Origin of the sequence: Microcoleus sp. PH2017_35_SFW_U_B, assembly GCF_020737865.1 — a bacterium.
In the GTDB taxonomy this organism is placed as follows: Bacteria; Cyanobacteriota; Cyanobacteriia; order Cyanobacteriales; family Microcoleaceae; genus Microcoleus.
Window position 1 is genome coordinate 1 of sequence record NZ_JAEQDE010000041.1, and the last position, 112,820, is coordinate 112,820.

General features: G+C 45.8%; 96 protein-coding genes and 2 tRNA genes. 41 read left to right on the forward strand and 57 right to left on the reverse strand.

Features of this window, described 5'->3' with window-relative positions:
• Nucleotides 1-494 precede the first annotated feature (494 nt).
• Both psaM and JGK36_RS11490 read left to right on the forward strand, forming a co-directional pair.
• Complete coding sequence (gene psaM, locus JGK36_RS11485) at nt 495-590, forward strand: photosystem I reaction center subunit XII (RefSeq protein ID WP_015174804.1); 96 nt, start codon at nt 495-497, stop codon at nt 588-590.
• A gap of 280 nt (nt 591-870) precedes the next feature.
• The gene (locus JGK36_RS11490) at nt 871-1,284 is read left to right on the forward strand and encodes a hypothetical protein (RefSeq protein ID WP_293187236.1); all 414 of its coding nucleotides are present in this window, start codon (nt 871-873) and stop codon (nt 1,282-1,284) included.
• Between the two features lie 203 nt (nt 1,285-1,487).
• Here JGK36_RS11490 and ctpA read toward each other — a convergent pair whose 3' ends face one another.
• Both ctpA and JGK36_RS11500 read right to left on the reverse strand, forming a co-directional pair.
• Complete coding sequence (gene ctpA, locus JGK36_RS11495) at nt 1,488-2,777, reverse strand: carboxyl-terminal processing protease CtpA (protein WP_293195996.1); 1,290 nt, start codon at nt 2,775-2,777, stop codon at nt 1,488-1,490.
• 183 nt (nt 2,778-2,960) lie between these two features.
• Nucleotides 2,961-3,233, reverse strand: a complete 273-nt coding sequence (locus JGK36_RS11500; protein WP_293175028.1) for a hypothetical protein — start codon at nt 3,231-3,233, stop codon at nt 2,961-2,963.
• Nucleotides 3,234-3,368: 135 nt separating this feature from the next.
• Here JGK36_RS11500 and petB point away from each other — a divergent pair, with 135 nt between their 5' ends.
• The 7 genes from petB (at nt 3,369) to JGK36_RS11535 (ending at nt 10,610) form a co-directional block, all read left to right on the forward strand.
• Nucleotides 3,369-4,037 carry a cytochrome b6 gene (gene petB / locus JGK36_RS11505; protein ID WP_293175031.1) on the forward strand — a complete coding sequence of 223 codons (669 nt, stop codon included), beginning with the start codon at nt 3,369-3,371 and terminating at the stop codon, nt 4,035-4,037.
• Between the two features lie 566 nt (nt 4,038-4,603).
• Nucleotides 4,604-5,086, forward strand: coding sequence for a cytochrome b6-f complex subunit IV (gene petD, locus JGK36_RS11510; protein WP_293175034.1), 483 nt, complete (start codon nt 4,604-4,606; stop codon nt 5,084-5,086).
• Between the two features lie 136 nt (nt 5,087-5,222).
• On the forward strand, nt 5,223-5,930 hold the full coding sequence (locus tag JGK36_RS11515; RefSeq protein ID WP_293175037.1) for an HAD family hydrolase: 708 nt from the start codon (nt 5,223-5,225) through the stop codon (nt 5,928-5,930).
• A gap of 534 nt (nt 5,931-6,464) precedes the next feature.
• Nucleotides 6,465-7,805, forward strand: coding sequence for a cytochrome 450 (locus JGK36_RS11520; RefSeq protein ID WP_293195994.1), 1,341 nt, complete (start codon nt 6,465-6,467; stop codon nt 7,803-7,805).
• Between the two features lie 225 nt (nt 7,806-8,030).
• Entirely contained in the window at nt 8,031-8,576 is a 546-nt protein-coding gene (locus JGK36_RS11525) for a hypothetical protein (protein WP_293175043.1), read from the forward strand.
• Nucleotides 8,577-8,749: 173 nt separating this feature from the next.
• On the forward strand, nt 8,750-9,796 hold the full coding sequence (locus tag JGK36_RS11530) for a PDDEXK nuclease domain-containing protein (RefSeq protein WP_293175046.1): 1,047 nt from the start codon (nt 8,750-8,752) through the stop codon (nt 9,794-9,796).
• 187 nt (nt 9,797-9,983) lie between these two features.
• A complete protein-coding gene (locus tag JGK36_RS11535) occupies nt 9,984-10,610 on the forward strand; it encodes a hypothetical protein (protein WP_293191806.1) in 627 nt (208 codons plus the stop codon).
• A 122-nt stretch (nt 10,611-10,732) separates the two neighbouring features.
• On the opposite strand, the gene JGK36_RS11540 is transcribed toward JGK36_RS11535, so the two are convergent.
• The 4 genes from JGK36_RS11540 to JGK36_RS11555 all read right to left on the reverse strand — a co-directional run bounded on the left by JGK36_RS11540 (nt 10,733) and on the right by JGK36_RS11555 (nt 12,663).
• Nucleotides 10,733-10,806 (reverse strand) — tRNA-Pro (locus tag JGK36_RS11540).
• Between the two features lie 37 nt (nt 10,807-10,843).
• Complete coding sequence (locus JGK36_RS11545) at nt 10,844-11,209, reverse strand: DUF1818 family protein (protein WP_293195992.1); 366 nt, start codon at nt 11,207-11,209, stop codon at nt 10,844-10,846.
• Between the two features lie 227 nt (nt 11,210-11,436).
• Nucleotides 11,437-12,081 carry a hypothetical protein gene (locus JGK36_RS11550; protein ID WP_293175085.1) on the reverse strand — a complete coding sequence of 215 codons (645 nt, stop codon included), beginning with the start codon at nt 12,079-12,081 and terminating at the stop codon, nt 11,437-11,439.
• 348 nt (nt 12,082-12,429) lie between these two features.
• A complete protein-coding gene (locus JGK36_RS11555; protein WP_293175087.1) occupies nt 12,430-12,663 on the reverse strand; it encodes a DNA-directed RNA polymerase subunit omega in 234 nt (77 codons plus the stop codon).
• Nucleotides 12,664-12,742: 79 nt separating this feature from the next.
• Between JGK36_RS11555 and JGK36_RS11560 the strand changes: the two genes are divergently transcribed.
• Entirely contained in the window at nt 12,743-13,435 is a 693-nt protein-coding gene (locus JGK36_RS11560; RefSeq protein WP_293175089.1) for a GDSL-type esterase/lipase family protein, read from the forward strand.
• A gap of 545 nt (nt 13,436-13,980) precedes the next feature.
• Nucleotides 13,981-15,234, forward strand: coding sequence for an S-layer homology domain-containing protein (locus tag JGK36_RS11565; RefSeq protein WP_293191808.1), 1,254 nt, complete (start codon nt 13,981-13,983; stop codon nt 15,232-15,234).
• A gap of 264 nt (nt 15,235-15,498) precedes the next feature.
• Here the strand turns inward: JGK36_RS11565 and JGK36_RS11570 are convergent, their stop codons facing one another.
• Nucleotides 15,499-16,008 carry a pentapeptide repeat-containing protein gene (locus JGK36_RS11570; protein ID WP_293175093.1) on the reverse strand — a complete coding sequence of 170 codons (510 nt, stop codon included), beginning with the start codon at nt 16,006-16,008 and terminating at the stop codon, nt 15,499-15,501.
• Nucleotides 16,009-16,032: 24 nt separating this feature from the next.
• On the opposite strand from JGK36_RS11570, the gene JGK36_RS11575 reads away from it, so the two are divergent.
• Nucleotides 16,033-16,158, forward strand: a complete 126-nt coding sequence (locus JGK36_RS11575) for a hypothetical protein (RefSeq protein ID WP_293175095.1) — start codon at nt 16,033-16,035, stop codon at nt 16,156-16,158.
• A gap of 56 nt (nt 16,159-16,214) precedes the next feature.
• Here the strand turns inward: JGK36_RS11575 and JGK36_RS11580 are convergent, their stop codons facing one another.
• The 6 genes from JGK36_RS11580 to JGK36_RS11605 form a co-directional block, all read right to left on the reverse strand.
• A complete protein-coding gene (locus JGK36_RS11580) occupies nt 16,215-17,567 on the reverse strand; it encodes an LCP family protein (protein WP_293175097.1) in 1,353 nt (450 codons plus the stop codon).
• Between the two features lie 17 nt (nt 17,568-17,584).
• Complete coding sequence (locus tag JGK36_RS11585) at nt 17,585-17,929, reverse strand: DUF6717 family protein (RefSeq protein WP_293175099.1); 345 nt, start codon at nt 17,927-17,929, stop codon at nt 17,585-17,587.
• A gap of 628 nt (nt 17,930-18,557) precedes the next feature.
• A complete protein-coding gene (locus JGK36_RS11590; protein ID WP_293175101.1) occupies nt 18,558-19,757 on the reverse strand; it encodes an aminotransferase class V-fold PLP-dependent enzyme in 1,200 nt (399 codons plus the stop codon).
• A gap of 73 nt (nt 19,758-19,830) precedes the next feature.
• The gene (locus tag JGK36_RS11595; protein ID WP_293191811.1) at nt 19,831-20,436 is read right to left on the reverse strand and encodes a molybdenum cofactor guanylyltransferase; all 606 of its coding nucleotides are present in this window, start codon (nt 20,434-20,436) and stop codon (nt 19,831-19,833) included.
• 137 nt (nt 20,437-20,573) lie between these two features.
• Nucleotides 20,574-21,638, reverse strand: coding sequence for an anthranilate phosphoribosyltransferase family protein (locus JGK36_RS11600; RefSeq protein ID WP_293191814.1), 1,065 nt, complete (start codon nt 21,636-21,638; stop codon nt 20,574-20,576).
• Between the two features lie 173 nt (nt 21,639-21,811).
• The gene (locus JGK36_RS11605; protein ID WP_293175107.1) at nt 21,812-22,807 is read right to left on the reverse strand and encodes a LysR family transcriptional regulator; all 996 of its coding nucleotides are present in this window, start codon (nt 22,805-22,807) and stop codon (nt 21,812-21,814) included.
• Between the two features lie 793 nt (nt 22,808-23,600).
• Here JGK36_RS11605 and JGK36_RS11610 point away from each other — a divergent pair.
• Nucleotides 23,601-27,017 carry a PAS domain S-box protein gene (locus JGK36_RS11610; protein ID WP_293195990.1) on the forward strand — a complete coding sequence of 1,139 codons (3,417 nt, stop codon included), beginning with the start codon at nt 23,601-23,603 and terminating at the stop codon, nt 27,015-27,017.
• A gap of 178 nt (nt 27,018-27,195) precedes the next feature.
• On the opposite strand, the gene JGK36_RS11615 is transcribed toward JGK36_RS11610, so the two are convergent.
• A complete protein-coding gene (locus JGK36_RS11615) occupies nt 27,196-28,590 on the reverse strand; it encodes a HEAT repeat domain-containing protein (protein ID WP_293195988.1) in 1,395 nt (464 codons plus the stop codon).
• A 304-nt stretch (nt 28,591-28,894) separates the two neighbouring features.
• On the opposite strand from JGK36_RS11615, the gene JGK36_RS11620 reads away from it, so the two are divergent.
• Complete coding sequence (locus JGK36_RS11620) at nt 28,895-29,764, forward strand: lipid kinase (protein WP_293175113.1); 870 nt, start codon at nt 28,895-28,897, stop codon at nt 29,762-29,764.
• A 416-nt stretch (nt 29,765-30,180) separates the two neighbouring features.
• On the opposite strand, the gene JGK36_RS11625 is transcribed toward JGK36_RS11620, so the two are convergent.
• The 4 genes from JGK36_RS11625 to hemW all read right to left on the reverse strand — a co-directional run bounded on the left by JGK36_RS11625 (nt 30,181) and on the right by hemW (nt 34,585).
• The gene (locus JGK36_RS11625) at nt 30,181-31,746 is read right to left on the reverse strand and encodes an FAD-binding oxidoreductase (protein ID WP_293195986.1); all 1,566 of its coding nucleotides are present in this window, start codon (nt 31,744-31,746) and stop codon (nt 30,181-30,183) included.
• Between the two features lie 622 nt (nt 31,747-32,368).
• Nucleotides 32,369-32,635: a DUF1830 domain-containing protein gene (locus JGK36_RS11630; RefSeq protein ID WP_293175117.1), complete on the reverse strand. Its 267-nt coding sequence runs from the start codon at nt 32,633-32,635 to the stop codon at nt 32,369-32,371.
• 121 nt (nt 32,636-32,756) lie between these two features.
• Nucleotides 32,757-33,017 (reverse strand): hypothetical protein, encoded by a 261-nt coding sequence (locus JGK36_RS11635; protein ID WP_293175119.1) that lies wholly within the window; start codon nt 33,015-33,017, stop codon nt 32,757-32,759.
• Nucleotides 33,018-33,244: 227 nt separating this feature from the next.
• The gene (hemW, locus tag JGK36_RS11640) at nt 33,245-34,585 is read right to left on the reverse strand and encodes a radical SAM family heme chaperone HemW (RefSeq protein ID WP_293175121.1); all 1,341 of its coding nucleotides are present in this window, start codon (nt 34,583-34,585) and stop codon (nt 33,245-33,247) included.
• A gap of 378 nt (nt 34,586-34,963) precedes the next feature.
• On the opposite strand from hemW, the gene JGK36_RS11645 reads away from it, so the two are divergent.
• A complete protein-coding gene (locus JGK36_RS11645; RefSeq protein ID WP_293175123.1) occupies nt 34,964-36,046 on the forward strand; it encodes a PIN/TRAM domain-containing protein in 1,083 nt (360 codons plus the stop codon).
• A 281-nt stretch (nt 36,047-36,327) separates the two neighbouring features.
• Here the strand turns inward: JGK36_RS11645 and JGK36_RS11650 are convergent, their stop codons facing one another.
• Both JGK36_RS11650 and JGK36_RS11655 read right to left on the reverse strand, forming a co-directional pair.
• Nucleotides 36,328-36,897, reverse strand: coding sequence for a Uma2 family endonuclease (locus JGK36_RS11650; protein WP_293191829.1), 570 nt, complete (start codon nt 36,895-36,897; stop codon nt 36,328-36,330).
• Nucleotides 36,898-37,409: 512 nt separating this feature from the next.
• Nucleotides 37,410-37,538 carry a hypothetical protein gene (locus JGK36_RS11655; RefSeq protein WP_293175129.1) on the reverse strand — a complete coding sequence of 43 codons (129 nt, stop codon included), beginning with the start codon at nt 37,536-37,538 and terminating at the stop codon, nt 37,410-37,412.
• Nucleotides 37,539-37,735: 197 nt separating this feature from the next.
• On the opposite strand from JGK36_RS11655, the gene JGK36_RS11660 reads away from it, so the two are divergent.
• Together JGK36_RS11660 and JGK36_RS11665 are read left to right on the forward strand one after the other, a co-directional pair.
• Nucleotides 37,736-39,115 carry an MBOAT family O-acyltransferase gene (locus JGK36_RS11660; protein ID WP_293175131.1) on the forward strand — a complete coding sequence of 460 codons (1,380 nt, stop codon included), beginning with the start codon at nt 37,736-37,738 and terminating at the stop codon, nt 39,113-39,115.
• Nucleotides 39,116-39,130: 15 nt separating this feature from the next.
• The gene (locus JGK36_RS11665) at nt 39,131-40,249 is read left to right on the forward strand and encodes a GDSL-type esterase/lipase family protein (protein WP_293175133.1); all 1,119 of its coding nucleotides are present in this window, start codon (nt 39,131-39,133) and stop codon (nt 40,247-40,249) included.
• A gap of 283 nt (nt 40,250-40,532) precedes the next feature.
• Here the strand turns inward: JGK36_RS11665 and JGK36_RS11670 are convergent, their stop codons facing one another.
• Nucleotides 40,533-42,737, reverse strand: coding sequence for a Tex family protein (locus JGK36_RS11670; RefSeq protein WP_293175135.1), 2,205 nt, complete (start codon nt 42,735-42,737; stop codon nt 40,533-40,535).
• A 197-nt stretch (nt 42,738-42,934) separates the two neighbouring features.
• Here JGK36_RS11670 and JGK36_RS11675 point away from each other — a divergent pair, with 197 nt between their 5' ends.
• On the forward strand, nt 42,935-43,771 hold the full coding sequence (locus JGK36_RS11675; protein WP_293191493.1) for a Uma2 family endonuclease: 837 nt from the start codon (nt 42,935-42,937) through the stop codon (nt 43,769-43,771).
• A 159-nt stretch (nt 43,772-43,930) separates the two neighbouring features.
• On the opposite strand, the gene JGK36_RS11680 is transcribed toward JGK36_RS11675, so the two are convergent.
• The 4 genes from JGK36_RS11680 to JGK36_RS11695 form a co-directional block, all read right to left on the reverse strand.
• The gene (locus JGK36_RS11680) at nt 43,931-45,085 is read right to left on the reverse strand and encodes a class II fructose-bisphosphate aldolase (RefSeq protein ID WP_293200932.1); all 1,155 of its coding nucleotides are present in this window, start codon (nt 45,083-45,085) and stop codon (nt 43,931-43,933) included.
• Nucleotides 45,086-45,338: 253 nt separating this feature from the next.
• Complete coding sequence (locus JGK36_RS11685) at nt 45,339-46,073, reverse strand: phosphoadenylyl-sulfate reductase (RefSeq protein ID WP_293175141.1); 735 nt, start codon at nt 46,071-46,073, stop codon at nt 45,339-45,341.
• Nucleotides 46,074-46,419: 346 nt separating this feature from the next.
• A complete protein-coding gene (locus tag JGK36_RS11690) occupies nt 46,420-47,907 on the reverse strand; it encodes an EH signature domain-containing protein (RefSeq protein ID WP_293191491.1) in 1,488 nt (495 codons plus the stop codon).
• A 416-nt stretch (nt 47,908-48,323) separates the two neighbouring features.
• A complete protein-coding gene (locus JGK36_RS11695) occupies nt 48,324-48,605 on the reverse strand; it encodes a hypothetical protein (RefSeq protein WP_293175145.1) in 282 nt (93 codons plus the stop codon).
• Nucleotides 48,606-48,885: 280 nt separating this feature from the next.
• On the opposite strand from JGK36_RS11695, the gene JGK36_RS11700 reads away from it, so the two are divergent.
• Nucleotides 48,886-49,971, forward strand: a complete 1,086-nt coding sequence (locus tag JGK36_RS11700) for a glycosyltransferase family 4 protein (RefSeq protein WP_293175147.1) — start codon at nt 48,886-48,888, stop codon at nt 49,969-49,971.
• A gap of 676 nt (nt 49,972-50,647) precedes the next feature.
• Nucleotides 50,648-53,026: an amylo-alpha-1,6-glucosidase gene (locus tag JGK36_RS11705; protein WP_293191489.1), complete on the forward strand. Its 2,379-nt coding sequence runs from the start codon at nt 50,648-50,650 to the stop codon at nt 53,024-53,026.
• Nucleotides 53,027-53,279: 253 nt separating this feature from the next.
• On the opposite strand, the gene JGK36_RS11710 is transcribed toward JGK36_RS11705, so the two are convergent.
• A complete protein-coding gene (locus JGK36_RS11710) occupies nt 53,280-53,480 on the reverse strand; it encodes a hypothetical protein (RefSeq protein WP_293175151.1) in 201 nt (66 codons plus the stop codon).
• Nucleotides 53,481-53,586: 106 nt separating this feature from the next.
• On the opposite strand from JGK36_RS11710, the gene JGK36_RS11715 reads away from it, so the two are divergent.
• The 7 genes from JGK36_RS11715 to JGK36_RS11745 all read left to right on the forward strand — a co-directional run bounded on the left by JGK36_RS11715 (nt 53,587) and on the right by JGK36_RS11745 (nt 65,829).
• Nucleotides 53,587-53,952 carry a response regulator gene (locus tag JGK36_RS11715; RefSeq protein WP_293175153.1) on the forward strand — a complete coding sequence of 122 codons (366 nt, stop codon included), beginning with the start codon at nt 53,587-53,589 and terminating at the stop codon, nt 53,950-53,952.
• 506 nt (nt 53,953-54,458) lie between these two features.
• The gene (locus JGK36_RS11720) at nt 54,459-54,959 is read left to right on the forward strand and encodes a chemotaxis protein CheW (protein WP_293142860.1); all 501 of its coding nucleotides are present in this window, start codon (nt 54,459-54,461) and stop codon (nt 54,957-54,959) included.
• 205 nt (nt 54,960-55,164) lie between these two features.
• On the forward strand, nt 55,165-61,356 hold the full coding sequence (locus JGK36_RS11725; protein ID WP_293191486.1) for a PAS domain S-box protein: 6,192 nt from the start codon (nt 55,165-55,167) through the stop codon (nt 61,354-61,356).
• 193 nt (nt 61,357-61,549) lie between these two features.
• On the forward strand, nt 61,550-61,843 hold the full coding sequence (locus JGK36_RS11730) for a type II toxin-antitoxin system RelE/ParE family toxin (RefSeq protein ID WP_293175159.1): 294 nt from the start codon (nt 61,550-61,552) through the stop codon (nt 61,841-61,843).
• On the forward strand, nt 61,840-62,157 hold the full coding sequence (locus tag JGK36_RS11735; RefSeq protein WP_293175161.1) for a hypothetical protein: 318 nt from the start codon (nt 61,840-61,842) through the stop codon (nt 62,155-62,157). The genes JGK36_RS11730 and JGK36_RS11735 overlap by 4 nt, the downstream gene beginning before the upstream one ends.
• 234 nt (nt 62,158-62,391) lie before the next feature.
• Nucleotides 62,392-65,211 (forward strand): hybrid sensor histidine kinase/response regulator, encoded by a 2,820-nt coding sequence (locus JGK36_RS11740; RefSeq protein WP_293175163.1) that lies wholly within the window; start codon nt 62,392-62,394, stop codon nt 65,209-65,211.
• Nucleotides 65,212-65,352: 141 nt separating this feature from the next.
• Nucleotides 65,353-65,829 carry a chemotaxis protein CheW gene (locus JGK36_RS11745; protein WP_293175165.1) on the forward strand — a complete coding sequence of 159 codons (477 nt, stop codon included), beginning with the start codon at nt 65,353-65,355 and terminating at the stop codon, nt 65,827-65,829.
• Nucleotides 65,830-65,832: 3 nt separating this feature from the next.
• On the opposite strand, the gene JGK36_RS11750 is transcribed toward JGK36_RS11745, so the two are convergent.
• A complete protein-coding gene (locus JGK36_RS11750; protein ID WP_293175167.1) occupies nt 65,833-66,438 on the reverse strand; it encodes a hypothetical protein in 606 nt (201 codons plus the stop codon).
• A 148-nt stretch (nt 66,439-66,586) separates the two neighbouring features.
• Between JGK36_RS11750 and JGK36_RS11755 the strand changes: the two genes are divergently transcribed.
• Nucleotides 66,587-67,291: a pentapeptide repeat-containing protein gene (locus JGK36_RS11755; protein WP_293175169.1), complete on the forward strand. Its 705-nt coding sequence runs from the start codon at nt 66,587-66,589 to the stop codon at nt 67,289-67,291.
• A gap of 117 nt (nt 67,292-67,408) precedes the next feature.
• Here JGK36_RS11755 and urtE read toward each other — a convergent pair whose 3' ends face one another.
• From urtE to JGK36_RS11855, 20 genes are all read right to left on the reverse strand, one after another.
• Entirely contained in the window at nt 67,409-68,107 is a 699-nt protein-coding gene (urtE, locus tag JGK36_RS11760; protein WP_293195982.1) for an urea ABC transporter ATP-binding subunit UrtE, read from the reverse strand.
• A gap of 70 nt (nt 68,108-68,177) precedes the next feature.
• The gene (gene urtD / locus JGK36_RS11765; protein WP_293175173.1) at nt 68,178-68,924 is read right to left on the reverse strand and encodes an urea ABC transporter ATP-binding protein UrtD; all 747 of its coding nucleotides are present in this window, start codon (nt 68,922-68,924) and stop codon (nt 68,178-68,180) included.
• Nucleotides 68,925-69,362: 438 nt separating this feature from the next.
• Entirely contained in the window at nt 69,363-70,109 is a 747-nt protein-coding gene (locus JGK36_RS11770) for a TIGR00266 family protein (protein ID WP_293175176.1), read from the reverse strand.
• Between the two features lie 207 nt (nt 70,110-70,316).
• Nucleotides 70,317-71,459: an urea ABC transporter permease subunit UrtC gene (gene urtC, locus JGK36_RS11775; RefSeq protein WP_293195980.1), complete on the reverse strand. Its 1,143-nt coding sequence runs from the start codon at nt 71,457-71,459 to the stop codon at nt 70,317-70,319.
• Between the two features lie 26 nt (nt 71,460-71,485).
• The gene (locus JGK36_RS11780) at nt 71,486-72,646 is read right to left on the reverse strand and encodes an urea ABC transporter permease subunit UrtB (protein WP_293195978.1); all 1,161 of its coding nucleotides are present in this window, start codon (nt 72,644-72,646) and stop codon (nt 71,486-71,488) included.
• Nucleotides 72,647-72,898: 252 nt separating this feature from the next.
• Nucleotides 72,899-74,227, reverse strand: a complete 1,329-nt coding sequence (gene urtA / locus JGK36_RS11785; protein WP_293175183.1) for an urea ABC transporter substrate-binding protein — start codon at nt 74,225-74,227, stop codon at nt 72,899-72,901.
• Nucleotides 74,228-74,569: 342 nt separating this feature from the next.
• A tRNA-Ala gene (locus JGK36_RS11790) sits at nt 74,570-74,642 on the reverse strand.
• Nucleotides 74,643-74,771: 129 nt separating this feature from the next.
• Nucleotides 74,772-75,491: an HAD family phosphatase gene (locus JGK36_RS11795; RefSeq protein WP_293175185.1), complete on the reverse strand. Its 720-nt coding sequence runs from the start codon at nt 75,489-75,491 to the stop codon at nt 74,772-74,774.
• 377 nt (nt 75,492-75,868) lie between these two features.
• Entirely contained in the window at nt 75,869-76,768 is a 900-nt protein-coding gene (locus JGK36_RS11800) for a class I SAM-dependent methyltransferase (protein WP_293191479.1), read from the reverse strand.
• A gap of 56 nt (nt 76,769-76,824) precedes the next feature.
• On the reverse strand, nt 76,825-79,317 hold the full coding sequence (locus JGK36_RS11805) for an ATP-binding protein (RefSeq protein ID WP_293175189.1): 2,493 nt from the start codon (nt 79,315-79,317) through the stop codon (nt 76,825-76,827).
• A gap of 696 nt (nt 79,318-80,013) precedes the next feature.
• The gene (locus tag JGK36_RS11810) at nt 80,014-80,739 is read right to left on the reverse strand and encodes a TVP38/TMEM64 family protein (protein ID WP_293175191.1); all 726 of its coding nucleotides are present in this window, start codon (nt 80,737-80,739) and stop codon (nt 80,014-80,016) included.
• 174 nt (nt 80,740-80,913) lie between these two features.
• Nucleotides 80,914-81,900 carry an arsenosugar biosynthesis radical SAM (seleno)protein ArsS gene (gene arsS / locus JGK36_RS11815; protein ID WP_293175193.1) on the reverse strand — a complete coding sequence of 329 codons (987 nt, stop codon included), beginning with the start codon at nt 81,898-81,900 and terminating at the stop codon, nt 80,914-80,916.
• Nucleotides 81,901-82,179: 279 nt separating this feature from the next.
• Nucleotides 82,180-82,575 carry an arsenate reductase, glutathione/glutaredoxin type gene (arsC, locus tag JGK36_RS11820; protein WP_293191475.1) on the reverse strand — a complete coding sequence of 132 codons (396 nt, stop codon included), beginning with the start codon at nt 82,573-82,575 and terminating at the stop codon, nt 82,180-82,182.
• Between the two features lie 268 nt (nt 82,576-82,843).
• Nucleotides 82,844-83,497, reverse strand: a complete 654-nt coding sequence (gene arsH, locus JGK36_RS11825) for an arsenical resistance protein ArsH (protein WP_293175197.1) — start codon at nt 83,495-83,497, stop codon at nt 82,844-82,846.
• A gap of 7 nt (nt 83,498-83,504) precedes the next feature.
• The gene (locus JGK36_RS11830) at nt 83,505-84,212 is read right to left on the reverse strand and encodes an MIP/aquaporin family protein (protein ID WP_293175199.1); all 708 of its coding nucleotides are present in this window, start codon (nt 84,210-84,212) and stop codon (nt 83,505-83,507) included.
• A 176-nt stretch (nt 84,213-84,388) separates the two neighbouring features.
• A complete protein-coding gene (locus JGK36_RS11835) occupies nt 84,389-84,748 on the reverse strand; it encodes a helix-turn-helix transcriptional regulator (RefSeq protein ID WP_293175201.1) in 360 nt (119 codons plus the stop codon).
• A gap of 316 nt (nt 84,749-85,064) precedes the next feature.
• Entirely contained in the window at nt 85,065-85,319 is a 255-nt protein-coding gene (locus JGK36_RS11840) for a hypothetical protein (protein ID WP_293175203.1), read from the reverse strand.
• 84 nt (nt 85,320-85,403) lie between these two features.
• The gene (locus tag JGK36_RS11845) at nt 85,404-85,595 is read right to left on the reverse strand and encodes a hypothetical protein (protein WP_293200934.1); all 192 of its coding nucleotides are present in this window, start codon (nt 85,593-85,595) and stop codon (nt 85,404-85,406) included.
• Nucleotides 85,576-86,115: a hypothetical protein gene (locus JGK36_RS11850; protein ID WP_293200936.1), complete on the reverse strand. Its 540-nt coding sequence runs from the start codon at nt 86,113-86,115 to the stop codon at nt 85,576-85,578. Before JGK36_RS11850 ends, JGK36_RS11845 begins: the two co-directional genes overlap by 20 nt.
• Nucleotides 86,116-86,351: 236 nt before the next feature.
• Nucleotides 86,352-87,026 carry a HEAT repeat domain-containing protein gene (locus JGK36_RS11855; RefSeq protein WP_293142775.1) on the reverse strand — a complete coding sequence of 225 codons (675 nt, stop codon included), beginning with the start codon at nt 87,024-87,026 and terminating at the stop codon, nt 86,352-86,354.
• A 284-nt stretch (nt 87,027-87,310) separates the two neighbouring features.
• Between JGK36_RS11855 and JGK36_RS11860 the strand changes: the two genes are divergently transcribed.
• Nucleotides 87,311-88,432 carry an RNA-guided endonuclease TnpB family protein gene (locus tag JGK36_RS11860; RefSeq protein ID WP_293200938.1) on the forward strand — a complete coding sequence of 374 codons (1,122 nt, stop codon included), beginning with the start codon at nt 87,311-87,313 and terminating at the stop codon, nt 88,430-88,432.
• A 151-nt stretch (nt 88,433-88,583) separates the two neighbouring features.
• Nucleotides 88,584-91,043 carry a CBS domain-containing protein gene (locus JGK36_RS11865; RefSeq protein ID WP_293193037.1) on the forward strand — a complete coding sequence of 820 codons (2,460 nt, stop codon included), beginning with the start codon at nt 88,584-88,586 and terminating at the stop codon, nt 91,041-91,043.
• A gap of 203 nt (nt 91,044-91,246) precedes the next feature.
• Here JGK36_RS11865 and JGK36_RS11870 read toward each other — a convergent pair whose 3' ends face one another.
• The 6 genes from JGK36_RS11870 to JGK36_RS11895 all read right to left on the reverse strand — a co-directional run bounded on the left by JGK36_RS11870 (nt 91,247) and on the right by JGK36_RS11895 (nt 98,161).
• A complete protein-coding gene (locus tag JGK36_RS11870) occupies nt 91,247-93,625 on the reverse strand; it encodes a tyrosine-protein kinase domain-containing protein (protein ID WP_293195969.1) in 2,379 nt (792 codons plus the stop codon).
• Nucleotides 93,626-93,940: 315 nt separating this feature from the next.
• Nucleotides 93,941-94,087: a hypothetical protein gene (locus JGK36_RS11875; RefSeq protein WP_293175215.1), complete on the reverse strand. Its 147-nt coding sequence runs from the start codon at nt 94,085-94,087 to the stop codon at nt 93,941-93,943.
• Nucleotides 94,088-94,286: 199 nt separating this feature from the next.
• Complete coding sequence (locus JGK36_RS11880; protein ID WP_293142758.1) at nt 94,287-94,433, reverse strand: hypothetical protein; 147 nt, start codon at nt 94,431-94,433, stop codon at nt 94,287-94,289.
• A 416-nt stretch (nt 94,434-94,849) separates the two neighbouring features.
• Nucleotides 94,850-96,277, reverse strand: a complete 1,428-nt coding sequence (locus JGK36_RS11885) for an MFS transporter (RefSeq protein ID WP_293175217.1) — start codon at nt 96,275-96,277, stop codon at nt 94,850-94,852.
• 535 nt (nt 96,278-96,812) lie between these two features.
• Nucleotides 96,813-97,364 carry a hypothetical protein gene (locus JGK36_RS11890; RefSeq protein ID WP_293142754.1) on the reverse strand — a complete coding sequence of 184 codons (552 nt, stop codon included), beginning with the start codon at nt 97,362-97,364 and terminating at the stop codon, nt 96,813-96,815.
• A 119-nt stretch (nt 97,365-97,483) separates the two neighbouring features.
• Nucleotides 97,484-98,161, reverse strand: coding sequence for an ATP-dependent Zn protease (locus tag JGK36_RS11895; protein WP_293175219.1), 678 nt, complete (start codon nt 98,159-98,161; stop codon nt 97,484-97,486).
• Nucleotides 98,162-98,466: 305 nt separating this feature from the next.
• Here JGK36_RS11895 and rseP point away from each other — a divergent pair, with 305 nt between their 5' ends.
• The 4 genes from rseP to rpsN all read left to right on the forward strand — a co-directional run bounded on the left by rseP (nt 98,467) and on the right by rpsN (nt 101,990).
• Nucleotides 98,467-99,567, forward strand: coding sequence for an RIP metalloprotease RseP (gene rseP / locus JGK36_RS11900; protein ID WP_293175221.1), 1,101 nt, complete (start codon nt 98,467-98,469; stop codon nt 99,565-99,567).
• Nucleotides 99,568-99,842: 275 nt separating this feature from the next.
• Nucleotides 99,843-100,601, forward strand: coding sequence for a Uma2 family endonuclease (locus JGK36_RS11905; protein ID WP_293195967.1), 759 nt, complete (start codon nt 99,843-99,845; stop codon nt 100,599-100,601).
• Nucleotides 100,602-100,767: 166 nt separating this feature from the next.
• Nucleotides 100,768-101,412, forward strand: coding sequence for an endonuclease III (gene nth / locus JGK36_RS11910; RefSeq protein WP_293175225.1), 645 nt, complete (start codon nt 100,768-100,770; stop codon nt 101,410-101,412).
• Between the two features lie 275 nt (nt 101,413-101,687).
• Nucleotides 101,688-101,990, forward strand: a complete 303-nt coding sequence (rpsN, locus tag JGK36_RS11915; RefSeq protein ID WP_265235916.1) for a 30S ribosomal protein S14 — start codon at nt 101,688-101,690, stop codon at nt 101,988-101,990.
• A gap of 257 nt (nt 101,991-102,247) precedes the next feature.
• Here rpsN and JGK36_RS11920 read toward each other — a convergent pair whose 3' ends face one another.
• Nucleotides 102,248-102,577, reverse strand: a complete 330-nt coding sequence (locus JGK36_RS11920; protein ID WP_293142731.1) for a hypothetical protein — start codon at nt 102,575-102,577, stop codon at nt 102,248-102,250.
• A gap of 65 nt (nt 102,578-102,642) precedes the next feature.
• Between JGK36_RS11920 and aat the strand changes: the two genes are divergently transcribed.
• The 3 genes from aat (at nt 102,643) to leuS (ending at nt 107,102) form a co-directional block, all read left to right on the forward strand.
• Entirely contained in the window at nt 102,643-103,221 is a 579-nt protein-coding gene (gene aat, locus JGK36_RS11925) for a leucyl/phenylalanyl-tRNA--protein transferase (RefSeq protein WP_293193042.1), read from the forward strand.
• A 104-nt stretch (nt 103,222-103,325) separates the two neighbouring features.
• A complete protein-coding gene (locus tag JGK36_RS11930) occupies nt 103,326-104,069 on the forward strand; it encodes a Uma2 family endonuclease (protein ID WP_293193033.1) in 744 nt (247 codons plus the stop codon).
• Nucleotides 104,070-104,504: 435 nt separating this feature from the next.
• Complete coding sequence (gene leuS, locus JGK36_RS11935; protein ID WP_293195965.1) at nt 104,505-107,102, forward strand: leucine--tRNA ligase; 2,598 nt, start codon at nt 104,505-104,507, stop codon at nt 107,100-107,102.
• An 88-nt stretch (nt 107,103-107,190) separates the two neighbouring features.
• Here the strand turns inward: leuS and JGK36_RS11940 are convergent, their stop codons facing one another.
• Nucleotides 107,191-107,994 (reverse strand): helix-turn-helix domain-containing protein, encoded by an 804-nt coding sequence (locus JGK36_RS11940; protein WP_293175231.1) that lies wholly within the window; start codon nt 107,992-107,994, stop codon nt 107,191-107,193.
• Nucleotides 107,995-108,177: 183 nt separating this feature from the next.
• Between JGK36_RS11940 and JGK36_RS11945 the strand changes: the two genes are divergently transcribed.
• Nucleotides 108,178-109,182: a site-specific DNA-methyltransferase gene (locus JGK36_RS11945; RefSeq protein ID WP_293195963.1), complete on the forward strand. Its 1,005-nt coding sequence runs from the start codon at nt 108,178-108,180 to the stop codon at nt 109,180-109,182.
• Nucleotides 109,183-109,216: 34 nt separating this feature from the next.
• On the forward strand, nt 109,217-110,113 hold the full coding sequence (locus tag JGK36_RS11950) for an alpha/beta fold hydrolase (protein WP_293175235.1): 897 nt from the start codon (nt 109,217-109,219) through the stop codon (nt 110,111-110,113).
• Nucleotides 110,114-110,174: 61 nt separating this feature from the next.
• Here JGK36_RS11950 and JGK36_RS11955 read toward each other — a convergent pair whose 3' ends face one another.
• Nucleotides 110,175-111,002, reverse strand: a complete 828-nt coding sequence (locus JGK36_RS11955) for an SAM-dependent chlorinase/fluorinase (RefSeq protein WP_293195960.1) — start codon at nt 111,000-111,002, stop codon at nt 110,175-110,177.
• An 18-nt stretch (nt 111,003-111,020) separates the two neighbouring features.
• Here JGK36_RS11955 and JGK36_RS11960 point away from each other — a divergent pair, with 18 nt between their 5' ends.
• Entirely contained in the window at nt 111,021-111,869 is an 849-nt protein-coding gene (locus JGK36_RS11960; protein WP_293175238.1) for a DUF3598 family protein, read from the forward strand.
• A 192-nt stretch (nt 111,870-112,061) separates the two neighbouring features.
• Here JGK36_RS11960 and JGK36_RS11965 read toward each other — a convergent pair whose 3' ends face one another.
• Complete coding sequence (locus JGK36_RS11965) at nt 112,062-112,190, reverse strand: hypothetical protein (protein WP_293200941.1); 129 nt, start codon at nt 112,188-112,190, stop codon at nt 112,062-112,064.
• A gap of 317 nt (nt 112,191-112,507) precedes the next feature.
• Between JGK36_RS11965 and JGK36_RS11970 the strand changes: the two genes are divergently transcribed.
• Nucleotides 112,508-112,702 (forward strand): transposase, encoded by a 195-nt coding sequence (locus JGK36_RS11970; RefSeq protein WP_293187246.1) that lies wholly within the window; start codon nt 112,508-112,510, stop codon nt 112,700-112,702.
• Nucleotides 112,703-112,820: the final 118 nt, after the last annotated feature.

Below are 112,820 nucleotides of genomic sequence, written 5' to 3' on the forward strand. Positions count from 1 at the left end.
CCCGAAACATCCCAGCGCAAGCGAGTGTCTTTACTGACAATCCAAGGTTTTTTGGGAATCGCGCAGGGTTTGAACAAAATGGTACATCGTAGATTTGTCAACAAGTGTACCACCTTGTCTATTTAATCGCTAGCTAGGTACTAGCTCAGCGCAAATCACTGGCTCTGTCTAAAATGAGTGTCACGTTTACTGATCGTAACCTAGTCCGGCAACTTTGTCGCGGCCGATCGCTCCCAAGGCAGTTCGGAAACGGCCAATTTAGGGGGTTTTAACGAATTTAGCGGATTTATAGCGATCGAACTCAATCCGAGAACGAGAAGTCAAGCATAAAGATTTTCCCCATCTCCCCATCTCCCCCTCTCGGCCTCTCCCCCTCTCCCACTCCTCCCCAACGGCACCGAATTACTTGTCGATTTGTAACAAAAGATTCCCAAAAGCGCCAATTTGTCTCAAATTGATGAAAGCTCGTGCCCGTAAAATGGAGTTTTCCTCATATGTCTTTAACAGATACCCAAGTCTACGTAGCGCTCGTAATTGCTTTGATTCCCGGAATCTTGGCTTTCCGGCTGTCAACAGAACTGTACAAGTAGTTTCGAGACACCAGTAGCGAACCGCACCGTCGCCTGTCCTCCTTAGTTAAATCTCGAAATTACAGACAATTGCTGTCATCGTGCAGTAGATTGTTTGTGGTCACGAAGACGAGACTGCAAGGGCAGGCATTTTTATTGGGAAATTCCGTCCTCAGCCGTCACCCAGTCTCAAAAATTTGGGCTGCGAGCACCCTGACAAACAGGGGCGGGTGTGCGTTAAACTCAGAATTTTCTGTGGTCAGCTCTAAAAAGTCAGTCTCAGGTATTTGAAAAAAAAATTATGCAAGCGATTCAACCTACCGTTACCCCACTACGTCCTGTAAAAACTCCCCCTCGGGTTACTCCTCGTCGCAGCAGCAGCCAGCGTTCCTACCCTCATCAAACGCTCGCCGCCGAAACAGGAGTCAAGTTAGCAGTTAATGTAGTTCTGTCAGTGTGTGCGACTTCTGCTTTGATTCAGCTTTGGCCCCACTACCGGGGAGTCCAAGAAAAGTTGCACGAAATCCAAGCTGAAGTGAATCTTACTCAAGCGCGAGTCGATAAGTCGCGATCGGACTTTAACCGCTATTTTGACCCCAGTCAGGCTAAAACTGTGATGCAAGAGCAAAGCAATCGAGCCGATCCCCAGCAACGCCCGGTGATTTTGCAGGAACCCGAAGCACCCGATTCTGAGGAATCTACGCTGCAACCTTAAATTGTCAGACAGCAACCTTAATCTGAAGATTGTTGTAGGATGTGCACCGCGCAGACAGAAGAGTGGACGAAGGGAATTCGCGCCTATACAAACAAAACCCCAGGAATGCGGGTTCAAGAAACAAGAGGGGGCGAATGGAATTCGCGCCTGTACAAACAAAACCCGCAGGAGTGCGGGTTGAAGAAAGGGTGGTTGAAATTACTTTATTGTCTTCCGTCGGCAGAGGCGGACATTGTTTGTCTGGGCGCGGTTTCAACCGCCGTCTTTGCGATCGCGGTTTTCTCTTTTAGTAGTTGCAGTGCAGCTTGATATTGTAAGTCGTCTTCAGTGCCAATTCGATCGCGCGCAATCGGTTCTAGCGGCACTGCGCGATCGGGCGAAATCCCCAATTTGTTAATATCCGTGTGGTTCGGTGTCTCGTACTTCGCAACAGTTACAGCCAACCCGGAACCGTCGGACAAATCAAACAGCGACTGAATCAGTCCTTTCCCGAAAGTCTTTTCGCCCACCAGTTGAGCTCTGCCGTTATCTTGCAGCGCACCCGCCAAAATTTCGCTAGCACTGGCCGTTCCCTTGTTCACCAAAACAATCAGCGGATCGCCAGTTAAGGCTTGTCCAGAAGCCTCAAAACTGCCGAGAATGCCTTGTCTGTTGACTGTGTAGACGATCGTCCCAGAATCGATCCACAGGCGCGCAATTTCAATCCCCGCTTGCAACAGCCCGCCCGGGTTGTTCCGCAAATCGAGAATGTAGGAGGCGGCGCCTTGTTTTTCCAAACGATCGATCGCATGGGCGACTTCTTCGGTGGCGTTAGCGCTGAATTGACTCAGGCGAATGTAGCCCAGCGGTAAATTGTCCGGCCCGGACTGCAATTCGGCATAAACCGGATTGAGAGCAATGCGATCGCGCACCAGCTCAATGTCTTCAGGAACCTCCCTTCCTTCGCGTCCCAAGGTCAAAGTAACAGGAGTGCCGATGCGGCCCCGCATTCGAGTTGCTGCTTCGTCCAGGCTCAATTCTGAGGTAGGAGTGCCGTCAATTTTCAAAATGCGATCGAGCGGTTGAATGCCGGCTTTATCCGCCGGCGAGCCCGCCAAAGGAGCCACTACTGTTAGGGTATTTGTCTCGGGGTCGATCGCAATTTGTAGCCCAACTCCCGTCAATTCTCCCGAAGTGTTGACCTGCAAACTGCGGTACTGTTCCGGTTTGAGCAGTCGAGTAAAAGGGTCGTCAAGATTTGCCAGCATCCCTTGAATCGCCGTGTAAGTCTGCTGTCTGTCGTTGAGCGGTTCCTTGACGGCTTTTTCGCGAATCGACCACCAGTTTTTCGAGTTGAAGGTGTCATCCACATAGGAACGATTGACAATGCGCCAAGCTTCGCTCAACAACTGCTGTTCTGGAGTTAGCGCCGCCGCCGGAAGAGCCCATGCGCCTAGAACCAGGACGACTTGGAGGAAGAAGATAATTGCTGTCTGGAAAACTCGTCTCTGCATGATTTTTTTGTCTCAAAGATAGGCAAGTATGGCATTTCCTGTATTTTAAGTTTGTAAGCTTTTAAGCTTTTGTGCAGTCAACTGTCCCGGAGACATTCAGGATTCATCATTGCCCAGCCGCGAACAAAAAATTAGTTAATTGTAACATTTAATCGCAAAATTAGTGAAGTTTTATCATGAATATTAAATTTTACCTCCCAGCCACCCTCTGGCGGACTCGGACTTTGCTCCTGGGCTGGGTTCTTGGCTGTATGCGAGCTTGGGGCGGATGTTGAGCTGGCAGAAAATGCTATTTGAGACGAAGGCAAAAGCATCGCTCCGTGAAATTTGTACAGCAATTATGTTACATTTTTTATCACAGTCTGGAATTCGATCGCGCAACGCCAGCGAGTAGGGCTCAGCTCTAGCTTGGTTTCCCAGTGCTCGCGGGCGATCGCACAAGAGATTTCCTTTCATGAGCTCCAAATTTAAAAATAGCCTCAGGCATTTGCTAGTAAAAGCCAACTGCTCGGCGCGGGGCGACAAAAAAACCTTGTGGCTGCTGAGAATGAACCTCAACCACAGCAATATTCTTTTAGGAATTCTGGCTCCATGTTTTCTAAACAAATCACCGACTCAAAAACCTTCCAGTGGTTTGATGAACGCCTGGAAATTCAGGCGATCGCAGACGACATCACTACAAAGTATGTACCTCCCCACGTCAACATCTTCTATTGCTTGGGCGGCATTACTCTAGTTTGTTTTCTAATCCAGTTTGCCACCGGCTTCGCCATGACTTTCTATTACCGTCCCACGGTAGCAGAAGCTTTTTCTTCAGTGCAATATCTGATGAATGAAGTCAACTTCGGCTGGCTGATCCGCTCCATCCACCGCTGGTCTGCCAGCATGATGGTACTGATGATGATTTTGCACACCTTCCGGGTTTACCTGACCGGCGGCTTCAAAAAGCCCCGCGAATTAACCTGGGTGACAGGAGTAATCTTGGCGGTTCTCACTGTTTCTTTCGGCGTGACCGGCTACTCTCTGCCTTGGGATCAAATCGGTTACTGGGCAGTTAAAATCGTTTCCGGCGTACCAGAAGCCATTCCCTTTGTCGGTTCTACACTGGTAGAACTGCTTCGCGGCGGTGTCAGCGTCGGTCAAGGCACTTTGACTCGTTACTACAGCTTGCACACTTTTGTGTTGCCTTGGCTGATTATCGTCTTCATGCTGGCTCACTTCTTGATGATTCGCAAGCAAGGCATTTCTGGCCCATTGTAAATTTTGAGTTGTGGGGGAGGTATTTTTTTGCCCCCCTGCGGAATTTTGGGTTGAAAATTCAGAATTCATCTCTCATCAGAAAATTGGGTTTGAAACCCCGTCCTTCCAGGACGGCTTTACAAATCTTTCAGTATAATTAAGGTGGTCCTTGACCCACCCGAGACGATGGATTCAGACAGCCTAACGAGCGAAGTCCAGTAAAACTGGTGGCGCAGACAAATCGGTAGACCGGGAAAAGAGGATAGGGCAATGGACAGTCCACCCCTAGAATCAACCAAAAAAATGAGAACTCCTTTTTTGGATTTCGACACACAAGAACCGCAAGGCTTGCGGGGATAGTCTGTGGAGCGAACGTAAGGCCATAAACTCGCGCCTAGGGTGGAGGCAGTTGCGATGAAGCAGAAACCTAAATCGTGAGGTTTAGGAATCACCGTCCGTTTTACGGCGGTGAGGATGTCAAGATATTTATTACGGTCAATACTTCGTGCGATCGCCCCGCTGATTCGGACTAACGAATACAGCGGAATGCCAGGCCCGGGCAAAACTAAAAGGAGAACACTCTCACTATGTCTATTATCAAAAAACCAGATTTGAGCGATCCAGAGCTACGCGCTAAGCTCGCTAAGGGCATGGGTCACAACTATTACGGCGAACCAGCTTGGCCCAATGACTTGCTCTACGTTTTCCCAATTGTGATCATGGGAACGATTTCTCTGTGCGTCGGCTTGGCTGTACTAGACCCGGCTATGATTGGCGAACCTGCCAATCCTTTTGCTACTCCGCTAGAAATTCTTCCGGAATGGTATTTGTGGCCTGTGTTCCAACTCCTGCGCGTTTTGCCTAACAAATTGTTGGGTATTGCTTGCATGGCCGGTGTTCCAGTTGGCTTGATTTTGATTCCGTTCATCGAGAATGTTAACAAGTTCCAAAATCCGTTCCGCCGCCCTGTTGCTACTACAGTCTTCCTTTTTGGAACTGCGGTAACTCTGTGGTTGGGTATTGGTGCTATTTTCCCGATCGACAAATCTTTCACGCTGGGTCTGTTCTAAGATTTAAGTTTGTTTGATTTTGACGCCCGCGGGTTTCCGATAAAGTGCTTTTGTACTGCTAGGAAACTTTCGCGGGCGTCATTTTATTTGGGATTTTAGACTTTAAACAGATCGATATAAAAAATACCAATTTTACATGAAGTTGCATAGAATAAAATATGTCATTTTCGATCTAGATGATACACTTTGTGATTATCAGAAAGCTAAAAAAAATGCAATCAGTCTTGTTAATCGAGTTCTTGAATCATCTGGCATAGATGTTAATCAATTTTGGAATAGTTATAGCTTGATAGAGCCTACCTTGTTCCGACAGTTTGTTAAGGGAATTATTTCTAGGGACGAGTATAGGTTGCGTCGCTATGCTGATGTTATACCAGGCGAACGCGAAAATCGTTTAGCGTTTTCTTCAGCACTAAATGATATTTATATGAAAGAGGCAAATCACGGAATAACATTATTTGATGATGTTATTCCATCGCTAAAAGATTTACGAAAAAAAGAAATTAATACCGCTATTCTTACAAATGGACCTTCCGACGGACAAAGGGACAAAATCAAGGCATTAAAATTAGAGGAATATATTAACAAAATCTATATTAGTGAAGAAATTGGTTTTGGCAAACCTAGCTCTAAAGTTTTTAAATTTGTTATAGATGATTTAAATATAGAACCATCACAAGTGTTAATGGTTGGTGACTCAATCGAAGACGATATCGAAGGGGCTAAGCAGCTTAAAATTAAAACAGTTTTAGTCGATCGAGAAGGAAAATATTTTGACTATAAAGGCACAAAAATTTTCGATCTATCAAGTTTGAAAGAGATGTTTGATAGCAATTTAATATGAAGCTGCCTCGAATAAAGATTCAAAAATTAAATTGTAAGAAGATAGCGAACAAATTTATTCAGGTGTGATTTGTTGCAGAACAAGATTCAGTCGTTCATGCAATTCCACAAGTGTCAGAAATACTTCTCCCTTGAGCGGTGCGACTGTTTTTTAGTTGTTGCTCGCTTGCTCTGTGCACTTTCTACGATCGCCAGAATCAGTGTGCCATAACTCATGACCTCTCAACAGTATCTTTATTCTATAGCCTTTCAAGCTCTCATATGAGGTACTCATGGGCATGGGGCATAGAGCATGGGGCATAGGGCATAAGACTAGCGGGCATACCTCACTTTTTTGAGAAAGGCTATATCTAACTTGATGTAAAATTGGTATAACTATATATCTGTTTCTTAATGTTTAGAGAAATCTTCCGGTTTTACCCAAGGGCAAACGGCATAAATATTAAGTTAACTATCGATCGATGCCGCTCGTACTAATCAATCAAAGACAATTGATTTTAAAGTTTAGCAACTTTTAGCAAAAAGTATCTTAATTATGACGAACCTAAATTTAGAAGGTGTCTTCTCATCATTTATGAACCCGGCACTGCATGAGTTTCAGACTTGGACTTTGGAAAATCCGACAGAAAGCCTCAGCAAAACGTTCCTGCCGATAATCAGTCTTATAGAGGGTTTAATTGCCAACGAACCCACCTATTTGCCAATAAAACGGCTGGCTTTCGGGGCTAATTTTTGCTGCGCGGGACAAGTCGTGATGGGAGAATTTGCAACACTCGAAGAAGCACTCACATCGCCTCAGGCGCGCGGATGGCGGCTGGGTACTTCTGTGCTCGATGCCGATCTCTCCCCCAACCAAGATGTCGGCGGTAGGAACCTTTTCCTGCTGTCTTTGTCCGATCGCGAACCAGACGGTAGCAGCAACCACGCAGCATTCCGAAGCTGTATGCAAAAGTATCTTTTCAACAGCGCCACAACCGATCGCCAAGAAGACGAAATCAGCAGGCGGTTGCTCGATCGCCTAGCATCAGATTATACCGAGATGCCGCACGGTGCGGGGGGAACATTTTTTACCGATGTCAGGCGCGGTTGGATGGGATTTTTAGTTCCATACCTGCACTACGTAATTTTTGGGATTAACCCAGATGACAAGTCTGCGATCGAACTTCTCACCGATTTACATTACATCCGCCAAAGCCCAGCGCACTACTTCGCCGTCGCGGGCAGCCTGCTGCAAAGCCTGAACCTGTTTGGACACGGGGATTTGTCGGCTTTAATCGAGCGCGCGGCGACTATCTACGAAAATTCTCCTGCCCTAGCCGACTTCGAGGTGAGCTCGGAAAACAACGGCATGACTAGGCGGGAATTGGCAAAGCTGATGACAGCAATTATGGGGATAGCGGGACTGCAAGGCCCCCTGCACCTAGGCTACACAGCTATGGGATACCGCCCTCTCCCGGCGTATAAAGGAACACAGACGGCTCAAATTAATCCGACTGAGTTTTGGGACGATCTCGATTTGGACGATCGCCAGTCGATCGAGCTTTTCCTGTTGGAATGCGGGCGCCTCTGGGCTCCCGTCAGCGCCACCCACCGAGTCGCGACAGAGCCATTTACCGCCACGGTAGGGGGCAGACAGCGCACTTTTCCCGCCGGAACCAAGGTACTGATACCGCTCAGTTTGGGGCATCTAGACGCGAGTTTCTGGGGTTCTACGGTGTACGAATTCAACGCTAAGCGCGAGAATTTGTGCCCTTATCATATGGGTTTTCATTCGGTGGGCGATCGGAGTGCGGGACGGATTTGCCCAGCTAAAGATATCGCACTGAAGATGCTGGTGGATGTCATTAGTACCGTTGGTAAAGTTCGGCGATCGTAACAGGCAAGATGCCTGTTCCACAACACATCAAATTGCTTGTGGAGTGGGCGTCCCGCCCGCCCTTAAAAAACACGCAAGATGCCTGTTCCACAACACATCAAATTGCTTGTAAAGTGGGCGTCCCGCCCGCCCTTAAAAAACACGCAAGATGCCTGTTACACAACGAACTCAAGGGGGTATATAACCAGAGACTAAATCACAATTTTTTAGAGGTTAAATAATACCATGTTAATTGAAACAAAGAAACTAAAAGACATCGCAACCTGGATGAAAGCAGAACATCCACCGGAGTTTCCAGAAGCCCTGCAAGGTATCTTCTTTATGGACGGGAATATTTTGCCAGACTATTGTCTGACGATGTACAATTCAGAATGGAATCCTGGCCAACGAACATTATTGCTGCGGATTTATGAACCAGTTGTCTGGACATTTCATTCATCAATGGCGGGACGGATGTTACTTTATGCCGTCAAATTTTCTCGCTTCAGCTACTTGTTTCGCTTCTCAGATGCAACTTTGCAGCACGGGCACATCACGCCGATCGCGTTTGGATTGTCTGTACCGCCGTGGATTATGGATTTTTTGATCGATCGCGATCCGAACACTCCCAATGGGGATATCTGGGATCGCAGAAACTCGTTTTTCGGCAGAGCTCCTGAAAAAGGCTATACACTCCGCAGAGTTGTAAACAAAGATAGCAGCCCCACAGCAGCATTTCCTGATTTTCTGTCGAAAGTTGGCAGTGATTGTTTAATTATTGCTCAAGATTGAAAATATTTAGGACAACTTAGGTACGTAGTTGCGCTTCAGCGCTCTTTATAAGATTAGCAAAGAGCGCTGAAGCGCAACTACATACATTGATCGGCTATACTTTTCGTAGTTTTATATTTCCTATCCTGACTATAAAACCACGCTGATTCAAGAAAATATGTGGGGGTTAAGCTATGGTGGATAGTTTATCAATTCCAGAAGATTATAATATTTTCCTGCGGGAACTGAAAGAACGCATCCGCAATGCTCAAGTACGGGCAGCAGTTTCTGTTAACCGAGAATTAGTGTTGCTTTATTGGCAAATTGGACAGGATATTTTAAATCGGCAACAGCAGCAAGGATGGGGTACTAAAGTTATAGACACTTTGGCTGCTGACTTGCAAAAAGCTTTTCCTGAGATGAAGGGTTTTTCATCTCGCAATCTGAAATATATGAGGAGTTTTGCGGAAACTTACCCAGATTTTGAATTTGTGCAGCAGGTTGTTGCACAAATTCCTTGGGGCCATAATATCCGCATTTTGGATAGTGTGAAAGATGGGGTTGAGCGCGAGTGGTACATTCGCCAAACTATCGAGCAAGGATGGAGTCGAAATGTGTTAGTTCATCAGATAGAAAGTAGACTATACCGGCGGCAAGGGAAAGCTGATACTAATTTCTCTCGCACTCTGCCAAATCCTCAATCAGAACTGGCTCAACAGTTATTTAAAGACCCTTATAATTTTGAGTTTCTCAGTTTAGGTAAAGCAGCAAAAGAGCGCGATTTAGAGCAGGCTTTGATTGAACGTATCCGCGATTTTTTGCTGGAGTTGGGGGTAGGGTTTGCTTTTGTCGGGAGTCAGTATCACCTGGAGGTTGAAGGGGAAGATTTTTATATTGATTTATTATTTTATCATTTACGTTTGCGTTGTTTTGTGGTAATTGACTTGAAAGTGGAAGCGTTTAAGCCGGAATTTTCGGGAAAGATGAGTTTTTACGTTTCGGCTGTGGATGATTTACTCAAACACCGGGACGATATGCCGACTATTGGGATGATTTTATGCAAGAATAAAAAGCAGAAGATTGTGGAATATTCTTTGCGAGACATGAATAAGGCGATCGGGGTTTCGACTTATCAATTGCGGGAGACTTTACCGGAACAGTTACAGGGGAGTTTGCCGACTTTTGAGCAGTTGGAAGCTGAGTTAGAAGCGGTAGATGTGGAGATTGAGGAGGAGTTATGACAAAAACAATGGAATAATTGACGAGATGGCATTCGACAACATTTAACAGCACATTCCGACACTACGATCGCCCGAGTCACAGCAAAATTCCCGGAAAATAACCGAAATGGCGATCGCCATCTATGACATAGGTTTGTGTACAATCTAAAAAAACCTACGACAAAACTTGTGCATTCTATCAATTAAAATGAAACCAAAAAGTTCACTAACTCCTATTGCCACTAAAATCAAGAAATGGGTTCAAACAGCCAAGGAACTTGAAAAAACTCGATTTGCTATATCCATAACCAGACTGACAAGTATCAAAAGTTTGTGTACCGATCGAGTTGCGGCCGAAAAATTTGCGCTGTACATTTCTCAGCGAGTACAACACGAGATGAATCAAGCTACTTGTCCCGAACACTATACCGAGGAAGAATGGGAACAGCACAAACAGGTAATAGCTGAAGGAATCGCCAAAATGGAAATTCACCTGGAAAATCCTAGTAATGAAGGCGAGCAATCTATCCGTAAGTTATTGAGAACAATTAATAGCCTACAAGGAGACGATCGTCGTAATGTTGCCTGGGGAACAGTACATTTTGTCCGCAGTGGAAATTTACTAAAATTAGACTATGCACTGCGTTGTTTCACAGACAACGATTTTCCTTATTGGATCTATAAACTAGCTAAAGAATACGTAGAAAGTTATGCCCCGGAGTATGGTTCAGGTATAACTCCTAAATCTGTACCGATGTTGTTAGAAGTAGCAGAATTTTGGTGTCAGTATTATTTCTCTCAAAGTTTGAGTGAGAAATTTCCTGGTTTTGCCTAAAAGAGGATCCAGAGGATGACGTTTTGTACTCCACTGTCACGAACTCAGCAATACCAAGAGTCACTGCTAAAAACAACAAAACCTTCTCGTTTGAGAAGGTTTTATCACGATCTTTATCACAATCGGAGCGGCGGGATTTGAACCCACGACCCCTACTACCCCAAAGTAGTGCGCTACCAAGCTGCGCTACGCCCCGACAGCTTTAACAGCTTAGCATAGAATCTCAGAAAAAGTCAAAAAACTTTTAAAACTTTGGTTGCCTGCACCAAACTCGGAACCGCAGCCGCCGGCCAAAAACCCTCGCACCTCCTACCAGCATTCAAGATCAACTGCACGCTGTAAGCTTCGGGATAGCCTTCTAACTGCACCCACAACAAGTCGCTTTCGGCTTCAATGGCGATTTTTTCCTCGTCCATTAACTCAGAGGCCATTTGACTCATTGTGGCGGCTAATTGTCCCAACAACCGGCAAAAATCGTTTAACTCGGCTTCGGTGAGTTCGATCGCCCAACCTTCCCCAGCCACCAAACCCTGAAACTCTTCTGCGTTTGGGTTCCATCCCAAACGCCAGCCCGCACCAGTCTTAATTACACGTTCCATCTGGCGATTTTAGATTTTGGATTTTGGATTTTAGATTGATTAGGTGATTTTATGGCTTATATCATGTCCAGTCGATTACGATAACAACAACGGTTCGTAGTGCGGACTTCAGTCCGCTCTCCCGCTGCGGACTGAAGTCCGCACTACGAACCAATCTGTTTATGCCGAAAAGACGCGTTACACCAGGCAGATTAGCCAAAAACCCGGTTTCTAGGCCTCCTTCAAGCTTACGGTGTCAGCAACTTTGCATCTCCCGGCTGTGGCTGCGGTATTTCCGGGGAAGTCGATCGCCCTTTTGGTGTTTCGCCCGCCGCCGGTGTGCGCGATGGCCCCGAATTCTCGGTAAAAACATCAACCAAAGCTTGAACCAAAGCATCCCGCTGTTTTCTATTTAAACTTTGAATAGCAGCGCGATCGCGTTCCATCGGATTTTCTCGCAAAACATCTTTTCCCGGATACACGCCTTCCACCAAATAATCGGGAGTCGCCCCCAGATAGTCAGCTAAACTCAACTTCCAATCAAAACGGTAATTCGGCGGCCGTCCTTTGACAAACACATGATATCTAATCAAGCGCCCAACTAAAGTATTGTTGGGATCTACTTTGCCGGTTTCCTTAGAAATGTAGTTATTCTCGATCGGCAAATCCGGCACTTTTTCATACACCAATTTCCACGCATCTTGCGCCCTCAATTGCTGTGGCGCCGATTGTTGAGCAACCAGTCCTCTAGACCCAGAACCACGCAGCAGCGAAGGTTCCAAAGCCGACACACTTAATTTACCCGATTCCAATACCCCACTCAAAAGCGTAAAAATCGCCACACTCAAAGTAACTAACAGAAAACTGAAGCCCAGCTTGAATTTCTTTTTCACGGTTTTGACAATAATTTCAATTCAAAAATAGAATAATTTCCTAAACTCACCTACCAGCCTATATCCTAATCTCTCATCTTAGGATTTACGAAAATCAACCCGGTTGGGAGCATCCCGATTTGGTAAAAAGCGTTTCTTCGCAGTGCGAGCGTCCCGCTCGCTTGCGTATATAGATGTAACTTGCTTGCGTATATAGATGTAACTTGGTCTCCGGCTAGCACTCGTTTGAAAGCTAAAAATAAACCGGATTTTTCTGCCAGTCGCGCCAGTCTGGTTGAAGAAAGTTTTGAGTTTTGAATTAACAAAAATTGTTGAAATTCACCACTCAAAACTCAAAACTCCCCAAGTCTAGATATCCCCGATAATTTCCGGCTGAGTGAGTTCGTCCGACATCTCAAATATCGCCCGCATCACAGGTTTCATCATTTGATGGTCGTCCATATTGTCAAAATCTTCATAGCGACGGCGTTTGGCGCGGTTCGCCACTTGCACCGTAATCCGATAGCGATTGGATGCAGCACCGATCAACTCTTCTGCCCGACGGGTTAGCTGAGTTGAATCGAAGGTTGGACGCTTAACCATGAGATTACCTACTTTATCTAATGTTACATTCTAGTCTAGTATGCGAAGATTCAAAATTACTAACTGAGTATCATTGCTTATGCAGGCAACAACAGCCTATTCCTTTGGTCACTTGCATCAGGTAAATTCTCATCCTCTCAAATTGGTTGCTTTCGGCGACAGTTTAATCTACGGTTTCGGCGACGGTGTAGGCGGGGGTTGGGTGGAAAGATTGCGGCGACAGTGGATGTTAACGGAGAGTGCAGGACACGTTTTATACAATTTGGGCGTTCGGGGCGATCGCACGTATCAAGTCGCCCAGCGCCTCGAAAACGAGTTTCGGCACCGGGGCGAGCTCAGAAACCGCGTCCCGGATGCCATCATACTGTCGGTAGGCCTCAACGATACGGCGAGAGTGCAATCGCCTACTGGGCGCAGTTATACTGATTTTGAACATTTTAAAACTGTTTTGGATAATTTGTTAAATTTATCGCAACAACTTTGTCCGGTGATATTTGTCGGGATGGTGCCGGTGGATGAAAGCAAAATGCCTTTTCAAGATTGTTTGTACTACAATCACGCTGACCAATATCGCTATAAAGAAGCCACAAAGTTAGCTTGTTTGGAACGGGGAATTCCCTATTTAGATATTTTTGATAAATGGATCGATCGCGGTAATATTTGGTGGCGTTCTTGTCTGACTTCGGATGGTCTCCATCCCAATGAAGTCGGTTATCAATGTTTATTTGAAGATGTGACAAGTTGGGAACCGCTACTCGCTATTAGTCATTAGTTATTAGTCTAGGTACGTAGTTGCGCTTTAGCGCTCTTTTCAATTAGTCATTAATCTAGGTACGTTGTTGCGCTTCAGCGCTCTTTCCGATATCCCAAAAGAGCGCTGAAGCGCAACTACATACCTTGCTCTAGGTACGTTGTTGCGCTTTAGCGCTCTTTCCGATATCCCAAAAGAGCGCTGAAGCGCAACTACATACCTTGCTCTAGGTACGTTGTTGCGCTTCAGCGCTCTTTCCGATATCCCAAAAGAGCGCTGAAGCGCAACTACATACCTTTTACGTACCTTTATAAGTTCCAGGTAGATAAGGAAGATAAGCAACATAAGGATTTTAAGGAATTTAAGCATTTTAAAATCGACCAACCAGCATAAAAATATTTATTTTAAAAGACCGTATCTTCCCCTCGCCACAAATAAAAGCATTTAATAATGATGACATCACTGAGCACAAGAGCAAGCTAGGCAAGAATCAATCAACGATAAATAGCCGGATAAAGGCTTGCTTTTTTCTCAATAAAAAACTTGTGTAAATTGGAGAATCAAAAATGTCTGTATCTCAACGCATTAAATTCGGCACATCTGTTATATTAACATTGGCAACCGTTGCCGGAACCGCAGCGCCGATGCTGACTCCTGCGCCTGCTATTGCTGAAACAGCTTTTTCGGATGTTAGTAATAACTATTGGGCGAAAGACTTTATTCAAGATTTGTCAGAAAGAGGCATTATTAAAGGTTTTCCCGATCGCACTTTCCGCCCGGATGCACTGGTAACGCGGGCGGAATTCGCGGCAATGATCCGTTCTGTGAAAAAGGCGAAAACTCGCGCTGCTATAGGTTTTGTCGATGTTCCGTCTAATTTTTGGGCGCGGGGGGCGATCGCCGAAGCTTATGAAATGGGATGGATGTCTGGCTACCCCGGCAATGTTTTCAGGCCATCACAGCAGATTCCTCGCGTTCAAGTTGTAGTGGCTTTAAATAACGGGCTGGGTTATGAGCCTGCTTGCAATTTTCAAGATGTTCTCAGCTACTATAATGATGCGGGTGAAATTCAAAGTTATGCTGTGAAAAGTGTGGCTGCTGCTACTGAAAAACAGTTGGTTGTCAGCTATCCCAATCCTAAATCCCTGAAGCCAAACCAGTCAGCCACGCGGGCGGAAGTAGCTGCTTTTATCTATCAAACATTAGTCAGTACCAATCAAGCAAGAGCAATTAATTCTCCTTACATTGCTAAGATTGATATTGGCCAGAGTGTTGCTGTGAAAATCCCCAGCGGGGTGACTATTCCCATCGAGTACGCCAAAGGCAAAATTTTGCTCGCCCCCAATGACAAGTCTCCGATTACGCTGACTGTGGCTGCGGATATCGCAGGAAGTAATGGCAAGGTTATGATACCCGAAGGCTCGAAAATTAGTGGCGAATTGCGATCGACTGCTGAGGGCGTTCAGTTTGTGGCGCAAGAGTTAAGTATCATCAACGGTAGCAGAGTTCCTCTGAATGCTACTTCGCAGGTGATTACTCGCAAAGAAACTGTGACTAAGGGCGTGAATGTTGGTAATCTGATTAAGAACACGGCTTTGGGTGCAGCAGCGGCGGCGGCGATTGCGGGAGTTACGGGCGATCGGGCGATCGCCACTGAAGAGGTACTCGGCGGCGCAGGAGTCGGTACTTTGGTTGGGGTATTTTTGGGTCGAGATAAAGTCGATTTGTATGCTGTTAATCCCGACACTGATTTAGATTTATTGTTGAATTCTGACTTGGTATTGGGTACTGCAAATACAGGCATTTGTCGCGCTCGATAAAAGGAATTTCCGCAACGAGCAATATGCGGGATGTAGCGAACGTAACGGATGTAAGTGATGCAGGCTGAACTCAGAAACCGGGTTTCTTTGGAGATTGATTGTTACTAAACTAACAAACTCGTAGAAACCCGGTTTCTAGCCGAAGAGTGTACAGGCTGAACTCAGAAACCGGGTTTCTTTGGAGATTGATTGTTACTAAACCAAAAAACTCGTAGAAACCCGGTTTCTCGCCCTGGCGCGTCAGCCTTATTTAAATCAAAATTTCTACGAACATCCCAGACTTTCTCGCGTAGAAACTCCCGTCACGGGATTGACACCATCGGCTTTTTCGCACATCATTGTTACTTGATAAGCATCGATAATTGCGTCGGTAAAATCAGCCCCGGAAATGGCTGCATCAAAAAAACGACTTCGAGTCATAATTGCTTCGGTGAAATTAGCATTCGTCAAATTAGCGCCGTCGAATGTAATTCTATCGGCTAAAGCACCGGACAGATTTGCACCTGACAAGTTGGCCTTCCACAAAACTCCCTTAGTCAAAATCGCATTGGTTAAATCAGCGCCTTGAAAGTTGGTTCCCCGCATCTCGGCGGCGACGAATGTTCCGCCCGCTAAGTCAGAATTGGAGAAATCGCGATCGGACAAGTTAATATTTGTGTAATTAATATTTTTTTTTGGTAGCGCAAATGCCGGAGTAGCACTCAGCATTACCCACCCAAAGGCTAACACTACACTTATAATTAGGCTCAGTAAAATTCGGAATAGACTTTTCATGATGATGAGAATAGGGAATAGGGAATGGGGAATTGGGAATTGGGAATGGGGAATTGGGAATGGGGAATTGGGCATTGGGCATTGGGCATTGGGCATTGGGCATTGGGAAGAAGGGAAAACAGGGCATTGCAAGCAACAAATAACCAATAACCAATAACCAATAACCAATAACTAATAACCAATAACTAATAACTAATAACTAATAACTAATTAAATCGCTTTACCAAATCTTCGCCGACGCGAAGTGTCAAGTCAGATTCAATTTCACCAGTAGAAGATGCTTCTATTTTACCATAGCCTAAAGTTTTTTGCAGAAGATTTGCTGCTTCTAAATCGCCTTGCTGTACAATAATTTGACTTTGACGTTGCTTGTCGGGCCAATCTTTGACTACAGATACGTTAGAAAAGCCCTTTTTTCTGAGAAATTCAGCGACGGTTTTGGCGGTTTTTGGGTTGCTAGAAGCATTTTGGACGGCGATTTTGAGGCTGCTGGGTGAAACCGGCTGGCTGGGATTGGCGTTTCGCCCTTGGGCAAAATCCGCTGCGCCTTGTTTGAAATATTGTGTCATAATGCGATCGCGCCCAGCAACATCGACAATCCAATAACTCCTCAAATCCCCTTGTGATGAGCTAGAGCGTCCCGGTAACATCACCATTTTAAAATTATCTCGCTCCAATTGCAAACCGAAATTTGCGATCGTCAATATTTCCTCAAAATTTAGGTTTGTATCTACATATTTTTGCATCAATCGCACAATTTGTGGCAATCGCACCAATACTGATGGACTTGCGAGGCGGTTGCGAATAGCTTGAATTAAAGATTGCTGTCGCCCAATTCGGCCGATATCTCCCAAACCGTCGTTGCGAAATCGAGCCAATTGTTCTGCTTCTTCTCCGTTGAGATTTTGCCATCCCTGTGCTAAATTTATGCTTAACTTTTGGGCTTTATCTGTATAGGACATCGCCCGAGGTACAAATACCTCAACTCCGTCCAACAAATCGACTAATTCCCGAAACGCAACGCTGCTGACTCGCACGTATCTTTCAATTGTTGCATTGTTGGCGATAGTGCTCACCAATCGCGCCGCCAAAACTGCTCCTCCTCTGGCATTTGCTTCGTTAATTTTGCTGAAGCTAATTCCGGGAATTTCGACTTTTGTATCTCGCGGAATTGAAAGCAAACTAATAGATTTCTCTCTAGGATCGAGGTGGAATAAGAGTATTGTATCGCTGCGGCCGTTAAAAATCTTGCGGGAATTGGGGACAGATCCGGGTACGCGGTCAATTCCGAGGATTAAGATATTAACAGGCCGCGAGAGGCGGTATCCAGAGCGGTTGGATGATATATAGTTAAAGCCTGTAGCGTCTAGGACTTTGCTAATCATTTGCGGTTCCACGGGTGCTAAGAGGGCGGTAATTGCCCCGAGTCCTGCGGAGATGGCTGCTGTGACAATTAGCACAAATAGCCCAAATATACATAGTGCTAATTTGAGCTTTTGTCTAGATTTGCGATCGGCTGGTTTAACAAAGTTTCTCTTAAAGATTGACAAGTTTTTCATTGACTTGCTCTTGATTATTACATTTTTTCAGCTTTGCAATAAAACTTGGGCGGTGCTTCTAGAAAGTATTTAAACAAAGCCGGACAAAGCCAGCCTTCGAGATTTTCGGCTTCCCACCGATACCAGTTTCCGCCGTATTCTGTTTTAAACCAAGCCATTTCTGCTTGATATCCGGGAAATGGATTGGCTGAAAATAATAGTCGGAAACCTTGAGCGGCGTTGGGAATGTCTGCGACAAGTACGTTAATCATTTCGGGGACGCCCTGAACAAATGGTTCTCGGACAAGTCCGGCTCGCTCGTCGTCAAAAACCCAGGTGTACTGTTCGCGATAGGGGAAAATTACCATCATGGCATTTGACATCGTATTCTCCTCTTTTTATTTTGTTTTTTGGGGATATAAATACAAGTCTTGATACATTATATTCGGTGCAGCGGAAGTTGTGTAAAATCCGATTTTCGTACCGTGTTTTAATGCTAATTTAAAATAAATTGCTACAATTCTTAATCTTGTACCAATTATTAAAACTCGCAGTTCTGTGAACTAGACGGTATTGTCGTATCCCTACAGATGCTCGCATACTATTTATAATATTTTGCCAGTTTTTTTAGGATTCGTATTAGTTGCTTAATTTTAGATAGTGAATATTTTAAATATAATTTTTTGCAATATTTATTTTGATATAGTGGCTCTCAGAAAGATAAGGTACGTTGTTGGGCTTCAGCCCTCTTACCGTAGATTGTAGACCAATACGGTTCATTTAAGAATAGTCAGGCTGCTAAAAGATGCTTGTATTTCCTGTAAATTCGTGAGATTAAACTCATTTGAAAGCTTTAATCCAAGCGTATTTAGGTATATTTGGTAAAAGCTGTTGTTGGGTAAGTTGGTAGATCACAAATCTTCGGAGGGCCCAAGCCCAACAACGTACCTTTTTTCGGAGGGCCCAAGCCCAACAACGTACCTTTTTTTTGAGGATTACTATAGTTAAGGTTTAGGTTTTTTGGGAATCTCCCGCTGAATTTCCTGTTAGCTCAGCTAGCGCTTTCGCTAAATATTCATACTGTGGCAAGGTATTATAAAATTGAGCTGAAATCCTCACCAGCCGCTTGCTAGAATCTGGCCAAGGAATAACCGGCACTTCTATTTTAAAAATCTGCCACAGCACCTCTTGCAATGGTGGAATTCCACCCGTTGCAGCGGCGTCAGGCTGTTCGTCGGCTAGTGGTATAACAGCCATAGAACCTACCATTTCATCGGGACAAGGCAGCGGCAAATCTAATTTATCTGCTAATATTTGTCTCCCAGCCAATGCTAAATCATGATTCTTTGCCATCAATTCCGGCCAGCCGCCACTCAACAAAGAACCCATGAAATCAATGGCTACAGGTACGCACAAATAGGGACTTGGATCGACTGTTCCCATCCAGTCAAATTCTAGTTGAAAGCGTGATTTGTCGGCGCGCGGTGAGTTGGCGCCGTGACTGATGGTAGTTGGCCGAATGCTATCTTGTTTGTCTCGCCTCACGTACAGAAAAGCTGCACCTTTCGGCGCGCACAGCCATTTGTGGCAATTTCCTGTGTAGTAAGCGGCGCCGATTTCTTCTAAATTCAGTGCTACCATTCCCGGTGCGTGAGCTCCGTCTACTAATACATCTACGCCGCGATTAGCTAATTCGCCGACTAACTGTTTGATGGGAAAAATTAAACCTGTTTGGCTGACAATGTGGTCTAATAAGGCTAATTTTGTTTGCGGGGAAACGCACTTAATTATTGCTTCAATAATTTGTTCTGGCGATTCAATGGGAAATGGTATTTCTGCTACTATTACTTTGGCGCCTGTGCGCTCTGCGATAAAATCTAGTGTGTTGCGACAGGCGTTGTATTCCTGATTTGTGGTTAGCAATTCGTCGCCCGGACTAAAATAGAGCGATCGCAAAACGGCATTGACTCCAGTGGTAGCATTCGGCACAAAGGCTAATTCTTCTTCGCCTGCACCAATAAAGGTGGCTAACTGATTTCTGGCGTTATCTAACAGCGGCTCAAATTCCCGCATTAAAAAGCGCAATGGTTCTCTTTCCAGTTGTTCTCGAAAACTGGTTTGCGCTTCCAGTACGGGAATCGGACAGGCTCCAAAGGAACCGTGGTTGAGGAATGTGATTTCGCGATCGAGTAACCAATATTCGTTAATCATTAGTTATTAGTCATTAGTTATTAGTGCGAGCGTCCCCGCTCGCGAACCCTATTAGTCATTAGTCTGTCAACTGTCAACTGTCAACCATTTTACCTTTTAATTGCTCAAATTCTTCTAGTGTATTGCAATTCGATAGCATGACTGCTTCTCGTTCCCCTACGGGTAGAGGGATTACTTGGATTTGATTTAACCACTGTTGAAATGAATGTCCCCCTTTGTCAATAAAACTTTGCAAGCTGGACAGAGATTGTTTGCGGTAGAAACCGCATAATGGCTCCCAGCGCGAATTTTGATAGGGGACAACTGCTAAGGTAGATGGGGGAAACTCTGTTAACTTACTCGCCCAATTATCAATGATTCGGGAATCTAATAAGGGCAAATCGCAAGCTAATAGCAAAATCCAGTCGGCAGAAATGTCCGTCAGTCCTTGAGTTAATGCCACTAAGGGGCCGGAACCCGGATTGTACTCTACCAGAAATTGGGATTTTTGGGTTGGGGTCGATCGATAGCGATCGGGCCAAGCAGTCAAAACATACACTTCTGGCGTTAAGGCTGCTGCAACCTCACACGCCCGCTGCAACAGGCTTTTACCCTCAATTTCTAGGAGAGATTTATCTGTACCCATCCGCGAACTTTGACCGCCTGCGAGCACAATTACTGCTATTTTATGGTTAATCATTGGGCATTGGGCATTGGGCATTGGGCATTGGGCATTGGGCATTGGTCATTAGTTAACGGTTAACTGTCAACTGTCAACTGTCAACTGTCAACTGTCAACTGTCAACTGTCATTAGCACTCAACCTGATTGATTGTGCTCAATTCAAAGCACTAACGGCTTTGCTAACTTCCTCAAGTTTTTGCACTACTTGACCGCTGCTTAATAAGGTTTCTGCCTCAATCAAACCAGAGTCCATATCCAAACAAATTCCGCTGCGCCACAGATAAAATCCGCCGTTCCAGATAGCAGATTGCATCATTTCTGAGGGTTTTCCTAACAAAACTTCCTGCATTTGTTTGAATAACTCAGATGCTGATTCAAAGGCGGGATTTGTACTGCTAAAACCGTAATCTCCGTGGGCTAAAAGCACTCGCTCGAACTCGGCGCCCGGTTTAGCAATGCCGATAATTGCAGTTCGATCGCGCGGCAAGTCGCAACTGCCCTCCAATCCTTTGACTGTGGTATAATTTTTGACTCCCCGCAACTCAAAGGCTGCTTGAAACATACCCTCTGTAGGCGGGTGCACGTAGCCTGAGATGACGTTAACGTCGCCGGCGCAGGGACACCACATCAATTCCATTGTCGAAAAAGGCGGCCGTTTGCCGATTTCGCGGCGGTAGGGCACTAAACTCGCGGCTTGAGGAAAATGCTTGGGAAGGTAAACAAAACCTAAACCCGTACTGTTAAAAACTTGCTGGACTTTTTCTAAACGGAGTTTTCTCCAGTCAACTCCTAAACCGCGCCAAATTTCGATTAGGGGAATGCCTTCTTTGGTTGGCATTGTCTCCCCTCCGTGCATGACGGTTGGGACGCCAGAGGCGGCTAATATTAGGGCGGTTATTGGGCTAATTGGAGCGGTGCGCGATCGCCCGTCGTAGGCTACGCCAAACACGGCGACGCTAGAAACGGCAAATCCTTTTTCTCGGTTGGGAGGGGCAAGCATCGGCCCCAATTCTTCGTAAGCATCCAGCATTCCGGCTAATTCTTCGCCGGTGGGCCGTTTGATGCGATGGGAAATCATGAAAGCTCCGATTTGAGTCGGTGTTGCTTCTCCTAGCAGCATCATTCGCGTGGCTGCTGCTGATTGCGATCGAGTTAAGTTTTCTCCTGTGTGTACTCCACTGCCAATTTTTCGTAGCAATTCTCTAAATGCGTCACTCATAATTATTGAAGTTGGTCATTGGTCATTGGGCATCGGGCATTGGGCATTGGGCATTGGGCATTGGTTATTGGTTATTCGTTATTGGTTATTCGTTATTCGTTATTGGTTATTCGTTATTGGTTATTCGTAACGCCATAAAATCTCAAATTTCAAATCTCAATTATAAACAGGTATTAATTTCCGGATTTTACTACTTTGATGACATCACATGGTGGTACAAGTTCCCGTACCAGATTCCAGAAATGGGCGATCGGCGGAATTTGCATTCGATCGTGAGTTGTTACCAACACCACTTCGCGAGTCCAAGTCGGATCGATCGCCGATTGTCCGTTAGCGAAGCCCTCGAAGAGGATCGCCGAAACCTTGGAATTTGGGCGCTCAAGAGCGATCGATCGAATTGCTAAAGTGCGATCGGCCTTAGCGTCTAGCAAAGCTGAATGCGGCAGCAAAGCAATCAATTCTCCCTGGCGCACCACGCCTCGAAAAGCATCGAGAGTGTTGAGTTCCAAAACAGCATGAAGTTTAGCACCGATGCGTCCGAATTGCTCTTGTACCATGCGCTGCATTCCGTACCCGTCCTTAAACACCACTTGCGGGTAACAAATCAATTCCGGCCAAGGTACTCGATCGTACTGGGCCAGGGGATGACTCGCGGCCATTAATACCTCGATCGGCTCATTGTAGAGCACCTCAACCAACATTTCCGGGGCTTGAGTAAAATAGCGGTTGTTCATCACCACCGCGATGTCCACCAAACCGTCTTTGAGAACTTTCAAAGCTCGATCGCTTCCCAGGGATGTCACGCGCAACTGCACCTCAGGATAGCTGCGACAAAACCTTTGCAGCACAGGCGGTAAATAAGCAGCGCAAACCGAGTGAATCGCAGCCACGCAAAGTTCCGGCTGTTTTCCCGCCAGCAAGTCTCCCAATTCGACCGCAGCATTTCGCCAACTCTGACAGATTTTGCGAGCGTGAGGTAACAGGCGTTCCCCTCCCACTGTCAGCTTGGCGTGGGCGGTGCGGTGAAACAGCGACAAACCCACTTCCGCTTCAAGTCCCTGCACTTGACGGCTAATAGTCGATTGGGTGACGCCGCACTTCCGGGCTGCTTGCTGAAAGCTACCGGTTTCAGCAACTGAAAGAAATGCTTGAAGCTGCTCTAAGCGCATGGATGTTTAATTCGAGATGGTTTGAGAACTTTGACTGGGAGATCGTCAGAGACATTAGAGACCTTAACCGATTTAGTAGAATAATTTAGTACGTCTTGATACAGGTGCAGATTAGTTTGGATTCTGGTTCTAGAGGCGCGGATGCTTGGCTCTACAAATTAATTTGCTCGGTCAGGATTTATTAGGCTAAATTAGACTTAGACTATTCCATTCTCTGAGATTAAATGGGAGCATCTCTGTTTTGCAAGAAGCATTTTTTAAAGAGCGGACTGAAGTCCGTACTACGAACCTTTTTTGAACTCCCGACAGCACTGCATTTTTTAAAGAGCGGACTGAAGTCCGTACTACGAAACTTTTTTTAGCTCCCGACAGCACTGTAAATGCAAAACTGAGATGCTCCCAATTAAATCCATTATATGACTGGAAAACTTGATTGATAAAACGATTTAATTCAGCAAAGTTGAGCGTTCGATGTTTTTAAGTTTGTAACTCAACAGATTTAATGAATTGCACTGTCATAGGGGTTTCCTCAATCACTCTAGCTAACTTGTTTGTATGTAAGATTAAAAGTTAAAAGCTAGCATTTTAGATCGTACATCTTTCAAGATTATAGTACCTGGCTCTCCCTATTACTGTCAATAAATGTCCGAATCTTGCCGCCCGTTTGAAACCTCCGATGAACTTTCATCCCTGCCTAAAGTCACTGTTGTTTTCTGTTTTTTTGTGTATAGACTAGGAATTAGCGGGTCAGCAACACAAGTGGAAGTACGATCGATCGCACAGGAAAGGCGAAATGCAGAATTTTCTTAAGATTATGTCATTTAAGCACAATTTTATGCCCCAAGGTGGATGGGAAGAGTGGCAATTGCAGTTAATGGGACTGCACGCGGTGAGCGATTTGTTAATTGCCTTGGCTTATTACTCAATTCCAGCGATGCTGATCTACTTTGCCAGGAAGCAGCGGGATGTGCCTGCCAGCAAGGGTTTTATCCTATTGGGACTCGGGTTTTTCTGCGGTGGGACAACTCACCTGATGCAAGTTTCGATGCTGGTTCATCCCAGCTACGCGCTGTCAAGTTTGCTCGCTGCCTTTACCGCTGTCATTTCTGTGTGGGCTGTGGCCCAATTGATGCCCTCGCTTTCTCAAGTGTTGGCGGTGACGCGGGCGACACAATTAGCAGCAAATACAGCGCTGGAAAGTCAAAAGGCCGATCGACCGCAAGCTGGCTGTACCATTGAAAATCCCGTCCCATCCCCCAGCAGCGAACTCGGGCCAATTAACCAGCAATTGCTCCTAGAAATAGCGCAGTCGGAGGGAGTCCAACAACTCCTGCTGGAAATTGCCAACAAGCTGCAAGCAAGCGAAGAACGCTTTCGCGCTTTTCAGGAATTATCTCTAGACGGATTTAACGTGTTTCGCAGCATTCGTGACGGCTCTAAAATTGTCGATTTTGAATGGGAATACGTCAATCCCGCTGCGGCAAAAATTCAGCAAAGCACTCCTGAAGAATTGGTCGGAAAGCGATTGCTGCAAGTCCTGCCCGGTCATCAAGATAGCGGTTTGTTCGATCGTTACGTGCAAGTTGTAGAAACAGGAATTCCCCTCAATACTGAGATTTCTTACAACAGCGAAGGCATTGTGGGCTGGTTTCGGATTGTGACCGTTAAATTGGGCGATGGCATGGCTATTTCTTTTAGCGATATTACTGACCGCAAGCAAGTAGAAGCATCCCTGCGCGACGCCCTGCAAAAACTCACTTCTCATTTTGAAAATACGCCCCTAGCTGTGATTGAGTGGGATGAAAATTTTCGCCTCAGTGGGTGGTCTCCGGCTGCTGAAAAGATTTTTGGGTGGAAGGCAACAGAAGTTTTAGGCAAGCATTTTAGCGAATGGAACTTTATTTTTGACGGCGATGTGAAAGATGTACAAGCGGCAATTGAGAGTTTGAAAAACCAACACGAACGGTGCAATGTCGTTCGCAACAGCAATTATGATAAGTCGGGTTCTTTGGTGCATTGCGAGTGGCACAATTCGGCTTTTTACAGCGATTCTGGACAGTTGATCTCGATGCTGTCTCTGGTTTTGGACGTGACGGAACGCTTTAAGTTTATGGAAGTGCTGCGACAGTCAGAAGAGCGGTTTCGGATTGCGGCAGAAAGTGCGAGCGATTTGATTTACGAATGGGATATCGAGACCGGTATCGTGCTGTGGTTTGGTCGTGTAGATGAAATTTTGGGGTACGAAAAAGGCAGATTTCCGAGGACGAGAGCAGCTTGGAACAGTATTTTAAATTCGGAAGACCGATCGCAAATCGAGGCCGCAGTCGATCGATATTTGAGCGCGCCAGACAATTGGACTGCCCCATTTTTTCAGGAATACCGCGTGCAATGCTCCGGTGGTGGCTTGCTCCACTGGATCGATCGGGGCAAAGTAGTTCTTGACAAACAAGGCCATCCGTGGAAATGGATCGGCGTGATTAGCGACATCAGCGATCGCAAAGAGGCCGAAGAACAGCGAAATCAGGCTTGGGCGCGGGAACAAACCGCCCGCCGCGCAGCCGAAGCCAGCGAACAGTTGTACCGCATTCTCGCTGAAACTATCCCCCAAATAGTTTGGACTGCTTGGCCTGACGGCTGGATCGACTACTACAACCAACGCTGGTTTGAATACACCGGTTTGACCCTAGAAAAAACTCAAGGCTGGGGGTGGCAGCCAGTGGTGCATCCAGATGACTTGAAAAATTCCCTGGAACGCTGGAATGAGTCGGTGCAGATGGGGGAGACCTACGAGGTGGAATACCGCTTGAAACGGGCATCTGACGGGGTTTACCGCTGGCATCTGGGTCGCGCCATGCCAGTACGGGACGCTGACGGAAACATCCTCAAGTGGTTCGGGACTTCTACTGATATTGACGATCGCCAGCGATCGGCCCAAACAGCGGATTTGCGCGCCCGAGCTTTGGCTGTGCTGTCATCGGCTTCTTTGAATTACCAAGAGGCGCTGCAAGATTTGGCAGATTTAGCAGTACCGGGGCTGGGGGATTGGTGCTGCGTGCATTTAATCGAGGCCGACGGCTCGATCGGCTTGCAAGCAGTTGCTCACTCAGATCCGAGCAAAGTCGCTCTGTTGTGGCAAATCAATCGCCGTTTGCCGGTAGACCCCCAGGGACGCCACGGAGTAGCAAAGGTGCTGCGGACTGGAGAATCGAAGCTCTACCCAGAAATACCGCATTGGGCGATCGAGGCGGTGCTGTCGGACAACGAACTGTTGGAAGTGCTGTGCTACCAGAACCCGCTGTCGGCAATCTGCGTGCCGCTGATCGCTCGCGGGCGGACGCTGGGAGCGATTTCGTTGCTGTGCGGAGAGTCCGGCCGCCGCTGCGGCGAGGGCGATTTGATTTTGCTCTCGGATTTGGCGCGGGATGCGGCGGTGGCGATCGATAATGCGCGGCTTTACCGGGAAGCAGCGGAGGCCAACCGGATTAAAGACGAGTTTTTGGCAACGCTTTCTCACGAGTTGCGGACGCCTCTGAATGCAGTTGTCGGCTGGGCCCAGATACTGCGACAGCGCAAGTTGAGTGCCGAAAAAACGGCTGTGGGTTTGGAGACGATCGAGCGAAACGGGCGGTTGCAGACTCAGATGATTGAGGATTTGCTGGACGTTTCCCGGATTGTGAGTGGCAAAGTATGTTTGAAGCTGCGCCCCGTGGATTTGGTGCCGATTGTAGAAACCGCAGTCAAAGCGCTCGCCCCTGATGCTGAAGCTCGGGGAGTTGAATTGGCGACTTTTTATGGCGAAGGGGTGAGCTTGGTGAGGGGCGATGCTACTCGTTTGCAGCAGGTAGTGTGGAATTTGGTCTCGAATGCCATTAAGTTTACGCCACCGTCCGGTAGCGTGGAAATCAGGCTCTCGGAGGAGGGGGAACCGCGATCGGCTGGTAGTGCCATGTTGTCTCCGTCTCCGGTTCACTCTGTGACGATCGCCGTTAGCGATACGGGAATTGGCATCAGCAAGGAGTTTTTGCCGTTTGTGTTCGATCGCTTCCGCCAAGCTGACAGCAGTCATACACGCAATTACGGCGGGCTGGGAATCGGATTGGCGATCGTCCGCCATCTCGTGGAACTCCACGGCGGCACTGTCTGGGCCCAAAGTCCCGGCCTGGGACTCGGCTCGACTTTCGGGGTGCGATTGCCTATTGAAAAGAGGTAAAGTTGACAGAAGAAGACAGACGGCGGTTGAAACCGCGCCTAAACAGACAAAACCCGCCTCCGCGGGTTAAAGAGTGTCCGGTTGAAATTACCTTATCCTCTTCAGTCCGCGGAGGCGGACATCGTTTGTGTAGTCGCGAATTCTATTCGCCGTCTTTTCTTAATTCTGCTATTGCATCCTAATTCTCTTGCCATTCTTGCAGGGCGATCGCAATTCCCTGTTTTAATCTGGGTTCGAGACTTGGACGATCGACTAAACTTGCTAATTGCTGCCGAACCTCTCCCCCACCCAGCCGTTTGAGTGCTGATAAACTATGCAGTCTGACGCTGTTATCGGCATCTGCCAACAGTTGAATCAACACATCTACCGCTCTGATATCTCCTAATTGTCCTAACGCTAAAGCCAAAGATTGTTTGATTTGGGAAGACTGCACGGCGGGATGATTGCCCTCTAGCAAATCGATCGCAATTTCAGCAGCTTTGGTTTTTAATTCCGGCTTTTCCACTCGCCCCAAAACAGTGACAATCTCTTGACAAACAGCAGGATTCTTGTTTTGAATTAATCGGTGTTCATCGATAATTGGAATTGCAGAATTACTTGTCAATACCTCGCCTTCTAAATCAGCAGCCGATCGCCAGATCAGCGCTTTTTGCAAATATTCTAAACCGGCAGCGGTTTCACTCCAGCCGAGGGCACGCACAGTTTCGATTTGCAATTCAAGGGGAGTTGCGGGCGATCGCAACAATTCAAATAAAGCCGCCGCCGCAGCATCGGTTTTCAGTCGCCCAATTGCGATCGCCGCCTCCTGACAAACTTCTAAACGGATATCCCAAAGCAAAGGTTTGAGCAACTTAACTAAATCTAATTCTGCATCTAAATAGGCGCGCACCCCAAGAGCCCGCACCGCTTCCTTTCTGACTGCTGTCGCCGGATCTTTGAGTGCACCTACCAGTACCGACGGAATCCGAGAGTCGTGAAAACTACTCAACGCCTCAATAGCGCAAGCACGCACCGCAACTTGAGAATCCGTGACTACACTCAACAGCGGTGGGATAATTTCGGGGCGCCGAATTTGGGCGAGGGCTGCTGTAGCAAACTGTCGCGAGTCTGCTTGTTGTAGGAGAGTTGTCAGGGATTCGATCGCACTCGTGCCGAAATTTCCTAGAGTTTCCGCCGCAATTTGGCTCAATTCTTCATCAGAATTTTCGATTAATTTTACTAAAGCTTGCATCACTTCCGGGCGATTGCCTTTGGGATAGCTAGGCTTCACGAACTTTCCGAGGATGCGGGCGGCAAACCACCGGGGCTCTGTATCTGCATCTTCGTCTTCAAGCAAGGCGATTAAAGGTGCGATCGCGCCATTTCCCAGATTGGGCAATACCTTAGCAATTTCCCAGCGGTCTTGAAAATCCCCCCATTCTAAGGCTGCGATTGCTAAACTGACAGCCTTTTCTAAAATATGTTCTTCCGGCTGCTGACTACCGTTTGCTGTCAATTGCTGCAAGCATTCAACTAAAAGAGGCCAGTTTTGGCGATCGGCAGCAGCTTGCGCTTGTTCTAAAATATTCGACATGATTTTAATTTAGCTTCAAGAAGGTAGATGACAGCTAGCGCAGAATGCGAGAGACTTTTCAGCAATCTTTTGCTACAATTATCAATTATTTAAGATTAATGTCAATCCATCACCATGGGTAAAATGTAATTAAAGCATTAAATTCATGCACTTAAGTCATCCACCTGTGAAATTCTTAATTTGAAAAACCAAAATCGCAGTTTAGCACAGCTTTTAGACAACCAAGATAAAAACAACCACACCCAACCATGACATAATTCCCATTCCCAATTCCCAATTCCCAATTCCCAATTCCCAATTATTCATGAAAAAAGCTCTCCTTTTAGTAAACCAGCACTCCCGCAAAGGGCAAAATTTATTATCTCAAGCCACTGTAAAATTACAAGCACTTGGTTTTGATTTAATTGTCGAATCTACAAACCACGCAAATGAAATTTCCGAAACAATTCGGCACTACCAACATCAAGTCGAATTAGTAATAATCGGCGGAGGCGACGGCACACTCAACTGCGCCATAGAAGGTTTGATCGACACTAAATTACCCTTAGGTATTTTGCCCATGGGAACTGCTAACGATTTAGCCCGCACTCTCGAAATTCCAACAGATTTATCCGCAGCTTGTCAAGTAATTGCCAGCGGTAAAATTCGGCTCATAGACTTAGGTTGGGTGAACGGCCAGCATTTTTTTAATGTAGCTAGTTTAGGATTGAGCGTGCAAATTACCCAGAGACTTACTAAAGACGTGAAACAGCGCTGGGGAGTTTTAGCTTATGCTTTTACCGCCTTACAAACAATCTGGGAATCGCGACCATTTAGAGCCGAAATTAAAGTAAACAACCAATCTTTTCATGTGAAAACCATTCAAATTGCGATCGGCAACGGCCGCTATTACGGCGGTGGCATGACAGTTGCCGAAGATGCCACCATCGACGACAGGCGGCTGGATTTGTATAGTTTAGAGACAAAAAATTGGTGGGAAATCATTGCTTTGCTGCCAGCGATGAGGCAAGGAAATCATAACAGTTGGCCCAACGTTCGCGCCTTGCACGCTCAAGAAATTGAGATCAATACTAGCAAGCGCCGTCCGATTAATACCGACGGTGAAATTACCACTCAAACGCCTGCAAAATTCCGAGTGATTCCCCAAGCTTTGGCCGTTATCGCTCCTGCATAACTGATAACTCATATATCAGTAACGGGCAAGATGCCCGTTCCACAAAAGATTAATTTAATACCAATTTTTCAGAAGAATGCAACAGTATTCTTGTCCCCCCCCTTAGCAAGGGGGGGCTAGGGGGGGGTCAAAGAGTGTTGCACAATTTTAGATAATTGGTATAACTTCCAGGCTAAGCGCCCGGTAATATCATATCCGCTCGATTACCATAGTAAAAAAGGTTCGTAGTGAGGACTTTATTCCTTAATAGAAGAAGGACTAAAGTCCTCACTACAAACCCAGTTTTATTGTCATCAGACAAATTAGGTACGTAGTTGCGCTTCAGCGCTCTTTCCTAATATTATAAAGAGCGCTGAAGCGCAACTACGTACCTTCGCCCAAAGGAAAGTGCTTACTACGAATAAAAATACTGAGAATTAATAATCGCCTCCAGCGCCGTATTTCCAGGCTTCAACTAATCGGTGAAAATAGTATTGCTGTTGGGTTCCTAAATTTTTTACCTGCGGTTCTACCGCTTTCCCTAAAGGCTGTAATCCTGTATAAATCCCTAAATTCACATAATGAACCATCCAATCGAGCAAATTAGCTATCCCCACCTGCGGGATAATTTTCATCACCAATCCCGGATGGCTGATTGCTGTTTTAAACAAAGTTTGCGACAAAGCCGGAAACAGCACGATATCCTGAAGAAACGGCTTGAGCACTGGTTCTCCCAATTCTTCCATTATCCCAAATACAGCAGCCAAAAGTTGATTGATTTGATTGGGGTCTATTTTCTGATTGATCGCAGCACTCATCGAACGCTGAAACAACCAAGTAACTGATAGATTTGGTTGATACGGTTGCAAAAGTGCCAGGGAATTTTTGTCTAGACTTTCGCTGGTTAAAGCTTCGTCAATTCCGAGAGTCAAGCGTTTGAGGTGGCGCACCATTGCCCCGAAACCGCCGAAGCTGAGGGGCGATTGGCTGCCGCTGCTGTCTCCGACTGGAAGTATCCGATTCCAAGGCATTTTTAGAGGGCTTTGGCGGTAGCAGGGAAAGAATCCGTAGAGTGCTCTTTGGAATTTTAACTGTTCGAGTTCGACGTTTTGATATTCGGGAAGCAAGCGCAAATAGTCTTCAAATAATGTTTCTAAACTAAATCTTTTTGTGTCGGCGTCTATATAGGTAAATAAGTAAGTCGTGCGCCCGTCTCTGGCGGGAAATGCTTCCCAAAAATATTGGCACTGATTTTGCATTGGGGTGAAGGATGCAAATATATCGCCAGTGTCATTTTTGGGGTATCCTTGGGCACAACTGCCGACTACTAAACATACGGCGTCGGGTTTTTTGCCTTGTCTTGCCTGACGGACAATGGGCGAAAAATGTCCCATTGCGTCTAATAATAATCTGGTTGTAAATGAAGTGTTGACATTTGGTGAATCGGTATTTTCTGATTCTACTATAACTCCGTTGGGGTGAATTGTTGCTGTTTTAAATGGTGTATTTTCAAATAGTTTTCCTCCGAAATGGAGAAATTTATGTTTGAGGGTTTCGAGGAGGTAAATAGGGTCGATGCCGATGTTGAGTACGTCGCGAATCCAGATGTCAGGGGTGTTGGTAAAGCTGATGCGGGCTGGGTTGTATTCGGTGGCAATTGCTTTGTCTATTTCTTCAACTGAAAGCAAGTTTAGTTCTAAGAATGCGTCTAATTCTTTGCGTGAAATGTTCCATTCTTGTTCGCGCCCTCGCAGGATGCCGCGTTCGAGTAAGGCTACTCGCCAACCGCGTACTGCTAAGGCTGTACCGATTAATATTCCTAGGGTTCCGCCGCTGATAACTATGTCGAAGTCGAGGGTTTCTAGGGGTTGTTGGCTGTGTTTGACGGCTGCGGGTGTTGGGGCGGTGTTTTGTTTGAGGTTTTCCCAGAGTCGATCGACCTTTCGCAGGCCTCCAAGGGCGTCTCCCGGCACTTGGGAGAGAATTTTTTCGGTGAGGGACATCGGGTTTTAATATTTAATAGCGGTTAATTTTATATAATTTAGCTTAGAATCTGGTCTGCATTTAAATTTAAGTTTTGGGCGGGTTCTCCGGCCCACCCCACAAGAGTTCCCGAGGGAGCATCTCAGTTTTGCATTTACAGTGCGAGCGTCCCCGCTCGCGTGCGTATAAAAGCACGCGAGCGGGGACGCTCGCACTGTGAAGAAAAAATGCTTCTTGCAAAACTGAGATGCTCCCGTTCCCGATCGGTAGGGTGCGTCAATCGATTTTAGATTTTAGATTTTAGAGGCGACCCACGGATAAATTCGGGGGCTTGATGATTTTCGATTTGGGATTGATTCCACGGATAAATCACGTGGCGGGTACCACCTGTGAAATTCTTGGTCAGCTAGGATGATTTTGGCGACAAACCAACCATCTCAGACTGAGGTAAGCTGTTGCGGCATTTAAACTGTATGTCAAGAAATAATCTAAGTCTTGTGGGATGGGCTTCTAGCCCGTCCCGAATATGCAATGTTTATTTGCACGACAGCTTATCCCCGGAATCAATGGTGCGTCAGCATGAGACTTTCTGTGGTGATTGAAAATGTCACACCTGACGCACCCTACTATTTGTCAACTGGTTTAATCAGGTGCGCTTAATTCTTCAACTCGCAGCCGATCGCACAAAATTCGCTCGCACACAATAGCACCCGTCTCCGCACTCCTGCAAACTTCTAACTGAGCGGACGGGAGCGCTTCAAACAAAAAACGTTCTCCCGGAAACACCGTCCGCTCAAAATACCAATTCGGAATATTTGTAATCCGAGCAATTTGCATTTGGCTAGTAGTATTGAGATACCAACACAAAATACGCGCATCACGTTCCGAAATTACCTGAGTAAGTGTCATATTCATGTTTTTAACTTGTTTGTGAAATTGTGCAAGGTATCTGTCACCAGCCTCAGTCTAATATATATCCGCTCGCCTGTCAAAATCAAATTTTCCCGACATTCTTTAGATTAATTAATAATTAATTAATAAATGTCCCTGAGGAAATAGTGGCGCCTTCCACCTGTTCCCAAGAAGGTGCAAAAGGTGGCAGTGCTAAAGTGCAAGATTTCCATCCTCCTCGCACTGGTGCGCCTAACAATTGACAGTGACCCACGGCACCTCTTTGCATCTTGTAGTGACCGCAAAATTTACACTTAGAAGTTTGATTGCAGCCGCGATCGCTAATTACCCGATTGGGATTGCTGTGAATGTTGTGGCGTTCGAGAGTCAGGGTTTCCATCAAGATCTTTTTTAAATCGTCACTCTCAAGTATGACAGCCGGATTTCAGTCGTCGCGTCTATCTCAAGGCTTAGTTCGTTACTTAAGTTTTATTAAGGATCGATATAAAACACATTATTTTTGACATTATAAACCCAGGGAGCAATTTAATTTTCTGATTGTCGAATTGCTGGGTGTGGCTGGACGGGCGATCGCCTTAGCGCTGTGTATACTTCCTCAGACATAAGCTAATTATCCTCTTCTAACTTGCTGAACAAGTCGGCTAAAATTGTATTAGAAAACAAAAAACCTTCGGGATCGCTCAATCTCAAATTTCCCGAAAGGAGCAGTTTTTCACCTTCGGCTAAAGTGGCGATCGCCCCAGCATTCACAATTTCCACCAATCCCTGCCGCCAGTAGGGCTGCAAGCAATGCCAAATTTTATCAACCGTTTGCTGAGTAAACTTTTCAGTCAGCGCCGACAGGCTAACCCCTTCTGCCAAACGCAAACCTAGCATCAGCGTTTCTAACAAAACGTCATTGTCTGAGACTTGAAAATTGGGTTCAATTGCTGGGTGAATATCGGTCTGGGTCTCCCCCCCCAGTTGGGCGGTAGCAGCAGAAGTTGTCTCGGAAAGATTTCGCACCCACTGATAATATTCTTGAGTTTTGCGAGGCCTTGTCAACCTCCGGCCTTCCACATAACTCGCCGCCCCCATCCCCAAGCCGTAATAAGGGCGATTTTCCCAATAAACGCGGTTGTGCTGACACTGATAGCCTGGCCTAGCATAATTGGAAATTTCGTAATGTTCGTAGCCAGCATCAGTCAGAATTTCCTGCGCTAAACGGTACATTTGAGCAGCAGTTTCATCGGCTGGTAGCGGCTGGGAACCTGCTTCAAAATATCGCCCGAAAGCTGTTAAGGGCTCAACAATTAAGTCATAACTCGACAGGTGAGTCGGGCTAATTGCTACCGCTGATTTTAGGGAAGCTTCCCATTGTTCTAAGGTTTGGTGCGGCAGTCCAGAAATGAGGTCTAAACTGAAATTGACAATCCCAGCCGATCGCACTATTTCTACTGATTCCAAAATTTCTGCCACCGAGTGCGATCGCCCGCAAGCTTGCAGCAATTCATCCTGAAAAGCTTGCACTCCCAAACTAACTCGATTTACTCCCGCTGCGGCATATCCCCGCAACTGTTCTAAAGTAAATGTTCCAGGGTCAATTTCTATTGAAATTTCTGCCCCAGCAGCAATGCCAAATTTGCCGTCGATAGTTTCTAAAATATGGCTCAATTGACTGACAGAAAGCAGCGAAGGCGTGCCACCACCAAAAAAAACTGTCTTTAGAGATGTACCTAAATTTGGAGTTTCTGCAATTTCTTGACACAGTACGGCAACGTATTGGACAATTGTGCCGGAATTTTCGCCATTTTTGCGATCGCCCACCACAAAAACCGGAAAGTCGCAGTAGTAACAGCGGCGGCGACAAAAAGGTACGTGCAGGTAAGCCGAACTGGGAATGCCGGAATTTGCCACCTGCCCACTTTTTGGGAATTCAAATGTTAAATAATCTGTGGTAGGGTTCATTACATTTCCAGCTAAAAGTGCAACTTCAAATCTAAAGTTTTAATTAAACCGTTATAAATAATTATGTATATTGTGACATTTTCTTAGCAATAACGCACTGCGAACGATCTGCTATTCTAGCTTAATCTCCTAGCGATGGCGATCGGCAGTAATTCCCGAACAGGTTGCAGGGCGGTCTATTCGCACCTCGTGTCTGCCCGTGAAGGGGCGCGCTCAATGCCGTGAAGCAGGGGTAGCATATCCCCCTGCACGGTACAGGCGCGAAATATAAGTTCATAAAAATTGGTAAGTAAAGATAGCGATATCCGACCGCAACCACGAAAAAACTATCAGCACTAGAAAGATATAATATAAACACATTCATTAACCTAGAACTAAATGCTAGACGCAATCATAATTATCTCATTCATAATTGCAGGCGGAGGAATCGGCTATTACGGAGTCGAGCTCCTGCCAAACAACCTGCTGGAGCAAGTTACAAATATACAAGGCCTAAGTTCGGTACTGGGCTCGTTTGGAGCATTAATCGGCTTCGTGTTGGGATTAGTCGCTCAAACAACGTACCGGCGGTTAGAAAAGCAAGTCCGGGATATGCCGGTGGAAATGCTGCTGACACGGGCGATCGGCTTAATCATCGGGCTGCTAGTCGCCAACTTAATGCTGGCTCCGCTGTTCCTGCTGCCAATTCCCCGCGAGTTCGGCTTCATCAAACCCCTAGTCGCAGTATTGGGAAGCGTCATGTTCGGCTTCACAGGCGTCAGTTTGACAGACACCCACGGCCGCGCTTTCCTGCGACTGATCAACCCCAAAAGCTTAGACACCACAGTGTTGATAGGCGAAGGTAATTTCAAGCCAACAAGTGCCAAAGTTGTCGATACAAGCTGCATTATTGACGGCCGGATTGAAAACCTGCTAGAAACAGGCTTCCTCGAAGGTCAAATTATCATCCCGCAATTCGTGCTGCAAGAACTGCAACTGGTAGCTGATTCCGCTAACGATCAAAAGCGAGTGCGCGGGCGCCGCGGCTTAGATGTACTCAACCGCATCAAAGAAACATATCCAGAACGGATTCAAATTCACTCGGCTGACTACGAAGAGATTGCCACAGTCGATGCTAAATTAGTCCGATTCGCTTTGGATATCGACGGCATTTTGCTCACCAACGATTACAACTTGTCGAAAGTAGCTACCGTTCAAAAACTGCCCGTTTTAAATATCAACGATTTGACTCATGCAGTGCGCCCGACTTATTTGCCGGGAGATACGATCGAACTAAAAATCCGCAAAGAAGGCAAAGAACCGTCTCAGGGAATCGGTTACTTGGATGACGGCACAATGGTTGTCGTAGAAGCAGGTAGCAGCTACGTCGGCGCCGAAGCCCGAGTCGTAGTTACTAGCGCCTTGCAAACTAGCGCGGGCCGCATGATTTTTGCCCGCCCTCAAGAGTCCGTTATTGCTTGAAACTGAGAAACAATGGCCAGAGGAATTAGGGTTAAATATTGCGATCGCTGTTCCCTATCTGCCCCGACTCTCTACCGCGCCCGGTATGACGAGTCGGGGCAGTGGTTTTTTCTCTGTCTTAAATGTTGGGAATCGGTAAGTAAAAACAATCCTTTTTACTTCTACGGCGGCACTTGGAAAGCCAGCAAGAAAAAATCAAGTTTGTAGTGAGGGCTTTAGTCCGCTCTCTGCCGTTTAGTCAATCAGGACTTTAGTCCGAACGATCGAACAATTTTGATGAACTAGAGTAGTATCGCATCTTCATACAAAGCCTCGATCGCACAGCTAAAATTAACGCTCGCCAACTGAACGTCTTGCCCTTCACTGTAAGGATAAAGCACCCACAAACCCTCTGCATTCCGGCGAAAACACTCTACACTAACTCTTTCTTGATTGATTAATACATACTCTTGCAAACTTTCGGAAGTACGGTAATCGGCAAACTTTTCGCCTCTGTCAAAAGCCGCTGTTGTAGGCGATAAAACTTCCACAATTAAGCGCGGGTAGATAATGAAATCTTCAGCAGTATTACTGTCCCGTTCATCGCAAGTCACCGCTACATCGGGATAGTAATAACAATTTGCTGCCTCAATCCGAACTTTTATGTTTGCCATGTAAGGTATACAGCCACTTCCCCGAAGATGGTTTCTCAAAAGTACAGATACGTTCCCCATAATAATGACATGAGCTTTGCTTGCCCCTGCTTTTGCATAGACTTTTCCTTGTCTGTACTCGTGTTTGATGGGGCTGACTTTCTCGCCTGCTAAATAGTCTTCGGGGGAGACGTAGGTGTCGCTTTTACTTGCAACCATATAATTTTGAGGTGGGTGAGGATTACACAATTATAGCTCGTCGATGCGCGATCGCTCAGAATACCAGGCGGTTGAAACGGCGTCTGTACAAACTCTCATCCCAACCCAGAGGGGTTGAAGAGCGGTTAAAATTAGCAGAAAGAATTAGTTGAAAGCCTATCCCTTATAAGGAGAAATAAAAAGAAAACTATTTATTACTCCAATCCTCTTCCTTCTAGGTCAACTGATGTCCTAGGTTAACCATTCGACTACGTTCACGGCAAGCTGTCAACTGTCAACTGTAGACAAGATTGCATAAGTCTTCGATCGATCCTGCAACCGCAGATGTCAGACAGATAAACACAGGTAAACGCAGATAATTTCAGGGTGTTTTCCGATTTTTGCAAGAGGTCTTGTCAACTGTCAACTGTCAACTGTCAACTGTCAACTGAGTCCCTCCCTCGGGCATCATTTGACCCTTTGGTGATTTGCACCGCAGTCTGCTCTTTTAAAAATGTCAGAGAACATTCTTATCAAGAATAATAGCAATTCTCAATAAATCGTAAAGTTTTATACTCTCCGTTCGGACGCTGCACGTTACCAAAAATAATTGGTTGCAAGCCCCAAGCCCTTGAGGGAGAAATTAAAATCAGACTATTCATTACTCCAATCCTCGGACTTAAGGGTAGAGGTCACTCTCAAACTGTCAACTGTCAACTGTCAACTGTCAACTGTCAACTGTCAACTGTTAAAGCGTCTTTGGGGTTTGTTACGAAAAATAAATGTTCCAATCATTGACAACCGCTATCTCTATAGATACGATTCACTTAGCGATCGCTAAAATTTCAGATTTCAAAAGATGCTGTTTAACTCCACATTATTTTTGGTCTTTTTGGTGGTGGTGGTGTATGTCTATTACTTGCTGACACCGCAATACCGACGTTGGTTTTTGTTATTCGCTAGCTACTGCTTTTATTGGGTGTGGAGCGTACCGTACTCGCTCCTAATGGTTTTATATACCCTGCTAGCTTATACAACAGCTCGCATTATAGAGTCATCAACTAAAAACAGAGATAAAACTACTGCCTTAATTGGTTTTTTGGTTGTAGTTATAAGCACTCTCTGCGTTTTCAAATACGCAAACTTCTTCTCGGCTTCGGCACACTCCCTGTTTGGATTTTATCCTTGGCCTAAACTAAATCTACTATTACCTCTGGGTATTTCTTTTTACACATTCCAGACGATCAGTTACATAGTCGATGTCTACAAGGGCGTTACACCTGCCCAAAAGTCATTTCTCGACCTAGCACTGTACGTCATTTTCTTCCCTAATCTGGTTGCTGGCCCGATCGTCCGCGCCAAGACTCTCATGCCCCAGTTGACGTGCGAGTCACCGGTAGACTGGCTTGGGATCCGCAGTGGCATTGCCCAAATCATCTGGGGGATGCTGAAAAAAGTTTATATAGCTGACCCGATGGCATCAATTACCAGTGAGGCGTTTAGTGGGCCCCAGAGCGTTTCCGGGTTGGGGTTGTTACTAGCTACGTTCGCCTTTACAGTTCAAGTCTACTGCGACTTTTCTGGTTATTCAGATATGGCGATCGGTTCTGCCCGTCTATTCGGAATAGAACTGCCGAAAAATTTTGACAAGCCTTATATGGCCTACAGCATTACTGATTTCTGGCGCCGCTGGCACATTTCACTGTCAAATTGGCTGCGCGACTATCTTTACATTCCCCTGGGTGGCAACCGGCAGGGCCAACTCCGTACCTATGGAAACTTAATGATCACTATGCTGCTGGGAGGGCTCTGGCACGGTGCTGGATGGAACTGGGTTGCTTGGGGAGGTTTGCAAGGGGCAATGCTGTCAATGGAAAGAGCGTTTGGACTCTCCTCTGCACCTAAGTCGAAAGCCAGTTATTTCCTGCACTGGCTGTTGACCTTTTTTGTGATTTGTACTTCTTGGGTACTCTTTGCATCATCTGATTTGAACAGTGCGGGTGTGGTATTTCAGCGGATATTGACTTTTGCTGATGGCCGGATACCTATTGACTATCGCCCGATATTCTACCTGGCGCTAGTTTTGCTAATTCAATGGGGGGATGTGAAGCAACGATGGATGAGCTGGGCTCAGCTACACCCAAATTTGCTCAAGTGGATTGTTTGTACGATCGCAATTGCGCTGATATTTACCTTTGCCGGCGCCTCAAGTTCAAATTTCATTTACTTCCAGTTCTAATCGGATCGATCAGTTATGCTCCCAATATTTAATGACCAAGCACTTTCCCATATAAAAACCGCATTTCGCCGCACGACCGTAGACTTGTCAAAGCTATTGTTAGCAGCTTTATTATTGGAAGGAATGCTGCAAGTTATTGCTCCTGAGTACAAAAATAACGTTTACGATCGCGAATTTACAGGAGGTCGTCCCATCGCGATGAGCAGTGCGGGAAATCGCGGCCCCCTGCTGCCGGTTCAGAAACCCCCTGGCGAAGTGCGAATCCTCGGGATGGGGGATTCAACAACATTTGGGACTGGGATTGGTGCAGAAGATACTTGGCCAGCTCAACTAGCAACTGTTTTTCAGAAAAATGGTGCCAAAGCAACCTATATCAACAGCGCTATAGAAGGTTATACGGTCAAAGAAATTAACTATGTTTATCGCAACCAGTGGTCGGCCTACAAACCAGATATAGTAGTGCTGGCTGTAGACAACAACATGGTCTCAATGACGTGGTTTCGCCGCGAGGACAAAGGTGCACCGAAAAACCCCTATCTAGATCCTGCCCCTCAATCCAAACTGGACAATTTTAAAAACGGATTAAAACAAGTTACTCACGTCTTAGCTTCTCCTTCCTGGCTGAGAATCAACTCCCAAAAATGCTTGTACTTGCTAGGTTTATCAAATAACAACATCAACCCGGAAGTTCCTTTGGGCGCAACGGTAGCCTCTGGCTGGAAGCAGGCTAATGTGCCTCCAGATCTCCCCGAACGCGTTTGGAAGCAGTTTGAAGAAGATTTGAGCGTACTCCGAGACTCCGTTGCTGCTGACGGTCGATCGCTCGTTGTAGTTTACTTACCTGCTCGCTTTATTGCTTTTGACGGTTTTTTTGACAACGAGCAGCGAGTGCCAAAAAATCGGCTGACTATCGACGCGGGTAAGAGACTTGGGGAAATTAGTCAGTCACTCGGTGTAGCCTATCTCGATGGTACGGAACCAGTTCGTCGGGGTCGATCGCAAATTGCCGAAAAAGAAGGTCGTTCTGCTCCGATGTACATTAAGTTTGATAGTGTCCACCTTGATAAAGACGGCAATCAAGCTGTTGCTGAAGGGTTGTTCGATCTCGTTGGCAAATCTGAAAAAGCTCGATAAAATCTGTCTGTCGTGTGGATACCATATCCGGTAGATTACTATAACAAAAAGGGTTCGTAGTGCGGACTTCAGTCCGCAGTCTAAGGAATGAGAATTAAATAACTTCCACAAGTTTGTGGTGTGGGCGGGAGAGCCGCCCTTTTTGAACGGGCGGGACGCCCATCCCACAATAACAATTAAAATTGTAAGTTATTTAATTTGCGATCCTAAGAGCGGACTGAAGTCCGCAGTACGAACTTTATTTATTGGGGTTAATCGATCGCACACGATACGATCGCTAGTTTTAACGCCGGCGCGGGGCGGGAAGCCTCGCGCTATTTGACGGTTGCGGTTTTTCTTGCAGCTTCATGGTCAAACTCACCCGCTTTAACTTTTCATTCACCTCCAAAACCCGCACTTTCACAACTTGTCCGACTTTCACAACCTGTTTCGGATCGTCCACGAAGCGATCGGCTAATTGAGAAATATGAACCAAACCATCTTGGTGAACTCCCACATCAACAAAGGCCCCAAAGTTAGCTACATTCGTGATAATGCCTTCCAATTCCATCCCAACTAGCAAATCGGAGATTTCGTTAATTCCGGCTTGGAAAGTAGCATATTTAAACTCGGCGCGCGGGTCTCTTCCGGGTTTTTCTAGTTCGGAAATAATGTCTCGGAGTGTTGGTTCTCCGACTTTCTCGGTCACATATTTCTTGATATCTACAGTCTTGACTTTTGCCGATATTTGTGTTATTTCGGTCAGCGGCAAACTTAAATCTTTGGCGATCGCCTGGACAACAGGATAACTTTCAGGATGAACTGCTGTATTATCCAGCGGGTTTTCGCCGCCGCGAATGCGGAGAAATCCGGCTGCTTGTTCAAAAGCTTTTGGCCCGAGTTTGGGAACTTTCAGGAGTTGGCGGCGATTTTTAAAGGCGCCGTTTTCGTTGCGGTAATTGACGATATTTTTGGCAACTGTTGCTGTCATTCCCGATACAAAGGTCAGCAGTTCTTTCGAGGCTGTGTTTAAGTCAACTCCGACGTAGTTAACGCAGCTTTCGACTGTTTCGTCGAGTTTCTTTTTGAGCAGTTTTTGGTCAACGTCGTGTTGATATTGACCGACTCCGATCGATTTCGGGTCTATTTTGACAAGTTCGGCTAAAGGATCTTGTAAACGCCTACCGATGCTGACTGCGCCGCGAATTGTGATGTCGAGATCTGGAAATTCGGCGATCGCCACATCACTCGCTGAATAAATCGATGCGCCGGATTCGTTCACCATAACTTTAATCGGTTTTTTGTCCATATCTGCCAAAACTTCCGACACAAAGTCGTCGGTTTCGCGGGAAGCTGTACCGTTGCCGATCGCGATTAATTCAATTTTATATTTTTCCAGCAAATGCTTGACAATTTTACCAGCTTGTTGTCTCTGGCCTGCGGCTTGGTGGGGGAAAATGGCTTGATATTCCAAAAACTGCCCGGTTTCGTCGAGGGCGGAAACTTTGCACCCGGTGCGAAATCCCGGATCGATCGCGAGTGTGGGCTTCATGCCCGCCGGCGCCGACAGCAGCAACTCGCGGAGGTTGGTTTCAAAGGTGGTGATGGACTCGATATCAGCCTCTGCTTTGTGGTGCGATCGCACTTCCGTCATCAGCGAAGTCTTCATCAGGCGGTTGAAAGCGTCCTTCAAGGTCGATCGATAAAACTCCTTAACTTCAGGTATCCTAGTTTTAATTTCCTGAGATTCCAAATAAGCCATCACCGCCGATTCATCAAAGGCTAAATCTAAATCTAAAACCCCCTCCGTTTCCCCGCGGAAGAGCGCCAACATATTGTGCGACTGAACATTTCTCGCTGCAATTTGGTAACTGCGGTACATTTCAAATTTCGTACTTCCTTCCGGGAAATCATCTTTAATTTTCGAGACAAAAACCCCCGTCTTCATTAAAAAATCTCGCAAATAAGCTCGGTATTCAGCTTTTTCGGAAATTGCTTCCGCCAAAATATCCCCAGCACCTTTGACAGCTTCTTCTGTTGTCTTCACTCCCTTTTCTTCCGAAATATATTTAGCTGCTTCCGCTTCGATATCGGCTGGTTTAGCAGTCGGCAAATTCAGACACTTAATAAAAATTGCCAGCGGTTCTAAACCTTTTTCTCTAGCAATTGTCGCCCGCGTCCGCCGCTTGGGTTTGTAAGGCAGATAAAGGTCTTCGAGTTCATTTTTTTGCAAGCACGACTCAATTTTGGCTTGCAATTCGGCCGTAAGTTTGCCCTGGGAGGCGATCGTCTCTAAAATCGACTTTTTGCGGTCTTCAATTTCCGTCAAATAGGTGAAGCGATCGGAAATATCCCGCAACTGAATTTCGTTCAGCAAATCGGTGCGTTCTTTGCGGTAGCGGGCAATAAACGGAATAGTTGCGCCCTCCGCAAAAAGTTCCAGAGCATTATTGACTTGAGAAAGATTGATGGAAAGTTCTTGAGCAATCAGTTGAGGAATGTTGAGCATAGTACAGAAGTTTGAGTCAATTACTGGCAGTTAATAAAATATTTATGAGTTCCGCGAATTAATAGGAAAATGAACCGCAGAGGCGCAGAGGACACAGAGGAGGAAATGAGATCAATAAGACTTTGAGAAGGTTTGCTGGAACGCCTTAGCAGTATTAAAATGATGTTAGCATAAATGCAGTCATTTCTCAATATTATATGTTTCCTTTTAAATATCCAGTGCCGCAAAGCGATCCGCCGCGATCGCCCAGAGAAACGCTGCCGACGATGTACGATTTACCTAGCGAAGATTCGGAGGAACCTGGGAAGCCAGACGAATTTCACGATTGGCAGCCGCAGTTGTTAACCCTGGCGTTTCGCCCTCGCAATTATCAGGCTTCTGAGATATTTAGCGGCACTGACATGAACCTTTATTATGACGTGCAGCACCCTCTGTGGCACAAACGCCCCGATTGGTTTGGAGTTGTGGGAGTTCCGAGACTGTACGATGGATCTGAACTGCGGATGAGTTACGTTACTTGGCAGGAAGGCGTGAATCCTTTTGTAATTGTGGAACTGCTTTCACCGGGAACCGAAAAAGAAGATTTAGGTGCAAATATCGATGACGAAAATTCAGGAAATCAGCCGAATGCTGCGGGTAACGGGCAAGTTTTGCAGGCGGAGACAAATGAGAAACCGCCTAGTAAATGGGAGGTTTACGAGCAGATTTTGCGGGTTCCTGTTTATGCTGTTTTCAGCCGCTATACTAACAGGTTGCGAGTATTTGTATTGAATGCCGGACACTATCAAGAATTAGAATTATCTGACTCGCGAGTCTGGATTCCGGATCTAGGTTTGGGCTTGGGTTTGTGGCAAGGGGAGTTTCAGGGAATCGATCGCCTGTGGTTGCGCTGGTATGATGTTGATGGCAACTGGATTCTGACTGAAGCGGAACAGCAACGGCAGCGCGCTGAGTCAGCGGAAGCTCAATTGCAGTCTTTGATTCAGCGGTTGCGGGAATCTGGCATCGATCCCGATCGATTTTTAAACCGTTAGAAAAACGGCGGTTGAAACCAGGTTTACACAAACGAAGTCCGCCTCCGTTTTTAAACCGTTAGAAAAGACGGCGGTTGAAACCGCGTCTACACAAACAAAGTCCGCCTCCGCGGACTGAAGAAGATCGCGTAAGTTTAACCCAATATGCTTGGAATTAAGCTATTTCAACCGCCCGGTTTTCTTCAACCTGCGGAGGCACGTGAGTGTTTGTGTAAACCTGGTTTCAACCGCCCGGTTTTCTATTTCAACCGCCCGGTTTTCTTCAACCTGCGGAGGCAGGTTTTGTCTGTGTAGAAGCGGTTTCAACCGCCCGGTTTTCTTCAACCTGCGGAGGCAGGTTTTGTCTGTGTAGACGCGGTTTGAACCGCCCGGTTTTTCATTTGAACCGCCCGTCATTTGAACCGCCCGATTTTCTTGTTTCTTGCTGACACTATTTGCCGTAAATCCTTCCGCGTAAGGAGATTGATGCAAATAAGCCTTACCAGCAGAACCAAAAAGTTGCAACTTACCCGCAATCACCGATCGCATAGCAGCGATCGCCTTTTCCATAACTTCCAACAAATCCGGATCGGACAAAGAATTGCTAGTTTTCAACACATCCATATAAGCATCGCGAACTTCCGTATTTACATTAAACTTAGACACACCTAATTTAATAGATTGATTAATCATCGATTCCGGCAAACCGCTAGCGCCGTGCAACACTAACGGCACCGAAACAGAAGCCCGGATTTTTGCCAAACGCGGAAAATCGAGTTTCGGTTCGCTGAAATATTTACCGTGAACGTTGCCAATTGTTACCGCTAAAAAATCCACCTTAGTTGCTGCAATAAACTCTACAGCTTCCACCGGATCGGTCATCTTGGCCGCTTTTTCTTCAATTGTCAAACCGTCCTCCGTGCCGCTAATTCTGCCGATTTCCGCTTCAACTACCGCACCGTTAGCGTGGGATAACTCAGTCATTTCGCGAGTAAATATCAAGTTTTGTTCGTAAGACAAAGGAGAACCGTCAGCCATGATGGACTTGATACCGGCGGCGAGGGCGAGGTGAATGTCTTTTTCTGAGGTGCTGTGATCTAAGTGTACTGCGATCGGCACGGAGGACTTGCGCGCTGCTTCCATGCAAAGCGCAACTAAAGGCGATTTTCCGTATTTGAGGGCGCTGGGGTGAAGTTGCAGCATCGCAGGACTTTGCAGCGCTTCGGCGGCATCGATGACGGCTTTTACTCCTTCGAGATTGTACACGTTAAAAGCGCCGATCGCGTAAGCATTTCTCCGGGCTGTGTTCAGCAATTCGCTAGTTGAGGCGAGCATAAGTACCTGGCTTAAAAACTTTTCCGTTGTCAGTTGTCAGTTGTCAGTTGTCAGTTGTTAGTTGTTAGTTGTCATCAGTCCTCAGTCATTAGTTAGGGAGCATCTCATTTTTGTAAAAAGCATTTTTTCTTTGAGTGCGAGCTTAAGAGCTCGCGAGTATTGTACAGCTCGCGAGCGGGGACAGCACTATAATAAATGCAAAACTGAGATGCTCCCATTAGTTAACTGTCAACTGTCAACTGTCAACTGTCAACTATTTTTGTGCATTACCAGCGTGCAAACCGCACTCTTTCATCGTCGATTCTTCCCACCACCAACGACCTTCGCGTTCGTGTTGGTTTGGCAATACAGGTTTCGTACAAGGTTCGCAACCAATGCTGACAAAACCGCGTTCGTGCAACTTATTGTAAGGCACTTCCAAAGCGCGAATGTATTCCCAAACCTCTGCCGAAGACCAGTTTGCTAAGGGGTTGAATTTAATTAATTCATGGTCTGGAGTTGAAAAAGCACCGTCAACTTCAATCACCGGAATACCGTTGCGGGTACTGGGACTTTGGTCTTTGCGCTGACCGGTAATCCAAGCATCGAGAGTATTCAATTTGCGGCGAAGCGGCTTGACTTTCCGCACGCCACAGCATTCTTTGTGGCCGTCTTCATAAAAACTAAACAATCCCTTTTCATCTACTAGGGCTTGTACTTCTGCTGAATCGGGAAACATTACTTCTAATTTAATGCCGTAATGTTTTCTAACTCGCTCCAGAAACTCATAGGTTTCTGAGTGCAACCGTCCCGTGTCTAGGGTGAAAACGCGGAAGTTTTTGGTAATTTTTGATGCCATGTCGATCAGAACTACATCTTCGGCACCGCTGAAAGAGATTGAAATATTGTCAAAATTGTCTAGGGCAAATTTGAGAATTTCTCGCGGTGTTTTTTGACTGTATTCTGCTTCCAGGGCGGCTATGTTGAGATTCTTCTGAGTGGCAACCATATTTTTGCGCGATCGGTGTTCTTTTTTTCTAACTCTTGATTATAGCCGATCGCAGTATCTTTCTCACCGATGAATCGCACGCTAGATCAAAAACGCATCCACAGCTTGAACCGAGCAGCCGTAGAGAGGAAAAAGGTTGAGACTTGACAGCGGTATCGCCCCCAACGTCCCTCGCTAAAATTTTTCGGACTGCAAGTCTCGCACGAGGAGATGAATGCGGTGCAAAATTTTACGGTACAACCACGCTCAAACATTTGATGTCATCTCATCTTTTTTGTGCGCTTAAGTAATACTAAACTGAGATTCTCCCGATTCAACTATTACTTTAGATAGTATTGGCAACTGACTATTTGCTCTCTGCTGCCAAACTTTCCATTTCTTTCTGCCACTTTTTCAATAAAACTTCCCGCTCTTTTTGTTCCTGAGGTTCCGGCATTCTCAAGCCATTTGTAGAATCATATTTGCCGTAATACTGCGACATTCCCTGAAAAGATTTAGTCCCCTCATTGGGCATAATTTTTTTCTGCTTCAGCCACTTTTCGCAAGAACTTTGCCACATGAAAACGCGATCGTGCACTTCGCCACCTAATTTTCTGATGCGCTTAACAGACAGTTCTTTTTTGACAAACAACAGCCGATCGCTCTCTTTGGTACGCTTAATCAAGCGAATTTCGGCGCCGGTGCCCCGGAAAAACTCGATCGCGCAATAGCCCTCCAACTGAAAAATGCAAACTTCCGTTGGAGGATTGCCGTCTTCCGGCAAGATATCCACATCAAAGGGCAACTGGTAGCCGATCGCGCTCACAGACGACTGCGGCAACAGCAACCGCACCCGCAGCAGGCGATCGGTATAATTAGCCCAAAAATCCCGGCGCTCCTCCAACTGCTTAATTTCCGCATCAGACAGCCGCAGCATCCGGGCCACCAAATCGATTGTTTTCTGGAAATAACTGTAATTTAGTCCGCCAATCCATCGCCTCAGCGACTCTTGAGCGGGAGCCGAAAGTAACTGCAATTTCGGATAATATTCGTCTCGCACCCACTCAACCAATTTCGGCCGTTGATTTTTGAGAATATCGCTCGAAATTTTAACTAACAACTCTTCAACTGCTGCAAGTTGCGACGCTGGTGGCATTTCCTTCAAGCACCTGAGCAGCCATTCTACACCCGACAAATCGGCAACCTGATTTTTGGCAAAAATTCCGGCAAGGTGTGGCCCGGCGCGATCGACTACGGGGATACTTGCGGGTAACTGAGCTTTTCCTAATAGTTCTACTGGGGTTTTTAGGTATTGCCAAGTCAATTTTGCTAGCTCGTAATCCGGTAAATCGCGGGTCAGTATTTTAATGATTTGTACTGGCAAAGCATCGGTGCCAGTCGCTGTATTGGCAAAGTCGGCAAAGCACTCTACCAAAGCTCGATCGAGGGCGGGAGCATTGCTAGAAACAGGATTTTCTAACTGGTGGCTGTAATGCAGCGCCAAACGCCACAACAACTGCTGTTTCAGGCGCACATTGTTCTGAGCTACCAGCCAAATAGCTTGAGATATTTCTCTGGTGCGATTCCCTACGGGATAGCTTCGCTTCACGGGATTTTTTAGATCCCATTGAGATTTAGCCCAGAGACAATAAGTCCATTCTAGAGGAGTAATACTGTCAGCTCGATCGCTCTCAATATCTGCTATAATTTCTGCCATTTCTCGCAAAACACTTGCTTTCACTTCGGGAACATTTGGCTTGCTTTTCTGTACAAAGCTTCCCGCATTTTTTGTTTTTTCTGGCAGTGGCTGGGTGGGATTTTCCGGTAGTTGAATTTGGCGAAACTGAACGCTCATATTTATAATTTGTTTGCTATAAAGTTGCTGCACTAGCATGATGCAATTTTTGACCAGAAAGAATTGGTTTAAAGGGGAGCATCTCTGTTTTGCGAAAAGCATTTTTTTATTATAGTGCGAGCACGCAAGAGCTCGCGTATTCTACAACTTGCGAGTTCGCGACAGCACTATATTCCAATACGGTTGACTTAACACTATTTATGCGCCGGAGATCCCCCTAAATCCCCCTTAAGAAGGGGGACTTTGAGAGCATTCTTGTCCCACCCCCTACTCCCCTTTTTCAAGGGGGGTTAGGGGGGATCTGTCTTAAGTAAACGGTATTGCACTATATTCCTTCCATGTAGAAGTCACTGTCAACTGTCAACTGTCAACTGTCAACTGTCAACTTTCAACTGTCAACTGTCAACTGTCAACTTTCAACCGACTTTTGTACATAAATCTCTCGCAAGTGTGCGATCGATCGCAATTGAAAACCCCGTTGATTGGCTCGCCCGCGCGTCATTTCTGTGATTGTAATATTTTACACAATTTTCGATATTCAGGGAAGGTACGACTGGGAAAACTAGCTGGGGTTGGGCGTTATGCTCTCTTTCGGCAGAAGTCAAGCTAGCTTGTCCGTGCGGCAGTAGTCCTGTGAACTCAAAAAAGAAGCACACAAGTGCGATCGCCCTACCCGAAAGAATTGGTTTAAAGCCCAAAGCCCGATCGCCCTTGAGAAATTAAAATCAGACTATTCATTACTCCCATCCTCGGACTTCCAGGTAGAGGTCGCACTCAACTGTCAATTGTCAACTGTCAACTGTCAACTGAAATCACAATCTCCCTCTCAAGTAGCATAGACTAAATTTGTAAATTGTTATTAAATTTAGTTGTGCGCGAGAGTAACTTAAAAGTTAAGAGAAGTTGCTAACACTACCTAGTGTAACAATCCTCAATCGCGTAGGAAATTTTACAGTAAATAAAATTAGAAGGTTTGTGATGAGAATTGCCCAAATTGCCCCCCTGTTCGAGCGAGTTCCGCCCCCAGCTTACGGAGGAATTGAACTGGTGGTCAGCCTCTTGACCGAAGAATTAGTCAGAAGGGGACATGAAGTCACCTTATTTGCCTCCGGCGATTCAATTACTTCTGCTACTTTAGAATCAGTTCACCCCAGAGCGCTGCGTCTCGATCCCACCGTTAAAGAATACGGCATTTACGATATGATGCAACTGAGCAAAGTATATGGAAAAGCCGGAGAATTTGATATCATTCATTCCCACGTAGGCTGCACAGCTTTGTCTTACTCGCACTTAGTAAAAACGCCCACAGTTCACACCCTCCACGGCATTTTTACCCCAGACAACGAGAAGATGTTTAGCTTGGCCCGCACTCAGCCCTATCTAAGTATTTCTAACTCTCAGCGGGAAGAAAGACTAAATCTCAACTACGTCGCCACAGTTTATAACGGCATCGATCCGGCGACTTACGAATTTCACCCGCAGCCGGACAATCCTCCTTATTTAGCTTTTCTCGGTCGTATTTCGCCCGAAAAAGGTGCTCATTTAGCCATAGAAATTGCTAAGGCTTCCGGCTGGCATTTAAAGATTGCCGGCAAAGTCGATATTGTCGATCGCGAATATTTCGAGCAAGAAATCAAGCCGCACATTGACGGCAAGCAAATAGAATATTTAGGCGAAGCCAACCACGCCCAAAAAAGCGTGCTGATGGGCGGTGCAGTCGCCACATTATTTCCGATTACTTGGCGCGAACCTTTCGGGTTAGTCATGATTGAGTCCATGGTAACGGGAACGCCCGTAATTGCCATGAAATTAGGCTCGACTTCCGAAGTTATTGTTCACGAAAAAACGGGTTTTCTGTGCGAAAGCGTGGCAGAATGTATCGCCGCCATCGAGCCGGCCCGAGAACTCGATCGCAGCGCTTGTCGCCAACACGCGATCGATCGCTTCAGCGTTAAAACAATGGTCGATGGCTATGAAGCAGTTTACCGACAAATTTTAAAAGAGCGATTTTCTCAAAACGGTCACGCGCATCATTTGACAGAATTAGAACTGCACGGCAGATAGCTGGGCGAGGACAAATTAAACGCAAGGCGGGTTTAGTTATCCAAAATTTACTTACCACATTCAATCAACCGGGTTGTTTTATGGAAACACCCGGTTTTTACCTGAGTTTAATTAATTGTCATTTTAGTTGTCGTAAAACAGGCTCGAACTTTCAGTAGAAGATTCTCAGCAGCAAGAGGAAGAAGGACACGGCATTGCCATGTCCCTAATGTATTTCAGAAGATTAGATAATATTACAAAAGTTTTTTTAATTAATTTTTTGGGACGGGCTAGAAGCCCATCCCACAAGAAAAAAATGTGGGATGGGCTTCTAGCCCGTCCTAGCTATTTTGGGGACGGGCTAGAAGCCCATCCCACAAGAAAAAAATGTGGGATGGGCTTCTAGCCCGTCCTAGCTATTTTTGCAATAAGTCTATTAAAAACTGCTGTATTAGTTGGTCGATATCATGCTGATTTTTTACCGAGCACTTCACTTTTTAGTCCGGATTTAAGAAAAATGAAATTTATTTTAGGAAGTCAACTATTTGCTGGCATCAGTTGAAAAAAAATGGTATGATCTCAATAGTGAAGCATTACATCAGGGTGCTTCGCCTCAAAATTTAATGCCAAAAAGTCAAGAGTCAAAAGCTCAAGAAAATTAAACTTTTGAAAGCTGGGAATCCACTTTTTGTAAACAATGACCGATACCTATGAAATAGAAGGAAAAACATTTGTCGCTGCTGCGGAGTTACCCGTAACCGAGTGGCCTTGCGCGATCGCCGATCGACCTCAACCAACACTCACCCTCAAAGACGATGATTTATTTCTGATTACTGACACCCTCGGCAACATCTCAGGCTGCTTAGAAGACGACAACGTGTCTAGCTTTGGGTTGTTTTGCCACGACACGCGCTTCCTCAGCCGCCTAGAATTGCAAATAGAAGGGCGATCGCCAATTTTGCTCAGCAGCAACGCCGAAAAAGGCTACCTGCAAACAGTTTTATGCTCCAATCCCCGCATTGACGATCGCATCCAGGCAGAAACCATCGGCATCAGGCGAGAAATGGTGCTCAACGGCGGTTTATTTGAAGAAATAGAAATCACCAACTTCACCACAAAACCAGTCAGCTTTGAAATAAGTCTCAGCTTCAGCTCAGATTTCTTAGACTTATTTGAAGTCCGGGGTTACGGCCGCTCCCAGCGCGGGAAACTCCTGCGCCTGATGCCCCAAAAAACCGACGGAGCATCCCCCAGCGAATTTGCAGACAAAGCAGCTTTTCCTGACGCTGCAAACGGCAATAGCCACGGTGAAAATCCGGCAGTAGAAAACCCAAATGTGCCAATTCAAGAATCAGCAAAAAACTCGATCGGCGATCGAGCGATCGCCCCATATCCTTTCTGCGATCTTCAACAAGATTTAACCCTTGCCTACCAAGGTTTAGACGGCTTAGTAATGGAATCTCGGATCGAGTTTTACAACCAGCCACCATCACTGTTTCAGGGGAATACAGCAGTATGGCGCATCTCCCTAAAATCCCACGAAGCAATCAAATTGGGATATCGGCTCAAAATGCTGATCGACGGCAAATCGATCTCCCAAGTTACCACTCCCGTAAACCTAGTTCAAGCCAAAGCAGCGGAACTTTTAGAAGAGCGAGAATGGCTGACCGAAATTACCAGAATTAAGTCAGATAAAAACACCTTTAATCGACTCCTAAAACGCGCCGAACAAGACATTTATTCCCTACGACAAACCTTTGGCAAAGGCAAAGCAATTTCAGCCGGAGTTCCCTGGTTCTCGACATTATTCGGGCGCGACTCCATCATCGCCGCTGCTCAAATCTTAATTCTCGATCCAAGTTTAGCCAGACAAACTCTGACAACCTTAGCTCACTATCAAGGCAAAACCGACGACGATTGGCGCGACGAAGAACCGGGCAAAATACTGCATGAAATTCGCATGGGAGAAATGGCTCGCTGCAACGAAATTCCCCACACTCCCTATTACGGAACAGTCGATGCTACGCCTTTGTGGTTGATGCTTTACGCTGAATATTACGCCTGGACATACGACAGCCAAACTTTAGATCTTTTGTGGCCAAATGCTTTGGCAGCGATGGAATGGATCGATCGCAAATGTGCCGCCACAGGCTACCTCAGCTATTACAAAAAATCCCAGCGCGGCTTAGCAAATCAAGGCTGGAAAGACTCGGGAGATTGCATCGTCAACCGATCGGGCGTCATTGCAGAAGGAGCGATCGCCCTTTGCGAAGTCCAAGCCTACGTTTACGCTGCCAAAACCAGGCTGGCAGAGATTGCCCGCATCAAGAAACGCATCGATTTATGCGATCGCTGGCTAGAAGAAGCAAAAGACCTAAAAACCCGATTCAACCGCGATTTTTGGATCGAAGATTTAGATTATTGCGCCCTAGCATTAGACGGCCAAGGCAAACCTGTAGACAGCATTTCATCAAATCCGGGACACTGTTTGCACCTCGGCATTTTGTCGCGAGAAAAAGCTCGCAGCGTAGCTGAAAGATTGCAAGCCCTAGATATGTTTAGCGGTTGGGGAATTCGCACCCTATCCTCCTTATCTCCCGCCTACAATCCCATAGGCTACCACACAGGCTCAGTCTGGCCGCACGACAACGCTTTGACAGCTATGGGATTGCGATCGCTCGGCCGAGTCGAACAAGCCCTAGAAGTAGCTCAAGGCTTATTTGACATGACTTTGCTGCAACCCTACGAGCGTCCCCCCGAACTTTTTTGCGGCTACGAGCGCAACAGCCAGAGCGATCGCCCCGTGCAGTATCCTGTAGCTTGCTCGCCCCAAGCTTGGGCAACTGGCAGCATTTTTCAACTGTTGCAAATGATGTTAAATTTAGTTCCCGATGCCCCTAACAACCAACTGCGAATTATCGATCCAGCCTTACCAGAATCGATTAATAAGTTGTCGCTAAACAACTTAAGGATAGGCTCAACTTTGCTAGATTTGGAATTTGAGAGATCTGGTTCCTCAACCGCTTGTCGGGTGATGAAAAAACGCGGCAATTTGCGAGTAATTATCGAAGCTTAAATGCGGCTAAGGATCGCAAATTAAATAACTTACAATTTTAATTGTTATTGTGGGGTGGGCGGGAGATCCCGCCCTTTTTGGACGGGCTCTCCCGCCCACCCCACAAACTTGTGTAAGTTATTTAATTCTCATTCTTAAGTGGGAATTGGGAATTCCCAATTCCCTTGATTCGCGACACGGAAGTCACGGAGGCAGGGATAGCTTTTTTTCTCTTCCGACTTCATCGGACTTCTTCTTTCTGGCTTATTCTGGCTTATTCTGGCTTATTCTTCCCTCTTTCTTGTTCCTTCTTCCCTCTTCCCTCTTCCTTCTTCCCTCTTCCTTCTTCCCTCTTCCTTCTTCCCTCTTCCTTCTTCCTTCTTCCTTCTTCCTTCTTCCTTCTTCCTTCTTCCTTCTTCGCTGAGGCTATGTGACCGGCTATATTGTATTTAGAAGTGCATTGATTTGTTTGCAAAATGGCGCAATCAAATAACCGTAGTGAAGCGGGGCGAAAGCCATCACCCCAGCAGCTTCTGGAGCGAGATTATCCGCCGTGAACAATAGTAAGGAAGTGTGAAATTATGTCAAAAATTTTAGTAGTGGACGATGTTCCCAGCGAACTGGAAATCATCTGTCGCATTCTTCAAGATGCCGGAATGCAGGTGATCCGGGCTGGTGACGGCGAAGAAGCGATCGCGCTGATCCGAGAAGTGCCGCCGGATCTCGTGGTGTTAGACGTAGTGATGCCACGAATGAACGGATTTGAAGTGATCAGAGAATTGCGGGGCGATCGCGCCACTGCACACTTGCCAGTAGTATTTTGTACTCATAAAAACACCGATATCGATAAAGCTTGGGGAACCGATTTAGGCGCCGATGCTTACGTCAGCAAACCATTTGAGCCTCAGCAACTCGTCAACATCGTGCAGCGACTGCTTTGGGCTTAAACAAAATAGACCTCTTGCAAAATAATTTTGTGCTATTATAGAAAGTTTAGACAATTTTATAATCTAGCAGGCTGAACAAGTTTAAGGAGATGCCAATCAACCCCATAATTCAAAGTTTGACCTAAACTTGAGCAAACTTTTAAGGATAACATATATTTTTTTTGCAAGAGGTCTAATATAGCCGTTCTCCTAATAGTGAGGTAATTGGCAATAGGTAATTGGTAATCGCGCTTGACCTCACTCACACTCTTTTGTGCTATATCAAGTGTTCAGTAGCATTCACCAAATATCATAGCGAGAAACCCAGTTTTTTTTTCAACAAACATGGTTTCTAAATTCCTTAAAAGTGGTAGATATATTAGAGAAATCATTCCAGTTGCCCAGCCCGCTATTTATTTAACCATTTGATCCTGTAAAACCGATCCAGATAAACTCTCGGAGCGATCGGCTTTCCTAGCAAAGCAAATTCCTCATTTGTAAGATACACTAGAAACAAAAAATCAGGAATGAAAACAACTGCTACCCAGGCGGCGGGGAATCAGACAACTGGAACAAAGCAATTTCTCCTTTTCGGTCAAGGAGGCAGTCTCTTTGGCGTAGAGTTAGAAGCAGTGCGGGAAGTTCTTTCCCTCAACGAACAACCGATTTCCCCGGTTCCTAACACCCTGCCATTTTTGTTGGGATTAACCAACTTGCGGGGCGAAATCCTAGCAGCAGCAGACTTCGGACGGTTTGCTGGGCTCGATCCGGTTGACACCCACCACCCAAGCAGCCGCATCTTAGTGGTGGAAGCGCCCGATCCGCGAGATGTGAGATTGTCGAAAATGCGGATGGGCTTGGCTGTCTCCCGTGTCGAAGGAGTTTTGTCTCTAAATCCCGATCGCACTGTCTCAGCAGTAGATGTCAGTCCCGACTTGGCTCCCTTCTTAAAAGGTTTGTACAATTCCGAAGGACGCTTGCTAATGATAGTGGATGTCGAGGCGATCGCCCATTCCGAACGCTGGTAATTAAACAGTTGACAGTTGACAGTTGACAGTTGACAGTTGGCAGTTGACAGTTGACAGTTGGCAGTTGGCAGTTGACAGTTGACAGTTGACAGTTGACAGTGAGGTTTTTAGGCAGTTGACAATTGACAAAGGAAGAATATGGAGTCAATCTAAAATCTAAAATCTAAAATCGATCGCCTTTAATTTACCAATTCTTAATTTTATCATGAATTTTATCTATAGTTCGATCGCCACGACATTCACCCTGACATTACCTGACTTTTCTATTTCGCTGGTAGCTGGGATTGCCAATTGTATTATTTGTTTCTGTTACTTTGCGATCGCCTCGCTAATCAGCTTAGGTTTGTGGCGAAACCGTCAATTCGGGTTCGACATCTTCGCCACAGTCACAGCAGCCATATTTTGGAGCTGCGCTTTCGGCCACAGCGGCCACGCAGCCGAATACCTGGGATTGCCGCACTCCCATGTGGCACAAACTGTATCGGATTGGATAACTGTCATTCCGGCGATCGCCTTTTTGAGTCTGTCCAACCGCTACCAATTCTTAGTAGGTTCCACCCAAATTCTTACCTCCAAAAAAGCAACAGAACAAGCCCTCAGCGAAACAACCCAGCGATTTCAGGCAATCTTCGACCAAGCTTTTCAACTAATCGCATTATTGAACCCAGACGGCACTCTGATCGAAGCAAATCAGACAGCATTAGAATTGGGCGATTTGGAACCATCAGAAGTGCTGGGGCTAAAATTTTGGCACACACCTTGGTGGGCATCATCCCCAACCAACCAGCAGCGCCTCAAAACCAACATTAAACAAGTCTCGGCAGGCAAGTTTGTACGGGAAGAATACGAAATCACCGGAGCCAACAACCAGGTGACAGTAATTGACATATCATTTAAGCCCCTGTTAAATGAAACAGGAGAAGTATTTCAAATTCTCGCGGAAGGCCGCGACATAACAGCGCGCAAACAGACAGAAGCCAAATTGCAGCAGCTAACCGCAGAACTAGAGCAGCGAGTCAATGACAGAACCGAGCAGATTCAGCAAACCAACGCACTATTGCAACAGGAAGTTCGCGATCGCACCGCTGTTCAAGAGCAATTAAAAGCCTCTGAACAATTTTTAAACAACATCATCAACACCATCCCTGACCCGATTTATGTCAAAGACGAACAGCACCGCTGGCTAGCATTAAATGATGCCTTTTGTCAATACATCGGTCGCAGCAGATCGGAACTAATTGGCAAAGCTTACCGCGACTTCTTGCCCAAAGAACAAGCAGACATATATGAAGAAAAAAACCAATTAGTTTTCTGGGCAAACACCAGCAGCGAAACCCAAGAAACCATTACTGAACCGGACGGAAATACCCGTTTTCTGTCGGTCAAAAAATCTACCTTTGTAGATGCCGGCGGCAGCAAAGTCCTCGTTTGCGCCATTAGAGAAATCACCAACCGGGTGCGTATGGAAGAACAACTGCGGGAGACACTCGCCGAGGCTGAAAGCTCCCAAAACTTGCTGCGAACAGTTATTGACGCTACCCCAGACTTGATCTTCGTCAAAGATCGAAACTTCCGCTACAGCCTAGTCAACGCAGGTTTCGCCGCCGCCTTCGGCAAAACCCAAGCAGAAATGCTAGGCAAAGATGACCTAGAACTCAACGTACCCACAGAGCAAATATTCGGCAACTTCCATACCCAAACAGATCCTCAAAGACAAGTTAAAGGCTGGCGCGCTGATGACACAGCCGTACTCAACGGTCAGGAAGTCCATAACCCCAACGACATTGCCTCCTTAGCAGACGGCAAAGTACACATCTTCGACACCCAAAAATCGCCCCTCAAAGACGCAGAAGGCAAGATTCTAGGCGTTCTCGGCTTCTCGCGCGACATCACACAACGGCGCGAATCCGAACAAGAACTATTGCGGCTCAAAGCAATCTTAGAAACCACCACCGACTGGGTAGGCATGGCAGACTCCCAACAGCGCAGCATCTATCTCAACCGCGCAGCCAGAGAAATGTTGAGAGTTGGCAAGGACTCAGATTTAGCCGGAATTAGTATTTCTGACGTAACATCGCCCAAAAGTATGGACACTCTGATGGAAGTTGGTATCCCCGCAGCTTGCCGGGACGGGGTGTGGAGCGGCGAGACAATTTGGCAGACTTTAGACGGCGAAGAAATACCCGTTTCCCAAGTAATTATTGCCCACAAATCCCAGAGCGGAGAAGTTGAATTTATGTCAACGATCGCCCGCAACATTACAGAACGCAAGCGCACCGAACAAGCCTTGCAGCAGAACTTGCAAATGCTCGACCTTGCCAGCGATGCTTTGATTGTTCGAGACATTGACGGCACGATTAATTATTGGAACCAAGGCGCCCAGAGAATGTACGGCTTCACGAAACAAGAAGCTTTGGGTCAACTGACCCACACTCTTTTTCACACCATGTTTCCCCAGCCTTTAGAAATAATATCGGCACAGTTAGCAGAGCGGGATTATTGGGAAGGAGAACTGATTCACACCACCAAGTACCACACCAAAATTACCGTATTCAGCCGCTGGAATTTGCAGCGAGACGAACAGGGAAAACCCAAAGCAATTTTAGAAACCAACAACGACATTACAGGGCGCAAGCAATCCGAAATCGAAAATCAAAGATTGAGATCGATCGTCGAAAGTAGCTCGGATTTTATCGGGATGGCAACAATGGAGGGAGAGCCATTTTACCTGAACCCCGCTGGCACGAAGCTAGTGGGACTCAACTCTCCAGAAGAACTCAAAACTAAGAATACGGGGGAATTCTTTTTTCCCGAAGACCTCCAGCAATTCACAGCAGAAATTATGCCGTGCGTCATGGAGACTGGCTCTTGGCGGGGCGAGTTTCGGTTGAAGCACTTTCGCACCGGCGATCGCATTCCCGTTGACTACAGCGTATTTACAGTCAAACACCCAGAAACAGGAGAGCCGATGGGGTTGGCAACAGTTACCCGCGACATCAGCGATCGCAAACGGGCAGAAGAAATGCTGCGCGATCGCGAAAGACTGTTCCGAGCCATTTTCGACCAATCGTTACAATTCATGGGGCTGCTAGAGCCAGACGGTACTGTTTTGGAAATCAACCAAACAGCCCTCCTTGCCGCTGAGGTGGGGATTGAAGAGGTAGTAGGCAAGCCGTTTTGGGAAACCCCGTGGTGGCAGATTTCCCCAGAAGTCAAGCAACAGGTACGAGAAGCTGTCGCCAAAGCCGCCGCCGGCGAGGTAGTTCGCTACGAAGCGGAAGTCCTACTTACCGGGGGTTTCCTCGCAACCCTTGACTTCTCCCTCAAACCCATCAAAGACGAGAGCGACAAAGTCGTGCTATTAATTCCAGAAGGCCGCGATCTGAGCGATCGCAAAGCCCTAGAACGAGAGCTTTCTTTGCGTCAAGCTCGCTTTGATGCCTTTTTCGCCGCAGCACCAGCGGGAATGTTCATCACCGACGACCAACTGCGGTTCATGCAGTTCAACGAAAAATTAGCCGAACTCGGGGGCCAGCCGGCTTCAGCATACATCGGCAAAACCCTATGGGAAGCCGAACCGGAAATGGCACCGGTTCTCGGCCCGCTGTACCAGCAGGTTTTGAGTACCAACGAACCGATTTTAAATCTCGAAGTCTCCCACGCTACCACTGCCCACCCAGATGTGGTGCGGGATTGGCTGTCTTCTTACTTTCCTTTGCCGGGAGAGGACGGCAAACCCCTTGGTATCGGTGCTTTCGTTCTGGAAGTTACCGATCGCAAAGCCCTAGAACGAGAATTAGTTTTGCGTCAATCCCGCTTTGACGCATTTTTCGCCGCCGCCCCAGCCTCGATGTTTATTTTTGACGAGCAGTTGCGGTTCGTGCAAGTCAACGAAAGTTTGGCCGAAACGACCGGCGTCTCAGTTGCCGAACACCTAGGCAAAACCGTCAGAGAAGTGATACCGGAAATGGTCGATACTCTACAGCCGATTTTGCAGGGGGTTTTGGCAAACAACCAGCCGCTTTTAAATATTGAGGTTGCAGGTACAACCGTCAATCAACCGGGCGTAATCCGAGATTGGCTGGCTTCTTACTTTCCTTTGGCCGGAGAGGACGGGAAACCGATCGGTGTTGGCGGTGTGGCGATCGAAATTACCGATCGCAAAAAAGCCGAAGCAGAGCGCGATCGATTTTTCACCCTGTCCCTAGACTTGCTTTGCATTGCCGATTTTGAAGGCAAATTCAAGCGTCTCAATCCCGCTTGGGCAAAAACCCTCGGCTACACAGTAGAAGAACTCCAAAACCAATCTTTTATCGATTTTGTCCATGCCGAAGACGTGGAAAAAACCTTGGCAGAAACGGCAAAAGTAGCCGGCGGTGCCGAAACAATATCTTTTGAAAATCGCTACCGCTGCAAAGACGGTTCCTACAAATGGCTGTCCTGGAAATCGCGACCGCTAATAGAAGAAAAGATCATGTATGCAGTCGCGCGCGACATTACCGAAAGCAAACAAACAATTAGTCAACTGCAAGAAACAACAGCCCAATTAGCCCGTTCTGAAGAGGAATTTAGAGGGCAAAGCAATCTCTTGCAACTGCTAATTAACAGCATTAGCGACGGCGTGGTTGCTGCCGATGCCAATGGCAATTTTGTGTTGTTCAACCCCGCCGCTACAAATATGTTTGGCTCGGGTTCCACAGATGCTCTCCCCAACGAGTGGGCGGCAAAATACGGTGTATTTTTGCCCGATACCGTCACTCCCTATCCCACAGCCGACATCCCTTTAGTACGCACGCTTCGAGGAGAATCCGTTGACGATGTAGATATTTTCACCCGCCACGCAGCCCAGCCTGAGGGCCTGTGGGTCAAAATTAACGGCCGGCCGCTCAAAGACGAAACAGGAGCAATTAAAGGTGGTGTAGTCGTTTGCCGCAACGTCACCCAGGAAAAAGCATCGCAGCAGCAGATGCAGCAGTTGGCCGAGGCACAGGAACGCTTGCTGCAAGAACTCAAAACGCGGCAAAATGCCCTCGATGAAGCTGCGATCGTCAGCGAAACTGACCTCAAAGGCATAATTACTTACGTTAACGAAAGATTCACCCAAATATCCGGTTTCAGCATGGGAGAACTGCTGCACCGCGACCACCGCATTGTCAATTCTGGCTACCATCCCAAAGCATTTTTTTCCGAAATGTGGCTGACAATTTCTCGCGGTTTGGTGTGGAAAGGGGAAATCAAAAATCGGCGCAAAGATGGCTCGTTTTATTGGGTAGATTCCACGATCGCCCCCATCTTCGATACTAGCGGTACCATAGTCAAATATATCGCCATCCGCTTTGACATTACCGAGCGCAAAGAGGCAGAGGAAGGACTGGAAAAATTTGCAGCCGAACGCAAAGCTGAAGCCGATTCGATGACGCAGCAAGTCCTCAAACTGTTGGGAGAAATTAAAGGCGCAGCTCAAGGGGATTTGACAGTCAGGGCGGAAGTAACGAATGACGTTTTAGGTGCTGTCGCCGACTCTTTTAACTTTTTAATTGGTTCTCTGCGGAAGGTGGTAACGGGAATTCAAACTTTAGCCGAACAGGTAACATCTGCCACTGGCGAGTCAATTAACAATACCAGCGAACTCACTCAACAGGCGGAAGTTCAAGCAGAAAAAATATCTGCAATCATGCGGGAAATCGAGCGAATCGTGAATTCGATCCGCGACGTGCGAGATGTTTCGGTGCGCGCCGAAACCGTTGCTCAGCAGTCTTCTCACACCGCAGAAGTCGGCGGTATGGCGGTCGATCGCGCTGTCGAAGGCATTAACGAGCTCCGGTTGACGATCGCCTCTACCTCAAAAATGATGAAGCGTTTGGGCGAATCTTCGCAACAAATCGGCAAAATTGTCACTTCGATTTCTCAGCTTGCTTCCCAAACCAATTTGTTAGCTCTCAATGCTACGATTGAAGCAGCCAGAGCCGGCGAACAAGGTTTAGGTTTTGCGGTTGTCGCCGAAGAGGTGCGGAAGTTGGCAGAGCGATCGGCCGGCGCGACTGAGGAAATCTCGGAAATTGTGGGTACAATTCAAGAAGAAATCAGCCGCGTGATGAAGGCAATGGAATCGGGAACACTGGAGGTAGTGGAAGGTACTAAGCTAGCAAGCGAAGCTAAAACTCACCTGAATGCCATCATCGAAGTTAGTCGAGAAATGAATGCTTTGGTGCAGAATATTACTCGCGCTTCGGCTAAACAAACTGTTTCGGCTGAGGAGATTTCTAACAGTATGCAGCAAGTCAATGAGATTGCAAATACAACTGCCCAAAAAGGTTCCGATGTCAAAGCATCGCTTGATGATTTATCCGGTTCTGTCAGCAAATTGCAAAAGTCGGTGGCTAATTTCCGCAGTTAGTTATTAGTCAAAGGTTTGTAGTGAGGACTTTAGTCCTTCTATGGATGCGGACTAAAGTCCTCACTACAAACCAATCTTATTAGGGTCATCCTTTTCGGAGATGATATTAAGAGGCTCCCGTTAAGAAGTCACAGTGTGCGATGATGAATGCTAGCATAGATCGGTATTTGGAATATTTTAAGGTGCAGCTATCGTGTTTGAAATCGAGTTTACAGACCAAGCAATTGAGGATTTGCAGTGGTTTAAAAAACACGAACAGAATGTAATTGTTGACGGTATTGAAGCTAACCTTTGTTATGAACCCACTACGGAGACGCGCAACCGGAAACCCCTGCGTCCAAACAATACAGCAGAATGGGAATTGAGAGTGGGGCTATATCGCGTTTTGTACAACGTTGAGCAGCAAGTTAAAATTGTCAGTATAGAGCGCATCGCTGGCAAGCCTGGGAATAAATACATATTTCAAGGGGAAGAGGAAGAACTATGATGAACTGGGATTATCGAGTATTTTTTGAGGATGGCGGGTACACAATTCGCACGGTGTATTATGACGATACGGGTGCGATCGCAGCCTGCTCGGAAAAAGAAACTGCACCTTATGGAGAATCATTGGCAGAACTTCAAGCAGAATTAAACCAACTCCTGGCTGCTCTAAAAAAGCCAGTTATTTCTGCTGACGATGTGCCGGCTCCAAGCGATCGTCCGAAGGCAAAAAGAGGAAAATCATTGCAAGCAGTGCGGCAACAACTTGGCTTGCAATCGGAAATAACGAAAGAAATTTTGTTGAGTTCAAAGGATTAATAAAAAACCGAGGTTATCGGTAATAGTTCAAAAGTACTGGGCACCGATATTCATATTTATAGCAACCGCCACATCCGGCGCTCACATAAATAACCTGATGAATAGAGCTTAGAACCCTATAGCATAAACGGTTTGATTCCCGTACCTTGTAACTGTCAACTGTCAACCATTCGACTACGCTCACGGCAAGCTCTCAACTGTCAACTGTCAACTGTCAACTGTCAACTGCTATATATGGATGATGATGATTTAAACGAATTAATAGATGCTTTTACCGCAGAAACGCAAGAGTTTCTCCAGTCAATGGAAACTCACCTGCTGGCGATGGAAGGCGCAGATTTGAAAGGGCGACAAGCGGGTGTTAAAGAAATGTTTCGGGCCGCTCACTCGATTAAAGGTGCGGGTTCGATGTTGGGCTTTCAAGACGTGTCGGCGGCGGCTCACACGCTGGAGGACTGTTTTGTCATTTTGCGCGATCGCACGGACTTGTCGGCCCTGGAACCGGTCACTATAACTGTTTTGCTGCAAGGGGTGGATGCTCTCAAAAAGATAGCGGCCGAAGCAATTCACCACTCGGATGTCAGCACTCCCGATCAAAGGTCAAACCTGGAGGCGATCGCCCAAATTCATGCCCAGTTCGAGGCAAAGTACGGCAAGCCGGGGCCGCCGCCAGTCCCCGCAGCCAGTCGATCGGCAGCCCCGGAAACCCTGAAACTGATTTTTGAACACGAATTGCCGCCAATCTTCAATCGCCTAGAAACTGAGCTTTCCCAAGCTTCGGAGGCAGATTTGCCAAAAAGCGTCACCGCCCTCAACCAGGTTTATTACCAACTCTCCGGCTTGGCTGGAATGCTGCAATTGCCGGATTTTGGGAAAGTCGCTGAACCCCTCAGAGATTTGATCGACTCTCCAGATTTGACTTTACAGCGGTTGCAGTCCGAGGGTTGGGCGATCGCCCAGTCGTTGCAAACCGCACGCCAGCAGCTATTGGAAGGAAGGGCGATCCTCTTCGAGGGCTGCGCTAACGAACTCCCCCAAATCTCCCCCCCACCCCCAAACGAATCACAAACATCCGAAACCTCCCCCCCTCTCCCCCTCTCCCCCTCTCCCCTCTCTCCCTCTCCCCCCCTCCCCAACCCACAAAGGCCGACAATCCGCGTAGACTTAGAACGCTTGACCGAATTAGTGAATCTGGTCGGAGAATTAGTGATCAACCGTACAAATTTAGAACTTCAAGAATCCGAATTGCGCGGCGAAGTCAAGCGAATTCGCCGCAGTATCGTAGATTTAAATCAATTCGGCGGCCAGTTGCGCGAAGAATACGACAGACTGAGTTTTGCAGACTGGAGAGGAGGAAACGGCAATTCGGGATTAGGAAAACTTGCAGGATATGAAACAGAATTTCCACTGATTGTTAACGACAAATCCTCGATCGACCATTCTCACTTCGATATCTTAGAGATGGATCGTTATACAGAGTTCCACTCAACCGCCGCAGAAGTCATCGAAACCGCCGAAGCAATTTCTCAATCCGCCACCAAATTAGACACCTTAGCAATGAAATTCGAGCGCAGTACCGACCAACTGCGCCGCATCACCGAACAACTTCGCAGCCGCGTCATGCAGTTGCGAGTCGTGAGTTTCAGTCGCGCCGTAGACCACTTACCGAGGGCGCTTCGGGATATGTGCCTCACCTACGATAAAGATGTCAACCTGCTGTTAGTAGGAAGGGATACCAAAATTGACGAAAGTTTGCTCGACGCTTTGCGCGATCCCTTGGTACATTTAGTAAGAAACGCTTTTGACCACGGCATCGAAATGCCCGAAGTTCGGCAAGCAATTGGCAAACCCGCCAGCGGTCAAATTGAAATCGAAGCCCGCCACCAAGGCGGCCAAACTATTATTACTGTCGCCGATGACGGTAAAGGTATTGACCCGGAAATCATTCGCCGCAAAATAGTTAAAAAGGGTTTAGCGACGGAAGAACAAGCCCAAGAATTTTCGATTGCCGAACTCTATGATTTTCTATTTTGGCCCGGTTTCAGCACTGCCGAGGAAGTGAGCGATCTTTCCGGGCGAGGAGTCGGACTCGACGTGGTGCGAACAAATTTGCGGACTGTGCGGGGGACTGTGAAGGTGGACTCTCGCCTGGGAAAAGGTACGAGTTTTATCATCAAACTGCCATTGTTGCTGTCGATTACTGAGGCTTTGATGGTAAAGACCGATCGCAATAAAATAGCAGTACCGCTAGATGCAGTCGAGGAAATTCTGCATATTAAAGCTTCGGAAGTTCACACCGCCGGCAATCAGCCGATGTTGTGGTGGCGGGATGAATTTATTCGTTTGGTGCGACTGCAAGATTTGCTCGAATACAGCGTCGTCGGGCCCGATGGCCCCTCTCCAGACCCTTTGACTCAAGATCACATTCCCGTCTTGGTTTTGGCTTCTACCGAAGGAATGCTGGCGGTGGCCGTGGAACGCCTGATCGGCCAGCAGGAAATTGTGGTTAAACCTTTGCCGCCTCCTCTATCCAAGCCTCGCGGGGTTTTGGGGAGTACGATTTTGGGGGACGGTAAAGTTGTAACTATTTTGGATGTGGATGATTTGGTGGGTCAACCTTTATCCAATAGTTCGATCGCCCCTGTGTCTGGTAAAGTGCCACAAGTGGCGCCGACTTCGAGTCAGTCGCCCCAGATTTTGGTAGTGGACGATTCCTATACAATTCGGCAGTTGTTGTCTCTGATGCTGACTCGTGCCCGCTACCGCGTAGTTCAGGCTAAAGACGGCTTGGATGCCCTGGAAAAGCTGCAAAATGGTCTTGATTGCAGTTTGGCGATTGTCGATATTGAAATGCCCCGGATGGATGGATTTGAATTATTGCGCTCTATGCGATCGACCCAGCGGTTTGCTAAGATTCCCGTAGCCATGCTGACATCCCGCAGCGGCGAAAAACACCGACAAATGGCAATGGAATTAGGCGCCAATCAATATTTTACGAAACCTTACAGTGAATCTCAACTTTTAGAAGCAATACCAAAATTAATCAAACATTAAATAAAGGTACGTTGTTGCGCTTTAGCGCTCTTTCATATATATACAAAGAGCGCTGAAGCGCAACTACATACCTAGAAAAAAATACTATTTCCCAGCAGTGCCTGGTAACGAATAGATTCCCAATCAAAAATCAAAAATCGCATGACTCACACGAATTACAATCGCCGCTTTCGCAGCAAGAAACAAGGCGCTGTCAGAACTCCTCCTCGAAAACTTGTGTCCTTTGAACTGGGAAACGTTAATTATGCGGTTCCTATAGAAAAAGTGCAGCGTGTTGTCAAAGACTTTAATCCCTACGGTTTTTTAGATAGCGGTCAAAGTTTAGTTCGGCACCAAGAAGAACTAATTACCCTGATTAATTTATCTAAAATATTTCCTAGCAGTCGGAGTATTGCTGACTGCAACTACCTGATTGTTTGCAGCTTAAATAAAAGCGATCGCTTGGGAATTCCCATTCCTGAGATGCCGAAGATTTTGGAAATTGCCGAAGAAAGTTTCTGCGAAATTCCAGAGTTGTACCGCCAACAGCAACTACCTGCGGTAATAGAAAAGTTGATTCGCGCCCCTGACGGTTCCGAAGTTTTTTATCTGAATTTGGCTCTATTTAGCCCAACCTAATATCTAGCAATTTTCAGTCATCATCCAAACGAGGAAGCCCAATATTTGCTCAACCGGAAGCAGAGAATAATCAGTAAGATCGATAGATACGCATTGCTCTTCTAGTTTAAGAAACCGCCAAACTGTACCGCTAGTTACGGTTCCGTAAATAGTCGATATCGGCTGTTGCTTTTGTTGGTTAAAACGTTGAGCGGCAACCATTTCTGCAAGGCATTGCCCCAAACCTGGTTTAAGGTCTTCTTTCTTGGCTTCCACTAAGACAACCGCAGGGGCTTTAATAAATAGTTGTTCCGGGGAACGACTTAGGAGAAAGTCCACATAGCCTGTGAGTTCAGCCTCCGGTTCTACATTGAATTCTTCGCCGGAAAAAACGCTAATCTGCCCTTGAAGCTGCCGTTTGACTTCCAGCAACACAGGATTGATAATCCCCTCAGATCGAGCTTTTTCACTGCTGACTGCGATCGCCCATGGAATCGTTTCTTTAAGAGTATCCTGAAGCAAAAGACTAGGAGTGACTGGCGCAATTTCGGGGAAGAAACGCGCGCCTTCAACGATCGTAAGATTGAAATCCTCTACAGCTTTGCTGAGAGTAAATTTACTGTAAGGCATAGGTTAATTATTTGCGATCGCATACCGTAACACTTTTGACTGAAATCAGGAATGTTTTATTTTTGGCTTAATATACTCGATTGAGTGTACCATCTTTACAGAGAATTTGCTGTAAATGGTATTCTTGCAAGCAAGAAGTTATTTATTTATGAAAAAAATCACAATACTGTCGATCGCCCTGCTAATTTCTGCCGCCACTCTAGAATATCCGAAGGTGGGGCTGCAACTAAGGGCGATCGGGCAAACACCAACGCCCCAAACACCAACACCTCAACCACCAATCATCCAACCACAAATACCCCAACCACCGACAACTCAACCACCAACACCCCAAACACCAACACCCCAAACACCAACACCCCAACCAAAAGCAGAAGATCCCAAAAAGCTCGGTTACGTCTCCCCAGAATTTGCCGAAAGGTTCTCCCAGCAACAAATTGACCAAATCAACGCCAACGTCGAAACGCTGTTGCTAACCCAAAGCTGCGTCCGTTGCGACCTCCGAGCTATAAAATTAGTTAACATACGCTTAAAAAATGCGATCGTCACAGGAGCAGATTTATCAGACGCCAGCCTCAGCGGTAGTACCTTCGAGATCTCAGATTTTGTCAACACCAATATGGCTCGCACAGACTTAAGCGGAGCCCAGTTAATCGGAGCGAGAATCAGCAACACCAACCTCCGAAAAGCCAACTTGACAGGAACCAATTTAGACGGTGCAGACTTGCGATTTTGCGACCTCAGAGACGCAAATCTGTCAAATGCGAACCTCCGGAATGCTAATATAGATGGCGCTAGTATCGATCGAGCCAGCATGGCCGGCACAACCATGCCAGACGGCCGAAAAAATTAATCACAAAATCTTTCCTAGAGGCAGAAACCGGGTTTTTTTTACGAAGCTACTGCATCAAAACCCTTAATCGCATAAAAAACCCGGTTTCTTTGGTATTGATAAGTCCAAAAATATAAATCAAACAGCCAAAAACCTCTGAACCACCTCATCACTCAACTCGCTAGTGCTTCCAGAAGCCACAATCCCGCCTTTCTGCATAGCATAATACCAATCAGCTTGCCGCACAAAATGCAAATGTTGCTCCACCAACAAAACCGAAATTCCCCTAGTCGCAACTACCCGGCGCACAGCAGCTTCAATGTCTAAAATAATCGACGGCTGAATTCCCTCCGTCGGTTCATCCAAAACCAGCAATTTCGGCTCACCCATCAAAGCCCTAGCGATCGCCAACTGCTGCTGCTGTCCCCCGCTCAAATCGCCCCCCATGCGATCGAGCATAGTCTTCAAAACCGGAAATAACTCAAAAATCTCATCAGGAACTTCAGGATTTTTGGTCAGAGTTGGTTTCGCTTCCAACCCTAACAATAAATTTTCTTTAACAGTCAAACGCGGGATAATTTCGCGCCCTTGAGGCACATAACCAATCCCCAATTTAGCCCGCTGGTGAGTCAACTTAGAGACAATAGATTGTCCGCCAAAATTAATTGTGCCGCTGCGAGGTTGCAGCAAGCCCATTAGGGTTTTTAGCATAGTAGTTTTGCCAACACCATTGCGGCCGATCAAGCAAACCATTTGCCCCGCATTAACACTTAAATCGACACCGCGCAAAATGTGACTTTCGCCATAGTAAACATTCAAATCAGAAACTTGCAGCATATGTTTGATAATTAGTAATTAGTAATCGGTAATCCGTTACATCCGTTACACAATCCGTTGCCGAACTTCTTCACTCTTCTGGTTTTCCCAAATATACCTCAATTACCCGATCGTCATTTTGCACCTCATCCATCGTTCCCTCGCACAAAACAGCACCCTGATGCAACACCGTCACCTGCCGCGCAATTTGCCGCACAAACTCCATATCATGTTCAATTACCAACACCGAATGACTTTCGGCCAGCGAAATCAGCAACTCTCCAGTTAACACAGTTTCCTCATCAGTCAAACCCGCCACAGGCTCATCCACCAACAACAAATCAGGAGATTGCGCCACCAACATCCCAATTTCCAACCACTGCTTTTCCCCGTGAGAAAGCAAACCAGCCAAAACATCAGCCTTAGCAACCAAACCAATAGTTTCTAACAAACCCGCCACCGTGCGCTTTTCAGCAGCAGGAGCAGGCTTAAACAGAGTTGGAAATACATTTTTATTGCCGTTGCAAGATAGCTCCAAATTTTCGCGCGGCGTTAAATTCAAGTAAACTCGCGGCGTTTGAAACTTGCGGCCAATACCCAGACGCGCAATCTGATATTCGGACAATTGGCGCAAATTTTTGCCCTTAAATATCACTCGCCCTTCCGTCGGCTGCACCTTCCCCGTAATCGAATCGAGAAAAGTTGTTTTCCCCGCACCGTTAGGGCCAATGATAACTCGCAGTTCCCCCGCATCCATGCTGAAATTTAAACCGTTGATGGCTTTGAAACCATCAAAACTAACAGTCAAATTTTCTATCTCTAATACTTTTCCCTTCATAACTTTAATTCCGCAATATACAACTGATTTTTCTTGATTTTCCTTAATTGTAGTTGTAGGGTGCGTCAGTCAACCGTCTCTGAGAAAGCCGAAAAATCTGCTGGCTGACGCACCTTACATAACTGCTTGTCCTGAATTTTGGGAGCATCTAATTTTTGTAAAAAGCATTTTTTCTTTGAGTGCGAGCGTCCCCGCTCGCGTATTGTACAATACGCGAGCGGGGACGCTCGCACTACAAATACAAAACTGAGATGCTCCCTGAATTTTAAGTTGTAGGGTGCGTCAGTCAACCGTCTCTGAGAAAGGCGAAACATCTACTGACTGACGCACCTTACATAACTGCTTGTCGTGATTTTAAATTCCTAGGTGCGTCAGCCAACAGTATTTAGAACAACCCAAAAATCTGCGGGCTGAGGGCTGACGCACCCTACATCAGCACTAGCCGCGATTGCTCATAAAGTCAAACGAAATACTGTTAGAAGTGCTCGTTACTGGAGCTGGAGTTGCAGCCATAATCCGCTCAGCCAACTTCGAGAGTGGCAGACTTTGCAAATACACTTTACCCGGCCCGGTTAGCTTGACTAAAAACAAGCCTTCGCCACCAAATAAAGCATTTTTAAAGCCGCCCACAAACTGAATATCGTAATCTACCGTCGGCGCAAAAGCTACCAAACAACCAGTGTCCGCCCGCAACACTTCGCCAACTCCCAAATTTTTCTCAACGATTGTTCCTCCCGCATGAACAAAAGCTAACCCGTTACCCTGTAATTTTTGCAGAATAAAGCCTTCTCCGCCAAAGAAACCGGCACCCAGCCGCTTGGTGAAAGCTACCTCAATTTCAATCCCGTTGGCGGCACAGAGAAATGAGTCTTTTTGACACAAAAATTTACCGCCAAGTTTGCCTAAATCGAGGGGAATTACTTTACCCGGATAGGGTGCGGCAAAAGCGACGCGGGCTTTGCGATTTCCGGCGTTGACAAAGGTGGTAATGAAAAAACCCGCTCCTGTCAGCATCCGCTTGAAACCTTGAAATAGGCCACCACCTGTGGATGTTTGCATTTGGATGTCGCCTTCCATGTATGTCATGGTTCCTGCTTCGGCCCTGACGCCTTCTTTGGGGTCGAGTTCAATCTCGATGAGTTGCAAATCGTCGCCGTAGATTTTGTAGTCAATAATATCTGCCATACGTTTCCCCTCAAGTTAAAAAAACGAAGCTGCTTGCTACTGATATCTAAGTAGGTGGACATATATATTGCATCTGGGGAGCGAGTCATGTTAGCGAAGCGAGCCGCAGGAAAGCTGGTGTCAAGTCTATGGCGATTGCTTCGTTTCTCTCTTCCGGGTGACATTTATTTATGTCCGCCTACTTATATATACACGATATTTTTGCAATCAATGTTCAAGTTCTTCTTTTTCGTGCTGCACTTCGGGGTCTTGTTCCAGGCTGGGGTAAGTAGATGCGTACTTCGGTTTTCTGAACAAGCGACGGATTTGCTCAAAATCTTGATTTTGCACCCATCCGACTAGGCCGTCGGGCAGCACGGTGACTACTATTAGGAATAATGCGCCTTGGAAAAACAGCCACACTTCGGGGAATTGTTCGCTCAAGAAACTTTTGCCAAAGTTGACTAGCAGCGCTCCCAATATTGCTCCTGATAATGTGGCGCGACCTCCTACTGCTACCCAAATTACCATTTCGATGGAAAATGCTATATCCATTGCCTTTGGCGAAATAATTCCCGTTTGTACGGTGAATAAAGCGCCTGCAATCCCGGCTAAGCCGGCGGAAATTGCAAATACTAAAACTTTGTATCCTGTGGGATTGTAGCCGGAGAAACGCAGGCGCACTTCGTCGTCGCGAATTGCTAGTAGCAAGCGCCCGAAACGCCCGCTTGTCAGCCAGCGGCAGAGGGCGTAAGTTGCTGCTAGAAATAGTACGGTGAGAATGTAGAAAATATATTGAGTATCTCTGCCGTTTACTGTGGCTCCGAATAGGGTTTTAAAGTCGGTGAGTCCGTTGGTGCCGTTAATCAGTTTTTGCTGGCCGTTAAAGAAGTTGAAAAATACAATTGTGGCTGCTTGGGTGAGAATTGAAAAGTAAACGCCTCGAATGCGATTGCGGAATACTAAGTAACCTAAAAGTCCGCCCAAGATGGCGGGGATGAGGAATAGGGCGATGACTGAGAAGGGAAATGAATAGAATGGTTGCCAAAACCAGGGCAGTTCGGTGACGCCGTAGAGGTTCATGAATTCGGGTAATTGACTGCTGGCGGTTGGGGGAATTTGCAGTTTTAGGTGCATGGCGAAGGCGTAGCCACCGATCGCAAAAAATACGCCATGTCCCAGACTGAGCAAACCTGTATATCCCCAAATTAAGTCTATACCGAGAGCTACAATCGCTAGTGCTAAAAATCGTCCCAATTGGTTGAGACGAGCGTCAGCAAGTATTCCTGGGACGATCGCGATCGCAATTATGGCGATCGCCCCTACAATTGCTGCTTCTTTAAACAGAGCCTTTTTTTCTGTATTCTTCATTTTTTTGCCGCTCAAAGCTGTAGTTTTTAATTCTCAACAGTCCGTCCTTTTTGCGGAAAAATTCCGCCCGGCTTCACTTGCAGAAAAGCCATAATTAAGGCGAATACCATGACTTTTGCCATGCTGGTGGTGGCGAAAAATGTGAAAAAATCAGCTAAAGGCTTGACAGGAGCAAACATTAATGCAAGTGTTCCCGATCCGATGAGATAATTTGCAGTGCCGATCGCCATTGCAGCAACTATACTGCCCATAATCTTGCCCACACCGCCCACAACCACCACCATAAAGGTATCGACTATATAATTTTGTCCGGTATTTGACCCTACAGAACCAATCAAACTAATCGCGCACCCAGCGACACCAGCCAATCCCGAACCCAAAGCAAAAGTCAGCGCATCTACTTGTTCGGTAGGTATTCCCAAACAAGCGCTCATGCTGCGATTTTGCGTCACAGCGCGAATCCGCAATCCCCACACAGACTTTTGCAAAAATAGGTAAATTCCTGCCAAACAAATGCCTGTCAGCGCAATAATAAAAAGTCGGGCGTAGGGTAACTGAAAAGTTCCCAGCGGGATGCCGCCGCGCAGCCATGCAGGCGCAGTCACATCAACGTTTTGAGCGCCAAACCAAGGTTGAGTTACTGCCAGTTTGTAAGTTTCCCCTAAAAATGCGCTCACTGCCCAGGAAATACCGAGAGACAGAGGCAAAATTATGGCGATAAATGTGCTGCGAGTGCGATCGAAATCGGGGCGCCGTTTCAGCACCTGCAAGCCGCCAAAAAACAGCAAACAAAACACCGCAATTCCCGTTACCAGCCCCCAACTGACGCTGCGAACAAACTGCTGCAAAATCAAACTTACGCCCCACGTCGCCAGCAGAGTTTCTAGCGGCCGCCCGTAGAGATGACGAATCACTCCCCGTTCGAGAATTAATCCTACTAATGCCGCCACTAAAAAAGCGAGGGGAATGGCAAATAAAATATAAGTTTCAAAGGCAAATCCTCCGATACCTTTGAAGAAATTCTGCACTACAAAAGTTGTATAAGCCCCCAACATCATCAACTCGCCGTGAGCCATATTAATTACGCCCATCAGCCCAAAAATAATCGCTAATCCCAGGGCTGCAATTAGCAAAACAGCGCCGATGCTAATGCCATTAAATAAACCGTCCAATAAGTCGATCGCCATTTTTTTCCTCTTACTTTTTTACATACAACAAATATTTTTTGTAGAGGTAGGTTTTATTTCATGCGTCTCAACTTAGAACTAAAACCATCTGTATAATAGCGCTGGTAGCCAAGTCTCGATCCCCCTAAATCCCCCTTAATAAGGGGAGTAGGGGTTGACTTTGAAATCAAGATATTGTCCCCCCTCCCACCAGGGGGGTTAGGGGGGATCGAATATCTGTTGCCAACATTAAATAAAATTGGTCTTGGCTACTTATGGTGCCTTGAATTTGCCGCCTTTTGCGGGGTCAGACCAATCGCAAGAAAAACCTTTTGTTTCAGCGACAAACTGATTCCAAGGAATCGGCTTCACGGCTTCTGGCGTAGCAAAAGTGATGTTAAACAAACCATCTTCTCTCACTTCGCCCAACCGCACAAATTTAGAAAGGTGATGGTTAACTTCCAGGGTTACTTTGCCACCCGGGGCGTCAAAAGTTTGACCCAAAGCTGCTGCCCGCACTTTTTCCAAATCGTCTGGTGTTCCTGCTTTTTCGACGGCTTGCTTCCACAGGTAAACCATGATGTAAGCTGCTTCCATCGGGTCGTTAGTCACTCTGTCTTTGCCGTATTTTGCCTTGAAAGCTTCCACAAATTTTTTATTTGCCGGAGATTCCACAGTCATGAAGTAATTCCAGGCGGCGTAATGGCCTTTGAGATATTCTACGCCGATCGCCTTTACTTCTTCTTCTGCTATACTGACTGACATTGACGGATATTTGTCCGGGGTCAAACCTGCGCCCTGCAACTGTTTGAAAAATGCGACGTTGCTGTCGCCGTTGAGGGAATTGAAAATGACACCACCTTCGGGTAAAGCTGCCTTGATTTTAGTAATAATTGGCGTGACTTCTGTACCGCCCAAAGGTATGTAATCTTCCCCAACTAATTCGCCACCTTTGGCTGCTAGCTGTGCTTTGATAATAGTGTTTGCGGTGCGGGGGAAAACGTAGTCCGACCCGACTAAGAAGAATTTTTTGCCTTTATTTGCTAGCAGCCAGTCTACTGCTGGTTCGATTTGCTGGTTCGGCGCAGCCCCGGTATAAAAGATATTCTTGGAGCACTCTTGACCCTCGTATTGTACGGGATACCAGAGCATATGATTTTTTTCTTCAAATACTGGTAACACTGCTTTGCGGCTGGCGGATGTCCAGCAGCCAAAGACGGTGACAACTTTGTCTTGATCGATCAATTTTTTGGCTTTTTCGGCAAAAGTCGGCCAGTCTGAGTTGCCGTCTTCTACTATTGCTTGGATTTGTTTTCCGAGGACGCCGCCAGCTTTATTGATTTCTTCTATCGCTAATTGTTCAGCCTCCACAACGCTTTTTTCGCTGATTGACATTGTGCCGCTCAAGGAATGCAAAATTCCTACTTTGATCGTGTTCCCACTGCTGGCTGCTGGTGCTGCTGGTGTAGTTCCTGCTGCTGTTGGAGAAGCGGCTGGGGTTGCGGTTGGAGTGGGAGTTCTACAAGCTTTTAGAAATAAACTTGATGTGAGGGTAGCAGAACTGTATAAGAGAAATTTCCGCCGATCGAATCGCTTTGTCATTTTTTCTAGTTACTCCTGAATAGCTCTGTCAGATGATTGAGAATAATAACACATAGCGACTTGATATTAAGACTCGCTTTAGAAGAATGTTGTACCTTTAGATACAAAACTTATTGTTATTGACAAATTGAAGGTTTGGTGGGGATTGAGAGTAACTGCGACAGAAACCCGTTTGTCAACCCAAATACGTCTTTTCCGGAATCAGTCTGAAATTAGAAACCCGCTTTTTTTATAGCGATACCTGATGAATGTTGGGAGTTAGGCAGAAATTGCTCGATCGCACGCAAGCCAATCTCAAACCACCTCACCCGCCCAAAATTTGTAGAAATATCCCTGATTTTATGGAGAATAGCGGACTCGAACCGCTGGCCTCTGCGGTGCGATCGCAGCGCTCTACCAACTGAGCTAATTCCCCTGATTGACTTTTAATTTAACATTTTAGATGCCCGATTGCCAAATCTCAAAGGCTTACAGGTCGCATTTGTATTGAATTTGGCAGACAGTCAACTACGTTAGCACGTAACTGCTAAAAACGTCAAGTGTTTTATGCTGCTGGTGGAGTCGGGGCGATCGAGCAAAGTTGGGCTACTCTGTCCAACTCTAAATCAGCAAAATAGTCCACCGTCCAATTAGCTTGGCGCTGGATCATGTGAAACGGGTAAGTGTGAGTCACCCCCGCTACCTGAATCCCCGCTTTTTTCGCCGCTTCTATCCCTGCAAAGGTATCTTCTAATGCCAAACACTCGATCGCTTGCAAGTTAAATCCGGGATATTTCTGGTTGAGAAGTTCCACCGCCAACAGATAGCCGTCGGGTGCTGGTTTGCTCGCCATCAAGTCGTCGCCTGCGACAATTAATTCAAAGTTTGCAGCCAAACCCGATCGATCTAACACCAATTCTATATCCGATCGCATTGCCGCGCTAACTACCGCCATTTTTAGTCCGGAAACCCGAATTTTGTCAATAAATTCTGCCACATCCGAATAAATGGGCAATTTTTCCAAACTATTGATTGTTTCCTGATAAGCTTGGGCCTTGCGTAGCAGCAAGCGATCGAGGTATGTTTCTGTCAGATATCGTCCCCGGCGCTTCAGCAGTTCGGTAATACAAGTGCGATCGCTCCTTCCCAAGCACACTTCCCGAAACTCCCCACGTTTGAGTTGGAGATTTTCATCTAGCATCAGTCGATCGATTATTTTCTCGTGAATCGACTCGTCATTAATAATAACGCCATTAAAATCAAATAAAACTGCTTTTAGAGTCATTAGTCATTGGTTATTGGTTATTGGTTATTAGTCATTGGTTATTGGTTATTGGTTATTCGTTATTCGTTATTCGTTATTCGTTATTCGTTATTCGTTATTGGTTATTCGTTATTGGTTATTCGTTATTCGTTATTCGTTATTGGTTATTCGTTATTGGTTATTCGTTATTCGTTATTGGTTATTGGTTATTGGTTATTGGTTATTCGTTATTGGTTATTCGTTATTGAATAGCAACTCTCAACTGTTAGCTGTTAGCTGTTAGCTGTCAACTGTCAACTGTCAACTGTCAACTGTCAACTGTCAACTGTCAACTGTCAACTGTCAACTGTCAACTGTCAATTGTCAACTGTCAACTGTCAACTGTCAACTGTCAACTGTCAACTGTAAGCTGGAATTCCCGGTAAATCGCCATCCAAATCAGGAACCAAATCGATCGGATTCCACACCTTCGCCGCCCGCACCGGTTCCAAATCTTCCCCAGGAAGAGGTTTCACACCCTGCGTTACCTGATGCACCCACCAGTGATCCTGAGTTTGCACCGCCGCGAATCCAGCAGCCCCCGCCCAAGCATCAATACTACCAGTTGCATAAGACTTAATATAAGGCTCTTCAAAGATATCAGTCAGCCACTCTGTCTGCCGCAAAGTTTTTTGGTTTCCGTCCAAAATTGCCACTTGTCCCCCAACCTTCAGCAATCGGAAACTTTCTCGCAAAATTGCCCGCGATACCGCAGGTGGCGTCTCGTGAAACAGCAAGGAAGTTGCAACTAAATCAAAGCTGCCGTCAGCAAAAGCAACGCTTTCGGCATTTCCGTGCAACCACTCGATATTTAAGCCGGCTTTTTGCGATTTCATTTCGGCGACTACCAGCATATATGGCGACAAATCCAGGCCGACAACTTCGGCTTCGGGAAAGGCTTGTTTGAGCATCAGCGTGGTTGAGCCAGTGCCGCATCCCAAATCGATGATTCGGCGGGGCTTCACCCGCACACCGTCTATTAAGCCTTGTCTGACGACTGTTTCGTGGGGAGGCAAAACGTATTGCGTAATTGGATCGTAGGAAACCGCTGCACTGGGGTTGAGGTAGCCGCCTTCGATGCCGTGAAAGTTTTGGCTGCTGTAATATTCGGGATAAACTAGGTCTGGTTGTCGGTGGCGATCGCCCGCTGTTTCCCAGTCGATACCTTCGTAGAGTCGTTTCAGTGCTTGTTCGTCGATCGCCAGTCGTATCAGGGGCGACAAAAAGCGCTCAAAAATTGTATCCTTGCCAACAGCCATAAAACTCCTTGCACAACAACTCTTTTAATTTTAGCCAAACCCAGCCAATTTAGCATTCATGAAAGCTCCTTTACCTGCGTTGCACTCATCCGTGGCGTTCCTTCCCTCTTCCTGCTTGCCTCTTGATACCCCTCCGCGATCGGAATTTTTATCAAAAACTCCGTCCCCCCGCCCTTAGGCTGAGCAATCTTGATACTGCCGCCGTGTCCGTCTACTACAATTTTGTAGCTAATTGCTAATCCCAAACCAGTACCTTGCCCGACTGGTTTTGTAGTAAAAAATGGGTTAAAAATTTGGTCTTGAATGCTTTCGGGAATGCCAGGGCCATTGTCGGCAATCGTCACTTTCAGAAACTTACCGCCATTTTGTCGAACGACTCCCGTAGAAATAGTAATGATTTTATCCAGGCGATCGATCTCCTTCAAAGCATCCATCGCATTGCTCAGCAAGTTCATAAACACCTGATTTAGCTGAGAGGGATAGCACTCGACTGAAGGCACTTTTCCGTATCTCTTGACTATATAAATCCCATTCTTGATCCGGTTGGAGAGCAGCAGCAAGGTATTTTCGATACCTTCGTGAATGTCCGCCAGTTTTTTGTCAGATTCATCGAGGCGAGAAAAGTTTCGCAAAGAAAGAACTATGGTGCGAATGCGTTCGGTTCCTATTTTCATAGAATTCAACATATGCGGCAAATCTTCCTCGATAAATTCCAACTCAATTGCTTCGGCAAACTCTTCGATTTCCGGAGTCACTTCTGGGAAGGTTTTTTTGTATAAACTCACCAAATCTAACAAATCTTTAGTATATTTGGTGGTGTGAGGCAAATTAGCCGAAATGAAGTTAACCGGATTGTTGATTTCGTGAGCTATCCCGGCCACCATTTGACCCAGGGATGACATTTTCTCGCTCTGCACTAAATGAGTTTGTGTTTTTTTGAGTTCATCTAAGGCACTATTGAGCAGTTTTACTTGGTCTTGGGTTTGGCTGTAAAGGTGAGATTGATTTATGGCGATTGCCAGTTGGTCTGCCACAGCTTTTAACAATTGGATTTCCTCCCCGCTCCAAAACCAATGGGTAGCATGACTGCAAATTAAATAACCCTGCCGCTCATTTTGAGTCTGAACATGGACGGCTAAATAGCTATTAGCTTTAAGTTCGATCGGTTGACTTGCACTCTGGATCCCAGTGTCACTCGACAGAATAATTAGCTCGCATTTATCGCTGCGGAGTGACGAATTTTCCGAAAAGTAAGGATCGAACTCGATCGCTTCTTTGGGACACTCAAATTCGCATGATTCCCACAAAATTTGTAAGGTTTTATTTTGCGGTTCGTGCCAACCAAAAGCCGCCCGTTCTAGGTGCAGCAAATTCACTATTTCTTCCACGGTGCTTTGCACAATTTTGTCTAATTCTAGGGAATCTTGAATGCGTCCGGCAATGCGGTTTAGCATGGCTTCTCGCTCCGCTTGAACGCGATTGTTTTCGGAGGAGTAAATTAGCCAAATTGCTGCTAGCATTGCCGGGACGAGCAGTCCGCCGACGACGGATGTCAGCAAATTTAATGCTTGGAGTTGGGATTCAATATTTTCGCGGGGAATTACTAGAGCCATTGACCAGTTAACTTCGCTGAGGGAAGCATAGGCTACATACACCCATTTGTCATCTATTTTTACCAGTTCGATATTCGTCTGATGGCTGGTCATATTGCGCGCAATTGCTGCTAATCCTGGGTCTTGTGATTTTAAAAAAGTTGGGGCTGGCAGGTCGATAGTTCCGATTAATTTATTGTTGGGATGAATAATTGGCACTCCTGCTGAATTAAGCACAAAAGCATAGCTGTCAGAACCGTATTGCAAGCTGTTAGCTACAGAGGCTACTCGGTCTACTTTAATGCTGCCTGCAAGAACTCCAATTACTTTGTTGGGATTGGGGGGCAATGCCCAAAGTGGAGCTGCAATAATGATTGCTGAAAGCTTGCTGCTGCGTCCGATCAGCGGGTCGGAAACGTTGACATTTCCGTTCATTGCCTTTTGAAAGTGTTGGCGGTCTTTGGTGTTGGTGTTAGTGCCTAAAGTGTTCTGCACCGATCCATCGGCTTGAACTAATGACAATAAGAAATACTCTTTTAACCTGTAGGTTTCTCCTTGCAAAATTGGTTCAACTAATTTCCAATCGAGAGTGCGAACAGTAGGAGAGTAAGCAATGGTTTCTATTTCTGCTTTGCGACTGCTGAGCCACTTATCGATTTCTTCACTGCCTTTTTCTAATTTTAATAGTGCTATTGCCTTTAAATTGTCGAGGATTAGTCCGCGCACTACGAAATAGCTAATGCAAGCAGTGGTGCTAATGCTTAAAGCCGTGCTGCCCAGTATTAGTAGGGTCAGCAAATGGCGGCGCTGCCGTCTGTGCTGCCAAAGACTGTGCGCTTGCTGCCACCGCAATTGAGCAGAATTACTTATTTTTTGCCACAAGCGGCGCAGCTTTTTTGTTTGATGGGGTGGCTGCACAGACACAGTTCGGGCTTGATTTGCTGGGTTTTGCATCATCAAATGTTCTCGTCGAGAGTCTAATAGATCAAACGGCATTTGTTATTCGTAATCCGGCAGAATTAATATTAGATAAATAGTGAGGGTTTGAGTCCTCATTGGTTATACCAATCAGGGGTTATACCACTTTTTGTTTTTAGATTTTTGATTAGACAATTGAAAATGACTGATTAATCTTGGGATGAAGAACAGAGTTTACCAGAAAGAATTGGTTGAAAGCCTCTCCCCGATCGGGAGAAATGAAAATCAGACTATTCATTACTCCAATCCTCTGACTTCTAGGTAGAGGTCGCTCTCAAACTGTCAACTTTCAACTGTCAACTGTCAACTGTTGAAAGTGAGGTTGTTTGAGAGAAATGGCATTACATTTCTGACTTGACAAATAAATTCCGATCGCGCGATAGCATTCGGTTTTAGCATCAACTTGATATTCAGACTTTCCCTTTGCTTACTTGATATTAGTGATTTAAGATATAGTGGTTGTCAATTTTCGTGAGGTACTTGTCAGTGATCTTACGAATTGCCAATCTGTGACCTGAATCACTTGAGAATTGCTATATCTTTAATATCTATCTCGTTTTTATAACAAAATTCTTGTAAATAACACAGAGAAAATACGGAGTTTTTTAAATTAGCAATGTATTATAATGTAGGGTGAAATCCCTGTTGACAATTTGACAAATTTGCGCTATGGCTTCAAGGAGAAATTTTTGCGTCTAAAGCTTTTTTGGCCAAGCGGGTTACATAAACGGTGAGGGCGATCGTTGCTATTAAACCAATGCCGTACAAAGCCCACTCAGCAGTAGTGCGCGATCGCCCTTGCGATCCAATTGCAGCCAAACTACCAGCCAGGGAACCGATATAAACATACATCACGGTTCCGGGAATCATGCCGATCCAAGATGCGAAAAAATAGTCTCTGAGAGACACCTGCGTTACTCCAAAAGCATAGTTGAGCAAATTAAACGGAAAAATTGGCGAAAGCCGCGTCAGAAGTACAATTTTCCATCCTTCTGAAGCAACGGCGGAGTCGATCGCCTGAAACTTGAGATTACCTGCTATCTGTTTGGAAACCCAATCGCGAGTTAAATATCTACCTGTTAAAAAAGCGCAAGTAGCGCCCAAAACCGATCCGATGGAAACGCAAACCGTGCCACCAACAACTCCGAACAAAACGCCAGAACCGAGAGTCAGCAAGGAACCGGGGATAAATAAAACTGTTGCTATAATGTAAATTAGAATAAAAGCTGCGGGGCCCCAAGGGCCGAGATTGGCGATCGACTCCAGGGCATTTGTCAGAATTCCTTGAAAATTGAAAAACTTGGCCGCCACAATCAAAGCCACAGCTAAACCAATCCCTAAAAACAGCTTCCACTTATTTGATGGTGGATTTTTGTCATCGGGCGATCGCAAATCATTCATTACCTAAACTCCCCGTCTAAATTGCATACATCGTCGTTTCCAGGGTAGGGACACGGCAGTGCCGTGTAGGGAGGGACACGGCAGTGCCGTGTAGGGAGGGACACGGCAGTGCCGTGTCCCTACTGTATTTCATTTTCTAGGGTAGGGAAATGGCACTGCCATGTCCTGTATTTCTCAAATCAACGTACCGCCACAACTAGAACCGCTACCCGCCGTACAGCCGTAGCAATAAGCAGCAGTTTGCACCTCTTGAATTACATCTAAACTACCAGATTCCAGCAATTTAGCAACAGTTATAGTTTCCCCGCTGCCAGTTTTCGCCGGCAGATTTTCCATTTGGTTAAAATCGCAGTCGTAAACATTGCCCAAATAGTCGATCGACAATTCGTTCCGACACATTAAATGATCCAGAGTACCAGGATTAAAATTATTTTCCAAAAACCCCAGATAAGGCTTGTGCAGTTTTTTGTGTTCCAAATGAAACTTAGTCCGTCCCACAGGCAAATTAGTAATTGCGAACAAGTGATTAAAACAAATCCCAAAATGTTCGGCTAAATACACCTGATAATCTTGCTGTAACTTGCCCTGTTCCGCCGTCAGCGAAAACTTATCTGTTGTCGGAACCTGCGGATTGTACACCAAATCTAGAATTAAATTTGGGTTGTTTCCGTAGCCCAACTGATTCAGCTTTTGCAGAGCCCGAATCGAACTGTCAAAAACACCGCTGCCGCGCATTTTGTCAACATTATTAGCTTGGTAACAGGGAAGCGACGCCACAATTCTGAGTTGGTGTTGCGCGCAGTATTCGGGAATATCTTCAAAGCCTTTCTCAAAATAAATCGTCAAATTAGAACGAACAATAACCTCTTTACCTGCGGCCCTTGCAGCTTCCGCCAACGGTTTAAAACCGTAAAGCATCTCGGGAGCACCGCCCGTGAGGTCAACAGTTTGAATTTGAGGAAAACGGCGAATGATTTCAATTAATTGTTCGCATATTTCTGGGGAAAGTTCTTCGGTTCGTGTTGGGCTAGCTTCTACGTGGCAGTGACTGCAAGCGAGATTGCAGCGTTTGCCTAGATTAATTTGTAAAACTGCGATCGGCTTTTTAGTTAAAGCTGAGTTGAGTTTATTTTTGAAAGGCGTGATTGCGGTCTGAATCATGTGCTAAATTTTTTAGTCTGTGCTCGCAACGAATTTAGAGGCGTTCTGGTGGAACGTCTCTGATAATTTAGCATGAATTCAAGGGAAGCGACAGCGACAGATTTGAATTATTCGGTACAAAGCCTCGGCGGTTAGAAACCGCGGCTACACAAGCAAAGTCTGCCTCCGCAGACTGAAGAGAAATTATTGATTGTTCAACCCGCGCAGGCGCGTGAGTGTTTTTGTAGTTGCGATTTCAATCGCCGGGTAATTCTACAACTCAGATAGCTCGGAGAAGTCTTATTTGAGGGTTTCAACTAATTTCTCAACTCTTGCTTTGATTTCACCTCGAACGCGGTGAAAAGTTTCGATTGGTTGTCCGTCGGGGTCGTCGAGTTGCCAATCTTCAAATACTTCTCGCAATACCCACGCTTCAGGTAAATTCACGCCGCAGCCGCAGAGAGAAATTACTGCATCGTAATCTTCGGCGTTGAATTCGCTTAAGGCGTTAGATGTTTGATCGGTGATATCAATGCCGATTTCTGACATGACTTGAATTGCTGTCGGGTGAACTCTGCTTGATTCTAAACCGGAACTGGTGACGGCTATTTTGTCTTTGCCGATGGTTTTAGCGAATCCTTCTGCCATTTGCGATCGACAGGAGTTTCTTTTGCAAACGAACATTACTTTTTTCATGGTGTTTTTTGGGTTGTTGGTTATTGGTTGTTAGTTATTGGTTGTTGGTTGTTAGTTAGGGCCCCGGCGGTTAGAAACCGCGGCTACACAAGCGAAGTCCACCTCCGTGGACTGAAGAAAAATCCTTGATTCTTTAACCCGCGGAGGCGGGTTTTGTCTGTGTAGCCGCGATTTCAATCGCCGGGTGATTCTTCAACCCGCGAAGGCGGGTTTTGTCTGTGTAGCCGCGATTTCAATCGCCGGGTGATTCTCCGCGATTTCAATCGCCTTAATTAACTTCCAGGGCGCGATTTGCAACTGCGATCGCCTCCTTGGCCGCTTGTTCCTTGCGTTCGCTGTGGCGATCGGTCAAATAGTCGGTGTGCTCCCGCAACAGCAAGGTAAACTTGTACAATTCCTCCATGACATCGATCGCGCGATCGCGAAAAGGAGAATCCTTCATCGTCCCATCATCATGAAACTCCTGATAAGCCTTAGCCACCGAAGACTGATTAGGAATCGTAAACATCCGCATCCAGCGGCCCAAAATCCTCAAAGTATTCACAGCATTAAAAGACTGCGAACCGCCGCTAACCTGCATCACCGCCAAAGTCCGACCTTGAGTCGGTCTGACAGCCCCAATACTTAAAGGAATCCAGTCAATTTGATTTTTGATAATGCCCGTAATATTGCCGTGCATTTCTGGACTCGACCAAACTTGACCCTCTGACCAAAGGCTCAATTCCCGCAACTCTTGAACCTTCGGATGCGTATCGGGAACGCTGCCATAAATCGGCAATTCCCGAGGATTGAAGAACCGAACTTCTGCACCGAAATCCTCAATAATTCGAGCCGATTCTTCCGCCAACAAGCGGCTGTAAGATCGCTCTCTTAACGAGCCATATAAAAACAGAATTCTCGGTTTATGCGTGAAATTTGCCATAATCCTTTCAATTAAAATCCCGAAATCCGTTAGATATTTGTCGGTAAACAGCGACGGCTAACTGCGCGCCCCAAATTGGAGCAACCCAGTAAACCCAGTGGTGTTCCCAAATGCCACCAATTAAGGTCGGGCCGAGCGATCGCGCCGGATTCATGCTCGCTCCCGTAATTGGCCCCATAAATGCAGCTTCCAAGCCTACGGTCAAGCCAATTGCTATCCCCGCAAAACCGATATGAGCGCGCCTGTCAAGCCCCGAACCCAGAATCACAAACATCAGGATAAAAGTCAGAACTGTTTCTAAAATTAGAGACTGCAACCAATTACCGTTAAGAGGGATAGTTGCACCGAGATTTCCCACTTTTCCTAAGCTAATTAGTAGCAGTGTGGAAGCTGCGATCGCCCCCGCACACTGCGCCAAAATGTAAGGCAAAACTTTGTATTTTGGGAAAAAACCGCTCGCCCAAAATCCTAAAGTTACGGCTGGGTTAAAGTGCGCGCCGCTGATATGCCCGATCGCATAAATCATCGCGGCTACAACTGCACCAAATACAAAACTAACGCCCAAATGAGTGACAGCACCACCGCTAATTTTGTTAACCATCACCGCGCCGGTGCCTGCAAAAACTAGAATAAACGTGCCGAGGCATTCCGCGATCGCTTCTCGACTGCAATCTCGATTTTCGCCCGAAGCTAACTTCTTTGCTGCTGCACCCATCACTGTCAACTCATTGGTTCCAAATCATCATATCAAAAAAAGTTGATGTGTCAAGTCTATTGGTTCGATCCTTCGGACTTTAGTCCGCATCAAGCCAGGACTCTTCGTCGGAACGATCGAACCAATAGCGGTTACTTTACCGGACACGATATTACTAATCAAGAAATATTGATATGTCAACCCGCATCGGAACAAGGGCGCGCCGGCAGGATCTGGCTAAAGCGCCGATAGTCCGACAGGTACTCTTCCAGGGCGAGAAACTGAGCTAGATTGAGGCTGTAGTAGATCCAGCGGCCTTCTTGGCGGCTGCGAACTAAAGCGGCTTCTTTTAGGGTTTTGAGGTGAAAAGAGAGTTTAGACTGAGGGACACCAAGCCGATCGCACAAGTCGCAAACACACAACTCCTGTTCCCGCAGCAACTCCAGAATCTGAATCCGCAGGGGGTCAGAAAGAGCGTGAAAGCCAGCGGAAACAAGTTTTTCGGAAATCTGCGGTTGTGGAGTGCGATCGGGCTTGGCTGTCGAATTTTTAATCATCAATTATAGGCGAAGGAAGAAGCAAGAAGCAAGAAGCAAGAAAAGCAACGGTTTCAGCAATTAAGAACGTCCTCACTGTCGGGCGTGGTTGCTATATTAGAACTGAAGTGCAAAAGTTCTTTCAATCAAATTTTAGGACGGGCTAGAAGCCCATTCCACAAGAAAAAAAAGTTTGTGGGATGGGCTTCTAGCCCGTCCTCAGTATTTTTACAATTCAAGTCTATTGTAAAAAAATCCATACAAACCATCATATTTTGTCAGGCTTCATCCCTGAAAACTGCTGAATTTAGCATCGATAGATTCTTCCGAGTAGATATTACTTCGGATTCTGTACCCGCGCCGGCACATCAGTCAATCCGGCTTTTTGCATCAGCGAAATCACACCTACAGATAGAACCCCACCAATCACTACCCCGACAACTATCAGAATCAGAAATAATTTTTGGAGAGTTTTTTTAGTAGCTGGGTGGTACTGTCTCGGCAACTCTTCACCTCGATCGTCAGGTTGTTGCTCCAAGGGGTCTAGCGGATCGGAGGGATTTGAGTTAAAAGGATTCGGTGCTTGATTCATGGCTAGTTATGGTTAAAGGATGTAAACAACTATTTTAACTTGCGATTTGCCATCACAGCTTACATCATACATTCAGAATTTTACTCAACACTCGATAAAATTTATTAAGATACCGAGGATTTTAGAAACATTATTGATAAAATATTCGTCGGTGTCAATCTCGATCGCAATTCCTTCTAGCTTAAAGAATTTCCAGATACTTCCTGTTGTCACAACTCCATAAATTGTCTGAATGTTATTTTCTTGACCAAGATTTTCACAGATGGTACCCGCCACGTGATTTATCCGTGGAATCAATCCCAAATCGAAAATCTAAAATCCTCTCTTCCCCCGAATTTATCCGTGGGGTTAATCTAAAATGCTGGTTAAATATTTGGGCTGCGATCGTTTCTGCCATGCACTCCCCTAAGCCGGATAGAATGTTGTCGTTTTTTGCTTCAACCAAAGCGATGACTGGGGATTCGATGACTAGCTGTTCGGGCGATCGGCTAATTAGAAAATCGCAATAACCGCTCAAACCCCTAGCAGGGTCTACAGTAAACTCTCTACCTGAAAATAAACTCATCCGTTCCGGCAGCCGTTTTTTGATTTCAACTAATATCGGCGCGACAATTAGCTCGGAGCGAGCTTTATCGGAATTATTTTCTAGTGCTAAAGGTAGATTAAATTGCAAAGTTTCTTGCAAAAAAATGCTGGGTTCTATTTCGGGAATGTCGGCAAACAAGCCAACCCTCCTAGTAAAAGTTATGCCAAAATTTCTCTTAATTTGTTCGAGGCTAAATTGACTGTACGGCATTTAACTCCCTCTTCCAACACAATCAAAAAACCTCTCGCCCTCATTCACTCTCTGGCCTTGAAAAACCTCTGCGTTTATCTGTGTTTATCCCAAGAGCATCTGCGGTTGTTCTATCAATCAAAGATTTAGGCAATTCAAGTCTAATAACTTGTTTAAAACATCGCAAAGAGGGCTGGGCGGGTTTATCTGATTCTACTGCTTTTACAGATTTTTGGTGAACCCGCCTCTAAAAAATTTTAGGCTTCTGTTTTCTCTAAGCGATTGAGAGAAAATGTTGCGGCCTCAGCTACTTGAGAATTTTTATCTTTTTCTAAGTATTTCAAAGCCGAAACACTCTTCACACTCGGCAAATTGCCCAAAGCTTCAGCCAGCCTCTGACGGATCAGCCAATCTTCTGACTGAGCAAAGTTGAGGATGCGATCGATCGCGTCAATTGCCTTAATTTCCCCCAAAGCCGAAATCGCCGCCTGCTGGATCACCACTTGTTCGCAGTCGAGAGCTTTCAGCAGCACGTCGCGAGCCCGCGGATCTTTGAGATTTCCCAGAGAAACCGCCGCACTAAAGCGCACCAGCCATTCAGTATCTTCGTAAAAAGCGCGCACCAAAGCCTCAAAAGCTCTGATATCTTCCAGATAGCCCAAAGCACCAGCAGCGTCAGCGCGAATCCCGTAATCTGGGTCAGTTTCTAGCAATTTGACTAGAATGGGATAGCACTCTGCTGTCGGTTTGACTCCCAGAGCAAACACAGCCATCGATCGCACTTGCAAACTTTCGTCGTTCAACACCTTTTTAATCAAAGGTACAGCCGTTTCAGCCGACACGTTTCGCAAGTTAGCCAAAGCCACCATGCGATCGGCTGAGTTTTCGCTTTCTAACTTGGCTGCAATTTGCTCTAAGCTTAAAGTTGTCATTATCGGTAAATTTTGTAGTAAAACTTTACATTCGGCTTATTTTGATTATAGGGGAGTCTCAGGAAAAAAGCAGGGAGTAAAAACCGACCCAGGATTTGAACTCAGTGAAATTACGGATTAGTGAGAGTATTAATCTAAAGCTCAAATTGCATGAAAATAATCAATGAGCTAGTCCTTAGCTAGCGATTAAATAGACAAAGTGGTACACTTATAGACAAAATCCTGGTGTACCATGCGATCGCCTCGCTAAATTGAACAAAGAAATACAGTGTTGAGGTCGAACAATGCTTTTATCCATCAAAACAAAGTTAAAGCTAAACAAGAGTCAGGCAACAGTCATGAGCAAACACGCTGGAATAGCGAGGTTTACTTATAACTGGGGATTGGCTACTTGGAGCCACCTTTATCAAGATGGATTGAAGCCCAACAAATACCTGCTCAAGAAATTCTTTAACAATCATGTAAAGCCTGAGTTTACATGGATTAAAGAAGCGGAAATTTGCCAGAAGATAACTCAATATGCTTTTGACAATCTAGGGGATGCTTTCACTCGGTTCTTCTCGAAAAAAGGTGAATATCCCAAATTCAAGAAGAAGGGGCATCATGATTCCTTCACGATAGACGCAGGTGGAAAACCAATCCCGGTAGGTGGTACGTCTATAAAGTTGCAAACAATCGGTTGGGTAAAAACTTACGAAGGATTGCCTCACACCACCTGCAAGTCAATTACAATATCTCGAACTGCCGACAGTTGGTTTATTGCTTTTGCCTACGAACAGGAGTATGAACCAACTGTAAAGCAACACGATGTCGTGGGTGTTGACCTAGGAGTTAAAGAGTTGGCAACCCTTTCGACGGGAGTTGTTTTCCCTAACCCAAAGCATTACAAAACGCATCTCAGTAAGTTGCGTAGACTGTCAAAGGAATTATCGAGAAAGACGAAAGGCTCTAGCAATAGATTTAAGGCGAAACAAAGGTTAGCAAAACATCATGCTAAAGTAGCGAATCTCAGAAAAAATACTCTCCATCAAATTACTACTTACTTAGGCAAAAACCACGCAACGATAGTAGTAGAAGATTTAAATGTTTCTGGGTTACTGTCTAATCACAAGCTAGCTCAAGTCATCGCGGATTGTGGATTCTATGAATTCAAACGTCAACTGGAATACAAAGCTAAAAAGTTTGGCTGTGAAGTAATCATTGCTGATCGCTGGTTTCCTTCGAGTAAAACTTGTTCAAACTGCGGACATATTCAAGATATGCCACGGGCAGAAAGGACTTACAACTGTGGAAATTGCGGTCATTCGATGGACAGGGATTTGAACGCAGCAATTAATTTATCGCGCTTGGCTTTCATCGTGAAAGCTTACCGAGGGATAACCGCTCCCATGCTCCCGATGAAGTAAGAAGCAAATGTCTAGACTTGATTGTTATACCATTTTCACAAAATAATGCAACTCTAGGGAAGCTCCAAACCGTTATGTAATAAGCTATTCCCAATCGAAAATCAAAAATCGAAAATGGTATTACCCGTCCTCCGATCACCTGCAATTAACTATGCCCTTTTATCACCCGCCCTTTTACTCCTCAGCCTTAGAACAAGCGATCGACCGCTACCCCCTAACTGCCGGGCCAGAAACTTCCTTAGCAGTGGCGATCGCCCTGATGAGTCAGTTGCAAAACAGTTGTCCCCTAGTCAAAGGGCCTTTACCCTCAGACAAGGGGGCGATGACCGAATCATCACCGCCGGACAAGGTGCGGGCCCGCTGCGTCCTCGTCGTGCAGAACCAGCAGACTATCACCACAGGCAACTTATCCGAAAACCCCAGTCGCGGGCTGTTAATCGGCATATTAACCCCCGCCGACTTAGTGAGGCTGATTGCTTCTGGCAAAATAAACAGCCTGCAAAAAGTAGCCCTCCACAAAATACCAATTGCCGAAGTCATGTCCCCCGTGTCGGTTTCCCTCACAGAATCCGACGATCAAGACGTGTTTACCGCTTTATCGTTATTTCGCCAGCACCGAATTCGCTATTTGCCTATTGTCAATCAATTCCGGCACTTGGTAGGAGTGCTGACGCGGGAAAGAATTCGCCAAGTATTGCAACCTTCCAACATTCTCAAATTGCGGCGGGTAGCAGAATTGATGACTACGCCAATTACAGCGCCCCACACCGCCTCGCTGCTGAGCATCAGCGAACTGATGTCCGAGCATCAAGTCAGTTGCGTAGTCATTACCAAAAACAAAGAATTAACAATGGAGAAGCCCAAAGAGGACTCTACCTCCGTTTTTCACTATTCCTTTCACCAACCTTTGGGAATTGTTACCGAATACGACATCGTGCAAGCACAGTATCTCGAACTAAATTTCGAGCAAACTCCAGCTCAAAAAGTCATGAGAACTCCCCTGCAATTTCTGGAACCTTCCGATTCCCTGTGGACGGCGCACAAACAAATGCAGCAGCAACAAGTGCAGCGGTTGGTCGTGTGCGGCGGGCGGGGAGAACTGCTGGGAATTATTACTCAAACCAGCTTGCTCAGAGTTCTCGATCCGACCGAAATGTACCGAGTTGTCAAACAGTTGCAGCAGTCGGTTTATCAACTGCAATCGGAAAAATTGGAACTGCTGCAAAGCCGCAATGCTAAATTGGAACAGCAGGTGCGCGAACGGACTGCCAAACTCCACGAACAGGTGCAGCGCGATCGGCTGTTAACTCAAATTTCCTTCCGGATTCACCAATCCTTAAACCTCGAAGAAATTCTCAACGCCAGCGTCGATGAAGTCCGGCAAGTTTTGCAAGCCGACAGAGTAGCGATCGTGCGTTGGGAGTCGAGCAATTTTGGCATTTTTGTGGCAGAATCCGTTGCCCCCAAGTGGTCTTCTATCTTGGGAGAAATCATGCCAGACAATATTTGGCAGGAAGCTGCATTTGCGATCGAACAGGAGATCTATGCCGTCTCAGACATCGACAAAGCTAGTTTGAGTGCCGAAAAATATGCGCGGTTGCAGCAAGCGCAAATCAAATCTTATTTAATTGTACCAATTTTGCAAGACGGCAATTTGTGGGGGATGATGTGGGTTCATCAGTGTTCCAAATCCCGGAAGTGGCAGGCTTCGGAATTGGATTTGCTGCTGCAACTGGCAACTCAAATCGCGATCGCCATTCAGCAAGCCCAACTCTACCAGCAAGTACAAAATCTCAATGCCGACCTCGAACGCCAAGTCCAAGAACGCACCACCCAATTGCAACAAAAAGTGCAGGAACTCCAGCATTTAAACGTTCTAAAAGATGAATTTCTCAGCACGGTTTCTCACGAATTGCGGACGCCTTTATCTAATATGAAAATGGCTATTCATATGCTGAGAATTTCTCCCACCCCAGACCGACGCCAGATTTATTTAGAAATTTTAGAAACAGAATGTACTAGAGAAACCGATTTGATTAATGCTTTGCTCGATTTGCAGCGGCTCGAAGCAGCAACTTGTCCGATTGACCTCGAACCAGTAAACTTAGATGTGTGGCTGCCTACGATTATCGACCCGTTTTACACGCGAGCCCAGAACCGCCACCAGCATTTGCGAGTAGAGTGCGATCGCCACCTCCCCACGATCAGTTCCAACCGCGCTAGTTTGGGACGGATTTTAGCAGAACTCCTCAACAATGCCTGCAAGTATACTGCCAATGAGGGCGAAATCTCTTTGAAAGTTGAGTGCAAAAAGGGAGACGGGGAAAAAGCAGAAAGCGGGAAAAATTCCGCACAAGCAAGTGTTAGGGCTTCGGAAATTCAATTTACATTCAGCAATCAATCTTCCATTGCGATCGAAGAATTGCCTCGAATTTTCGATAAATTTTATCGAGTTCCCAATGCCGATCCCTGGAAACAAGGAGGTACAGGTTTGGGTTTAGCTTTGGTTCAAAAACTTGTGGAACAGTTACAGGGAAAAATTGAGGTTGAAAGCAGCAAGGGCTGGACTAATTTTACTGTCACATTTCCCACCAAGCCAGATGCGAATTAGTCCGCTACCAGCCGATTTTAGATTTGAGATTGACTTGCAGCGCAGAGAATCTGGGAACTTGAACAGGAGTGTAAAATTTTGGGGTGGGTCATCTTTTTTACTCTTATACCAACGGTCAACTGTCAACGGTCAACTGTCAACTGTCAACTGTCAACTGTCAACTGTCAACTGTCAACTGTCAACTGTCAACTGTCAACTGAATCTCATTCTTTTTTGGGAGCTAGTTTGTGGATGCCTGACGGTACTGGTGCCAAATTCAAATATTCATGTTTATCTTCCACAAGTGATGATGATTTAGATATTTGATACTTCTTGCCTTTGGTAGGATTATTAGCCACGGTGCCCAAGCAGGGTATGCCAAAATTTTCTAATTGACTGAAAACTGTTTTGACTACAGAAGACTTCACCTGGCGAACTGATACAACCATCAGTATTCCATCTGTGCGCGCTGCTAAAAAATTCGTATCTTTACTGTCAACCAGCGGTGGCGTATCATAGATAACTAAGTCAAATGTTGCGTGCAGTTCTTCCATTAAATACTGCATTTGAGATGAGGCAAGCCGTCTGGCAGTACCGGGGACAGGAATACCGGCTGTTAATACAAACAGATTATCTGCTAGGTGCGATCGCTGGATAATTTCATCCGGTTCATTTTTATTTTCGAGCAAGTTGCTCAATCCATTGACATTAGGCAGTTCCAACAGCCTATGCAGGCTGGGTGAATGCAAGTTCGCGTCTACCAACAGCACTCGCTGACCCGCCAGCGCTGCCACGTGGGCTAGATTTAAAGCAACGGTAGATTTGCCTTCGCCAACTGTAGCCGAACCAACTACCAAAGAGCTAATCGTTCGATTTGAAGAAAGAAAGCGGATATTAGTATAAAGAGAGTCAAAAGCTTCTATAAATTCCGAAGCATTTTTATGATTCCCCTGTTTGCCTTCAAGATAAGCATAGGCATTAGCAATAGAAGGCGGAAATTTTTTAGCATTTTTGTCACGAGGAATTACTCCCAATAAAGGCGCATCAAACGCATCTTTAATGTCATCAGCACAGTAGAAAACATTGCGGATTTTTTCAATAAGAATAGCCGCTCCCAGACCGAACACGAGTCCTCCAAAAATTCCCATCACAAAGTTGTTTGTACTTTTCGATGCAACTGGAATAAATTTGCCTGATTTGATATCTTTGGGTATCTGGGGTTGAGAAATAATTTCCCAAGGTATTTGGCTTTGGGCTGCTTGGACGCGCAGAGTTTCCCGCTGAGTTAAAAGTTGCTGGCGGCTGGTGGAGGCTATGTCTAATTGCTGTTGCAGTTCGTTGTAGCGACGAGCTACAATCGGAAAATCTCTTAATTTTCGGGTCAACTCTTCTTTACTTTGGGCGATCGCCTGACTGCGAGCTTCTAAGACTTGAACTTGGTTCGCAGTATCCACCAATTGTTTGATCAAGCCTATGCGAATCGAGTTTTGAAAATTCTGAACTTTAGAATTGGCTTGAGAGCCTACCAAATTTTGCCCCAAAATGCGATCGGTTTGCTTGTTGAGCAAAGCTACTAAATTTGCCCGCTTGCGCTCTAAAGCTTCTACTATAGGGTTAGCAGATTTAAAACGAGCTGTTTCTACAGCAATCTGACCTTCTACTTCCTTAACCTTGGTCAGCAACTCTTTATATTGAGGTTCTTCACTTAAAGCTGAAGCCGCAATAGCTTCATTTGGTGTAAAATCTAATTGTTTTTGCAAGTTAGCGTACAGCATTCTCTGTTCCTGGAGTAGCCTTTGAGTTTCTAACTCTAAAGTTTCCATAGCGCGAACTTGCACGATCAATTGCGCGCCTTGTTCTTTAGGATCGGTAATTTTTTGCTGCTGCTGTATCATCTGTAACTCAGACTTCAGGTCATTTACGCGCTTGTTGAGTGCCGGAAGCTGGTTTTCAATAAAATTAACACCTTGACCAATGCGAGTCTTGCGTTCGTCAAGGCTGTACTTTAAATATTTCTTTTTAGTTTCTTCTAAAACGAACTGAACTAAGTCAGGCTCTTGCCCGAGGAAACGAACTTCCAAAATTTTAGTTTGCGTCAACTCATTTTCTCCGAGGCGCAACACGAGTAATCCTTTTTTAAGAAGTTCCTCGGTCATTTTTGGATATTTTTGTTGGACTTGTTTGGTAATAGCCGACAGCATCTGAGGACTCTGGAGAATTTGAAGCTGAGTTGGATAGTCCAAACTAAAAAATTCTCGATTAGGCACTCCACCCCCCTCACCGCGATTGGCGAGGGCAGATGCGTCGGTAAGTCTTGCCTCCGTTGTCACGGGTTCCACCAGTATCCGAAAATCGCCTTGATATGTTTTCTTGCCTCCCTTGACCTTATAATAAACTGCACCGCCTGCTAGGGCTACAATCGCAATGATGACTAGGGCTTGTCGTTGAAAAGTCCTGAACAAGGGCTTTAGATTCAATCCTTTCTGGGGTGCCCCGCTTAACTCTTCTCCCTCGTCAACGGGAAATTGCTGCACCTGTCTGCTCTGGTTGCTAATTGGTACGATATGAGCGTCATGTTCTTTTTCCATGTTGACCTCTTTCATATTGTTTTGGTAAAATCAGCTTGGTTCTGCGAGCCTTCTGGTTGATACTTTCACCCTTGACTTCAGGATATCACAGGAGATTCTGGGTTGGTTGGTTCTATTTCCTGCCAATAGTTCTCACTACTTTCACATAATATACAAAAATAACTAAATTCATATCTTGTGCCGGCTGCAAATGTTGTTTTACTAACTCAAGAGAGAGTTGTCTCCGACTGTATTTCTGGCGGCTGTGTTCTGCTTGTATTCCTGGTTTATCGGCGACTCTACCAAGTTTTTCTGGTATCCCTGACCTTCACCGCAGCTCGCGCCATAACTTTACCAAAATTTTACAATTTTACGCCACACGCGGGGGGCCGATCGCCCTGGTATTGCCTTGTCATCTCTGCCATTTTTGAGATCGCCACCAATAGCAGCACTACCTGTTAACTTACCCACGAACCGATCGGCTAAAAAGTTTTGCATTTTATACGTAGATATAATTAACACCATTGGGCCGATTTGTGGAACGACAACTAATCCAATCAATTTCCGACAAAAATCTGTCTTTATCTTTTAATTGTCAACTTTTTTAAGATCTGGATTGCTTTTTAAGTTTATATAATTAAACTGCGCTAACATTATATCACCCACGGATCTATATAATGGGCAAACGACATAAAAATTAATATTTTGTTAATACAAAGTCGATCGACATTTGGAAAAACTCAAGGCTTCTGGGTTTTGCTACCGGGCGGATGGCGCTGGGCGATGTGATGTTTTGTCGCTGAAACATGGGGTTTCTGGGCTTTTCCACTCTTGCTAAAACCATCGCTATGATTCGCCATCCTACTATGAGAGCTATATCAATATTAGCCGGAAACCCGCAACGGGGTGTTTTTTGGGATTAACCGATGAAAGAGGTTTATAACACGTTCTTCATTCAGTTGACAGTTGACTTGGGACAGCACTTGACAAAGGAAGGAAGAGGATTGGATTAATGAATAGTCGGATTTTAATTTCTCCATACAAGGGTTCCGGCTTTCAACCAATTCTTTCGGGTAAGAGGATACAAATAGTTGGCAAGCAATCCGATAATTGTTCTGGAATCTCAGCCGTATGAGCTTTTGACAAGTGTTATTTTGTGATACTCATTAGACTTGGATTGCATAAATATTCCCTTGATACAACAACCGCTCATTAACGCTGATTAGAGAGCGCACAAATGCAATTAAAGTCTATTGAATATTACAGATTATGTGCTTTCTTTTCTCGAAGTTTCAACAAAATCTCTGCGTGAACTTCGCGGGTAATCGGATAGAAATATGTAAGAATCATGCCGCAGATTAAAGCAATTGTGGGCAGTGGCCCGATCGCAACTCGAATCGCGAACAGGGCAGAATCGGGCTGTACAGGCGCAGCCTGTCCCTGAACAGTAGCGAGAAATCCAGCTTGTTCTAATGCTTGACCTACCAACCACAAGCCGATCGCCAAACCAATTTTTTGCAGCAACACCATAAACGAATAGAACACGCCTTCGCGTCTTTCGCCTGTTTGGAGTTCGTCGAGTTCAATCACATCCGGTATCATCGACCAAGGTACAAGATAAGCAGTAGAAACTCCCACACCAGCCATAACTGCTAACAGGTACATCTGGACGACTTGTCCGGGTTGTAGGAAAAACAGTCCGGCTTGGGCGATAATCCACAAACTCATGCCCATAAAATAAACAGCTTTTTTGCCATAGCGTTCGCTAACTCTACTCCAAACAAATAACATGGCGAGTGCGGTGCCTTGAACTGCGATCGCAGTTTGGGTAAAAGTTGCTGGCGGCAGATTCATCCAGTTGATGACAAAGTAAGGCAAAATCGAAGCAGTTAATTGCACTCCCAGCCAAGAACAGAGATAAATTCCAATTACGTACAAAAAAGGGCGATTGTTAAATGCAATCCGCAACTGTTCTCCTATCGGCAAAGAGGTTGAATTGTCTTCTACGGGATTGTCTTGCAATTGAGAGAGGACGTGTTTTCGGGTTCCGAAAAAGCACCAGTACAAAGGCAATACTGAAATTACTGTACAGATGGCGCCTAATATTAAGTATTTTTGGGTGTCATCTTTAACTAAGGCAAAGATAATTTGCGCGATAATTAATGACAAAATGCTGCCGCCGATCGAGAAAGTAAACCGGAAACTGTTAAGGCTAGTGCGTTCGTTGTAGTCTTGGGTTAATTCTGGGGTGAGGGCGGTGTAAGGCAGGTTGACGGCGGTGTAGGCTGTGTTAAACAATATGCCGATCGCCACATAGTACCAAAACAATATCGTAGGATCTTTGCTGGGAACAATCCACTGCAAAAAGAAGAAGATGCCGAAAGGAATTGCGCCGTAAACCATCCAAGGATAGCGGCGGCCCCAGGGGTGAGAGGTGCGATCGCTCAAAACCCCCACAATTGGGTCATTTACAGCATCCCAAACCTTGCCAATTAGCAAAATGTTACTAGCAGTCCCCGCAGCCAAGCCAGCCACGTTGGTAAAGAAAAACAGCAGGAAAAACACCAGAACATTCGCAGTAATTGCGGGGCCAAGGTCTCCCGCACCGTATGCTAACTTTGTGGAGAAACTGAGTTTTTTGGTTTCTGGGTTGTCGGCGGCCCTTTCAGGGGGGGAAGTGTTGGTCATAAACTTTTGTTTCGGGATTTTTGGGCGATGATTTCGGGATTTTTGGGCGATCGCAGTCTTTCCAATAGGAGTATAACTCGCGTTAAGCTGTAATACTAAGTTTTTTTTTGCGATCGGGACTTTTCTGAAGATTTCGTAATTGGTAATTGGTAATTGGTAATTGAATAGTAGAGGCAGGTTTTACCAACAATCTTTAATTCCCACCAACAATCGAACTAAACCCGCCCGCACCAAGCGACAGAAATTCGATCGCACATTTGAATGATTTGTGATTGGCAATTGAGAATTTGCCATTGATAATTGGACTTATGCACCTATAGCAATCCTTGAGTCCTGGACGCAACTGGAACTTTTATGGAACTATTTTTTGGGTCACTTGTTGCGTTTGAGCGCTTAAATATAAGAGCGCCCAAGCGCAACTACGTACCTTGATTTAATGTGACAGTGGCATCTAGGAATGACCTGGTTGAAAGTAATAAGTTGAAATCTTTGAATGTTGTGAATTATTCAATTGAAAATTCTAAATCTAAAATTACTAGGTTAGCAATCTAGATTTGACGGTAATGGCTCCCACACACCATAAAATAGCGTTAACCATCTCCGAACGCTGGATGTCCTCTTCAGCTAAAAAACTGGCAAACTCTTCATCAATATTCAGGTGGTCTGCAAAAGCATAAAGCACGCGTTTGTAATTTGTGGGCATGGGTGTTAATGTGACTTTTACTAAATTTAACAGCGCGTTCAAACAGTTAAGCATAATCCCTGATTCGTCAATATCTTCTGCATCGAGCAAGTACAGGGTTTCTGCAATGTCGCAAATAGCGTCTATTTGTGTGGGTGGTGTTCCCAGTTCGCTGACATCGATATCGCACAGTTTGAGAGCATTAATCGCTAGTTGTGGACGGGTAAAAAATACAAGTTGACCGCCAGCTACTAAAGGCGGTTCTTCTTCTCCACAGACAATGAGAGTATACAGATTAGGTACTTCGGTGTCGGGGTCGATGCGGAAACCTAACAGCCGCAGCAATTTTTCTTGATTGGGGTTGGCTGTTTGCAGTTTGGTTGCGAAAAGTTTTGATTGTGACATGATTTTTTAATTGCGATAAAATTAATGCTATTAAACCAGATTTCTAGGCAAAATCCGGGCTTGAGTGAGACACCTACAAATAAACTGGGTTCAAGAAGCCAGAGTGCACAAGTTGTGTGCTACAAATTTTGTTGGATGATGTCGCAGCATTCAGCGACGGTTGCTCTTTTTTCCATGGCTGCGACTAGGGCTTGGTAAGCGGATTGATGGCTTTCGATTAGGGTTTTTGCTCGCAGCGAGCCCCAGTTTTGTTTGAGTTGAATTTCGGAAACGGGACGGCGTAGTTGTGTTAAAATTGCGCTGATTTTTGTACGGTCTTCTGCTCCTCCTATGGCGTTGCCGTAAACAACTTTTTCGGCGACTATTCCGGCCATCCAGACGGTGCAGTATTGGTCTAAAAGTTGGACGGAAAGAGTGCCGTTTTCGAGTTGAGATGCTAGTTGTTGGTCTGCAAATCGGACGCCGCCTTGGGCTGTTTGACCTTGTTTGAATGCTTCAAGAGCGTTGAGGGCGTAGCTGGTTACGGGAATTCCCAACAGGTGGGCGACGAGGAAGTGTCCGGCTTCGTGGTGGAGGATACGATCGCGCTTTTCTTTAGAACTTCCCCCCAGCAAATCTACTAATATTGTACCGCCTTGACCTTGCCACTGGAAACTGTCGAGGGTGGCTAGCCCCAACAGGCAAAAGGTGGCGATCGCAGGTACGGCCTCTGGTAGGTTGAATAGGGGGCCCAATATTATCGAAACGGTGATGGCGAAGATAGAAATAGCGATAATATTCAAAGAAGTGTCTTTCATTATTGGGAATTGGTAATGGGGAATTGGTAATGGGGAATTGGTAATGGGGAATTGGTTATTTGTGATTAGACCAACAACTAGCAACTAACAACTGACTACGGACTAATGTTTAGTTTCGTAGTGTATATCGCACATTTGACCAAAATCTACACAAGCCAGATCGCGAGGGCCCGCGCGATCTGGCCCGGACGTTAGCTTAAAATGCCATCTTCCAGTTTGACTGAAAATTGTCGATCCCAAGCCGCCTACATTAAAAAGATATTAAAATAAATCAAAGTCAAGTAAAAGTGTTAGTGGAATCCTTCATGTCAGTTTTGGCAGCGATCGCAGTTTTAGGTATCTTGATTGTCGTTCACGAACTCGGCCACTTCCTGGCGGCGAGACTTCAACACATTCACGTCAACCGCTTCTCCATCGGTTTCGGGCCCATTTTGTGGAAGTACCAAGGCCCGGAAACTGAATATGCCCTCCGCGCCTTTCCCCTGGGAGGTTTCGTGGGTTTCCCGGATGACGATCCAGACAGCACTATTCCCCCCAATGACCCGAATTTGCTGCGGAACCGCCCTGTGATCGATCGGGCGATCGTCATTAGTGCAGGAGTAATTGCCAACTTAATTTTTGCTTACTTCCTGCTGGTGGTGCAATTAACCACGGTTGGCGCTGCATCTATGAACTACCTACCGGGAGTTAAAGTCCCGGAAGTCGCTGCGGAAGTTAGTTCGGCGGCCTTCCAAGCGGGAATTCGATCGGGCGACATTGTTCTGTCCGTTGATGGCAAGGAATTGGGCGCGAACCGCGAATCAATCAAATCTTTAGTCTCAGCCATCCAAGATCATCCCAATCAACCCCTGGCCCTAGAAATTCAGCGCGAAGAACAAAAATTTGTGGTGACAGTTACTCCCGAATTGTCCCCCGACGGTAAAGGTAAGATTGGCGTGCAGCTAACTTCTAACGGTACCGTCGTGCGGGAACGGGCAGGAATTGTAGAGGCATTTAGCAAGGCTGCAACTGAGTTTGAGCGAATTGTAGTGCTGACGTTTCAAGGTTTCGGGCAGTTACTTAGCAATTTCAGTCAGACTGCTGAAAAGTTGTCCGGGCCTGTGGCAATTGTAGCCATTGGTGCAGGAATTGCGCGATCGGATGCTGCGAATTTGTTTCAGTTTGCGGTATTAATTAGTATAAATTTGGCTGTGATTAATATCTTGCCTTTGCCTGCTTTAGATGGCGGTCAACTAGCTTTTCTGTTAATAGAAGGACTGCGGGGCAAGCCTCTGCCAAACCGCATTCAAGAAAATGTGATGCAGACTGGTTTGGTGTTGTTGTTGGGTTTGGGAATTTTCTTGATTGTTCGCGATACTGCTAATTTGGCAGGCTTTGATTTGATGCGAACTCTCCGACAACAGTAGTCAGTTGGTAGTTGTCAATTGGCAGTTGACAGTTGACAGTTGACAGTTGTTCGTTGTCAGCAGTCATAGTGCTGTCCCCGCTCGCGAACAGCAGTCAGCAGCCATTAGTTATTACATAGCTGATGACTGCTGACTAATATACAGCCTTTCTCAAAAAAGTGAGGTATGCCCGCTAATCTTATGCCCTATGCCCCATGCCCTATGCCCCATGCCCATGCGTACCTCATCTTTCTGAGAAAGGCTATAAATTAACCAGTAAAATTGGAGAAATAGCAATGGTCACACAACTGCAATCTCCCGAAAAAGCAAATATTATCTATCCAGATGATAACGGCGAACCAATGTCAGATAATACCGAACAGTTTAGATTGATCGTGTGGATCAAAGAAAATTTAGAACTGTTATTTGCCAGCATGGCTGATGTTTTTGTAGCGGGAAACTTACTGTGGTATCCAGTAGAAGGAAATAACAAGATTTCTCAAGCGCCAGATGCGATGGTAGTCTTCGGAAGACCGAAAGGTTATCGAGGCTCCTACCAACAATGGCATGAAGAGAACATTGTGCCACAAGTCGTATTTGAAATTTGGTCGCCGGGAAATCGGCTGACTCCGATGCTCCAAAAACTGAGATTTTACGAACAGTACGGCGTAGAAGAATATTATCTGTACGATCCGGCGAATGTGGATTTAACTATATGGCAGCGCCGAGAGGAACGGTTAGAACCAATCGAAGAAGTAAACGGCTGGGTAAGTCCAAGAATGGGAGTGCGGTTTCAACTATCAGAAACTGAACTACAAATATTCAGCCCTGATGGAACACCGTTTGTGAGTTTTGTGGAACTCGCTCAACTTCGAGAACAAGCAGAATTAAGGGCCGAACAAGAACGGCAAAGGGCTGAACAAGAACGGCAAAGGGCCGAACAAGAACGGCAAAGGGCCGAACAGGCAGAAGTTTTGCTGGAGCAAGAACGATCGCGCTCGCAAGCTTTAGAAGCTCGGCTCCGAGACATGGGAATTGACCTCAATCAGTTGTAAATGACTAAGATTAAATTGGGAGTATCTCAGTTTTGATTTTATAGTGCTGTCCCCGCTCGCGATCGCGACTCGCGAGCGGGGACAGCACTGTATAATTCCGATGTCACCGGCAAGAATATAACTAATGACTGATGACTGATGACCAATGACTGATGACCAATGACTGATGACTAAAAAGTTAAGTTTAAAACAAAAATCGCTCGAAATTCTGATTCGCCTCAAACGGCTGTATCCAGAAGCCCCTTGCACTCTCAACTACGAAACTCCCGTGCAGTTGATGGTGGCGACGATTCTGGCGGCTCAGTGTACGGATGAGCGCGTAAATCTGGTAACGCCGGCTTTGTTTGAGCGTTTCCCGGATGCGGAGGCTTTGGCAAATGCTGATTTGGATGAATTGGAGCGTCTGGTGCGATCGACTGGTTTTTACCGGAATAAGTCTAAAAATATTAAAGCTGCTTGTTGGGCGATCGTCAATAAATTCAACAATCAAGTGCCGCAGCAAATGGAACTGCTGCTAGAATTGCCCGGAGTTGCCCGCAAAACCGCTAATGTCGTCCTCGCCCACGCTTTTGATATTCATCAGGGCGTGACGGTAGACACTCACGTCAAGCGTTTGAGTCAGCGGTTGGGATTGACTGAACACGCCGATCCAATTCGGATCGAGCGGGATTTGATGCTATTGTTGCCGCAGCCGGATTGGGAAAATTGGTCAATTCGGTTGGTGTATCACGGTCGAGCAGTTTGTAATGCGAGAAAGCCGATTTGCCATATTTGTGAACTTGCAGATTTGTGCCCTTCTGCTAATAGTTAGATGTTTTATTAATTTCAGGGACAGGCAAGATTCCTGTCCCACAAAACAACAGAAATGATTGTGAAATAGTCATCTTGCCTGTTGCAAAACAACAGAAATAATTGTGGAACAGGCATCTTGCCTGTTGCAAAAAAGCTTAAATAATTGTGGAAAAGGCATCTTACCTGTTGCAAAAATCTTGTCAACAAAAAAAGTAATTAAAATAAAAATGATCTAAAACCACCAAAATATAGTAAAATAGTAGATTGTGATTTATCTAAGGATATCAACAGATTATGGCTAAAAAGAGCATGGTCGAGCGCGAGAAAAAGCGCCAAAGACTCGTAGACAAGTACGCTGACAAGCGCGAAGACCTGAAAGATCAGTTCGACCAAGCAGCGAACCAGATGGACAAAATGGCGATTCACCGCCAACTGCAACAGCTACCCCGCGGCAGTTCGCGGACTCGCTTGCGGAACCGCTGCTGGGCTACAGGTCGCCCCAGGGGTTACTACCGCGATTTCGGACTGTCTCGGAACATGATGCGAGAAATGGCTCACGAAGGTCTTTTGCCCGGTGTTGTGAAGTCTAGCTGGTAGAAGTCAGTTGACAGTTGACAGTTGACAGTTGACAGTTAATATTTGTTAGTTGTCATTAGTCTGAAGGAAGAAGGAAAAAGGAAGAAGGAAGAAGGAAAAAAACTTATAAATAATCTGCAAGATTATGTTTGGGGTTTATTTTTGTTTCAGATTTCAGCTCAAACTTCCTTCTTGCTTTGTCCTTCTTGCTTCTTCCTACTTCTTCCTTTAGACATCCGTTACATCCGTTACAAAATCCGTTGCCGAACCTTCTTGCTTCACTGGCCGCAGCATTTATCGATACCGAGACTTTCGAGTAATAAGTCGCTGACGGCATTGGCGATCGCAAATTCGCCGTAAAAGCTTTTAGAAAAATCATAGGCCTGCATTTCGGTGACGATCGCAATTACGAGGCTGCCCAAATCGTTTTCGCCTTCCATGCGCTGGCGGAGGTAGATTTGGGCTGCTCTTTTAGCTATTTGCTGGTTGGCTGCTTCTGGGATAAACTCGGAGTCTAGCCATGCCAGCAGCGTTTCTTGGAGCCATTGGCCTTCTTGCTCGGGGTTTTGGGCGGGCGGCAAGGTAATAGGTTGGATGGTTTCAGACATGATTATTCGTAATTGCTAATGTTGACTTTGAAAAGTTAGCGGCAAACATGACAACTGATAAATTTATGCAATATGATATACCGTCAATTATACAGGGATACGCGCAAGGCTATTTCTTGATGGCGAATGACGGCGAGGAGAGTTTGGGGTGGTATTCGAGCCGCCAGCGGGCGCTGATACCCCTGGATGAGAGATTTATCTATCCGCGATCGCTCCGCCGGGCATTGAATCAAGAACGGTTTTCGGTGGCTGTAAACCGCGATTTTGGGGCGGTGGTTGAGGGTTGTGCCGATCGAGAAACGACGTGGATTTCTAAGGAACTCAAGCAGATTTACTGGGGATTGTATGAGGCTGGTTGGGCGTACAGCTTCGAGACTTGGTGCGGCGACGAATTGGCGGGCGGTATTTTGGGATTGTCTATAGGTGGCGCGTTTATCGGGGAATCGATGTTTTACCGGATTCCCGAGGGTTCTAAGGTGGCGATGGTGAAGTTGGTGGAGAGATTGCGCGATCGATCTTATCTACTATTCGACGCTCAAATGAACAATCCCCACTTGGAAAGATTCGGAGCTTATACTGTTAAGGAAAAACTCTATAACACGATTTTACAACAAGCCTTAAAGCGCCGCTGCTCCCTCTTTTGAATCTTCTATCTTGAGGAACTTAGGCTTTGGCTAATTCCTCACCCGATATCCCTGCTTCCAACAATAGTATAATTAAGCTGAGATACTTCTCGGAGACAACCACAATGCAAGTCACAACCGAAGAAATTATTTATCCATCCAGCGACGGTCAACCAATGGCAGAAAGTACAATTCAATACAAATTAATTGTCACAATCAAAGAAGGTTGCGAATCGCTGTTTGAAGATGACCCCAACGTGTTTGTAGCAGCAGATTTACTCTGGTATCCGGTTGAAGGTAGACCAGATATTTCTCAAGCACCAGATACGATGGTGATATTTGGCCGACCAAAAGGCGATCGACGTTCCTACATACAATCTCGCGAAGACAATATTGCTCCCCAAGTCGTCTTTGAGATTCGCTCCCACAACGACAGCCAAACTAAAATGAATAAAAAATTTTCATTTTACCAGCGTTATGGAGTTGACGAGTATTACGTTTACGATCCGCAAACAAATGAGCTGGAAGGTTGGCAAAGACTTGAAGGAATCTTAGAACCAATTGAACCAATGGATGGATGGACAAGTCCCAGACTGGGAGTGCGATTTGAGTTGCCAGAAGAAGGTTTGGAAATCTATCGCCCTGATGGAGAAAGATTTCTTTCCTATTCCGAAATAAATGCACAGCGGCTATTAGAGCGACGGCGCGCAGAACAAGAATTTCAGCGTGCCGAACAAGAATCTGAGCGTGCCGAACAAGAATTTCAGCGTGCCGAACAAGAAGCTCTCAAGGCTCAACAAGCAGCTCAAAGGTCTCAACTTTTAGCTGCAAAACTGCGGGAATTGAACATCGATCCTGATAGCATCTAAGCAGGAATAAATGCTAAGAAAGCAGATTTATCAAATAAATCTGCTTTCTGGCAATTGCAGTTATTTATGCTTTTAGGACTTACGCATTTATGACCAAAGAAACCGGGTTTTTTGCGGTTTTATCGACTGTAACGAACTATTTTCGTAAAAACCCGGTTTCTGAACACCCATTTCCGACCCAAGAAACCGGGTTTTTTGGGGTTTTATCGACTGTAACCAAGTATTCTCGTAAAAACCCGGTTTCTGACCACCCGTACATAAGTCTGATTCTTTTAACCTAGAAATCGCCCCCAACTCAAAATTCATATACTACAATATATAATACAGATATTAGAGCCAAAATCCTTGGGGGTGCAAAAGAATCCTAATCGCGGCCCCATGAATGTGCAAAAATACTGAAGCCAACTTTATTAAACTCTGCACGGAGCAATTACTGTGGACTCCAGATACAACCCCCAATCCATAGAAGAAAAATGGCAACAGACATGGGCTGAGCAAAACTTAGACCAAATGCCAGAAGATACCGAAAAGCCTAAATTTTATGCCTTATCCATGTTTCCCTACCCGTCGGGAAGCCTGCACATGGGGCACGTCCGCAACTACACAATCATCGATGTAATTGCCAGACTCAAGCGGATGCAAGGCTATCGCGTACTCAATCCCATGGGATGGGACGCTTTTGGTTTGCCGGCAGAAAATGCGGCCATCGAGCGCGGAATTCCCCCCGCAGAATGGACATATCAAAACATTTCCCAGATGAAAGGCTTGTTTCGCCGCCTGGGTATTTCTTTCGACTGGACAAAAGAAGTTACAACCTGTTCTCCCGATTATTATCGGTGGACTCAGTGGCTGTTTTTGCAATTTTTAGAAGCAGGATTAGCATATCAGAAAGAAGCCGCAGTTAATTGGGATCCGATCGACCAAACCGTCTTAGCCAACGAACAAGTAGACAACGAAGGTCGTTCCTGGCGTTCCGGTGCCAAAGTCGAGCGCAAATTATTACGGCAATGGTTCCTCAAAATTACCGATTACGCCGAACAGTTATTAAACGACTTAGATAAATTGCCAGATTGGCCCGAAAGAGTCAAATTAATGCAAGCCAACTGGATTGGTAAATCTGTCGGCGCTTACTTAGAATTTCCCATTGTCGGCATGGATGAAAAAGTCGCCGTTTTTACCACTCGTCCCGATACAATTTATGGCGTGAGTTATGTTGTTTTAGCGCCGGAACATCCGTTAACTCAGCTAGTGACCACGGCAGACCAAAAAGCCGCTGTTGATACGTTCATCAAAGAAGTTGCATTGCAAAGTGAAATGGATCGCACGGCTGATGACAAACCAAAGCGCGGTATCCCCACAGGCGGCAAAGTAATCAACCCTTTCAACGATGAAGAAATTCCGATTTGGATTGCGGATTACGTGTTGTACGAATACGGCACCGGCGCAGTCATGGGAGTACCCGCCCACGACACGCGAGATTTCAAGTTTGCCAATCAATATGAACTACCGATTAAAGTAGTAATTGTGGATGATGATGAAGTTCCGCTGACGGAAGCTTACACCGAACCAGGAATTATGATTAATTCCGAAAGCTTCAACGGGATGGATTCAATTAAAGGCAAAGCCGCCATTATTCAAGCTGCCGTAAATTCAGGTTGTGGCAAAGCGCGAGTGCAATATCGCTTGAGAGATTGGTTGATTTCTAGACAGCGTTATTGGGGCGCTCCGATTCCGGTAATTCACTGTCCCACCTGCGGAACAGTGCCTGTCCCACAATCGGATTTACCCGTATTGTTGCCGGAAAATGTACAATTTACTGGCAAAGGTTCGCCCTTGGCAAAGATGCCGGAATGGGTAAACGTTCCTTGTCCGAGTTGTGGCACTCCGGCGCAGCGCGAAACGGATACGATGGATACTTTTATGGATTCATCGTGGTATTTTTTGCGCTATCCTGATGCTCAAAATCAAGCGCAAGTCTTCGATTCTGCGAAGACGAATGATTGGATGCCTGTTGACCAATATGTCGGCGGCATCGAGCACGCAATCCTGCATTTGCTGTATTCGCGGTTCTTTACGAAGGTTTTGCGCGATCGGGGTTTGATTGATTGCGACGAACCATTTAAACGCTTGTTAACTCAAGGAATGGTGCAAGCCAAAGCATACAAAAATCCTGTGACTGGCAAATATGTTTCCGCATCAGATGTAGACCCCGAAAATCCTAAAGATCCGCAAACTGGTGAAGTTTTGGAAGTCTTCTATGAGAAGATGTCCAAATCTAAATACAACGGTGTTGACCCCTTGGAAGTTATGGGGAAATATGGGGTTGATACGGCGCGGATGTTTATTTTATTCAAGGCGCCACCGGAGAAGGATTTGGAGTGGGATGACGCTGATGTGGAAGGACAATTCCGCTTTTTAAATCGGGTTTGGCGCGTGGTGACAGAGTTTGCTTCACCCCCCCCAGCCCCCCCTTGCCAAGGGGGGGAGAAAGATAATTTACCCTCTGCTATTCCTTCCCAAGGGGGGGAGAAAGAGTTGCTAAGTAAAGCTGAAAAGGATTTGCGGCGGGCGATTCACACGGCAATTAAGGAAGTGCGAGAAGATTTGGAGGGCGAGTATCAGTTTAATACTGCTGTTTCCGAAATGATGAAGTTGAACAATGCGCTGGCTGATGCTAAATGTAAGGATTCGCCCGTTTATGCCGAGGGAATTAACACTTTAATTTTGCTGTTAGCGCCTTTTTCGCCGCACATTGCTGATGAATTGTGGCATTTGATTGGTAACAGCGAATCAGTACATTTGCAAACTTGGCCTGTTGCAGATCCATCTGCTTTAGTTACTGATGAAATTACGCTGGTAATTCAAGTTATGGGTAAGACGCGCGGCACTATTCAAGTGCCTTCGGGTGCGGATAAAGCTGCTTTGGAAAATTACGCCCGCGAGTCGGATTTGGCGAAGCGCCACCTGGAGGGTAAGGAGATTAAAAAGGTAATTGTGGTTCCTGGAAAGTTGGTTAATTTCGTGGTAGCTTGAGTGTAAAAGTCTGTACTTGTCAGTCATATATCACTGCTACGCTACACAAATACAACCTAATCTCCTTTAAAGATTGACAGGGCAACTATTATTTACTATGAGAGTAGACAAGTTGCCCTTTTCTAACTAACTTTAAGGGAATTTTAGGATTGTTTAGCGGTTCGTTTCTGAGCCTCACTTTTTCTTCCCATTCTTTAAATTTAGGTTCCAGCATTTCAGGTGTAAGTTTATAAATCTCTTTGAGAGTTATGCCTTCATACAGTCCAATATACCAAGCTTCAACTCTGCGATATTTGTTAAGTATAATTTCATTTAAATGATGGTGAGTCGTGACCCCACCGCTTCTATTGAGGGCAATATTTATTGTTTTAAGTTCGTATTCTTTTCCTTCAGCGTCAATAGCATCGTTTCCTTCTCTTCCAGGCGATATCCGCAGCCCTAAAAGGATTAATAATTGTAAAGTCTTTCCCCCATTATCTTGAAAAATATCCGCAATACCATATTCACTAGCCAGATTTTGCAATTCTTGGATGCTTTTCATCGCATCTTCTAGCCGTTTAGCATCTGAGCTGCGTTCGTTTTCTGTAGTAATAGGCTCTTCAACCGGCTCCACTACCGAGGGAGAAACTGGCTCAGCTATCAGGGTATTCAGGATAGCCGTACTTTCACCGCTTTGGCTAAAGCTCAATAAATAACTAGCTGGTACGTCTAGAGCTTCAGCGAGATTCAGAATGACTTCAAAGGATGGCGATCTTTCACCCCGCTCCAATAAACTGATATAGTCAGTAGTCTTATCTGTGAGTTCGGCTAACTCCTCCTGTGTCATCCTTTTTTCTCGGCGCAACTGACTTACCTTTGCGGCAAACAGTTGTCTAGCTTCCTTGTAATTCATACCCTTCACTATTTGAAAAAAACGTACTCACAGTTCGATTTGTGAATATTACGAAGAATTTACATTTTAAAGAAGGTACTGAAAGTACGGATTAGATCGTACTTTCAGTACGAGTTAAGCTAGAATGACTATAAAATCGATCGCACTCTGTATTTTGTAACTTGCAATAATGTTCAATTAGATATGAGTAATATTTTGCCCGCCCCAGTTTATAGCACCAAGTACGGTCAAGCTTATCTGGGAGATTCTCTTCATCTCCTCAATTGTCTTGCTAGTAATTCTGTTGATTTGGTCATGACATCCCCTCCTTTTGCACTACAACGTAAAAAAAGTTATGGAAATGAAGACCAAGAATTATATGTTGACTGGTTACTGGGATTTGCACCGGAAATTAAAAGAGTTCTCAAGGATACGGGAAGTTTTGTGATAGACCTTGGCGGTGCTTATCAAAAAGGGATACCTGTAAGGTCGCTGTATAATTACCGCGTGCTTATTCGGTTATGTGACGAGTATGGATTTAAACTTGCTCAAGAGTTTTTCTGGTTTAATCCTTCAAAACTTCCATCTCCTATAGAGTGGGTGAATAAACGAAAAATTCGGGCAAAAGATTCTGTAAATCCTGTTTGGTGGCTTTCCAAAACTAATCAGCCTCAAGCAAATATTACTAAAGTTAAAGTAGAGTATTCTGAGAGAATGAAAAAACTCTTGAAAAATGCTGATGAATTTTATACTCCCAAGGAACGTCCTTCCGGTCATCAGATTAGTGATAAATTTGCCAAAGATAATGGAGGCGCTCTGCCATCTAATTTGCTAGAATATTCTAATGCCGATAGCAATTCTCAATACCTGCGCTTGTGCAAAGAGATTAATGTTAAGGTGCATCCGGCACGTTTCCCCAAAAAGTTACCGTCATTTTTTGTCAACTTTCTTACTGAACCGGGAGATTTAGTAGTAGATATTTTTTCTGGTTCTAATACGACTGGTCACGCAGCAGAAGAATTATCAAGAAAGTGGATTAGTTTTGAACTAGAAAAACAATATATTGCTGCCTCAACCTTGAGATTTTTACCTCAAGAATCCTTTGACAAAGCCGATGAAATATATAACAAGCTTTTGACAGAGGAACCATCGGGATTTATATTACCTCAGACTCTGCTACTGTTTGATATCAATAATTATTGTTGTTAATGTTGTTAAATCGCCGATTATTGAGTTTGCCGTAATGAATAAATTACCAAATAAATACATACATTTTTATAAGTGGCTATCGTCTTTGGTGAAATTTTGGACGATCGCCTACATCGTCTGTTGCATAATATTGTTTAGCCTGCAAACTCGTCTCATTTTTAGTCCCACACCTGCGATCGCCAAAACACCCGATGCCTTTAAAATCCCCTACGAAGAGGTTTGGTTGCCAGTTAACGGGCGATCGCCCAAAACCGCAAAAACAGACAAAATTCACGGTTGGTGGCTGCCAACCGCCAATCCACAGCCACTAGGAACCCTATTGTACCTGCACGGCAAGGGCTTTAACATCGGTACGAATATCAATCAATCTTACCGCTTTCGGGAATTGGGTTTTTCTGTATTGCTGATGGATTATCGGGGTTACGGGCGCAGTCAAGGCAGTTTTCCCAGCGAAGCGCGGATATATGAAGATGCGGAAACAGCTTATAATTATTTAGTCAAACAGCGGCAATTGTCGCCTAGCGAAATCTTTTTGTACGGCCATTCACTCGGAGGTGCTGTTGCTGTAGAATTAGCAGTTACACATCCTAAAGTTGCGGGCTTAATTGTTCAAAGTTCTTTCACTTCCATGCTGGATATGGTAGAACGCCAAAGTTTGATGCGGCTGTTTCCGGTGCGGCTGCTGCTGACGCAAAAGTTTGATTCTTTGAACAAAGTTAAATTGCTGCGAATTCCGGTTTTGTTCGCCCACGGAAGTGCCGATCCTTTGATTCCTGCTGCGATGAGTGAAAAGTTGTATGCTGCTGCTGGTGAACCCAAGCAAATTTTGCTGGTTCCTAATGCTAAGCATAATAATGGAGATGCTTTTTTTAACAGCAGCGAATACCGCAAAACTGTTGTTGATTTTGCCGAAAAATCTAAAATTAGATGAATAAATAGGTTCGTAGTAAGGACTTTAGTCCTGTCTGCTTTGATGCGGACTAAAGTCCTCACTACGAACCTGATAATATTATTTCTATTTTATCTCCAACTTCTAGCTGTAAAACGGATTGAGCGCTGCCGCCGTTAACGGCAATTTCTAGCCAACCGTCAGAACCAATTATGGCTATTAAATCACCAGGCTTGCTGTCGCTGTACGTCTTACCGCTGGGGATGCGAATTAGATCGCAACTATTGCTAATTATCACTGACCAATTGTTACCTATAATGCAATTATTGGGGATATTGGTAATGAGATTGCCGAAGCGATCGACATATTGAACGCAACCTGTCGCACCTGTGGCTGTAACGGCGCAATTTGGTATCTCTAGCTGCACTAAACTTGCAGCGCGTACCTCCCTTCCCAACTCTTCCAACGGCACCCCATTCGCCAAATGAGCGCCCGCTGTTGCAAAAATATCGCGACCGTGAAACGTGCTGCTGGGTTGATTTGTACGCCAGTATTTGGGGTTGGTGAGTTCGACAGATGCGATCCTCTTCGAGGGCTTCGCTAACGCACTTTCGCGACTCAACACCCCGCTAAACAGCCCGTTATCCGGCCCGACAAGGAAGCAACTAGCACATTTCACCGCCACCGCGCGTCTCTTGCTACCCACACCCGGATCGACGACAGCAACGTGTACAGTTTCCGGCGGAAAATAAGCAAAAGCAGTCATCAAACAAAACCTCGCGGCCGCAATATTTTGGGAGGGTATTTGGTGCGTAATGTCAATCACTTTTAACTGCGGGTTGATTTGGGCGATCGCACCTTTCATCACTCCCACATAAACATCGCTCAATCCAAAATCCGTCAGCAGAGTTATAATTCTATTTTTAGACATATATCCAAAGGTAAGAATATGGTAGCGCAGTGGGAAAACTTTCTGCAAAACTTAGGAGAATGGCACGGTTCCTTCACTCAGCTATCAACGCGGGGAGAGATACTTCAAGATACTCCCAGCATTATTTCTCTTGAAGGACTCAACGACAACAAAACTGTGCGGTTGAAACTGCGCCGCTTTTCCCCAAATCCTAGCGGTGTCGGCGAACCGGAAGTCAGCGAACTGGTTCGAGAATATCAGAGTTTGGGACGAGATATCCTGTTTTTTGAGAATGGAGATTTTTGTCAGGGAACTATTCAACTAGCGCCTTATTCTGAGTCGGGTGCCGAGTTTGGTTTTATCTACAATTATCGCCGGTTGCGCTTCGTTCAGCTCTACAATACCGACGGCAATTTATCCCAACTTACCTTAATTCGCGAAAAGCAGCCCGATAAAAATGTCCCCGAACGTCCGCCTTTAACTGTTGGGGATTTGCTGGGAGAATGGGAGGGCGAGGCTGTGACGATGTATCCAGACTGGCGTTCACCCGATCGTTATTCTACCAAACTGCAATTGAATTTGCAAAATGGCGATCGGCTCATGCAAAAAATTACTTTTGGCAGTAATCCTAACCTTATCAGTTCTAGCGGCAGCATAGATGGTTCTGTGATTAATTTTAACGAAGGTGCAACACCCGTGCAGGTTTTGTTGCTTCCCGATGGAGGTTCTTGCACTTGTCCGGTGAAAATTGAATCCAGAAAACCTATATTTTTTGAGGCCGGTTGGTTGGTAGAACCTGACTTGCGGTTTCGGATGATTCGCAGTTACAATGATAAGGGTGAATGGGTAAGTTTGACTTTAGTTACTGAACGCAAAGTTAGTCATTAATTCCGTAGGGTCTGGTTAACCAACAATCTTTAATTCCCACAGACAATCTACAAAAACCCGCCTAACCAAACCAGTAAATTCTGATTGCATAAAAGGTTGATTCGGTATCTGGGATGGGTGGGGGCGGGTTTTTTAATTCCGCGATTTGATGAGATGAATTTCGGCGAACCCGCCCCTTGTATCTTAAAAGAGTCAGTCAGTCGATCGCCACGTCATTGATTCAATCATACCGATAATCAGGCGATCGTACAGACTTTCAGTCGAGGCGATCGAGCCGACCATCAGGCGATCGTACCGATCATCAGGCGATCGTACCGACAATCAGGCGATCGAGCCGACAAGTGGGCGATCAAGCCGACAATCAGGTAAATCTAAAGAAACTAGAAAAGTTTCTGAATAAGATGCCAGTTTCAGCAGAAAGTGTTGTTCAAGGACATCAGAAATCGGTGAAGTTGGCCCGCCCCTTAGACTGCATAAGTCTGTTGCGTAGATAAGCTCCCATTACTGATGACAGGCGCACCTAAAGCTGGACAGTATCTTAGGCTCTCGGCATCGCCCGGGAAAGCCTGCATTTACAAGGTTAGTATTCAATTGCCTGTCGGTTCTTTCATAAAATCGGAGTACATCTGGAGCAAACAATGACATCAACAGTCTTAGGTATAGACATCAGTAAAAGAGACTTTCACGTCTCATTACTGAAAGAAGGTCGTGCAACTAAACCCAAAAAGTTTACGAACAATATTCAAGGGTTTGAGAGTTTGCATAACTGGCTTCAAAAACAAAGTGTTGTTGAACTTCATGCCTGCATGGAAGCCACTAGCATTTTGGCGTGAAGCCTTAGCCGAATTCCTATATGGGAATGGCTTTCAGGTTAGCATTGTTAATCCGGCGCGTATTAAAGGGTTTGCTAAAAGCGAACTTCTGAGAACTAAAACTGACTCTGTAGATGCG

Excerpts from the sequence above, each read along its gene's own strand:
- psaM (WP_015174804.1), top strand. The coding sequence starts at position 495 with ATGTCTTTAACAGATACCCAAGTCTACGTAGCGCTCGTAATTGCTTTG.
- JGK36_RS11490 (WP_293187236.1), top strand. The coding sequence starts at position 871 with ATGCAAGCGATTCAACCTACCGTTACCCCACTACGTCCTGTAAAAACT.
- ctpA (WP_293195996.1), bottom strand. The coding sequence starts at position 2,777 with ATGCAGAGACGAGTTTTCCAGACAGCAATTATCTTCTTCCTCCAAGTC.
- JGK36_RS11500 (WP_293175028.1), bottom strand. The coding sequence starts at position 3,233 with ATGAAAGGAAATCTCTTGTGCGATCGCCCGCGAGCACTGGGAAACCAA.
- petB (WP_293175031.1), top strand. The coding sequence starts at position 3,369 with ATGTTTTCTAAACAAATCACCGACTCAAAAACCTTCCAGTGGTTTGAT.
- petD (WP_293175034.1), top strand. The coding sequence starts at position 4,604 with ATGTCTATTATCAAAAAACCAGATTTGAGCGATCCAGAGCTACGCGCT.
- JGK36_RS11515 (WP_293175037.1), top strand. The coding sequence starts at position 5,223 with ATGAAGTTGCATAGAATAAAATATGTCATTTTCGATCTAGATGATACA.
- JGK36_RS11520 (WP_293195994.1), top strand. The coding sequence starts at position 6,465 with ATGACGAACCTAAATTTAGAAGGTGTCTTCTCATCATTTATGAACCCG.
- JGK36_RS11525 (WP_293175043.1), top strand. The coding sequence starts at position 8,031 with ATGTTAATTGAAACAAAGAAACTAAAAGACATCGCAACCTGGATGAAA.
- JGK36_RS11530 (WP_293175046.1), top strand. The coding sequence starts at position 8,750 with ATGGTGGATAGTTTATCAATTCCAGAAGATTATAATATTTTCCTGCGG.
- JGK36_RS11535 (WP_293191806.1), top strand. The coding sequence starts at position 9,984 with ATGAAACCAAAAAGTTCACTAACTCCTATTGCCACTAAAATCAAGAAA.
- JGK36_RS11545 (WP_293195992.1), bottom strand. The coding sequence starts at position 11,209 with ATGGAACGTGTAATTAAGACTGGTGCGGGCTGGCGTTTGGGATGGAAC.
- JGK36_RS11555 (WP_293175087.1), bottom strand. The coding sequence starts at position 12,663 with ATGGTTAAGCGTCCAACCTTCGATTCAACTCAGCTAACCCGTCGGGCA.
- JGK36_RS11560 (WP_293175089.1), top strand. The coding sequence starts at position 12,743 with ATGCAGGCAACAACAGCCTATTCCTTTGGTCACTTGCATCAGGTAAAT.
- JGK36_RS11565 (WP_293191808.1), top strand. The coding sequence starts at position 13,981 with ATGTCTGTATCTCAACGCATTAAATTCGGCACATCTGTTATATTAACA.
- JGK36_RS11570 (WP_293175093.1), bottom strand. The coding sequence starts at position 16,008 with ATGAAAAGTCTATTCCGAATTTTACTGAGCCTAATTATAAGTGTAGTG.
- JGK36_RS11575 (WP_293175095.1), top strand. The coding sequence starts at position 16,033 with ATGGGGAATTGGGAATTGGGAATGGGGAATTGGGAATGGGGAATTGGG.
- JGK36_RS11580 (WP_293175097.1), bottom strand. The coding sequence starts at position 17,567 with ATGAAAAACTTGTCAATCTTTAAGAGAAACTTTGTTAAACCAGCCGAT.
- JGK36_RS11585 (WP_293175099.1), bottom strand. The coding sequence starts at position 17,929 with ATGTCAAATGCCATGATGGTAATTTTCCCCTATCGCGAACAGTACACC.
- JGK36_RS11590 (WP_293175101.1), bottom strand. The coding sequence starts at position 19,757 with ATGATTAACGAATATTGGTTACTCGATCGCGAAATCACATTCCTCAAC.
- JGK36_RS11595 (WP_293191811.1), bottom strand. The coding sequence starts at position 20,436 with ATGATTAACCATAAAATAGCAGTAATTGTGCTCGCAGGCGGTCAAAGT.
- JGK36_RS11600 (WP_293191814.1), bottom strand. The coding sequence starts at position 21,638 with ATGAGTGACGCATTTAGAGAATTGCTACGAAAAATTGGCAGTGGAGTA.
- JGK36_RS11605 (WP_293175107.1), bottom strand. The coding sequence starts at position 22,807 with ATGCGCTTAGAGCAGCTTCAAGCATTTCTTTCAGTTGCTGAAACCGGT.
- JGK36_RS11610 (WP_293195990.1), top strand. The coding sequence starts at position 23,601 with ATGCAGAATTTTCTTAAGATTATGTCATTTAAGCACAATTTTATGCCC.
- JGK36_RS11615 (WP_293195988.1), bottom strand. The coding sequence starts at position 28,590 with ATGTCGAATATTTTAGAACAAGCGCAAGCTGCTGCCGATCGCCAAAAC.
- JGK36_RS11620 (WP_293175113.1), top strand. The coding sequence starts at position 28,895 with ATGAAAAAAGCTCTCCTTTTAGTAAACCAGCACTCCCGCAAAGGGCAA.
- JGK36_RS11625 (WP_293195986.1), bottom strand. The coding sequence starts at position 31,746 with ATGTCCCTCACCGAAAAAATTCTCTCCCAAGTGCCGGGAGACGCCCTT.
- JGK36_RS11630 (WP_293175117.1), bottom strand. The coding sequence starts at position 32,635 with ATGACACTTACTCAGGTAATTTCGGAACGTGATGCGCGTATTTTGTGT.
- JGK36_RS11635 (WP_293175119.1), bottom strand. The coding sequence starts at position 33,017 with ATGGAAACCCTGACTCTCGAACGCCACAACATTCACAGCAATCCCAAT.
- hemW (WP_293175121.1), bottom strand. The coding sequence starts at position 34,585 with ATGAACCCTACCACAGATTATTTAACATTTGAATTCCCAAAAAGTGGG.
- JGK36_RS11645 (WP_293175123.1), top strand. The coding sequence starts at position 34,964 with ATGCTAGACGCAATCATAATTATCTCATTCATAATTGCAGGCGGAGGA.
- JGK36_RS11650 (WP_293191829.1), bottom strand. The coding sequence starts at position 36,897 with ATGGTTGCAAGTAAAAGCGACACCTACGTCTCCCCCGAAGACTATTTA.
- JGK36_RS11655 (WP_293175129.1), bottom strand. The coding sequence starts at position 37,538 with ATGAATAGTCTGATTTTAATTTCTCCCTCAAGGGCTTGGGGCTTGCAA.
- JGK36_RS11660 (WP_293175131.1), top strand. The coding sequence starts at position 37,736 with ATGCTGTTTAACTCCACATTATTTTTGGTCTTTTTGGTGGTGGTGGTG.
- JGK36_RS11665 (WP_293175133.1), top strand. The coding sequence starts at position 39,131 with ATGCTCCCAATATTTAATGACCAAGCACTTTCCCATATAAAAACCGCA.
- JGK36_RS11670 (WP_293175135.1), bottom strand. The coding sequence starts at position 42,737 with ATGCTCAACATTCCTCAACTGATTGCTCAAGAACTTTCCATCAATCTT.
- JGK36_RS11675 (WP_293191493.1), top strand. The coding sequence starts at position 42,935 with ATGTTTCCTTTTAAATATCCAGTGCCGCAAAGCGATCCGCCGCGATCG.
- JGK36_RS11680 (WP_293200932.1), bottom strand. The coding sequence starts at position 45,085 with ATGCTCGCCTCAACTAGCGAATTGCTGAACACAGCCCGGAGAAATGCT.
- JGK36_RS11685 (WP_293175141.1), bottom strand. The coding sequence starts at position 46,073 with ATGGTTGCCACTCAGAAGAATCTCAACATAGCCGCCCTGGAAGCAGAA.
- JGK36_RS11690 (WP_293191491.1), bottom strand. The coding sequence starts at position 47,907 with ATGAGCGTTCAGTTTCGCCAAATTCAACTACCGGAAAATCCCACCCAG.
- JGK36_RS11700 (WP_293175147.1), top strand. The coding sequence starts at position 48,886 with ATGAGAATTGCCCAAATTGCCCCCCTGTTCGAGCGAGTTCCGCCCCCA.
- JGK36_RS11705 (WP_293191489.1), top strand. The coding sequence starts at position 50,648 with ATGACCGATACCTATGAAATAGAAGGAAAAACATTTGTCGCTGCTGCG.
- JGK36_RS11715 (WP_293175153.1), top strand. The coding sequence starts at position 53,587 with ATGTCAAAAATTTTAGTAGTGGACGATGTTCCCAGCGAACTGGAAATC.
- JGK36_RS11720 (WP_293142860.1), top strand. The coding sequence starts at position 54,459 with ATGAAAACAACTGCTACCCAGGCGGCGGGGAATCAGACAACTGGAACA.
- JGK36_RS11725 (WP_293191486.1), top strand. The coding sequence starts at position 55,165 with ATGAATTTTATCTATAGTTCGATCGCCACGACATTCACCCTGACATTA.
- JGK36_RS11735 (WP_293175161.1), top strand. The coding sequence starts at position 61,840 with ATGATGAACTGGGATTATCGAGTATTTTTTGAGGATGGCGGGTACACA.
- JGK36_RS11740 (WP_293175163.1), top strand. The coding sequence starts at position 62,392 with ATGGATGATGATGATTTAAACGAATTAATAGATGCTTTTACCGCAGAA.
- JGK36_RS11745 (WP_293175165.1), top strand. The coding sequence starts at position 65,353 with ATGACTCACACGAATTACAATCGCCGCTTTCGCAGCAAGAAACAAGGC.
- JGK36_RS11750 (WP_293175167.1), bottom strand. The coding sequence starts at position 66,438 with ATGCCTTACAGTAAATTTACTCTCAGCAAAGCTGTAGAGGATTTCAAT.
- JGK36_RS11755 (WP_293175169.1), top strand. The coding sequence starts at position 66,587 with ATGAAAAAAATCACAATACTGTCGATCGCCCTGCTAATTTCTGCCGCC.
- urtE (WP_293195982.1), bottom strand. The coding sequence starts at position 68,107 with ATGCTGCAAGTTTCTGATTTGAATGTTTACTATGGCGAAAGTCACATT.
- urtD (WP_293175173.1), bottom strand. The coding sequence starts at position 68,924 with ATGAAGGGAAAAGTATTAGAGATAGAAAATTTGACTGTTAGTTTTGAT.
- JGK36_RS11770 (WP_293175176.1), bottom strand. The coding sequence starts at position 70,109 with ATGGCAGATATTATTGACTACAAAATCTACGGCGACGATTTGCAACTC.
- urtC (WP_293195980.1), bottom strand. The coding sequence starts at position 71,459 with ATGAAGAATACAGAAAAAAAGGCTCTGTTTAAAGAAGCAGCAATTGTA.
- JGK36_RS11780 (WP_293195978.1), bottom strand. The coding sequence starts at position 72,646 with ATGGCGATCGACTTATTGGACGGTTTATTTAATGGCATTAGCATCGGC.
- urtA (WP_293175183.1), bottom strand. The coding sequence starts at position 74,227 with ATGACAAAGCGATTCGATCGGCGGAAATTTCTCTTATACAGTTCTGCT.
- JGK36_RS11795 (WP_293175185.1), bottom strand. The coding sequence starts at position 75,491 with ATGACTCTAAAAGCAGTTTTATTTGATTTTAATGGCGTTATTATTAAT.
- JGK36_RS11800 (WP_293191479.1), bottom strand. The coding sequence starts at position 76,768 with ATGGCTGTTGGCAAGGATACAATTTTTGAGCGCTTTTTGTCGCCCCTG.
- JGK36_RS11805 (WP_293175189.1), bottom strand. The coding sequence starts at position 79,317 with ATGATGCAAAACCCAGCAAATCAAGCCCGAACTGTGTCTGTGCAGCCA.
- JGK36_RS11810 (WP_293175191.1), bottom strand. The coding sequence starts at position 80,739 with ATGAATGATTTGCGATCGCCCGATGACAAAAATCCACCATCAAATAAG.
- arsS (WP_293175193.1), bottom strand. The coding sequence starts at position 81,900 with ATGATTCAGACCGCAATCACGCCTTTCAAAAATAAACTCAACTCAGCT.
- arsC (WP_293191475.1), bottom strand. The coding sequence starts at position 82,575 with ATGAAAAAAGTAATGTTCGTTTGCAAAAGAAACTCCTGTCGATCGCAA.
- arsH (WP_293175197.1), bottom strand. The coding sequence starts at position 83,497 with ATGGCAAATTTCACGCATAAACCGAGAATTCTGTTTTTATATGGCTCG.
- JGK36_RS11830 (WP_293175199.1), bottom strand. The coding sequence starts at position 84,212 with ATGGGTGCAGCAGCAAAGAAGTTAGCTTCGGGCGAAAATCGAGATTGC.
- JGK36_RS11835 (WP_293175201.1), bottom strand. The coding sequence starts at position 84,748 with ATGATTAAAAATTCGACAGCCAAGCCCGATCGCACTCCACAACCGCAG.
- JGK36_RS11840 (WP_293175203.1), bottom strand. The coding sequence starts at position 85,319 with ATGAATCAAGCACCGAATCCTTTTAACTCAAATCCCTCCGATCCGCTA.
- JGK36_RS11850 (WP_293200936.1), bottom strand. The coding sequence starts at position 86,115 with ATGCCGTACAGTCAATTTAGCCTCGAACAAATTAAGAGAAATTTTGGC.
- JGK36_RS11855 (WP_293142775.1), bottom strand. The coding sequence starts at position 87,026 with ATGACAACTTTAAGCTTAGAGCAAATTGCAGCCAAGTTAGAAAGCGAA.
- JGK36_RS11860 (WP_293200938.1), top strand. The coding sequence starts at position 87,311 with ATGCTTTTATCCATCAAAACAAAGTTAAAGCTAAACAAGAGTCAGGCA.
- JGK36_RS11865 (WP_293193037.1), top strand. The coding sequence starts at position 88,584 with ATGCCCTTTTATCACCCGCCCTTTTACTCCTCAGCCTTAGAACAAGCG.
- JGK36_RS11870 (WP_293195969.1), bottom strand. The coding sequence starts at position 93,625 with ATGAAAGAGGTCAACATGGAAAAAGAACATGACGCTCATATCGTACCA.
- JGK36_RS11875 (WP_293175215.1), bottom strand. The coding sequence starts at position 94,087 with ATGCAAAACTTTTTAGCCGATCGGTTCGTGGGTAAGTTAACAGGTAGT.
- JGK36_RS11880 (WP_293142758.1), bottom strand. The coding sequence starts at position 94,433 with ATGGTTTTAGCAAGAGTGGAAAAGCCCAGAAACCCCATGTTTCAGCGA.
- JGK36_RS11885 (WP_293175217.1), bottom strand. The coding sequence starts at position 96,277 with ATGACCAACACTTCCCCCCCTGAAAGGGCCGCCGACAACCCAGAAACC.
- JGK36_RS11890 (WP_293142754.1), bottom strand. The coding sequence starts at position 97,364 with ATGTCACAATCAAAACTTTTCGCAACCAAACTGCAAACAGCCAACCCC.
- JGK36_RS11895 (WP_293175219.1), bottom strand. The coding sequence starts at position 98,161 with ATGAAAGACACTTCTTTGAATATTATCGCTATTTCTATCTTCGCCATC.
- rseP (WP_293175221.1), top strand. The coding sequence starts at position 98,467 with ATGTCAGTTTTGGCAGCGATCGCAGTTTTAGGTATCTTGATTGTCGTT.
- JGK36_RS11905 (WP_293195967.1), top strand. The coding sequence starts at position 99,843 with ATGGTCACACAACTGCAATCTCCCGAAAAAGCAAATATTATCTATCCA.
- nth (WP_293175225.1), top strand. The coding sequence starts at position 100,768 with ATGACTAAAAAGTTAAGTTTAAAACAAAAATCGCTCGAAATTCTGATT.
- rpsN (WP_265235916.1), top strand. The coding sequence starts at position 101,688 with ATGGCTAAAAAGAGCATGGTCGAGCGCGAGAAAAAGCGCCAAAGACTC.
- JGK36_RS11920 (WP_293142731.1), bottom strand. The coding sequence starts at position 102,577 with ATGTCTGAAACCATCCAACCTATTACCTTGCCGCCCGCCCAAAACCCC.
- aat (WP_293193042.1), top strand. The coding sequence starts at position 102,643 with ATGCAATATGATATACCGTCAATTATACAGGGATACGCGCAAGGCTAT.
- JGK36_RS11930 (WP_293193033.1), top strand. The coding sequence starts at position 103,326 with ATGCAAGTCACAACCGAAGAAATTATTTATCCATCCAGCGACGGTCAA.
- JGK36_RS11940 (WP_293175231.1), bottom strand. The coding sequence starts at position 107,994 with ATGAATTACAAGGAAGCTAGACAACTGTTTGCCGCAAAGGTAAGTCAG.
- JGK36_RS11945 (WP_293195963.1), top strand. The coding sequence starts at position 108,178 with ATGAGTAATATTTTGCCCGCCCCAGTTTATAGCACCAAGTACGGTCAA.
- JGK36_RS11950 (WP_293175235.1), top strand. The coding sequence starts at position 109,217 with ATGAATAAATTACCAAATAAATACATACATTTTTATAAGTGGCTATCG.
- JGK36_RS11955 (WP_293195960.1), bottom strand. The coding sequence starts at position 111,002 with ATGTCTAAAAATAGAATTATAACTCTGCTGACGGATTTTGGATTGAGC.
- JGK36_RS11960 (WP_293175238.1), top strand. The coding sequence starts at position 111,021 with ATGGTAGCGCAGTGGGAAAACTTTCTGCAAAACTTAGGAGAATGGCAC.
- JGK36_RS11970 (WP_293187246.1), top strand. The coding sequence starts at position 112,508 with ATGACATCAACAGTCTTAGGTATAGACATCAGTAAAAGAGACTTTCAC.